The sequence below is a fragment of the Tsukamurella sputi genome, assembly GCF_007858445.1.
GTDB classification, from domain to species: Bacteria; Actinomycetota; Actinomycetes; order Mycobacteriales; family Mycobacteriaceae; genus Tsukamurella; species Tsukamurella sputi.
Genome location: NZ_VIGV01000012.1, coordinates 1 through 108,802, shown reverse-complemented (window position 1 = coordinate 108,802; position 108,802 = coordinate 1). Strand labels below are relative to the sequence as shown.

Genomic DNA, 108,802 nt, shown 5'->3' with positions numbered 1-108,802 from the left:
GCCATAGCGGAGGGGAAACGCCCGGCTCCATTCCGAACCCGGAAGCTAAGCCCTCCAGCGCCGATGGTACTGCACTCGTGAGGGTGTGGGAGAGTAGGACACCGCCGGACTAAAATTAGATACAGGATGAAGGCCCTTGGGGATCGTGTCGAACACATACGTGTTCCACTCCTCAGGGGCCTTCGTCATGTCCAAGTACAGTAATAGCGTGTGTCGCCTCGGGGGCGACGGGAAGTGGGTGCACCGTGGCTGAGTCGAACGGCGACCGCCGGCAGCGTGCCGGATTCACCAATCCCGCCGAGTGGGCGGACCGTGGGAACGGCGGAGATTCGTCACGTGGCGCCGGCCGCAGCAGCGACCGGCCCGCTCGGGGGGACGACCGCCGCGGCGGCGAGCGCTCCGGTGGCGGTCAGCGCGGTGGCTTCCAGGGCCGCGGCGGCGACCGCCGTTCCGAGGGCGGACGCGGCGAGCGCCGCGACGTTGGTGGCAACCGCTCGAGCGACACCCGGGGCGGAGACCGGCGCGAGAGCCGCGGTGGCGATGCGCGCGGCGGCGATCGCCGGGAATTCCGCAGCAATGACCGTGGCGGGGACTCCCGCGGCGGCGACCGACGCGACTTCCGGAGCAACGGCTCTCGGGGAAGCGGATCGCGCGGTGGAGAACGCCGTGACTTCGGTGGCCGTCCGTCGGGTGATCGCCGGCCCTCCGGTTCCGACGACCGCCGTTTCGGCGGTTCGGGCGACCGCCGCACCGGCGGTGGTTCCGCGGACCGTCGAGGAGGGGGCCCGGGTGGCGACCGCCGGAGCGGTGGAGATCGCCGTGGCGGCGGCTACTCCGGATCCCGTAACGGCTCGCGTCCCCAGGGAGGACGTCCCGGTGGCTTCCAGCGCGACGATCAGCGCTCGGATCGCCCGCGGACCCGCGCCGGCGAGCCGTCGATCCCCAAGGACGTCGATCCCAAGGAACTCGACCCGGCGATCCGGCGCGACCTGCTGAGCCTCGACAAGAACAACGCCGAGCTCGTCTCCTCGCACCTCGTGCTGTCAGGACGACTGCTCGACACCGACCCCGCCGCCGCGCTCGCGCACGCCCGCGCTGCGCGGGAACGTGCCGGACGGATCGCCGCGGTGCGCGAGGCCTGCGGCATCGCCGCCTACATGAACGGCGAGTGGTCCGAGGCGCTCAGCGAGCTCCGCGCAGCCAAGCGGATGGGTGGCACCGTCAACCTGCTCCCGATGATCGCGGACAGCGAGCGGGGCCTCGGCCGGCCCGAGAAGGCGATCGAGACGGCCCGCGGCGACGAGGCTGCGCAGCTGACCGGCGACGACCGGACCGAGCTGCGCATGGTCGAGGCAGGTGCCCGCATGGACCTGGGCGAGTACGACAAGGCCGTGGTCACCCTGCAGGCGGAGGACCTCGATCCGTCCCGCCGCGGCTTCTACGCCGCCCGCCTGTTCTACGTCTACGCGGAGGCCCTTCTCGGGGCCGAGCGCCGCGCGGACGCCCTGACCTGGTTCCTCAACGCCGCCGCGGCGGACGAGGAGGAGTTCACGGACGCCGAGGAGCGGGTCGCCGAACTCTCCGCGGAGGACGCCGCTGAGCCGGCCTCGGACGATTCGGCCGAATGACGTCGCTCGCCGAGGCCTACGATCGTCTGCTCGTCGACCTCGACGGCACCGCGTACGCGGGTGCCGTCGCGATCCCCGGTGCGGCCGACGCGCTGGCGGGGCTCCCCGTCACCTATGTGACCAACAACGCCGGCCGCGGACCGTCGGACGTGGCGCAGCACCTGCGCGACCTCGGCTTCGAGGCGCCGGACGACACCGTCGTCACCAGTGCCCAGGCCGGCGCCGGCCTGCTCGCGTCCCTCGTCCCCGCCGGCACCCCGGTGCTCGTGGTCGGGGCCCCGGCCCTCCGCGCCGAAGTGCAGGCCCGTGGCCTCGTGGTCGTCGAGACCGCGGAGGAGGCACGCGCCGTCATCCAGGGGCACAGCCCCGAGACCGGCTGGGCGCGCCTCTCCGAGGCGGCGCTCGCGATCCGCGCCGGTGCGGTGTGGGTCGCCACCAACACCGACGCCACCCTCCCGACCGAACGCGGGCTGCTCGTCGGCAACGGCTCCATGGTCGCCGCGGTCCGCAACGCCACGGAGCGAGAGCCCCGCGTCGCGGGTAAGCCCTTCGCCCCGATCTTCGTCGATGCGATGCGCGCCGCCGGGGCGACCACGGCCCTGGTCGTCGGTGACCGCCTCGACACGGACATCGAGGGCGGCAACGCTTTCGGCGCCGATACCTACCTCGTCCTGACCGGCGTCAACGACGTCGCGGACGTCGTGGCCGCGCCCGACCTCCACCAGCCCACCTACGTCGCCGACACCTTGACCGGCCTCCGCGGAGCGCGCGAGGACGCGCTGCCCGGTCCACGCGACGGATGGACCGCCGCCGTCGACGGGGACGACCTGATCGTCACCGGTGCTCCCGGCGCGGATCCTGCGGCCGCGAAGTACGTGGCGATCGCCGCCGCCCGGGAACTCTCCGAGGAGCGCCGGGCGGGCCTGCGCCTGACCATCCGATAGCGTGGACACCGTGGAGTCAGCAGCGATGCGCGGCGGCGATCCGGCCGACGTCCGGACGGCCGTCGAGGACCTGATGCACCGCGTCGACGAACTCGACGCGGCGCCCGTCGTCGATCCCGGGGCCGTCGCCGGCGTCGGGGAGCTGGCCACCCTCGGCCGCCAGGCCGCCCTGTTCGAGCAGGCGCACCAGCTGCTGGTCGACGCTCTGGACACCGTGGATCGGGCCTGACCGCGATGGCACGCAGAGTGCGGCTCGACGCCGAATTGGTCCGTCGCGGCATGGCGCGGTCGCGGGAGCACGCCCGCGAGCTCATCGAAGCCGGACGAGTGACCGTCAACAAACAGGTCGCCCGCAAGGCCGCGAACCAGATCGATCCCGCGGACCCGGTCCACGTGACCGCGGTCGCCGGCGAGATCGAGTGGGCCTCCCGTGGCGCGCACAAACTCATCGGTGCGCTCGACGCCTTCCCCGATGTGACCGTCGCAGGCCGGCGCTGTCTGGACGCCGGAGCGTCGACGGGCGGCTTCACCGACGTGCTGCTGCACCGCGGCGCGGAGCGGGTGTACGCCGTCGACGTGGGCTACGGCGAGCTCGTCTGGCGACTGCGCGACGACGATCGCGTGTCCGTCATGGACCGCACGAACGTCCGCACGCTCGAGGCCTCGATGCTCGACGGCCCCGTCGACCTGGTGGTCGGTGACCTGTCCTTCATCTCCCTGGCTCTGGTGCTCCCCGCACTGGCCCGCTGCACCGCGCCCGGCGCGGACCTGCTTCCCATGGTCAAACCGCAGTTCGAGGTGGGCAAGGGCAACGTCGGGTCCGGCGGCGTCGTCCGCGACCCCGCGCTGCGGGCGAGCGCCGTCCGCGGCGTCGCGGAGGCCGCCGCGGCCTCCGGGCTCGCCACGCGCGGCGTGACCTTCAGCCCGCTGCCCGGCCCGTCCGGGAACGTGGAGTACTTCCTGCACCTGCGTCGTGAGGAGGGGCCCGTCGCCCTCCCCGATGACGTGGACGACATGATCAACACGGCCGTGACGGAAGGACCGCAGTGACGACGGCAGGGAACATCCAGGGGGATCGGACCTTTCTCGTCGTGGTGCACACGCTCCGCAGCGACGTGGACCGCACCGTCGAGGACATCCGGCGGCGGCTCGACGACGCCGGCGTGCGGATGAAGCTCGAGAGCGACGTCCGCGAGGCACCCGACGACGCGGCGGTCGGCTGCGAGGTGGTCGTCGTCCTCGGCGGCGACGGCGGATTCCTGCGCGGTGCCGAGCTCGCGCGCCGCGCCGACGTCCCCATCATCGGGATCAACCTCGGGCACGTCGGCTTCCTCGCCGAGTCCGAGGTGGACACCGTGCCGGAGACCATCGACGACCTGGTGCACCACCGCTACACCGTGCATCCACGGATGACGCTCGACGTCGAGATCCACGACGGCGACCGCCTCGTCTCGCAGGGTTGGGCGCTCAACGAGGTCTCCGTGGAGAACCGGTCCCGGCAGGGCCTGCTCGAGCTGGTGACCGAGGTCGACGGGCGCCCGGTCTCACGGTTCGCGTGCGACGGCCTGCTGGTCGCGACGCCCACGGGATCCACCGCCTATGCGTTCTCCGCGGGCGGGCCGGTGATGTGGCCGGACCTGGAGGCCCTGCTCATCGTGCCCAGTAATGCGCACGCGCTGTTCGCGCGACCCATGGTCACGAGCCCGCGGTCGGTGATCGCGATCGAGGTCGAGGGCAGCCGGCACGAGGCGATCGCCTTCTGCGACGGTCGCCGCACACTCGAGGTGCCCGAGCGCGGACGCATCGAGATCCGGCGCGGCGACGAGCCGGTGCGGTTCATCAAGCTGGGGGCGGGCCCGTTCACGGACCGCCTGGTGACGAAGTTCCAACTGCCGATCAGCGGCTGGCGCGGCCGCCGCGACGGCGCAGGGGGGTAGGGAAGTGCTCGAAGAGATCCGGATCTCATCGCTCGGTGTCATCGAGCAGGCGGCGGCGGAGTTCGCGCCGGGCCTCACGGTGCTCACCGGCGAGACCGGCGCGGGCAAGACGATGGTCGTGACCAGCCTGCACCTGTTGGCGGGCGCGCGCGCCGATCCCGGCCGCATCCGCGCCGGCGCCGACAAGGCCGTGGTCGAGGGCCGGTTCTCCCTGGCGGGTGCCAGCTCGGCCGACCTCGTGCGGGCGACGGTCGACGGCGCCGGTGGCGAGCTCGACGAGGACGCCGTGATCGCGGTCCGCAGCGTCGCCGCCGACGGACGCTCGCGGGCCTACCTCGGCGGTCGCAGCGTTCCGGTCGGCACACTGTCGGAGTTCGCGGGCCCACTGCTGACGGTGCACGGACAGAACGACCAGCTGCGCCTGCTCCGGCCGGAGCGGCAGCGCGACCTCCTCGACGCCTTCGCCGGCTCCCCGGCGGCCAAGGCCCTGCGCGCCTACCAGGGCGTGCGAGAGGAATGGCTCGCCGCGCGGGCCGAGCTGGCCGACCGGACCACGCGTTCGCGCGAACTCGCCCTCGAGCAGGACCACCTCACCGCCTCGCTCGCCGAGATCGACGGCGTGGCACCGGTGTCCGGCGAGGACGTTGACACCGTCGAGAAGATCAAGCGCCTCTCCGACCTCGACACGTTGCGCGAGGCCGCGGACACCTCGTACGCCGCGCTCACGGGGGCCGGCTACGGCAGCGACGGCGAGGGCGCGGGTTCCGTGCTCGACCTGCTGGGCACCGTCCGTGCGGCACTGTCCGGTTCGGACGACGCCGCGCTGCGTGCGCTCGCCGAGCGGGTCGAGGAGGCCGCCACCGTCGCCGGCGACGTCGCGACCGAGCTCGGGACCTACCTGACGGACCTGCCCAGCGACCCGTCGGAGCTGGAATCGCTCCTGCTGCGCCAGTCGGAGCTCAAGACGCTGACCCGCAAGTACGCGCCCGACATCGACGGCGTGATCGCCTGGGCCGACGAGGCCCGGTCCCGGCTGGAGGGGATCGACACCTCGGCCGAAGGGCTTGCGGCGCTGCAGGCCCGCGTCACAGCGCTCGACGCGGACCTCGCCACCGCCGCCGCCGCGCTGACCGCGGCGCGGGTGAGGGCCGCCGGCTCCCTCGGTAAGAAGGTCACGGGGGAGGTGCGCAAGCTCGCCATGGGCGGGGCGTCGATCACCGTCGACGTCGCGCCGGACGCGGTGGCTCCCGATGCCGACGGTGCCACGGTCGTCGTCGACGGTGCGCCTCGTCGCGCCGGTGCGCACGGGACGGACGTGGTCGAGTTCCGGCTCGTCGCGCACGACGGCGCGAATCCGCTGCCGATCGGCAAGTCCGCGTCGGGCGGCGAGCTCTCCCGCGTGATGCTCGCGCTGGAGGTGGTGCTCGCAGCCACCGAGTCCGGGCTCACCATGGTCTTCGACGAGGTCGACGCCGGCGTCGGTGGCAAGGCCGCCGTCGAGATCGGCCGACGGCTCGCGGCGCTGGCGCAGCGGCACCAGGTGATCGTCGTGACGCACCTGCCGCAGGTGGCCGCGTTCGCGGACACGCACCTCACCGTCGGGAAGCAGACCGGCAAGGGCTCGGTGACGTCCACACTGACCGCACTGTCGCGCGAGGAGCGGATCGCCGAACTGGCGCGCATGCTCGCCGGGCTGGGCGACTCCGACACGGGTCGTGCGCACGCGGAGGAGCTGCTCGAGGCCGCAGACAGTGACAAGGTCGCGCAGTCGGGGGCCCACGCCGGCACGGCTTGGCGCGACGTGTGCGATTGAAGTACTTCAAAGTTTCCAGTGTTGTCGGCGCGCCTCCCGTGACTTGTGTGACTCACGGGGCAGTATGTGCGGCATGAAGCTCACTGGCCTGCTGTCCCGCAACACGTCGAACCTGCCCGGCGTCACCGGCACCGCCCGGGTCGACAAGGACACCACGCGTCTGCTCGGCCGGATCGGCCGCGGCGACATCGTGGTGTGCGACGAGCTGGACCTCGACCGCACCACCGCCGACCTCATGGTCGAGGCCGGGGTCGCTGCCGTGGTCAACGCGTCGCCGTTCATCTCCGGGCGGTACCCGAACCTCGGACCCGAGGTGCTCGCCGCCGCCGGCATCGAACTGGTCGACGACGCGGGCAAGGAGGTCTTCACCCGGGTCAAGGACGGCGCGAAGATCCGCGTGCACGAGGGCGTCGTCTACACCGGCGAGCGCGAGCTGGCCCAGGGCGAGCGACTCACCGACACCGACGTGACCTCGCGCATGCTGGCCGCACGCTCCGGCGTCGTGGATCACCTGGAGGCCTTCGCGGGCAACACCGTCGAGTTCATCCGCGTCGAGTCGCCGCTGCTCATCGACGGCGTCGGCATCCCCGACGTCGAGGTGAACCTCAACGACCGGCACGTGCTCGTCGTCTCCGACGGCGCCGACCACGTCGAGGACCTCAAGCGCCTCAAGCCCTTCATCAAGGAGTACGCGCCGGTCCTCATCGGCGTGAACCGCGGAGCCGATGCGCTGGTGAAGGCCGGTTACCGGCCCGACCTCATCGTCGGTGATCCGGAGATGATCACCACCAACACGTTGCGGTCGGGCGCGCAGGTCGTGCTGCCCGCCGCGCCCGACGGGCACGCGCCCGGCCTCGAGCGCATCCAGGACCTCGGCATCGGTGCCATGACCTTCCCGGCCACCGGCTCCGCCGCCGACCTCGCGCTGATCATCGCCGATCACCACGGCGCCTCGCTGATCGTCTCCGTCGGCCACTCCGCCTCGCTGGAGGAGTTCTTCGACGCCGGTCGCCGCGAGTCGAACCCGTCGACCTTCCTCACCCGCCTCAAGGTGGGCACCAAGCTCGTGGACGGCAAGGCCGTCGCCACCCTGTACCGCAGCCGCGGGCACGGCGGCGCGATCGCCGTGTTCATCCTCGCCGCACTGGTCGCCGTCGTCGCAGCGGTGCTGGTCTCCAACCAGGGCCACGACCTGCTGCAGTGGGTCATCGACCAGTGGAACCGCTTCGCGCTCTGGGTCCAGGGCCAGTTCCGGGCACTCTAGGTGCCGGGCCCGACGCGCCGGCTCCGTTCGCCGGGCGCCCGCCGGCCCGCGCTGTTCTGGGCGGCGGTGCTGCTGGCCTTCGCGGTCGGCGTCGCGCTGGGCGGGGGAGTCCTCGCCAGGTTCACCACCGACGGTGACCTGAAGGAGCTTCGCTCGCAGGTGGATCAGCTGGAGCGTGACAACGGCGCGCTCACCGATCGGGCCCGCGCCGCCGACGGCTACGCCGACGCGGCCGCACCGTCGACCCTGGGCCGCAGCCTCGCGGGCATCCCGGTCCTCGTGGTCACCGCGCCCTCCGCGGACCGCGGCGACGTCGCACAGATCAGCCGCCGGATCACCCAGGCCGGCGGCACCGTCGCCGGCACCCTGACGCTCAAGGACGCGCTCTACGCCGAGGACAAGGCGGAGCGCCTGCGCGGCGTCGTCGACAACGCGGTCCCGACCGGCGTCACGCTCGACACCGGGCTGGTCGACCCGCGCGCACGCGCCGGCGACCTGCTCGGCGCGGTCCTCCTCTCGCAGGGCGCCGTCAAGCCACCGTCGAACGGGCGGACCGATGCCCTCGCAGCACTGAAGCAGGCGGGCTTCGTCGATTTCTCCGGTCCGACGGTGCCCGGCGCGCGCACCGCAGTGATAGTGACGGGCGGAACAGTGCCCGGCGAGCGCGCGGGCGAGGGGCAGGGGATCGGCCGCCTCGCAGCGGGGCTCTCGCGGCACGGCGACGGTGCCGTCCTCACCGGTCGCACCGGATCGTCGCAGGGTGCGGGCCCGATCGTCGTCGTCCGGCAGGACAAGGGCCTCGCCGAGAAGCTGGCCACCGTCGACGACACCGATACCGTCGTCGGGCAGGTCTCGACCGCTCTGGCGCTCGGCCAGGCGACGCGCGGCGACGTCCGGGCGTACGGAACGGGCGTTCGCTGACGAGTTGGTGATAGGCTGAAGTCCCGTAGTAGAAGCAGGTTTGTCCGCTCGAATACGGGAGTCTCGTTGCCCTCTCCTCGCGTTGGCGCGCGTGTCGCCACGAAGCATATTTTCGTCTCCGGGGGCGTTGCGTCCTCCCTGGGTAAGGGCCTGACGGCCTCCAGTTTGGGACAGCTCCTCACGGCGCGCGGCCTGCGCGTCACGATGCAGAAGCTCGATCCGTACCTCAACGTGGATCCGGGCACCATGAACCCGTTCCAGCACGGCGAGGTCTTCGTCACCGAGGACGGCGCCGAGACCGACCTGGACGTCGGTCACTACGAGCGCTTCCTCGACCGGGACCTCTCGGGCATCGCCAACGTCACCACCGGACAGGTGTACTCGACGGTGATCGCCAAGGAGCGCCGCGGCGAGTACCTCGGCGACACCGTGCAGGTGATTCCGCACATCACCGACGAGATCAAGGCCCGCATCCTCGCGATGCAGGCGCCCGACTCCGAGGGCATCGTCCCCGACGTCGTGATCACCGAGATCGGCGGCACCGTCGGCGACATCGAGTCCCAGCCCTTCCTCGAGGCCGCCCGCCAGGTGCGCCACGACGTGGGCCGCGACAACGTCTTCTTCCTGCACGTCTCGCTGGTCCCGTACCTCGCGGCGTCCGGCGAGCTCAAGACCAAGCCAACCCAGCACTCCGTCGCCGCGCTGCGCAGCATCGGCATCACGCCCGACGCGCTGATCCTGCGCTGCGACCGCGACGTGCCCGAGGGCCAGCGCAACAAGATCGCGCTGATGTGCGACGTCGACATCGACGGCGTCATCTCCTGCCCCGACGCCGGTTCGATCTACGACGTGCCGAAGGTGCTGCACCGCAACCAGCTCGACGCGTACGTGGTGCGCAAGCTGGGCCTGCCCTTCCGCGACGTCGACTGGACCGTGTGGGGCGACCTGCTCAAGCGCGTCCACGAGTCCCGCGAGTCGGTGAACATCGCCCTCGTCGGCAAGTACATCGACCTCCCCGACGCCTATCTGTCGGTGACCGAGGCGCTGCGCGCCGGCGGCTTCGCCAACTGGGCCAAGGTGCAGATCAGCTGGGTCCCGTCCGACGAGTGCGCCACCGAGGCCGGCGCCTCCGCGGCGCTGCGCGATGTGGACGGCATCCTGATCCCCGGCGGCTTCGGCATCCGCGGCATCGAGGGCAAGCTCGGCGCGATCAGCTACGCCCGCAAGCGCGGCGTGCCGCTGCTGGGCCTGTGCCTGGGCCTGCAGTGCATCGTGATCGAGGCGGCCCGGTCGGTCGGGCTCGAGGGCGCCAGCTCGACGGAGTTCGACGACGACACGAAGCACCCCGTCATCTCGACGATGGCGGATCAGGAGCAGGCCGTCGCCGGCGAGGCCGATCTGGGCGGCACCATGCGCCTCGGCGCGTACCCGGCCTCGCTCGAGCGCGGTTCGATCGTGGCGGCCGCGTACGGTGCGACCGAGGTCTCCGAGCGGCACCGTCACCGCTTCGAGGTCAACAACGCCTACCGGGACAAGATCGCGGAGTCGGGCCTGAAATTCTCCGGCGTCTCGCCGGACGGGCACCTCGTCGAATTCGTCGAGTACCCCAAGGACGTACACCCGTTCCTGGTCGGTACCCAGGCGCACCCCGAGCTCAAGTCCCGTCCGACCCGCCCGCACCCGCTGTTCGCGGCGTTCGTGGGCGCGGCGCTGAAGTACCGCAACGAGCTCGAACTGCCGGTCGGCGTCCCCGCCGCGGCGGACGAGGTACCGTCGGAGGATGACCTCGCAGATGACTGAGCAGCTCGCACCGCTCGGGTCCGTGCAGACGCACGACTTCCAGGCGCTCAGCAGTGAGACGGTCTTCGAAGGAGCGATCTTTGCGGTCCGGCGCGACGAGGTGACCATGCCCGGCGGCGGCACCGCCGTCCGGGACGTCGTGGAGCACGACGGTGCCGTCGCCATCGTCGCGATGAACGACGACGGCGCGATCGCCATGGTCAACCAGTACCGCCACCCCATGGGTCGGCGACTGCTGGAGATCCCCGCGGGCCTCCTCGACCACACCGGGGAGGAGGAGCCCGTCTGCGCCGCGCAGCGCGAGCTCGCGGAGGAGACGGGGCTCGGCGCCCGCGACTGGCACGTGCTCGTGGACCTCGCCCCGTCGCCCGGCTTCACCGACGAGATGGTGCGCGTCTTCCTGGCGACCGACCTGCGCTACTGCGAGATGGCCGAGCAGGAGGACGAGGAGCTCGACATGACCGTCGAGTGGATCCCGATGCCGGACGCCGTCCGCATGGTGCTGTCCGGGGAGATCGTGAATTCGACGTCGGTGAGCGCGATCCTCGCCGCCACGATGGTGACCGACGACGACACGCCGCTGCGCTGCTCCGATGCGCCGTGGCCCGGCCGGCCGACGGCCCTCGCGGCGCGCAAGGGCCGTCCCGTGGAGGACGGGCGGTAGCTGTGTCGGTCGTGCGGCCCGCGGGTCGGCTCGAGGATCAGCTGCGCACGTACGTCGACCACCTCACCGTGGAGCGCGGTGCCGCTGCGAACACGCTCAGTAGTTACCGCCGCGACCTCGCGCGGTACCGCGAGTACCTCGCGGGGCTCGGCGTCGACGACCTGGCGTCAGTGACCGAGGGGCAAGTCAGCGGCTTCCTGGTGGCCCTGCGATCCGGCTCCGGGGAGCATCGTCCGCTGGCCGCGAGCTCCGCCGCCCGATCGCTGATCGCGGTGCGCGGCCTGCACCGGTTCGCCGCGGCCGAGGGGATGACGCCGGCCGACGTGGCGCGGGACGTGCGGCCGCCCGCGCCGGCGAAGCGGCTCCCGAAGGCGCTGCCCGTCGATCAGGTGATCGCCCTGCTCGAGGCGGCCGGCGGGGATTCGGACGCCGACACCCCGTCGCGCCTGCGCGATCGCGCGATGCTGGAGCTGCTGTACTCGTGCGGCGCCCGGATCTCGGAGGTGACCGCCCTCGACGTCGACGACATCGACGCCGAGTCACGGTCCGTGGTGCTGCAGGGCAAGGGCGGCAAGCAGCGGGTGGTGCCGATCGGCCGCCCGGCGCTCGCGGCCCTGGACGCCTACCTCGTGCGCGGGCGCCCCGCGTTGGTGAAGCGGTCGAACCCCGCGCTCTTCCTCAACGTCCGGGGCGGGCGCCTGTCGCGCCAGTCGGCCTGGCAGGTGCTGTCCGCGGCCGCTGAGCGGGCGGGGATCGACACCGCCACGACGCACGTTTCCCCGCACACGTTGCGGCACTCCTTCGCCACGCACCTGCTGGAGGGCGGTGCCGACGTGCGCGTCGTACAGGAACTGCTCGGTCACGCCTCGGTGACGACGACGCAGGTGTACACGCTGGTGACCGTCAGCGCGCTGCGCGAGGTGTACGCCCAGGCGCATCCGCGGGCGCTGGGCTGACGCGGGCCGCAGGAGGGCAGCGACACCGGAGTCGAGCTGCCGGACAGCGTCATGACCGCGATCGACGCGGGGCTGCGGCGCGTCGTGGATCTGTGACCCGCGTGCCGATGCGGCGTGCAGTCGTGCGGGCGCATTAGGGTGGTGGCGGAGCAAGAAGGAGGTGGGCCAGTGGCGTCAGCGCCCGATGCGGAGAACCCGGGCCTGGACCTGGGGGAGCTGGAGCACCACCACGCCCCGAAGCCCACGGCGGAGGACGGCCTCGACGCCACGGGCAGGCCGCCCGTCGAGTTCCCGGAGCCCACGCCGAAGACCACCCACGGGCCCGCCCGGGTCATCGCGGTGTGCAACCAGAAGGGCGGCGTCGGCAAGACGACGACCACCATCAACCTCGGCGCCTCGCTGGCCTCCTACGGCCGTCGTGTGCTGCTCGTCGACCTCGACCCGCAGGGCGCGCTCTCCGCCGGCCTCGGCGTCGCGCACCACGAGCTGGAACTCACGGTGCACAACCTGCTCATGGAGTCGCGCATCTCCGCCGACGACGTGCTGCTGCGCACCCGGGTCGACGGTCTCGACCTGCTGCCGTCGAACATCGACCTCTCGGCGGCCGAGATCCAGCTGGTCAACGAGGTGGGCCGCGAGCAGACGCTCGGCCGCGCCCTGTACCCGGTGCTGGACCGCTACGACTACATCCTCATCGACTGCCAGCCCTCGCTGGGGCTGCTGACGGTCAACGCGCTCGCCTGCGCGGATCAGGTGCTCATCCCCATGGAGTGCGAGTACTTCGCGTTGCGCGGCCTCGCGCTGCTCACCGACACCGTCGACAAGGTCAAGGACCGGCTCAATCCGAGGCTCGACCTCGCGGGCATCGTGGTCACCATGTTCGACGCCCGCACGCTGCACTCGCGCGACGTGATGGCCCGCGTCGTCGAGGTCTTCGGCGACGCCGTGTACCACTCGGTGATCTCGCGCACCGTGCGCTTCCCGGAGACCTCCGTCGCGGGCGAGCCGATCACGTCGTGGGCGCCGAAGTCGTCCGGCGCCAACGCCTATCGCGCCCTCGCGCGCGAGGTGATCGCGCAGGAGAAGTGACTCCCACGCAGACCGGACCCGCCGAGCCGATCGACACCGTCGAACCGTTCGAACCCGCGCCCGAGGCGGCGAGTGCGGAGGAGGCACCGTCGGGCTTCACGGTGAAGCTCGTCAACTTCGAGGGCCCCTTCGACCTGCTCCTGCAGCTGATCGGCGGACGCCGCCTGGACGTCACCGAGGTGGCGTTGCACGTGGTGACCGACGAGTTCATCGCCTACACCAAGCAGCTCGGCGCGGAGGCGGACCTCGACCAGACCACCGAGTTCCTCGTCGTGGCGGCGACGCTGCTCGATCTCAAGGCCGCGCGGCTGCTGCCCGCGGGCGAGGTCGAGGACGACGAGGACCTCGCGCTGCTCGAGGCCCGCGATCTGCTCTTCGCCCGGCTGCTGCAGTACCGCGCCTACAAGCAGGTGGCCGAGCTGATGGCCCAGCTGGAAGCGAAGGCGAACCGTCGCTACCCCCGGGCCGTCGGCCTCGAGGCCCGCTTCGAGGACCTCGTGCCGCCGGTGCAGTTGGGCGTGACTCCCGAGCAGTTCGCGCTGATCGCCGCGGCGGCGTTCACCCCCAAGGTCAAGCCGACGGTCGGCCTCGGACACCTGCACGTGCCGAAGGTCTCCGTGCCGGAGCAGGCCCGGCTCATCGCGTCCCGGCTGCGGGAGCGCCCCGACCACTGGTCCGGGTTCGCCGAGCTCGTCGCGGACTGCGACTCCGGGATCGCGGTGATCGCCCGGTTCCTCGCGCTGCTGGAGCTGTACCGCGAGCGCGCGGTGCTCTTCGACCAGCCCGAGGCGCTCGGCGATCTCAAGGTGCGCTGGTCGGGCGAGAACGAGAATCTCGTGGTCGGGGGCACCCGCGACGAGTACGACGACACCCCTCTCGAGGAGGACGAATGAGCGAAGCACCCGAGGACTTCGCCCTGGTCGAGGGCATGGAGCCCGACGAGCTGAGGTCGGCGCTCGAGGCGCTGCTGCTGGTCGTGGACGCGCCGGCGACAGCGGAGCAGCTCGGTTCCGCGCTGGAGGAGCCGGAGGAGCGCATCACCGCCGATCTGCGTGCCTGGGCGGGCGAGCTGTCCGCGCGGCGTTCCGGCATGGAGCTGCGCGAGTCCGCGGAGGGCTGGCGGCTCTACAGCCGCACCGAGTACGCGCCCTACGTCGAGCGGCTGCTGCTCGACGGGGTGCGCTCCAAGCTGACCCGTGCCGCGTTGGAGACCCTCGCGGTGATCGCCTACAAGCAGCCCGTGAGCCGCTCCCAGGTGAGCGCGGTCCGCGGTGTCAACGTCGACGGCGTGATGCGCACGCTCGCCGCCCGCGGCCTGATCGCCGAGGCCGGAACCGACTCCGGCGCCACGACCTACGCGACCACCGAGCTGTTCCTCGAGCGCCTCGGCCTCGGCTCGCTCGACGAGCTGCCGCCCCTGGCGCCGCTGCTGCCCGAGGTCGACGTCATCGAGGACCTCAGCTCCCACCTCGACGAGGAGCCGCGGTTCGCGAAGCTCGGCCGCAAGAGCGCCGACGTGATCGGATTCGATCCCGATGCCTGATCTCTCCGACGTCCTCCGCGAAGCCTTCCCGCTCGGCTCCGTCGGCCCGACGGTGCGCCGCTGGTGGCCGCTGGTGCTCACCGGGGTCGCGGCGGGCCTCACCGGGTGGGCCGCGACCGCGACGTGGTTCGGGCTGACCATCGGGCGGGTCGGCGTGCCCTACGGTTTCACCGGCACCGGCCGGACCGTCCTCACCGGCGCCGATCCGGTCCAGGGCGCCACCACCGACGGCGTGATCCCCTGGGGCTACGCCACCGCCGGGCTGGCGATCGCCGCGCTGATCCTGGTGATCGTCGCCACGGCGCGTCCGGCCTTCGCCACCCGCGGCCGCGCGATCGCGAGCGGACTGCTCGGGCTCGCGGCGGTCCTGTCGATCCTGGTGTGGATCTTCCCCGCGATGATGATGAGCGGGCTCGACGAGCTGACCGGCGGCAAGGACGGCGGCGACCCGCTGTTCTTCCCGCCCAAGGGCGGGCTCGTGAGCACCATCGTGATCACCTCGGTGGGCGCGACGGTGCTGTTCATGGGGCGCAGGAACCGGCCGCTGAGCGCGGCCCGCGCCGCGCCGCGCTGACGAATACCGCTTTCGGCCGCGACCTGCGATCATGGAGGGATCATGAACAGACCCGCTCGCCGTGATGGCACACCGGACAGAAATCGAACCAGCAAGCCCAAGCAGCCGTCGAAACAGGGTGGCGTCCCGCGGCTGTCGAACGCCAAGCCCGCCCGCACCCAGAACGTCGCGGCCCGGAAGGCGGACCGCGCACCGTCGGACGGCGTGCCCGGCACCGGCGCCGCGACCGGCCCCGAGGGCGAGGGCATCCGCCTGCAGAAGGTGCTCGCGCAGTCGGGTGTCGCCTCGCGCCGCGTCGCCGAGGAGATGATCGCCGACGGCCGCGTCGAGGTCGACGGCGAGATCGTGATGGAGCAGGGCCGCCGCGTCGACCCGAACGTCGCGGTGGTCCGTGTGGACGGCGTGCGCGTCGTGGTCAACGAGAACCTGGTGCACCTCGCGCTGAACAAGCCCCGCGGCTGGCAGTCGACGATGAGCGACGACATGGGCCGGCCCTGCGTGGGCGACATCGTCGCCGAGCGCGTCGCCGCCGGTCAGCGCCTCTTCCACGTCGGTCGCCTCGACGCCGACACCGAGGGCCTGCTGCTGGTCACCAACGACGGCGAGCTCGCGCACCGGCTCATGCACCCCTCCTACGAGGTGCCCAAGACCTACCTCGCGTGGGTGCAGGGCGAGGTGCCGCGGCGCCTCGGCAATACGCTTCGGGGCGGCGTCGAGCTCGAGGACGGCCCCGTGAAGGCCGACAAGTTCTCGGTGCTGGAGGCGTCCGAGGGGCGGTCGATGGTGCGGATCGTGCTGCACGAGGGCCGCAAGCACATCGTCCGGCGGCTGCTGGCCGAGGTCGGGCATCCCGTCGAGCGTCTGGTGCGCACCCACGTCGGGTCCGTGGCGCTGGGCGATCAGCGTCCGGGTTCCCTGCGGGTGCTCGGCCGTGACGACGTGACGGCGCTCTACAAGGCGGTGGGACTGTGACCCTCGTGATCGCCATGGACGGCCCCTCGGGGACCGGCAAGTCGACGGTGGCCCGGCGCATCGCCGAGAACCTCGGCGCGCGCTATCTGGACACCGGTGCGATGTACCGCGCCGCCACGGTGTGGGCGCTCGATCAGGAGGTGGATCTCACGGATCCGGCGGCGATCGCCGCCGCGACCGCGGACCTCCCGCTCGCGATGGGCTGCGATCCGCTGTCCGAACAGGTCGAGCTCGACGAGATCTCGGTCACCCGCCGCATCCGCGAGGACGACGTGACCGCCGCGGTCTCGGCCGTCTCCGCGGTGCCCGAGGTGCGCGAGCAGCTCGTGGAGTACCAGCGGGCCATCGCGGCCGACGACGATTCGCCGATCGTGGTGGAGGGCCGGGACATCGGCACCGTCGTCTTTCCCGACGCGCCGGTGAAGATCTACCTGACCGCGTCGGCGGAGGCGCGAGCGCGGCGCCGGCACGCGCAGAACCTGGAGCTGGGCCTGCCCAGCGAGTACGAGACGGTGCTGGCCTCGGTGCAGCGCCGCGACGGGCTGGATTCGACGCGGAAGGTCTCCCCGCTGCGGCCGGCCGACGACGCGATCGAGCTGGACTCGTCGGAGATGAACCTGGACGAGACCGTCGCCGCGGTGGCCGAGGTGGCCGACCGCGTGCTGAAGGAGACCGCACGATGAGTGACAACGAGTTCGAGTACGCCGGCGACGACGGTGTGTGGGAGGACGAGGGCGACTTCGCCGAGTACGAGGGCGATTTCAGCGACCTCGAGGCGGAGGCCGCGCAGGTGGCCGCGAAGCTGCCGACCGTCGCCATCGTCGGGCGCCCCAACGTGGGCAAGTCCACGCTGGTCAACAGGATCCTGGGCCGGCGCGAGGCCGTCGTGGAGGACATCCCCGGCGTGACCCGTGACCGGATCAGCTACGAGGCCAACTGGGCCGGCCGACGGTTCCTGGTGCAGGACACCGGCGGCTGGGAGCCGGACGCCAAGGGCATGCAGCAGTCGATCGCCGCGCAGGCGGAGGTCGCCATGCGCACCGCCGACGCGATCGTCGTGGTCGTCGACGCCACCGTGGGCGCCACCGCGACCGACGAGGCCGTCGCCCGCGTGCTGCGCCGGTCGAAGGCCCCCGTCATCCTGGCGGCGAACAAGGTCGACGATCAGCGCACCGAGGCCGAGGCCGCGTCGCTGTGGTCGCTGGGGCTCGGTGAGCCGCACACCATCTCGGCCGCGCACGGCCGCGGAACGGGCGACCTGCTGGACGTCATCCTGGAGAAGCTGCCGGAGACGCCCCGCGAGGGCACCGGCGGCACGGGCCCGCGCCGCATCGCGCTGATCGGCAAGCCGAACGTGGGCAAGAGCTCGCTGCTCAACAAGCTCACCGGCGAGAACCGGTCCGTCGTGGACAACGTCGCGGGCACCACCGTCGATCCCGTGGACTCGCTCGTCGAGCTCGGCGGGAAGACGTGGAAGTTCATCGACACCGCCGGCCTGCGCAAGAAGGTCAACCAGGCCAGTGGCCACGAGTTCTACGCCTCGCTGCGTACCAAGGGCGCGATCGAGGCCGCCGAGGTCGCGATCGTGCTGATCGACGCCTCGCAGCCGATCACCGAGCAGGACCTGCGGGTGCTGTCGATGGTGATCGAGTCGGGCCGTGCGCTGGTGATCGCCTACAACAAGTGGGACCTGGTCGACGAAGACCGCCGATACCAGCTGGAGAAGGAGATCGACCGCGAGCTGGTGCAGATCCCGTGGGCGCTGCGGGTGAACATCTCGGCGCAGACCGGCCGCGCACTGCAGAAGCTCGTGCCCGCCATCGAGACCTCGCTCGAGTCCTGGGACAAGCGCATTCCGACCGGCCGCCTCAACAACTGGCTGCGCGAGGTCATGGCCGCGACCCCGCCACCCCTGCGCGGCGGGAAGCTGCCGAAGGTGCTGTTCGCGACGCAGGCGGCCACGCGGCCGCCGACCTTCGTCCTGTTCAGCTCGGGCTTCCTGGAGGCGGGATATCGCCGGTTCCTCGAGCGCCGGCTGCGCGAGGAGTTCGGCTTCGAGGGTTCGCCCGTGCGGGTGAACGTCCGGGTCCGCGAGAAGCGCGCGAAGAAGTAGCGCCATGACGGCGGTGGAGGTACCGGCCGCCCCCGTCCCGCGCCGCCAGGTGGTGGCGTGGTGCACGTGGGACTGGGGGAGCGCCGCGTTCAACGCGGTGATGACCACGTTCATCTTCACCGTGTACCTCACCGGCGCCGTCGGCGAGGACCTGCCCGGGTCGATCAGCGCCACCAGCTGGCTGTCGTGGGCGATGGCGGCGGCGGGCATCGTCGTCGCCCTGTCGGCACCGGTGCTCGGCGGGCGCTCCGACGCGGCGGGGCGGCGCAAGTTCTCCCTGGCCGTGTGGAGCGCGGTGGTGACCGTCTGCACGGCGGGCTGCTTCTTCGTGCGCGACGAGTACCAGTACCTGTGGCTCGGGTTGGTCCTGCTGGCCGTGGGCACTGCGGCGTTCGAGCTGGCGAACGTCCCGTACTACGCGATGCTGCGACAGGTCTCGACGCCCGCGACGATCGGCCGGGTCTCCGGGATCGGTTGGGCGTGCGGCTACTTCGGCGGCATCGTGCTACTGCTGGTCTGCAACTTCGGCTTCATCGCCGGCGACGGTCCGACCCGTGGCTTCCTGAACGTGCCCACCGAGGGCGGCTTGAACATCCGTCTGGTGGCGCTCTTCGCGGCGGTCTGGTTCGCGGTATCCGCGTTGCCCGTGCTGTTCCTGGTGCCCGAGTTGCCCGCGGATCCGTCCGCCGCGCCTCACCGCGGCGTGCTGGGTGCGTACCGAGACCTCTTCGCGACGATCTCGTCACTGTGGCGCGAGGACCGGAACGTGGTGTGGTTCCTGGTCTCGTCCGCCGTCTTCCGCGACGGGCTCGCGGCGACGTTCACCTTCGGCGCCGTGCTCGCGCACAGCGTCTACGGGATGAGCGCGTCGACGGTGCTGATCTTCGGCGTGGCGGCCAATGTCGTGGCCGCACTGGGCGCGGTGGTCGCCGGCCGGTTCGACGACCGGATCGGTCCGAAGCCGGTGATCGTGACGTGCCTCGTCGGGATGCTGATCGCGGGCACGGTGCTGCTCGTCGTGGACGGGCAGACGATGTTCTGGATCTTCGGATTGATGCTCACGGTCTTCGTGGGCCCGGCGCAGTCCTCGGCGCGCAGCATGCTCGCCCGGATGACGGTGCCCGGCCGGGAGGGCCAGATGTTCGGGCTGTACCAGACCACGGGGCGCGCCGCCTCGTTCCTCGGTCCCGCTCTGTTCGGACTCTTCGTGTGGGCCTTCGGTACCGACCGGGCGGGTATCGGCGGGATCATCGTTGTCCTGGCGCTCGGCCTGTTCCTGTTCGCGCAGGTGCGTCCCGCCCGGGACCGCGCGCTGGCCTGATAGCGGCCTACAGCTCGTGCTCGCGGTCGGGGAGGCGCGGCGTCGGGCAGGGAAGAGCCGGCGTGCGGTGGGGGAATCGGCGCCGCGTGGGGGACGGCTACGCCGTCAGCGCGGCGCGGCGGTGGTCGAAGCGGGCGCCGACGGTGTGGCCGGCTTCGCGGGAGCCCCGGGCTTCGCGGGCGCACTCGGCTTCGCGGCGTCAGTGCCGGGCGGGAGGACGGCGGCGACGGCCGGGTAGTCGACCGACAGGCGCAGGTTGAGCACCGGGCCGTTCGGGGTGTTCGGCATCGCCTTGCGCACGTTGTCCATCAGCTGTCCGAGCTGGATGCCCACGCCGGTGGCGCTGCCGTTCGGGAAGGCCGCGAGGATGGGCTGGAGCAGGCTCACCAGCATCGGCGACGCGGTCTTGAGGCCTTCGATCGCCTCCGGGGTGAGGATCGCTTCCAGCGCTGCCGCGAAGCCCGTGCGCTTGTTGTTGATGGCGTCGAGCATCGCGATGACCCGCTTCGAATCGCCGTTGTGCAGCGGCGCGAAATCGAGTGCCGACTTGAACGCGGGAATCATCGCCCCGAGCGCGGGATCGGCCGCCTTGACCGCGGCCACCACCGTCGGGAACGTCTCGGCCGTGGACAGGCGCTGCGTGTCCTGTACCGCCTGTGCGACGCTGCCGAGCGCGGTGAGCAGCGGCAGCATCGCCTTCGACGTCGAATCGACGTTCAGCAGGACCTGGCTCATGTGCGGGCGCAGGGCGTCGTCGTTCACGTCGCCGAGCGTGGTGATCATGTTGGAGACCGTGTTGTCGGTGATCCGTCGCGTCGGGGCGAGCTCCGCGCCGTTCTGCAGGGCGCCGCCACCGTCGTGCGGCGTCAGGATCACCTCGGAGACGCCGAACAGGTTACCGGCGGAGAAGGCCGCCTCGACGTTGTTGGTGAGGCTGCGCCCCTGGGGGCCGTCGATCCGCAGCGTCACGCCCTGCTGGGCGTTGCCGAGGGCGCGGATCGCGGAGACGGTGCCGACCTCGACCCCCTGGATCCGCACCTTCGCGCCCTCGACGATGCCGGCGGCCACCGTCGGGGTGCGGAGGGTGACGGTGAAGACGTCCTGCGGGCGCAGTGCCTGCACGCCCCAGACCAGGAGGCCGATCAGCACCATGCAGAGAGTGAACGCCACACCCCGACGACGCAGCTGGGCGTGTGTCGGGGAGAAGCCGGGCACCGGTGCGAGATCCACGAATAGACAAATTATCCGTAGTTGTCTGAAATCAGTGCTCCGGCAGGGCTGTTTGTGCGCACACTCACGTGTCGACGCGCAGTGTGACGGCAGCCACTCGCGGCGTTCTCGGGCCGCCCGGAGTCGTCAGTCGATCTGTCCGATCGCCTCGCGTTTCTCCGCCTGGAAGGTGTCCTCCGCGCGACCGCGCGCCCAGTAGCCGGAGATCGAGATGCGCTCGCGCGGTACCTCGAGTTCGCGCAGGACCTTGCGGATCGCCTTGATCGATTCGCGCTCGCCGTGGGCGAAGACGTGAGCGGTGGCGCGGTCCGCGGGCCAGTCCGCGACGGCGACCTGGCGGGCGAGGAAGTCGACGTCCGCCGTGTCCGGGTTGACGGCCCACCGCACGTCGACGCCCGACGGTGCGGTCAGGTCGATGCGGTCACCGTCGGTCTCGACCTCGATGATCGCGGCCCCGCGTGCATCGTCGGGGAGCGCCTCGAGCGCGGAGGCGATCGCCGGCGCTGCGGAGAGGTCGCCGGCGAGGAGGTGCCATGCGGCGTCCGGGTCGGGGGTGTAGGCGCCGCCCGGACCCATGATGCTGAGGGTGTCGCCCGGTTGGGCGCGCTGCGCCCACGGGCCGGCCAGTCCTTCGTCGCCGTGGACCACGAAGTCGATCGCGATCCTGCGGGCGGCACGGTCGAAGGAGCGCACGGTGTAGGTGCGCTTCGATTCGCCGAAGGCCAGCTTGACGTACGCGTCGGTGCTGGGGAGGCCGTTCCCGGAGGGATCGCCGAAGTCGGCGAGCGATTCGCCCTCGGCGACGACGCGCACCAGGTGGGCGCCGATCGATTCGGTGCGCACGACGGTGGCCTCGTACGTCGGACGCGGACGGCGTGTGGGGGTATCGGTACGCGGTTCAGTCACGCTCTCCACCGTACGCCTTGCAAATTAGGGTGGCCTAATCGTCGTTCGGTGTCGGTTTTGCGACTGGGAAACCGCCTGCACGGGGCTGTGCGGGACTAGCATTTCCCACCATGACTGCAGATGTTCCGAACGGCAAGGATCTTCGCAAGAAGGTCGCCCGGTCCGCCCAATCGGCGTTCACCTCGGACGGGCGTGATCCCGTCGGCATCATCCGCGAACAGAACAGCACCCGCATCCAGGAGCTGGTCCCCGTGCGCATCGCGCGCATGCTGCACTCGCCGTTCTCCTTCTACCGCGGCGGTGCGGCTCTGATGGCGCACGACCTCGCCGGTGAGGCCGATACCGGTGTCACCGTCATGAGCTGCGGTGACGCGCACATCTCCAACTTCGGTCTGTTCGCCTCGCCGGAGCGTCGGCAGCTCTTCGACGTCAACGACTTCGATGAGGCCGGCAACGCTCCCTGGGAGTGGGACGTCAAGCGCCTCGCGGCGAGCGTGATGATCGCGGCCCGCGAGAACGGCTACTCCGAGGACCAGGCTCGCAGTGCCGTGGTGGGCGCTGCCGGCACGTACCGCACCGTGCTCGCTCGGCTGGTGGAGCAGGGCGCCGTGGACCGCTACTACCTGTCCGTCGACGTCGACCAGCTGACCGCGCAGGCCGCCGCGGATCAGCCGCTCAAGGAGCTGATCGAGCAGACCGCCAAGAAGGCGCGCAAACGCACGTCGGCGCGCATGGTCGAGAAGATCACCGCAGCCGATGCCGACGGCGAGCCGCACATCGTGGCCGACCCGCCCACGCTGGTGCCCGCACCGCCGAAGCTCGTCGAGGGCTTCGAGGGTCTGTACGAGCGCTACCTCGACAGCATCCGCGCCGACGCCGCCGCCCTGCTCGGGCAGTTCAGGGTGCTCGACTGGGCGCTGCGGGTCGTCGGGGTGGGCAGTGTCGGCACCCGCTGCTTCATCGTCCTGCTGGGCCGGGACGTCCCCGGCGGCACCACCGAGACGCTCTTCCTCCAGGTGAAGGAGGCCACGCAGTCCGTCCTGCAGACGTACGGCAGGCGCGGCCCGTCGGCGATGCCGCCGCGCGCGCCGTCGAGTGGGGCTCAGGCCTGGCGGGTGGTGGCCGGTCAGCAGATCCTCCAGGCCCAGTCGGACTCCTTCCTCGGCTACACGCCGACGGTGCAGGGCCGGGACTTCTACTGGCGTCAGTTCCGCGACATGAAGGGCTCGGTCGCCCCCGAACTTCTCACGCACGATCAGTTCGAGCGCTACGGCCAGGCGTGCGCCGGCGTGCTCGCCCGAGCGCACTCGCAGTCGCCCGGAGCGGCCGTCGCGGCGGCCTACATGGGCAAGTCCACCGAGTTCGACGAGGCGATCGGCGGGTTCGCCGCCGCCTACGCCGATCAGAACGAAAAGGACTACGCCGCAGTGCAGGCCGCGGTCAAGGCGGGCGTTCTGCCGTGCGCCGAGGTGGGCGTCTGACGGTCTTAGCGCGACCTTGACGGTGCGGGGTCTTCCACCGGTGTCCGTGTCCACGTAGACCAGTAGGCGTGACTCTGATGGACGTTCTGCCCTCACTCGCCCGCGCCGGCGTCGCCCGGTCCTTCGACCCCACGATCTGGCCCGAGGGCACCGCGATGGACGGCGATGACGTCCTCATAGCGGGGACCCCGGCGGCCGACCTGGCCGACGGCGCACCGTCGGCCTACCCGGTGGTCGTGAGCCGCATCAGCCGGCTGGTGCGGTCGGGTCCCGTCGTCCTGTGCGACGTCGCGGGGCGCCTCCCGCTGCACGCGAGCCTCGCCGACGTGGCGTGGCCGGGCGCGCGCCTGGCCGGGGCCCGGATGCGACAGCTCCTGGTCCGTGGGGTCGACGGTGCCCGCCTCGCCGCCCGTGTGGAGGTCCCCGTCGACGTGCCCGTGGACGCCCCGATCGCGCTCGCGCTCACGCTCCCGCACGGCCTCGCGACCCCCGGCGCCCACGACTGGTGGCCGGCCGCGTGCGCGCATCGTCGCCTCGACCGGCTGGCCTGAGCGCGTTCGGAGGAGCCGTCCGCGTCCCGCGCGCGAACCCGTCGATTAGGCTCGGCCCGTGCACAATTTCCGCGACGTGGCAGGTGTGGACGGCTATGCGGCCGACGGTGGTCGGATGCGGCGGGGCCTGCTGTTCCGCTCCAGTGTCCTCGACGCCGATTCGATCGATCCGGCCCGTCTCGCGGACGCCCGCCTCGCGGACGTCTTCGATCTCCGGATGACGGCGGAGGTCACGCCGAAGCCGGATGTCGTGCCCGACGGTGCGCGGTACGTGCGCCTGAACGTGATCGGCGACGACGTCGAGCTCGGGGCGCTGGACCCGCGCTCCCTCGCGGACGCGGCCCGCGCCAAGGACCTGCTCACGGACGTCTACCGCATGTTCGTCACCGAGGAGAACGCCCGCGCCCAGTTCGCGGCGCTGGTGCGGGCCGTCGCCGATGAGGAGCGCGCCCAGCTCTTCCACTGCAGCGCGGGCAAGGACCGCACGGGGTGGGCCGCGGCGATCGTGCAGCGGATCCTCGGTGTCTCCTCCGACGACGTGATGGACGACTACCTGCTCACCAATCAGTACTCGGCCGGCGTGATCGACAAGATCGCCGCCGGCGCGGCCGCCGAGCGGGGCGAGGCGATCGGGGAGGCGGCCAGGGTGCTCGCCGGCGTCTTCCCCGAGGCGCTGACCGCGGCCTTCGACGCGGCCGATGCCCGGTACGGCGATTTCGACGGTTACGTCCGCACGGGGCTCGGCATCGACGACGTGGTGATCGAGCGACTGCGGGCGAAGCTCGTCGGTTAGCCGAGCCTGGTGCCTTTCGGGCGGAGACGTCCGTCGGCCTGAGTGAATCCGGCCGCATCGACCGCGCACGTCAGACCGCCGTCCTTGAGTGCGGTGCACGAGACGCCGTGCACCGACAGGCGCGCACCCTCCGGCAGCGTGCGCGGGCGTTCCTGGAGCGTCAGTTTGTCGAGGTAGCGCCAGCCGCGGGAGGTCACCTCGATGGCCTCGGGTCGCACGCTGCGGTTCTTCACGGTGATCCGGGTACCGGCGGGGGCGGAGACGCCGCAGCGCAGCGTGGCCGAGTCCGACTGGATCGTGCAGGCGCGCTTGCTGCCGTCGTACAGGTACGTGAACGCGTAGTCGCCGCCGTCCGAGCGGTAGGGATCGGCGTCGACCGCGGGCTCCGCCGCCGCGGGCACCGCGACGATGCACGCGCCGACGACCATCGCCGACGCCAGGAGAGCGCGCTTCATACCCGCCACTGTAGCGCGCATGTACTGCTGCGAACAGGCGTGATGTCCGGTCGGGCGCACGATGCGCGCCGTGTTCGCATCGACGTGCGGGCATTGCCCCGTGCGAACGCCCTCCTTCGGGCGCGTGGGCAGGCGATTTCTCCTCCGCGCGACGCATGGGGTAATCTCCTACAGCACCGCGAGAGCGGCCACGGGCTGTGGCGCAGCTTGGTAGCGCACTTGACTGGGGGTCAAGTGGTCGCAGGTTCAAATCCTGTCAGCCCGACTGGAAAGTCCCGAGACACACAGTGTCTCGGGACTTTCTGGTTTCCAGGACTCCGGCTCCTCGCCGGCACGGAATCCTGTTCCCTCGTGCGTGGTTGTTCCCTCCATGGGTGAACGAGGCGAAAGCAGGAACGCACTCTGGGTGTCGGCGCACCCCCGATCGGATTCGCTGACCGCGACGCTGCGCGACGTCGGCGTGGCCCGCCTGCGCGCCGACGGATGGTCGGTCGACGTCGCGGACCTGTACGCCGAGGGCTTCGACCCCGTCCTCGTCGAAGAAGGGGGTGCGGACGTCCGCGCCGAACAGCGTAGGCTCCTCGCCGCCGATCTGGTGGTGCTGCAGTTCCCGCTCTGGTGGTACGGGCCGCCGGCGATGCTCAAGGGCTGGATCGACCGGGTCTTCGAGCGGGGCTTCGCCTACGACGTGCCGGATCCCACGTCGGGCCGCAACCGCAAGTACGGCGACGGGGGATTGGCCGGCCGTCGCGCACTGGCCGTCGTCACCGCCGGCGACCGGGCCGGATCCATCTCGCCGCGGGGGATCAGCGGCGATGTGGAGGACCTGTTCTGGACGCTCCTGCACGGCACCTTCTGGTACACCGGCATGGCAGCGCTCGCGCCGCACCTGATCACCGACGTGCACGGCATCGATGCCGAGGAGGTCCACAGGCTCGGCGCGGCGCTGGCCGAACGGCTCGGCACCGTCGATGTGGAGGAACCCATCCCATACCTGCCGATGACCGACGACTTCTACGACCACTCGATCGCGCTGCACCCGAGCGTCGCCGCGGGACTCACCGGTGCCGCGGCGCACCGCCGCCCCTCATAGACCGTGGACGACGGCGAACGGATCGGTATCGGGGTCGGTCCGGTAGTCGAGTTCGGCCATGGTCGCGGCGGCCTCCGCCGGTGCATCGCCGTGCAGCGACCTGATCAGGGCGACGGTCATGTCCATGCCCGCGGCGACGCCGGACGAGGTCCAGCGATCGCGGTCCTCCACCCATCGGGCGTGGGGGACCCAGTCCACGGCGTCGCCGAAGGTCTCCGCCCAGCGGAAGGCCATCTTGTTCGACGTGGCCCGATAGCCGTCGAGGAGGCCCGCGGCGGCCAGCAGTGCGGAGCCGGTGCAGACGGAGGTGGCCAGCGCGGCGGACCCACCGTGCTCGCTCAGCCAGCCGAGGAACGCGGCGTCGGTGATGATCTCGCGGGTAGCGAGGCCGCCGGGTACGAGGATGATGTCCGGCGCGGGCGCCGAGGCGTAGGTGTGGTCCGCGTTGACCGTGACTCCCTGGGAGCTGCGCACCGGCGCGTGGTCCGGCGCGAGGAAGCTCACCGCGAAGTGCTCCGGGAGGAGACCGAACAGTTCGACGGGTCCGAAGACGTCGAGCAGCTCGAAGCCGTCGAAGAGGACGATCTGCACGGATCGGAGGCTCATGCCCCGACGGTACGGGAGCCGTGGGCGGGCGGCCCGGCCGCGCGCCGGGCATGATGGGCGCATGAGTCTTTCCGACAAGGTCACGGAGCTCGGAGCCTGGGGGCTGGAGAACGGCCACCGCGCCCTGCTCGCACTCACGGGCGGGCGGTTCCCCAAGCGCGTCCTCGGTATGCAGACGCTCGAGCTGCACACGATCGGCCGCAAGTCCGGCCAGCGCCGCTCGACGATGCTCACCGCGCCGATCTACGGCACGGATCGCATCGTCGTGGTCGCGTCCAAGGGCGGTCACTCCGACAACCCGGACTGGTTCAAGAACCTGGCCGCCAATCCCGACGTGGAGGTCACCGTCGACGAGGTCACCAGCCCGTGGACCGCGAAGGCCGCGACGCCCGATGAGAAGGCCCGGCTCTGGCCGCAGATCACGAAGGCCTACAGCGGATACGACGGCTACCAGAAGCGCACCGACCGGGACATTCCCGTGGTCGTCCTCACCCCGCGCTAGCGGATACGCGATTCATCCCCCGGAATCCGGCCCCCGGACTACGGTTCCGGGCATGACGAATCAGCGCGTGAGGAAGCTCGCGACCGCACTCGTGCTGCCCGCGGCACTGCTCCTCGGCGCCGCGGGCTGTTCGCAGTCCACCGGCGGCGAGCCCGTAGCGGAAGGAACGTCCACGGCGGCCGCTGGACAGTCCGGCGGTCCGTCGACCTCCGCGAAGGCCGGAGCCTGTGCGCCCGTCACCGGCCGGATCCTCACGCTGCCGACCAAGGCCGCCGGCGAGCCGGTGCTGGGCCTGCCGCAGCCCTCGGGGTGGGACCGCGAGACCTCGCAGGACTCCGACGTGATCCGCGGCGCCATCGTCAACAAGAAACTGGTCACCGACGCGTTCGCCGCGAACGCGGTGATCACGCTGGAGAACGCCAAGGGCATGACGCCGCAACAGGCGCTCGACTCCCAGGTGGACTCGCTGCGCAAGGGCCTCAAGGTGACGGGGCTCAAGCCCGTTCCCGGCACGCTCTGCGGATACCCGAGCACCTCCGTCACCTATGTCATGCCCGGGAGCACGCCGAACCACACGTCGACGACGCTGGCGGTCTCGGTCCCCGACGGCGCGAACCTCTGGTCGATCACCGTCACCGTGCAGTCGAAGATGCCCGATGACGCGACCTACCGCCGCGATTCGCAGGCGATCCTGACGGGCCTGCAGATCACGAAGTGAACGAGGGGTCCCGCCCGATGAAGGCCATCAACGCGGTCACCTCGTCGGTGCCGTCGGGGACCGGGATCGGCGCGCCGAACTGACCGGACTCCTGCAGCATCGGTCCCATCGACTCCAGCCCGCCGTGCAGTGCCTTCGCGAATCCCGGATCGAGGTCGGGCGTGATGCCGTTGGAGCGGGCCAAGTCCCACGTGTGCATGAAGACGTCCGCGGTGTAGAACTGATCGATCAGTACGTCCAGCGGCTTCTCCCCGAACATCTGCGTGCTGAGCACGCGCGAGGCGTCCGGTGCGTCCAGCAGGGCCTGCACCGCCTCGGTCAGCTGGCCGAAGGCGGCCGCGGGCTCCGCCGCATCGGACGGGGCGCCGGGCAGCTCCACACCGTTCATCGCGAGGAAGCCGGGGAGCCATTCGATGAGGTGGCCGACCACGTCGCGCGCCTTCCACTCCGCGACCGGCGTCTGCGCGTCCCAGTCGGTGATCGAGCCGGCGACGTCGGCGAAGGTGGCGGCCGCGGCGCGGTGCCGGTCGGCGGGGGAGAGCGTGCTGAGTTCGGTCATGGCGCCACTGTCGCACGGGCCACCGACGCGCGCGTGCCCTAGCGTGAGATCCGTGACCGAACATCTCAGCATCCCCACCGCAGCGGGATCCTTCGACGCCATCGCCGCCGGGCCCGAGGACGGGCGCCCCGTGCTGCTCCTGCACGGATTCCCCGAGGCCGCTATCGCCTGGCGGTACCAGGTCGCGGCGCTGGGGGAGCGCGGCTTCCGCGCCGTCGCCGTGGATCAACGCGGCTATTCGCCGGGCGTGCGGCCGGAGCGCCCCGCCGAGTACGGCATCACACCGCTCGTCGGCGACGTGATCGCGATCGCCGACGCCCTGGGGTGGGCGACGCTCGACCTCGTCGGCCACGACTGGGGCGGCGCCGTCGCGTGGTGGGTCGCCACCGACCACCCCGACCGGCTGCGGTCGCTCGCCGTCGTCTCCACGCCGCACCCCGCAGCGCTCGCGACCGCGCTGAAGACCGATGAGGACCAGGCGAACCGGTCCCGCTACATGACCGAGTGGCGCAACTCGCCCGCGACGGAGAGGGCCATGCTCGCCGACGACGCCCGCGCCCTGCGCCAGATCTTCGGACGCGAGGTGCCGCGCGACTCCGTCGACGACTACGTCCAGCGGCTCCAGGAACCGGGGGCGCTGACGGCCGCCCTCAACTGGTACCGCAGCGGCCGGCCGCCGGCGGCGCTCGGCACCGTCGACGTGCCCGTCCTGTACGTCTGGCCCACCGATGACGTGGCCTTCGGTGACGTCGCGGCCCTCGGGACCGCCGCGTACTGCACCGGGCCCTACCGGTTCGAGATGCTCGAGGACGTCTCGCACTGGGCTCCCGAGCAGGCGCCCGAGGCGATCACCGGACTGCTGCTCGAACACCTCGACGCGACCTGAGTCGCGGAGCGGGCGCTACCCCGGGAGGATCTCCGGATTGTGACGCACGGGGCAGTTCAGTGACGCCGCGACGTAGCACTGCTCGCCCGCCTCGTGATGCAGGGAGAGCGCGAGATCGAGGTCGGTGCCCGGCGCCACCGTCACCCGCGGCGCCAGCACGATCTCCGTGAACCGCCCACCCGCGCCGGGCGTTTCGACCATCGTGCCGGTCGCGGCATCCACGTAGTCGAGCACCGTCACACCGCGCAGCGAGCACAGGGCGAGATACGAGAGCATGTGGCAGTTCGCCGCGGCCGCGACGAGGAGCTGTTCGGGGTTCCACAGCGACGGGTCGCCGCGGAAGTGCGGATCGGCCGAGGCCGCGATGGAGGCCGCCGCGGCGGAGCTCAGTCGGTGTTCGCGCGGGTAGGAGCGGTAATCCGCCGTTCCCTCGGGCGAGGACCACTCGACGTCGACCGAGTAAGTGTGCGTGTTCACCCCGCAATCCTCCTCCCATGTGTATGTAATGGGGAGCATGTTGCACACGCGAAGGAAGTCCACCACCATCCGGGTCGTCAGCGCGCTGGCGGCCGTGAGCCTCGTCGCGGCCGGCTGCGGCACGTCGGGCGACGACGCCGCACCGTCGAGCACGGCTGCCGGGTCGTCCTCGAAGGCCGGGCCGAGCAGCGTCGCCCGTCCGGCTCCCGCCGGCGGTGCGGACGACGCCGGGGCCACCGAGAAGGCGCGCGCGCTGGCGGACGCCGTCACGCTCGACGGTGCGATCAAGCACCTGGAGGCCTTCCAGGACATCGCGAACCGCAACGGCGGAAACCGAGCGCTGGGCTCGCCGGGCTACCTGCAGAGCCTCGAGTACGCCGAGAAGGTGCTCCGCGACGCGGGCTACAACCCCGTCCGTCAGGAGTTCACGCAGGCGAGTTGGACGTCCTCCAAGGCGGAGGTGCAGTCGGCGGGTGCGCCGGTGAAGGCGACGGCGCTGCAGTACTCCGGTGCCACGGAGGGCGCCGTCACCGCGAAGGCCGTCGTCACGGGAACGCAGGGCTGTTCGGCCGCCGATCTGGAGAAGGTCACCGCCGGCACGATCGCGGTCGTGCAGCGGGGCAAGTGCACGTTCGGCGAGAAGTACAAGGCGGCCGCCGCGAAGGGCGTCAAGGCCCTCGTCATCACCAACAACGCCGCAGGCGACTGGAAGGGTGGCACCCTCGGCCTCGACGACGGCGCCTCCATCGCGGTCGTGGGTGTCGCGCAGGACGCGGCGATCACCGACGGACAGGACCTCACGCTGACCGTCGACGCGAAGACGGAGAAGGCGAAGACCTGGAACGTCATCGCGGAGACCGCCAAGGGTGACGATGCGAACGTCCAGATGGTGGGCGCGCACCTCGACAGCGTCGCCGAGGGGCCCGGCATCAACGACAACGGCACGGGCTCGGCGGCCGTCCTCGAGACCGCGATCAAGCTCGGCGCGAACGCCGACGTCAAGAACAAGATCCGCTTCGCGCTCTGGGGTGCGGAGGAGGAGGGCCTCGTCGGTTCGGAGCACTACGTCTCGCAGCTGAGTGCGGAGCAGGCGTCGAAGATCAAGCGCTACCTCAACTTCGACATGCTCGGCTCGCCCAACGGCGGGTACTTCACCTTCGACGGTGACGGTTCCTCCAAGCTCGAAGGCGGTGCGGGCCCCGCCGGCTCCGGCGTGATCGAACAGGTCTTCCGGAACTACTTCGCGTGGCGGGGCGTCCCGGTCGAGGCTTCCGCCTTCGACGGCCGTTCGGACTACGGCCCCTTCAAGGAGGTCGGTATCGCGGCCGGCGGTATGGACACCGGTGCGGACGCCAAGAAGACGGAGGAACAGCAGCGTCAGTGGGGCGGCACGGTCGGCGACATCTTCGACCCGAACTACCACAGCCCGCGCGACACGATCGAGAACGTCAACCGCGAGATGTACCGCGTCTCGCTCGGTTCGGTGGGCTTCGCCACGGCGTACTTCGCGGCGCTCTGAACCGGGCGGAGCCGCACCGGTAGTCTCGACTGCGCAAGCGGTCGAGCGTCGAGTGCGGAGGTCACGTGGGCAGGTTCAGCAACAAGGTGTGGAAGGTGCTCGGCGCGCAGAGCACGCGGAACCAGTCCCGGTCCGTCGCGCTGATCGAGGCGTCCGCCGCCTTCGACGAGTGGGCGCACGGGCTCTCCGATGCGGAGTACCCCGACGCCGCGCTCGCGCTGGACGTCTACGACGCCAAGTCGGAGGATCGCGCGAAGTTCATCGCCATCGCCCGTGAGGCCGCGGACCGGGCGCTGGGCCTGCGCCCCTTCGACGTTCAGCTGCAGGGCGCCGACCGCCTCCTCGAGGGCGATGTGATCGAGATGGCCACCGGCGAGGGCAAGACCCTCGCCGGGGCCGTCGCCGCCGCGGGCATGGCGCTGGCCGGCCGCAGTGTGCACGTGATCTCGCCGAACGACTACCTCGCCCGGCGTGACGCCGAGTGGATGAAGCCCTTCTTCGACCTGCTCGACGTGACCGTGGGGTACGTCGCGGAATCGTCCACCCGCGAGGAGCGGCGCGCCGCCTACGCCAAGGACGTGGTCTACGGCTCGGTCAACGAGATCGGCTTCGACGTGCTCCGCGACCAGCTCGCCACCCGCGCCGAGGACCTCCTCGCCCCGAAGCCCGATGTCGCGATCGTCGACGAGGCGGACTCGGTGCTGGTGGACGAGGCGCTCATCCCGCTGGTCCTGGCCGGATCCGTCAAGGGCGACGTGCCGCAGGCAGCGATCATGGAGGTCGTTGCCCGGCTGCGCGAGGGCAAGCACTACGAGATCGATTCGGACGGCAAGTCCGCCTTCCTCACCGACGACGGCGCGAAGCTGATCGAGGAGGAGCTCGGCGGCATCGATCTGTACTCCGATGCGCACGTCGGCTCGACGCTGCCGCAGGTGAACATCGCGCTGCACGCCTATGCGCTCGTCGAGCGCGACGTGCACTACATCGTGCGCGACGGCCAGGTGAAGCTGATCAACTCCTCCCGCGGGCGCGTCGCCGAGCTGCAGCGCTGGCCCGACGGTCTGCAGGCGGCCGTCGAGGCGAAGGAGGGGCTCTCGCAGACCGACTCCGGTGAGGTCATCGACACCATCACGGTGCAGGCACTGTTGCAGAGGTACGCGCTGGTGTGCGGCATGACCGGCACCGCGATCGCCGCCGGCGAGCAGCTGCGCCAGTTCTACGACCTGGGCGTCTCCCAGATCCCGCCGAACACGCCGACCATCCGCGTGGACCAGCCGATGCGGGTCTACGACAACAAGGGCAACAAGGTCGCGGGCATCGTCGACTACGTCCGCGAGGTGCACGAGACCGGCCAGCCGGTGCTCATCGGCACGCACGACGTGGCGGAGTCGGAGGAGCTCGCGCACATGCTGAAGATCTCCGGGGTGATCGCGACGGTGCTCAACGCGAAGAACGACGCCGACGAGGCGCGGATCATCGCCGACGCCGGCACCAGGGGCGCCGTCACCGTCTCGACGCAGATGGCGGGCCGCGGCACCGACATCAAGCTCGGCGGCCACGACGCCGGCGACGACAGCCCCGAGCACGACGAGGTGGCCGCGCTCGGCGGTCTGGCCGTCGTGGGCACGGGCCTGCACGATACGGAGCGTCTGGACCAGCAGCTGCGCGGCCGGGCCGGCCGACAGGGCGATCCGGGCACGTCGGTGATCTTCGCGTCGGTCGAGGATCCGATCGTCGAACGGCACCTGCCGCTGGGCCGTCCGCCCGGCGGCGCGGACCCCGAGACCGGGGAGTTCCCCCGCCGGGGCAAGGCCGCGGACATGCTGGAATCCGCGCAGCGCGTGGCCGAGGGCGGCATGCTCGAGACGCACGCCAACACGTGGCGGTACAACCAGCTGGTCAACCAGCAGCGCGACCTGGTGATGGCCCGCAGGCACACCCTGCTCACCACCGACCGGCCGCTCGCGGACTTCGCCGAGTACGAGCCCGAACGGCTCGCGCAGCTGCGTGAGGCCGGCCTGTCCGACGAGGTGCTCGAGCAGGCCGCGCGGGAGGCCTTCCTGTTCCACCTCGACCGCGGGTGGGCCGAGCACCTGGCCTTCGTCTCCGAGGTGCAGACCACGATCCACCTGCGGGCCCTGGGCCGGCAGTCGCCGCTCGACGAGTTCCACAGGCTCGTCATCGAGGAGTTCCGCAAGCTGCCCGACGAGGCCGTGCGCCGCGCCCGCGAGACCCTGCGTGAGGCCGAGATCACCGCCGACGGCATCGACCTCGACGGTGCCGATCTCGGTCGCAACACGCTGACCTGGACCTACATGGTCCACGACAACCCGTTCGCCACGAAGGGCATGGCGAACATGTTCGGAATGATCTGAGCGGGACGTGAGCGCACCGTCGGCCCCGGAACGGCGAGCGAGCCCCCTGAACGTGCCCAACGCGCTCAGTGTGCTGCGTCTGCTCGGGGTGCCGCTGTTCCTCTGGCTGCTCCTGGTGCGGCACAGCGACGCATGGGCGCTGGTGGTCCTCATGGTGTCCGGGTTCACGGACTGGCTCGACGGCAAGCTCGCCCGGCTGCTCAACCAGCAGACGCGGCTGGGGGAGTTGCTGGACCCCGCCGCGGACCGGCTCTACATGATCGCGATCCCGATCGCCTTCGGCATCCGCGGGATCCTGCCCTGGTGGGTGATCGGCTTGCTCATCGGCCGCGAAGTCGTGCTCGCCGGTACGGTGCCCTTCCTGCGCAGTCGCGGCCTGACGGCACTGCCCACGCTGTACCTCGGCAAGGCCGCGACCATGGCCCTGATGTACGCCTTGCCGATGCTGCTCGCGGGCACCTTCGACAACGGGCTCGGTGCGGTCATGCATCCGCTGGGCTGGGCGTTCCTGATCTGGGGCCTGGGCATGTACTGGTGGACCCTGGTGCTGTACTGGTGGCAGACGGTGCTCGTGGTGCGTGACCTGCCCCGGGTGCGGTAACCCGGGGGTGTGTTGCTCAATCCTCGTGCCGCCCACTAAGTTGTAATCCGCTGCGCGGCCCCGCACAGCCCTCGCGAAAGGACGTCCCCGTTGAGTGCCAGCTTCCCCGGAGAACTGCTGTACACCCCCGATCACGAGTGGCTGCTGAAGAAGAGCGAGACGGTGGTGCGGATCGGGATCACCGATTTCGCGCAGGATCAGCTGGGTGACGTGGTCTTCGTGCAGCTGCCCGAGGACGACGCCGAGGTCGCTTCGGGCGATTCGTTCGCGGAGGTCGAGTCCACCAAGAGCGTCTCCGACATCTACGCGCCGCTGGCGGGCACCGTCGTGGCGATCAACGGTGAGCTCGACTCGAGCCCCGACCTGATCAACTCGGACCCCTACGGAGAGGGCTGGATCGTGGAGATCGAGGCCGCGTCTCCCGAGGACCTGGAGACCGCGCTGGGCGAGCTGCTCGACGCGGACGCCTACAAGACCCTCACCGCCGAAGCGTAGAACGCCTTTCCTTAGAACGGCTTTAGAGCCGCCGAATCCGGCCGCCTCCGAGGCGCCCGGCACGGTACCGTGGACGGTACGTCCATCAGGTGTCGTGAACTACAGACCTGTGCAGTAATCACTGACGAAGGAGCGATGTGAGCGAGAACGACAAGGGCAACGAATCGGCCCCCGTTGAGACCACTTCGGTGTTCCGCGCCGACATCATCCGCGAGATGGACGCCTCCGGCGGGTCCGAGAGCGATGCGCCCGTCCAGGGCCTCGAGAACCTCCCGGCCGGCGCGGCCCTGCTCGTGGTCAAGCGCGGCCCGAACGCGGGTTCCCGCTTCCTGCTGGACCAGGAGACCACCTCCGCCGGGCGCCACCCGGACAGCGACATCTTCCTCGACGACGTCACCGTCTCGCGCCGGCACGCGGAGTTCCGCTCGGTCGAGGGCGGCTTCACCGTGGTCGACGTGGGCAGCCTCAACGGCACGTACGTCAACCGCGAGCCGGTGGATGCCTCTCCGCTCGCCCACGGCGATGAGGTCCAGATCGGCAAGTTCCGGCTGGTCTTCTTCGTCCCGGCGGCCGGCTGACCCCTGTGACGGCCCCACGCCAGGAATCGGCGGCCCCGAGCGCGATGTCGATCGGGGCCGTCCTCGAACGTCTTCGTGACGAGTTCCCGGACGTGACCATCTCCAAGATCCGATTCCTCGAGTCGGAGGGGTTGGTCACGCCCGACCGCTCCCCGTCGGGGTACCGGCGGTTCTCGCCGAAGGATTGTGAGCGGCTCAAGTACGTGCTCACCGCGCAGCGCGACTACTACCTGCCGCTGAAGATCATCAAGGAGCAGCTGGACGCCCACGATCGGGGCGAGGCCGTCGAGGGCCCAGCTCCGCGCGCACCCCGCGCCCTCGCGGCGGTGTCGTCGAAGACGGCGCCCGCCACCGACTTCTCCGCGCGCCGGCAGACCCGGATCAGCCGCGCGGACCTGCTCGCCCGTTCGGGTGCCGACGAGGCCTTCCTCCGAGAGTTGGAGCGCTCGGCGCTCCTCACCTCCGGCAAGGCGGGCTTCTTCGACGAGGACGCGGTGGCACTGGTACAGGCCGCCAAGGCCCTCGCCGAGTACGGGCTCGAGGCCCGGCACCTGCGCGCCTTCAAGACCTCGGCCGACCGCGAGGCCGGGCTCATCGCGCAGATCGCCAATCCCGTCGCGCGCGGCGGCGACGCGGGTGCGGCCGAGCGCGCCGCCGAGCTGGTGCGTGAGCTGGCGGCCCTCTCGGTCACCTTCCATACCCAGTTGGTGAAGGCCGCTGTGAAGGACGCCGTGCGCTGAGCCTGCCGGAGTCCACGCTCCTGCGGTGTCCGCGGTTCGCGGGCGCACCCGCGCCGGTAAGCTGAAGGCATGATCGAGATGACCGTCGCGGGCATCCGGATGGACCCGCCGCAGAACGATCCGGTGCTGCTCCTGCGCGAAGTCTCCGGTCCCCGGTACCTGCCCATCTGGATCGGGCAGGGCGAGGCCACCGCGATCGCCATCAAGCTGCAGGGCGTCGAACCGCGCCGGCCGCTGACCCACGACCTCATCGCCGATCTGCTCGAGACTCTGGGACGTTCCCTCACCGAGGTGCGCATCACGGGGCTGCAGGAGGGCACCTTCTACGCCGATCTCGTGCTCGACGGTGACGAGACGGTCTCAGCCCGTCCGTCGGACTCCATCGCGATGGCGGTGCGGCTGGAGGTGCCGATCTTCGCCGACGAGGAGGTGCTCGCCGAGGCCGGTCTGCTCCTTCCGGACGAGGAGATCGATTCGCAGGCAACCGAATCCGATGAGGAACCGCCCGCCGACGAGGAGGTCGAGGCGTTCAAGGAGTTCCTCGACTCGATCTCCGCGGACGACTTCAAGGCGCCCGGAGATTCCTGATCCGGTCGCGGCGGGGAGGTCACGATTCGATCTCGACCTCAACTTCAACTTGAGGGTATCGGTGTGTCGCGTTGATTCGGCGCCCTCCGCGCCATAGCGTTCACGCCGAACACCGCGAAATGGCACCGAGGGAATTACACCGACGGCCTCCACGCGGCAGGCGTACTCTGAGAGTGCGCACGGACCTCATGAGGGAGACGGCAGTGACCGATCAGGACGGCACCGGGCAGAACGCGCCGCAGGCGGATTCCGCCGCGGGCACTCAGGGTTCGCTCGAGGACATCGCTCCGGGCCTGTTCCCGAACGACACCATCCCGGACGAGCTGCTCGGCTACCGCGGCCCCAGCGCCTGCCAGATCGCCGGCATCACCTACCGCCAGCTCGACTACTGGGCGCGTACGTCGCTGGTCGTCCCGTCGATCCGTAGCGCGGGTGGATCCGGCACGCAGCGCCTCTACTCCTTCAAGGACGTGCTGGTGCTGAAGATCGTCAAGCGCCTGCTCGACACCGGCATCTCGCTGCAGAACATCCGCGTGGCCGTCGATCACCTCCGCCAGCGCGGTGTCGAGGACCTCGCCCGGATCACCCTGTTCTCCGACGGCACCACCGTCTACGAGTGCACCAGCGCCGAGGAGGTCGTCGACCTGCTGCAGCACGGCCAGGGCGTCTTCGGCATCGCGGTCTCCGGCGCGATGCGCGAGCTCACCGGTACCATCGCCGACTTCCCCGGCGAGCGCGCCGACGGTGTCGCCGCCGAGGCCGCCCCCGAGGACGAGCTGGCCTCGCGCCGTCGTAACCGCGCCCGCGCCACCGGGTAGCCACCTCCCCGTAATTCGTTCGACGCGCTACGGGTTCGTCGTCTAGTTTGGGTGATATGGCCCATATTGCGATGTTCTCGATCCCCGCCCCAGGGCACGTCCTGCCCGCCCTGGACCTGCTTGCCGAGCTCGTGCGCCGCGGACACCGCGTCACCTACGCCAACGATCCGTCCATGCGAACGGTCATCGAGGCGACCGGGGCCGAGCTCAAGCCCTACCGCTCGGTCATCCCCGCGATCGGCGAAGCGGCCTCCGAGGGGGACGACGAGGCCTTCGCCGGCGACGTGATCGACCAGCTCACCGTCTTCGCCGACGAGTACGAGAATCAACTGCCGCAGTGGTTCGCGCTCTACGAGGACGACCGCCCCGACCTGATCCTCTACGACATCGCCGGCGCGATGAGCGTCGTGCTCGCCCGCACCTGGGGCGTCCCGGCGCTGCAGATCTCACCGACTTACGTCGCCTGGCGGGGCTACGAGGAGGACATGGCGGACTTCTACGACGGGCTGCGCGCCGATCCGCGCGGCGTCGAGATGCTCGCGCGCCAGGACCGGCTCGTCGCCTCCTACGGCATCGACGAACCGTGCCTGGACCTGCTGGGCAAGCCGGAACGGTCGCTCGTGCTCATCGCGCCCTCGATGCAGCCGAACAGCGAGAAGGTCGATCGCACCGTCTACACCTTCACCGGTCCGGCGCGACGCCTGCCGGATCCGGCACCGTCGGGGGAGCGGGACGACCGGACCACCCTCCTGGTCTCCTTCGGCTCCGCCTTCACCGATCAGCCCGCGACCTATCGCGCGGCGTGCGACCTCGCCGCGGCGCGACCCGACTGGCGGGTGATCCTGCAGGTCGGGGGACGCACCGATCCGTCGACGGTGACCGCCTCCGACGGCTCGGTACCGCCGAACGTCGAGGTTCATCCCTGGATCGATCAGGTCGCGGTGCTGGAGGAGACCGACGTCTTCGTCACCCACGCGGGCATGGGCGGCAGCAGCGAGGCGATGCTGACCGGCACGCCCGTCGTGACCGCGCCGCAGGCCGCGGACCAGTTCGAGAACGCGACGATGCTCGCCGCCGCGGGGATCGCGGTGCCGGCGCCGGAGGAGCTGTCCGGTGCATCGCTGGGGGAGCCGTGCGACGCCGCGCTCGCGCTGACGGGCCGAGCGCAGGAACTGTCGGCCGAGCTCGCCGAGCTGGGCGGATTGGACGCCGCGGTGGCGGTCGTGGAGTCCCGACTCCCCGCCTGACGTCACCGTACGGGCGTCCTGCTGAAATGCGTTAGAATCACCGTGCGTCGCAACACCGCGTGGGAGAGCCCAGCGGGCACCGTCGAGCACGGGGCCCACGGGCGCCGAAGGAGCAACACCTCTCCGTCAATCTCTCAGGCACCAGGACCACGTGGGTTGGGCGCCTCTGGAGCCGCCGGCGACTGAGGGAGAGGGCACCCGGCCCGGAGGTCCCCAGTGTCCGACAGCAACTTCCCCGCGCGCCACATCGGTCCCGACGCGAGCGAGCTCGAGCAGATCCTGCGCGTCATCGGCGTCGACAGCCTCGACGACCTGGCCCGCGCCGCCGTTCCGTCGGCGATCCTCGACCCCGAGGCCGACAACGGGCTGGGGGCGCTCCCGGCCCCGATCGATGAGCACGAGGCCCTCGCGGAGCTGCGCGTCCTCGCGGACCGCAACACGGTGGACCGCACCATGATCGGCCTCGGCTACTACGACACGCTGACCCCGCCGGTGCTGCTGCGCAACATCATCGAGAACCCCGCCTGGTACACGGCCTACACGCCGTACCAGCCCGAGATCAGCCAGGGCCGACTCGAGGCGCTGCTCAACTTCCAGACCATGGTCTCCGACCTCACCGGCATGGAGATCGCCAACAGCTCCATGCTCGACGAGGCGACGGCCGCCGCCGAGGCCATGACGCTGCTGCGCCGCGCCGGCAAGTCCAAGAGTCCGCGGCTCATCGTCGACCTCGACGTCTTCCCGCAGACCCTCGCCGTGATCGAGACCCGCGCGGAGCCGCTGGGCATCGAGGTCGTCTCCGCGGACCTCGCGTCCGGCCTGCCCGAGGGTGACTTCTTCGGCGTCATCCTGCAGACCCCCGGAGCTTCGGGGCGCATCCCGGACGTGAAGTCCGTCATCGATGTGGCGCACGAGCGCGGCGCACTGGTCGCGGTCGGCGCCGACCTGCTCGCCATGACGCTGCTGACGCCTCCCGGCGAGGAGGGCGCCGACGCCTGCTTCGGCACCACGCAGCGCTTCGGCGTCCCGCTCGGCTTCGGCGGCCCGCACGCCGGCTACCTCGCCGTGCACAGCAAGCACGCCCGGCAGATCCCCGGCCGCCTCGTGGGCGTCTCGGTCGACGCGGACGGCAATCTCGCCTACCGCCTCGCGCTGCAGACCCGCGAGCAGCACATCCGCCGCGAGAAGGCCACGTCGAACATCTGCACCGCGCAGGTGCTTCTGGCCGTGCTCGCCGCGATGTACGCCAGCTACCACGGCCCCGAGGGGCTCAAGGCCATCGCGCTGCGGGTGCACGCCCGGGCCTCGGAGCTGGCCGCCGCGCTGGGTGACGCGGTCGTCCACGACACCTTCTTCGACACCGTTCTCGTGAACGTGCCCGGTCGCGCCGACGACGTGATCGCCGCCGCCAAGGCCGCCGGCTACAACCTGTGGCGCGCCGACGACGACCACGTCTCGGTCGCCTTCGACGAGACCTCGACAGCGGCCGACGTGGCCGCCGTGATCGCGGCCTTCGGCGCGCAGCCGGTGGAGGCGGCACCGTCGGACATCGCGAACCGCACCTCCGAGTACCTGACGCACCCCGCTTTCCACAGCTACCGCACCGAAACGGCGATGCTGCGCTACCTGCGCAAGTTGGCGGACAAGGACATCGCGCTGGACCGCTCGATGATCCCGCTGGGCTCCTGCACCATGAAGCTCAACGCGACGGCCGAGATGGAGTCCATCACCTGGCCCGAGTTCTCCCGCCTGCATCCGTTCGCGCCCGCCGCGGACACCGAGGGCATCCGGGCGCTGATCAGCCAGCTCGAGGAGTGGCTCGTCGCGATCACCGGCTACGACAACGTCTCGCTGCAGCCGAACGCGGGCTCGCAGGGCGAGTACGCGGGCCTACTGGCGATCCGCAACTACCACCTCTCGCGCGGCGACGCGCACCGCACCGTCTGCCTGATCCCGTCGTCGGCGCACGGGACGAACGCGGCATCGGCCGTGATGGCGGGCCTGCGCGTGGTGGTCGTCGCCTCCCGCGAGTCGGGCGACGTGGACACCGCGGACCTCAAGGAGAAGATCGCCAAGCACGCCGACGAGCTGGCCGCGATCATGATCACCTACCCCTCCACGCACGGCGTGTACGAGCACGAGGTCCGGGAGATCTGCGGGGCCGTGCACGAGGCCGGCGGTCAGGTCTACGTCGACGGTGCCAACATGAACGCCCTGGTCGGCCTGGCCCGGCCCGGCAAGTTCGGCGGCGACGTCTCGCACCTGAACCTGCACAAGACCTTCTGCATCCCGCACGGCGGCGGCGGCCCCGGCGTGGGCCCGATCGGCGTTCGCAGCCACCTCGCGCCCTTCCTGCCCGGCCACCCGCTCGAGCCCTCGCTCGGCACCGGCCCGACGATCTCCGCGGCCCCCTTCGGCAGCGCCTCGATCCTGCCGATCACCTGGGCCTACATTCGGATGATGGGCGCCTCCGGCCTGCGGAGGGCGACGCTGACCGCGATCGCCTCCGCCAACTACATCGCCGCGCGCCTGAACGACTCGTTCCCGGTGCTCTACACGGGCGAGAACGGTCGCGTCGCGCACGAGTGCATCCTCGACGTGCGCGGCATCTCGAAGGAGACCGGCGTCTCCATCGACGATGTGGCCAAGCGCCTCGCCGACTACGGCTTCCACGCCCCGACGATGAGCTTCCCCGTGGCGGGCACGCTCATGGTCGAGCCCACGGAGAGCGAGTCGCTCGGCGAGATCGACGAGTTCTGCGACGCGATGATCGCGATCCGCGGCGAGATCGACCGGGTCGCATCGGGGGAGTGGCCGGTGGAGGACAACCCGCTGCGCGGCGCCCCGCACACCGCCGAGTGCCTGGTCACCGAATGGGACCACCCGTACTCCCGCGAGGTCGCGGTGTACCCGCAGGGCCTGCCGTCCGGCGGTGCGCGCGCCAAGGTGTGGCCGTCCGTCCGTCGGATCGACGGTGTCTACGGCGACCGCAACCTGGTCTGCTCCTGCCCGCCGATCGAGGCCTTCGCGGAGTAGCGCTCTCGGTCCTCGGGACGAGCGGTTCGTCGGAGAGCGTGCTGTAACGACGTCACTGCGGACTTCGATAGTCTAAACTTTCGATCATGGGTCGATCGGGGTGGTGGGACTCGTATCTCGCGGGCACGCTGGTCGTGCTGGCGCCGACGCTGCTCGTCGTCGGCGCCTTCGCGTGGACGACCCGCAAGGAACGACTTCAGCTCCGGCCGTCCGACGTCGTCCTCGGATACGGGGTCGGCCTCGTCATCAGCTTGTTGCTGGTCTTCGTCGTCGATCCGCAGACCTCGTTCGGCCACGCGGCGTGCACCATGACACTCAACGTGATCGCCGTGGGGATCATGGTGCCGCGGAGCTACTTCCGAACTCGCCGTTGGCGTCGCGAGGACGCCGACGGGCGTCGTTCGGCGCGCGCGGCGATCCCGCCGGCGGCGCGGGAGCACTTCGCCTCCGACGACTTCCAGCGTGAACTCGCCGGGATCACCGAGGCGTACCCGCCGACGCCCGAGACGGCGTCGGACGTCATCGCCTACTGGGTGTTCCGAGCCCTGGATTCGGGCGAGTACGTCGAGTGGTCGCGGTTGATCTTCTACGCGACCGCGGTCAAAGGGTGGTGCGTGGCCACGCCGACGCTCTCGGGGACCATTCCCTGGCTCGTGGCACCGTTCCAATCCAGTGGGGACAAGCAGTGGGACCCGTCTGTCGATCGCGACTTCCGTCAGTACGGCGGCGCGACCCTCACCGCACGCTTCGGCGTGGCGGTGCCGGCATGATGCACTTCGGCGGTCTGGCAGTCGGGTTCGCGATCGTCTTCATGGTTCTCATTCCGCTGTCGACGAACCTCGCCCGCACGTATCCCGGTCGTACAACGTGGCGGGACTGGATACTCGGCATCGTCGTGACTCTGGTGTGGATGGTTCTCGTCACCTCGGCGAGTGATGCTGTATGGCCCGACCTTCCGCCGTTCGTCGACGCGGTGATATCCGGTGTCGGCGTGGCGCCCGTCGCATTCGTCCCCGAGATCATCGCCGCGATGAGACGTCGGCGCCGTCCTGCCCCGGTGAGCGTGACACGGAGCCCGACCTCGCTACGGGCGGCACGAGTCCCGGTCGCGCGCTTCTCCGAGACGGTGCACGCGCACTTCGCGAACCCGACGATCCGCGCTCGATACGTGATCGCCGCATACCGCCGCGGCATGATCCCGGCCGAGTACGTCCCGGGACTCGCCGCTAGCCTCGCACCTCTGCTGTCCGATGGTGCCTGGGCGGACCTCGCCGCGGTGAGCGGTGACGGGCTGGACGCCGCCGTCGCTCGTGCTGCGCACTCCATCGGCTACGCGCCGACGCCGGACGAGGAGCTGGCGGAAGCGGTGGAGCGGTTGATCTACACCGCACTGTGCAGCACGGATCCCGGTCTGCGACTGGCCACCGTCGAATTCTTGGCGCCACCCGCGCAGCCAGTGCGTACGTTGCTCGCGAAGGACGATCCACGTCTGTACTGTCTCGCGGAGCAGGCCAGCGGGCTGCGCGCCGAGATCGCCGACGTCTTCAACACCCGGTACGCCCCGCCGCTCCCCGAGGGGGTTGGGCAGAGGTTCGAGGACCCGATGGTGCGCGCTCGACACCTCATCGCCGCGTATCGGCACGAGCTGATCCGATCGGGCGCCGTGCCGGGCGCCGCGGCAGCGTTCTTCGTCGGCCTCCCGGGAGCGGGGGAGGCCTGGACGGAGCTGGCGATGGCGTCGAACGATGCATGTCACTCCGACATCGACCCGATCATGGAGCGTGCGGCCGCCGAGATCGACTACGACGAGGATGAGCGCGACGAGGCGATCGCGATCGTCGAGATGGCGGCGTACCGTGCGATCGTCGACGATGACGTTCTCGAGCAAGGAAAGCCGTTGTGGGACAAGGGATACGAGAGGATGGTGCCGGAGGTGTTCCGGGAGTTCCTCGCTGTGTACGGCATCTACGGCTTCGACGTCCCCGAACAGACGGCCAGGATTCGCGCCGATCTGGCGGTGTACCTGAACGATCGATACGAATGACCCGGCCCGGTTTGTTCGGCGTTGGCGTAGGAATTGTGGCGACAATGTTCGAACATATGTATGATTGAAACATGGCATTGCCGACCGCTCTGCGTGATCTACCGGGGGATTTGATTCCCCCGGGGCTCGCGGGCGCGGAGGGCCGGGAACGTGTGCTCGCTGAGGTGCTGTTCGAACAACGACGGGCCGAGAGTGCCGGATACTGCCGCACGATGACGGCGGTGTACGCATTGCACCGAGCGATGTACGCCGACGATGAGGCCGAGTGTCTGGCGCAGTCGGCGACTTTCGTAGATGCGGTACAGGCCCGGCGGCAGCTGACTGCGGCGGGAACGGCGCTGGAGGCGCAGGTCTCGACGTCGCTGCGCCTGGGGCCTGCGGCGGCGCGTCTGGCGATCGAGACGGCGGTCGGATTCGTGGAGCGGCTGCCGAAGGTGTTCGCGCTGATCGGGCAGAACGTGATCTCGCCCAAGGCGGGGGAGGCGGCGCTGCGGCGTTCGCACGCGCTCGATGAGGTGCAGGTGCGGCGTTTCGACGAACTGTTGGCCGATCGCTTGACCGTCGATTTCGAGGTACTCTCGCTGCCCGCACTGCGGGAGGCGGCGGATCTGATCGTCGATCAGATCGATGCGGAGGCGGCGGAGCGGCGGCGACGGGCGGCGATCGAGGATCGTCGCGTGACGTTTCGGCCGGAAGAGGACGGCATGGCGGCGGTGTTCGCGTTGCTGCCCGCCGAGGACGGAATGGAAGTACAGGCGCGCGTGGACCACATCGCGGGGACGGTGTGCGACGCGGATCCGAGGACGCTGCCGCAGCGCCGCGCGGACGGATGGGTTCAGCTGACCCGGGGCTTCAGCACGCTCGGCTGTCAGTGCGAGGTGCCGAATTGCCGGTACCGGGAGGCCCGGTTCCACGGAGAGTCGGATGCGGATGGCGTCATCACCCGGTTCGTGACGTTGATCAACGTGGTCATCAACGAGCGGGACATGGCGCCGACGGGTGGGCAGTCCGGCGGTGCTGCGGCAGAGAGCAAGCGGCGGGGGCCGACGTATCTGGTCGGGTTCGGGCCGATCACGCTGGAGCACGCGTTGGAGCTCGCGAGACGTGAAGATGCGCGGGTCCGCCCGTTCGGACAACGGCTCGAAGAACTCGAGAGGTCGGAACCGCCGGTCGATCGTGTGGGCCTCTGCGACCGTGACCCGCGCGGTTGTCTGGATGTCACAAGGCTGTGGGCGGAGATCGTCGTGCTGCTTGAAGGGCACTCCGGGCCGGGTGACGGTTGGTCGTTCGACGGCCCGGCCGATCCGCCCGATGGTGGCCCGGACGGTCCGGGCGATGGTGGCCCGGCCGGTCCGCCCGATGGTGGCCCACCGGGCGGGCTACCGCGTGCTTCCGGTGTCGACCCCGAGACGACGGCCGATCCGACGTGCGGGAGGGATGGCACGTGTCCGGATCCGATGAGTGCCGATGAATCAGGTCGCGCTGGGCGGGCGCCGGTGGTGACCGCACGGGGCAGTACCGGCTACAGGCCGTCGGCGGACCTGCGTCGGTACCTGCGCCTGGTGTTCCCGCGCTGCGTCTTCCCGTACTGCACGCGGCCGGCATCGCGAGCGCAGCTCGACCATCGACGCGAGTTCGACCACCGTGATCCCGCGCTGGGCGGCGAGACATCGGCCGATGAACTCCAGCCGCTCTGTGTGGCGCACCACCAGCTCAAGACCGCGGGCGAGTGGATTGACGCACGGCTGTCGGACGGGCGGATCCTCTGGACCTCTCCGGACGGCCGACGCTACATCGTCGATCCCAGCGGCACGGTGTTGGCACTGTTCCCCGACCTGAAGCGCGTCCGCTGGATCGTCCCCGAGCGGGCGGCAATCTCGAAGCAGGACGCCGCACATCCGGGCGGACGGACCCGGCTGCAGCGCGAGCACGCACGACGCGAGCGGCTGCGGCAGCGGAACGTCGCGGCGATGCAGGCCGAATTGGACCGGGCGAAGACCCCGATCAGCACGCTCGAGGAAAACCTCGCCGCTGCACTCGGCGCTCCGCAGGCTAGGCCGGTGCCGACGTGCGACGGGCCTCCACCGTACTGATCACGAACCGCCTCCAGCCCACAGCTCTCTGACCTGCACGACTGCAACTACAGTTTCTCGAAGATCAGCGTCGCCTGGATGCGGTCGCCGCCGGCGAAACCTTTGTCGCCCCACGACGAGGTGGTGATCGTGTGCAGCCGATATCCCAGCGCGGCCTACCGGTTGGTCGCACCGTCGAGTGCGGTGAGAGATCGGGAGGCTTTCCGCGCAGCACGCAGTGCCCGCTCGATCCCGAGCCGATATACCCTTCGGGTGGCGCCGGCGAGGGCTATCAGCGGCGGTTGACGGTGTCCGCGAGGGCGATGACGGCGGCGTTGGACGCGGGCGCCAGCGGCTCGACAGTGCCGAAGGCGACGGACGGGGTCGTCGCGGGGGCGGGGCGGCCGATCACCCGGAAGCCCGCCTCCGTCAGCGGCTTCGCGTTCTCGCCCTGCGTGATGAAGGCGACGAAGTCCGCGGCAGCACGGTCATGGGCGTCCGAGGTCTCCTCGCGATCGAGCACCGCGGCGGGGAAGGTCGCCGACGCGGTGGGACCGGCCGGGTACACCGCGACCGGCGCCGCGGCATCGCGGCCCCGGGCGAACGCCGCGAGCTGCTGCTCGGTGACCGGCACGGCCCGCACCGCATCGCCCGGCTTGGTCAGCGCCTCGAGCGCCGCGCCGGTGGTCGTCGACTTCGGGGCGTCCTTGGCCCACCGGGCGAGGGAGCCGGCGACGACGGGACTCTTCGCTGCGTCCTCGGACAGCGCGGCACCCGCGGTGCGGCCCACCGCGGCCGCGACGGATTGCGCGGCGAGGTAGGTGCCGTCGGCGTCGGCCCCCGTCGGCAGAGCGATCCGCAGCTGCTCCTGCCGCGCGGGGAGGTCGAGCCAGCGCACCCCGTCGAAGGCCTGTCGCGCGGAGCCGCGCACCGCCAGGACGACCGGCGACGACGCGATCGACGTGGGCTGCCCCGACAGCTCGGCGGGTTTGGCGGCCGCGAGTCGCGCCGTCCACACCGTGCTCTCCGGTATCCAGAGCGAGGGCACCGGGCCCAGCTTCGGATCCCACGTGCCGGTCAGCGCCTCCAGCGCGACGGGCGAATCGATCCCCGTCACCTCGATCTTGGCGCAGTAGTCCGCGGAAACGGTGCCACCGGCGTTGAAGCTCTCCGCGATCCGCCGCAGTGGGCCCACCAGCGCGGGCGCTGCCGCGACCTGCACGGCGAGGTCGCCGCGCACACACGAGGCGGCCGCATCCCGGCCCTCCTGTTCGGAGCGGCCCGACAGCCAGACCATCGCCCCGGCGACCGCCGCCACAACGATGACCGCGACGACCGCGGCGATCAGCCAGCGTGCGATGCCGCGGGAACCGGTTCCAGAACGATGTGATCCCATCGAGAGCAACCTACCCGAAGACGCCGCGCGGGGGCATAGGAGACACCTGAGCGTTTGCGCTGGTGAAACGCTTCGCGCCGCCCACGAACCTGGTCACGTCGTCGCCCGTCATGACGGTGCCCGGGAAGGGGTCGCCCGCGAGCCTGCGGGCGAGGCCGTGCTGCAGCAGTTCGGGAACCGCGCCGGCCACCACCACGAGGTTCCCGAACCGTCGTCCCTTGAGCACGCCCGGCTCCGCGGCGACGGCGACCTCGCCGAAGACCCCCGCCACCGTGGCCGTCACGGACCGGGCGAAGGCGAGCGGCGCACCGTCGGCGATGTTGAGCGCGACGACCGCGCCGGGCGCGAGCAGTGGCAGCAGGGAGGCGAAGAACTCGGACGTCGTGAGCGCCGCCGGGGTGCGCGCCCCGGCGAAGACGTCGATCACGAGCACGTCGACGGTGCCGTGCATGCCCGGGGGCAGCACGGCGGCGGCCTGCGCGGCGTCGGCGCAGCGGATCTTGATCTGCTCGCGCCTCGGCAGCGGCGCCGCCGCCCGGACCGCGTCGATGAGCGCACGATCCACCTCGAGCACCTGCTGCCGCGAACCGGGCCGGGTATGCGCGATGTACCGGGGCAGGGTGAAGCCGCCGCCGCCCAGGTGCACCGCCGTGACCGGGGCGCCCTCCGGGCGGGCGAGGTCGATCACGTGCCCGATACGGCGGACGTACTCGAAGACGAGGTTGGTCGGATCTCCGGTGTCGACGTAGCTCTGCGGCGTGCCGTCGAGGAGCACCGTGAACGCGCCGGGCCGGTCGCGATCTGCGTCGATCACGACCGGCCCGGCATCCGAATCGGTTGCGCTGCTCAGCTGTTCGCGGCCTTGAACTCGCGACGGCGGGCGTGCAGGATCGGCTCGGTGTAGCCGTTCGGCTGCGTGCCGCCGAGCAGGATCAGGTCCTTCGCGGCCTGGAAGGCGATGTTCGAGTCGAAGTCCGGCGCCAGCGGGCGGTAGTCGGGATCGCCCGCGTTCTGCTGGTCGACGACCGGCGCCATGCGCTTGAGCGCCTCGATCACCTCGTCCTCGGTGACCACGCCGTGGCGGAGCCAGTTGGCGAGCAGCTGCGAGGAGATGCGCAGCGTCGCGCGGTCCTCCATGAGCGCCACGTCGTGGATGTCCGGCACCTTGGAGCAGCCGACGCCGGCGTCGATCCAGCGGACCACGTAGCCGAGGATCGACTGCGCGCTCTCGTCCAGCTCCTCACGCTTCTCCTCCTCCGACCAGTTCGCGTTCTTCGCGAGCGGGATCGTGAGGATGTCATCGACCGACGCGGGGTCGCGCTTGGCGATCTCGTTCTGCACCTCGAAGACGTCCACCAGGTGGTAGTGCAGGGCGTGCAGGGTCGCGGCGGTCGGCGAGGGCACCCACGCGGTGGTGGCGCCGGCCTTGGGCTGCGCGATCTTCTGCTCGAGCATGGCGGCCATCAGGTCCGGCATGGCCCACATGCCCTTGCCGACCTGCGCCTTGTGCTGCAGGCCCGCGTGCAGGCCGATGTCGACGTTGCTGTCCTCGTACGCGGGGTACCAGGTCTGGCCCTTGAGCTGGCCCTTGCGGACGATGGGGCCCGCGACCATCGACGTGTGGATCTCGTCGCCGGTGCGGTCGAGGAAGCCGGTGTTGATGAACACCACGCGGTCGTTCGCGGCCGCGATGCAGGCCTTGAGGTTCACCGACGTGCGGCGCTCCTCGTCCATGATGCCGACCTTGAGGGTCAGCGCGGGCAGGCCCAGCAGCTGCTCGACGCGGGCGAAGATCTCCGCGGCGAACGCGACCTCCTCCGGGCCGTGCATCTTGGGCTTGACGATGTACACCGAGCCGGTGCGCGAGTTGCGGATATCGCCCGACAGGCCGTGGATCGCGATGAGCGAGGTCACGATGCCGTCGAGGATGCCCTCGCCGATCTCCTCACCGTCCAGCAGGATCGCGTCGGTCGTCATGAGGTGGCCGACGTTGCGCACGAACAGCAGCGAACGGCCGTGCAGCACCAGCTCCGAGCCGTCGACGGCGGTGTACACGCGGTCGGGGTTCAGCGTGCGGGTGAAGGTCCTGCCGCCCTTGCTGACCTCCTCGGCGAGGTCGCCCTTGTTCAGGCCCAGCCAGTTGCGGTACCCGACGACCTTGTCGTCGGCGTCGACCGCCGCGACCGAGTCCTCGAAGTCCATGATCGTGGTGACCGCGGACTCCACGAGCACGTCCTTGATGCCGGCGCGGTCGGTGGAGCCGATCGGCGATGCGGCGTCGATCTGGATCTCCAGGTGGAGGCCGTTGTGGCGCAGCAGGATGCCCGACGGTGCGTCCTTCTCACCGGTGTAGCCGACGAAGGCCGCGGGATCGGCCAGGGCGCAGGTCTTCTCGCCCTCGGCGATCACGAGCGTGCCGTCGCCCACCGTCAGGCCGGTGACGTCCGCCCAGGAACCGGACTCGAGCGGCACGGCCTTGTCGAGGAAGTCCTTGGCGAAGGCGATCACCTTGTCGCCGCGGACCTTGTTGTAGCCCTTGCCCTTCTCCGCGCCGTCGGCCTCGGAGATGGCGTCGGTGCCGTAGAGGGCGTCGTACAGCGAGCCCCATCGCGCGTTCGCGGCGTTGATCGCGAAGCGGGCGTTGAGGATCGGCACCACCAGCTGTGGGCCGGCGGTCGAGGTGATCTCGGTGTCCACGTTCGACGTGGTGATCTCGCGGTCCTCGGGGACCGGCACCAGGTAGCCGATATCGGTGAGGAACTGCTTGTACGCGGGGAAGTCCGTGATCTCGCCGGGGTGCGCGGCGTGGTACTCGTCGATCTTGGCCTGCAGCTCGTCGCGCGTGGCGAGCAGCGCCTTGTTCTTCGGCACCAGATCGCCGATGAGCTTCGCCGCGCCGTCCCAGAAGGCGGCCTGGTCTACACCCGTGCCCGGAAGCGCCTCGTTGTTGATGAAATCGTAGAGGACCGTTGCGACCTCGAGGCCTGCGACGGATGTCCGGGCGGTGTCAACCATGGTTGTACTTCAACCCCTTCGTAACTGCGGATAGGTAGCCCTCAGGTTACTCCGCGCGTGATCGACGCCGACGCCGGGACCACCTGGCCGAAGTCCAGTTTCACCAGCTGGTCGGCGCGGTCGAAGTACCGGTCGTCGTGGGTGATCACCACCACCGTCTTCCCGCGCGCCCGCAGGTCCGGGATGATCCGGTCGTAGAAGACCTCGCGGAACCGCGGATCCTGGTCCGCGGCCCACTCGTCGAAGAGGTACACGGGCCGGTCCTCGAGCAGTGCGGTGAGCAGTGCGAGGCGCTTGCGCTGCCCCGTCGACAACGCGAGCGTCGACAGCTTCCCGTCGCGCACCGTCACCGCGTGCGCCAGTTCGAGGTCGTGCAGCAGGCCCCGGACCCGGTCGTCCAGGTCGTCGGCCGCGAGGCCCAGGTAGTCGTCGAAGAGGTGGAAATCGGCGAAGACCGCGGTCGTGTGCTGCCGGAACCATTCCGTGTTGTGCGGCCCGACGACCTCGCCGGGCGTGCCGTCCGCGGCGGTGCCGACCCGGATCTCGCCGATCCGCGGCGCGTACAGCCCGCTGATCAGCTTCGCCAGCGTGGACTTGCCGCTGCCGTTACCGCCGACCACGAAGGTGACCTCTCCCGGGCGGAGTGTCAGGTCGACGGGGCCGAGCCGGAAGCCGTGCGGGACGCCGGGCATGCCCGGGGGCGGTGCCTGCGGGGGATGCGGCGGCGGACCGCCGGGCGCCCCGGGTCCGCCGGGGCCGCCGTGCGGCGGGTGCTGGCCGGGTGCTCCGTGGCCGGGCGGGGGTTCGGGCAGGTACTCGTAGCCCACGCCCCGCAGTTCGACGGTGCCGTCGGACAGCGGCCGGTCGTCGTACGGGAGCGCGGATTCGTCGCGCGGGGTCTCCAGCGACAGGTCGAGGCCGCGGATCTTGGCGAGTGCGACGTCGCCCCGCAGCAGGTCGGGGATGCGGTGCATGAGGCTCTGCATGGGCATCGACAGGAAGGTCGTGACCAGCACGTAGCCGATCATCGTCTCCCGTGGCAGCTCCAGGGCACGGGCCAGCACGAACAGGATGAGCACCATGGTGCCCAGCTGCAGCACCTGGCCGAGGGCCTGGCCACCGGCGAACCGGGTACCCGCCGCGACGTGCTTGCCGCGCAGGTCCTCAGCGGTGCCGAGCAGCTTGCGGTCCAGGAAGTCGGCCCGCCGGCCGCGGTGCAGTTTGAGCTCCTTGATCCCGTGCGTGACCTCCTGGAAGGAGCCGATCAGCGCGTCGTCGAGCTCGCGGGCCCGGCGGTAGGTCTCCCGGACCCGGCGCAGCACCGTCTCCACACACGCGATGCCGATGAGCGTGCCCGCCACGGACACCGCGAACAGCGGGCCGGAGACCGTCGCGAGGTAGGTCAGCGCGCCGATGATCGTGGCCAGGTCGATGCACAGCCCCGGAATGCCGGAGACCGCCATCGACAGCGAGCGCACGTCCTCGGTCAGCGTCGCGAGCAGGCGGTGGTCGCCGAGCCGCTCGATGTGCTCGAGCGGCGCGGCCAGCACGCGCTGCGAGAGCCGCGCCCGCAGGCGGTAGACGGCCGCCTGGGCGAGGTGCAGCAGGATCAGCTGCGAGGCGACGCCCGCGACCACCACGACCACCGCGGTGACGATGAACCGGGTAGGACTGACCTCCGGCTGCGCGCCGGGCGCCACCAGCCCGTTGATGAGCGTGAGCAGGTACGCGTTCGCCGCGCCGGCGACGAGGCCCGCGACCACCGCTGCGGCGATGGCCGCAGGCGAGATCGAGACCAGGAACTTGAGGAGCTTCATGAGCGGCTCATTCGCCGGTGATGACGTCGAACAGGAAGCCCTCCACCGTCACCCCGGGGGCGAAGGAGAAGGCCATGCCCGTGCTCGGCGCGTCGGAGACGGCACCGTCGGTCTGGGCGAGCAGGCGCTCGAGGACGAACAGCAGCGAGACGCTGAGCATGTTCCCGTGCTCGGCGAGCACGTCCCAGCTGATCCGGGAGGCCTCGTCGGGCAGGCCCAGCGCGGCGGCGGCGGACTCGATGATCTTCGGGCCGCCCGGGTGGATCGCCCAGTGCGCGATCGACTCGCGGCCGAGCCCGTTGCGCTGCAGCACCTCGTCGACCACCGGTGCCACGCCGCTCACGATGTAGTGGGGGAGCGACTCCGCGAGCTCGCACGTGATGCCGTTGGCGTTGACTCCGAGGACGATCCCGTCCTCGGCACCGTCGAGCAGGTGGCTGAAGGTGTCGCGCACGACGATCCGGCCCGCGGGCAGGGGATGTCCGACCTCGCTGGCGCCGATCACCGCCGCGCCGCAGCCGTCGGCGAAGAGGCTGGAGATCACCACGTCGTTCGGGTCACCGGAGAAGACGGCGTTCACCGAGCTGAGCTCCAGGCAGATCATGAGTGACTTGCGATCGGGGTGGGCCCGCACGTAATCGGTCGAGACCCGGAGCGCGTTCATCGCGGCGGCGCAGCCCATGAAGTTGATGACCACGCGGCTCGTGCCCGGCGCGAGACCGAGCGCGCGGATCACGGCCACGTCCACGCCGGGCGCGAGGAAGCCGGTGCTGGTGACGAAGACCAGCTGGCCGACGTCCGCGGGGTCGAGGTCGCCCAGTGCGCGACGGGCCGTGTCGATCGCGAGCGGCGCGGCGTGCTCGTAGAACAGGTCCATGCGCTCGCGGACCGTGTCGGGGCGGGCGCTGAACTCCGCGAACTCGGGCGTCAGCGGGTCGATCGCCAGGTGGCGCTCGGCGACCCGCGTCTTGGCGTACACGCGACGGATGCGCTCGGCCTGCTTCGGATCCTCGAAGCGGGCGGCAACACGGTCGGCGGACTCCGCCTGGTCGTAGGCCTGCGCGGGCGAGCCCGTCGCGAGCGATTCGATCACCGCGACCGAGGTGGGCGGCGCCGGCGGCGCGCCCAACCAGGCCTGCTCGGGAACGACGGGGGTCTGTTCCTGCGTGTTCATGGTGATCTCCTTACACCGTGCCGATGCCGGTGAAACCGGCGACGACGTACGAGCCCGAGGTCTTGAGCGCCTGGGGCGAGAAGTGCTCGCGGAAGAAGCCGTGGCCCTGTTCCTGGGCGGGCCGCGACTTCTGGCCGAGGAAGGTGTTGACCTGATCGGGGAGCCGGTCGAAGAGGAAGCTGCGCCGCGGCAGCCACTCGACGCCGAACTTCGCGGCCTCCTCCGCCATCAGGTCCTCGGTGGCGATGTTCGCGTAGCCGCTGCGCTGGTAGGGCAGCACGTGGTGCACGCGATGGCTGGACAGCCCGGCCGAGAGGAAGCAGTCCACGTAGCGGTTGCCCGAGATCTTCAGGTCGTAGGCCTGGTTGAGCTGGTTGATCGCCCAGTCCTCGGTCTCGACCTCGGGCAGGTCGTCGACGTCCGTCTCGAAGTCGTGGCTCGCGACCACGAGGAAGGTACTCACCCACAGCACGGCCACGAACTGCGCGATCCACGCCCAGACGTCGCCGAGGAACAGGAACAGGAAGAACTCGCCGATGAGCAGTGCGCGCATGGCGAACGCCCCGATGAAGTGGGGGAGCGCACCGCGCAGCGAGCCGTACATGTCGGCCACGCCGACCTGCCTAGTGAGCTTGACGATCTCGACCAGGCGCATTGTCATGCCCGTGGCGGTGTGGCCGAACTTGTGCAGCGTGTGGATGGGGATCCGGTACCAGCGCGGAATGTCCATCATCATGGTGAAGACGTTCTTCTTGATGTCCACCTCGCTCTGCGTGTGCGGGTGGTGCAGCAGCGCGTGGCCGTCCGCGGTCACGAAGGACAGCGCGACGTAGTTGATGTCGAACGCGTTGACCAGGACCTTGGTCGCGCCCTTCTGCGCGCGGTGGATCGCGTAGTGCCCGAAACCGGCGAGGGAGCTGCGCAGCATCACCATGAGGATCACGAACAGCCAGATCGGCATCCACGCCGGGACGCTGAGCCGGGTCGCGATCACCGCGACGTAGGCGACGGCGAGCGCCGCGGCGGTGATGTTGAACCACCGGTCCATGCGCTTCATCCGAGCCTTCATCGCGGGGTCGCGCAGCCGTGCCTTCACGGCGTGCAGCAGGTCCTGCGGATCGTCGAAACGGTAGCGCGGGGTGTCGCGCCAACTGTCGAATCCGTCCTTGAAGAGGAAGGCGGGCGCATTGTTCTTGGGGTGCACGTCCTCGACGCGGGCGTCACGGTCGAGCGCGAACCGTTCCAGCATCTTCTCGATCTTCTCGGGATTCGCGTGATACGACCCGATGATCGACGTGATGTCACGATTCTTGGACCGCCCGATGAAGAATTCTCCGCCGGGATGCTTGTTGATCCATTCCGAAAGATCGTAGGCGCGGCCCTTGTAAACCCATACGTTCGACAACTGCGGTCCGCCACCGGGACCGGGTTCGCGCCCGAGATCGCGGGGGCCGGGGTCGCCGCCCTCGGTGTCGAAATCACGGCCGCGAGGGCCGGCGGGGCGCCGTCCGGGGTCGCGCTGGTCGGAGCCGGAAGCACCGTCACGACCTGCGCCGCCGCCGCGTCCCGGGTCCGTGCCGCGCTCGAGATCGCGGGGGCCGGGATCGGCCGTGCCGCGCTCGGCGGGAGCCGGCGGCGGGGTGGGGTTGATCGACACTTCTCGTTCCTCCTGAACACTGCCGGATCCGGCGGTTGTGTAGACCGTCTCCGGTCACGCTAATGGATCGCTGAAGGTGCGCTTGCCGCTACCTTCCAGTGTCCGATTTGCCGTGAAACGGCGGGGAAGAATGCTTCGATAGGAGCGGGCATTCATGCATACTTCATCGTGAGGGCGGGACTTCCGCCCTTTCATTCGGCCCCGGGCGGCTCCGCCCGGACAGATTCCAGGGGGGAACCCATGAACCTCAAGGCATCGCGGGCGGCTGTCGCGCTGCTCGCTGCCGGTGCACTCGTGCTCACCGGCTGCTCGGACAAGAAGTCGGACGACACCTCGTCGGGCACGACCACGACCGCGTCCGCCGCCAGCGGCGCGTCGGGCGCCCCGTCGGCCGCCCCGTCGGTCGACGCGAGCGGCCTGCCCACCGTCGAGATCGTCAAGGACGCGGCGCTCGCCACGCGCGAGACCTACTCCGAGCACCTGACGCTCGCCGTCGACAAGGGCATCCAGGGGCTCCCGGTGACCAGCGTCAACGGCGACATCATCTCGTTCAAGGACACCAAGCGCGTCGCCGCGCAGGGTGACGCGAACGTCCGCGTCAACGACAACTACGTGCAGACCAAGTTCGTCGTGATCGACGGGGTGCTCTACGCCAACCTCGGCGGCGCCAAGTACCAGCCGATGGGCAAGACGGGTGAGAAGGGCGTCTACGACCCGGCGATCATCCTCGACCTGGAGAAGGGCCTCGCCAAGATCCTCGACTCCGTCCAGAACCCGAAGGTCGAGGGCAAGGACACCGTCAACGGACTCAAGGCCGTCAAGGTCAGCGGCACCGTCGCCACCCAGGTGCTCGACCCGCTGCTGCCGCAGATCACCGACATCGCCGCTCGCGGCAATGCCGGGAACTCGCTGCCCATCACGCTGTGGATCGTCTTCGATTCCTCGGCGAACCCGATGCCGAAGCCGAACGTCACGCGGATGGAGGTCAAGCTGAAGGAGCTGCCCATCACGCTGAACCTCACCGAGTTCGGCAAGGACGTGAAGATCACCAAGCCCGCCACGTAGGCGGCACCCGCGGGGCACGAGGGCCCGCCGGACTCGGGGGGAGTCCGGCGGGCCCTCGTCGTCGATGCCCTCCGCGGAGCGGACCGATGCCCTACTGCCCGGTGGTCACGGCCAGAGGTTCGGGTTCAGATCGGTTCCGTAGCCGCCGTACCGCGGGCGGCGTTCCAGGTGCATGTGCGGCCCGGTGGTGTTCCCGGTGTTGCCCGAGTAGCCGATCAGCTGGTTCGTCGCGACGGCCTGACCGTCCGTCACCAGGACCTTCGACAGGTGGCAGTACCCCCAGTCCGAACCGTCCACGTTGTCGTTGATCAGGATCATCGTCCCGTACGAGGGACCCCAGTTCGCCCGCCCGGTGCGTACATCTCCGCCGATGGTGGCGTACACGGGAGTGCCCACGCCACAGCCGATGTCGACTCCGGTGTGGTAGCCGGCCGCCCATGGTCCCGGCTTGCGCCACGCCGCGGTGATCGGATGCGCCGCGGGATCGCGGACGGGCCGCACGTACGACGCCGCCTGCACCGATGGTGCGAGGGCGGCGGCTCCGGCGACGGTGAGCCCGGCGACTGCTGCGCCGCGGAGGAACATCCGCCGGGTGAGCTCGGGTGATGCGAGGTGATCTGTCATGACTCTTCTCCCTGAAAGTCCATGAACGGGACACGACCGTGAGCGACGCTCACGGTCACGGGGAGTATGTCATCGCATCGCTGTCTTCGCCGGGCGGATCAGAACCCCTTCGAGCGCAGGTACTTTCCCAGCGTCTCGACGCTGGCCGGCGTGCGCGGACCCTCGACCCAGCCGGCGTACGGGATGACCACGAAGTTGCCCTCGCGCACCGCGGTCGTGTTCGCCATGAGCGGCTGGGACTTCAGCTGCGCGATCTTCGCGTCCGGCGTGTTCTCCGGGCCGACGCCGTAGTCGACGATCGCGATCACCTGCGGATCGCGCTGGGCCGCGGCCTCCCAGGACGCCGAGGTCCACGAGTCGTCGAGATCCGCGAAGACGTTCGTCCCGCCCGCATTGTCGATGATCGCCTGCGGGGTGCCCGTGCGGCCCGACGTGAACGGATCGGGGGAGGCGCTGTCGAAGAGGAAGACGCGCGCTTTCTCGCCCGACGGTGCGCCGCCGCGCACCGCGTCGATGCGGGCGCGGTAGTCGGCGACGAGTTTCGCGGCGCGCTCCTCGATGCCGAACAGGGTGCCGAGGTCGGTGAGATCGCGGAACAGGGCGTCGAGCGGCGGCATGATCCCGCGTCGCGTACTCCCGGTCTGCCGGCACGCCTCGGTCAGCTGGTAGGGCACCGCGCCGATCTGCCGGATCCAGTCCGGCGTGACGCCCGTGGTCTCCTTGAAGCCGTAGTTCCAGCCGGCGAAGACGAAGTCCGGACGGGCCGCCTGGATCGTCTCCCGGGTGAACGCGGTGCCCAGGCTCGGTGCGCGATCGAAGTCCGCCTTCCACGGCGAGGTGTTGTAGTCGACGTGCTTGCCGTCGTACGTGGTGTAGCCGACGACGCGGTCGGTCAGGCCCAGGGCGAACAGGATCTCGGCGGTGCCGGTGTCGTTGACCACCACGCGGTTCGGCGTGTGCGGGACAGTCAGCGGCGCGCCGCAGTTGGTGACGGTCGCGGCCTTGCCGCTCGACGATGCCGGGGCGGCCTCCTCGACGGTCGCGCCGCACCCGGCGAGCAGGACGCCGCTCAGGAGCAGCAGGGGGAGTCGTTTCATGTCATGGTCCTTCGTCGAAGATCACCTGGGGGACCCCCAGGCGGGGGTGCGGGACGATGTGCGCCCCGATGTCGAAGTAGCGCCGGATGGTCGCGGGCGTGAGGATGTCCGACGGTGTGCCCGAGCAGGCCAGCGCGCCGTCCGAGAGCACGTACAGCCGGTCGCAGTACTGCGCCGCCAGGTTCAGGTCGTGCAGTACGGCGATCACCGTCACGCCCAGACCGCGCGCCGCGCTCAGCACGGCGAACTGGTGCCGCACGTCGAGATGGTTGGTGGGCTCGTCGAGCACGAGGATCCGCGGCTCCTGCGCGAAGGCCCGTGCGATGAGGACGCGTTGCGCCTCGCCGCCCGACAGCGTCCCGAAGTCGCGGTCCGCGAGATCGGTGGCGCCGGCGGCGGTGAGCGCACCGTCGACCGCCCGGCGGTGCGCCGACAGCGGGACCCCGCGCCGGCGGTGCGGCACGCGGCCGGTCTCGACGATCTCGCGCGCCGTGAAGCCGATGTCGAAGGGCGCGTGCTGCATCACGGCGGCCACATTGCGCGCGTTCTCGGCCAGGCTCACCGCGGTGACGTCGATGCCGTCGACCGTCACGGTCCCGGACGACGGCGTGAGCACCCGGTACACGCAGCGCAGGAGAGTGGACTTGCCGCTGCCGTTGGCGCCGACGACGCCGATGAACTCGCCGGTGGCGGCGGTGAGGCTGATGTCCTCGACGATCCGGGTGCCGCCCAGTTCGACGGTGACGCCGCTGTATTCGACCCGCACCTACGCGCCCCCGACGGTGCGGCGCCGCATGAGCGCGATGAACAGCGGGACGCCGACCGCCGCGGTGATCGCGCCGAGCGGAAGCTCCTGCGGCGGCACGACGGTGCGGGCGGCGATGTCGGCCAGCACCAGGAAGAGCGCGCCGACGGCGGGCGCGATCACCAGGACGCGCCGGTGGTCCGCACCCACCAGCAGTCGAGCGACGTGGGGCACCACCAGCCCGACGAAACCGATAGCGCCGGACACCGAGACGATGATCCCGGTCATCGCGGCGGTGAGCACGAACAGCGCCGAGCGGTAGCCGGACGCGGACAGCCCCACGGAGATCGCGACCTCGTCGCCGAGAGCGAGGGCGTTGAGCTTGCGCGCACCGTAGCGCAGCACGATCAGCCCGATCAGCACCGTCACCGCGAGCAGCGCCGTGGTGCGCCAGGTCGAGGGGGACAGGCTCCCGAACAGCCAGAACATCACGGTGCGCGCGGCGTCGCCGCGCGGGGCGAGGAAGACGAGCACCGTCGTCACCGCCGAGAAGCCGTACGCGAGCGCGGTCCCCGTCAGGACGAGCCGCAGCGGCGTCAGGCCGCCGCCCCGGTAGGCGATGAGGTACACCAGGGCCGTCGCGCCCAGTGCGCCGAGGAAGGCGGCGGTCGGCAGCGCGTACAGGCCGAGCGTGCCGAAGACGCCGAACAGGGCCACCGTCGTCGCCCCGACGGACGCGCCCGAGGAGATCCCGAGCACGTACGGGTCCGCGAGCGCGTTGCGCACCATCGCCTGCACCGCGACGCCGATCGCGCTGAGTCCCGCGCCCACGATCGCGGCGCTGAGTACTCGGGGGATCCGGGAATCGGCGACGATCCGGTAGTGGGTGGCGTGCTCGGCGTCGACGGTGCCGCCGGTGAGGAAGGCCCACACGTAGCCCGTCGAGTCCCGCCACGGGATGCGCACGGTGCCCAGCAGGACGCCCAGCCACATGGCGGCGATCAGAGCGATCAGCAAGCAGATCAGCAGTACTGCCACACGGCGCGACGAGACGACTCGCACTCCGCGACTCCCCTCGGGTCGGTGAGCACCGCCCGGCTCCGGGCGGTCGCGAGGGCAGGTATCGGGCTCGCACGCGCCTGCGCGCACTCACCGTTGCGGGGCAGCCCCGGATTCGCACCGGGTTCCCTCTTGCGCCGCGCGCTCGCGCACACGGACCTTCGCTGGGAGGGAAGTCTAGGCGGGGGAGTCGGGCATACCGGCACGGGGTTCGCCGGTGCCGGGCCAGGCGCGGACCGTCTCGAGGAGCCGCGCGCGGATCGGCGCGGCCCGCTCGGCGAGCACCGCCTGCCGCCGCACGTATTCGCGGCGGCCGTCGGCGGTCTCGATCGCGATGGGTGCGAAGCCGTGCGCCGCGAGGTCGTAGGGACTGGCGCGCATGTCGAGCTCGCGGGCCTCGCGCGCCAGATCGAAGGCGTCCGCCACCAGCTCCGACGGTGCGCCGGGCGTCAGCTTGAAGGCCCATTTGTAGAGGTCCATGCCGGCGTGCAGGCAGCCGGGCTGTTCGGAGGCGACCTGCGACTCCCGGGTCAGGCGCGTCGCGTTGCGGGGCGCGGCCTCGGGGGTGAAGAAGCGGAAGGCGTCGTAGTGGGTGCAGCGCAGGCTCCCCGCGCGCACCACCTCGTCGGTGCCCTCCGCGCCCAGGCGCAGCGGCACCGGGTGGCGCGCCTGATCCGCCTCGGCGAAGACCATCGCCCACTCGTGCAGCCCGAAGCACCCGAAGACGGGGGCGCGCGCGGCAGTCGCGGCAAGGAGGCGTTCGACGTAGGCCGCGGTTCCGGCGCGCTTGGCGAGAGTCGCCGGGTCCGTTCGCACCCGCGTGCCGTCGACGAGATAGCCGCGCATGCCACTGAACTCCGCCGCCGCACGCCGACCGTCGAGTTCGACGCCCAGACCGGGGTGCCAGCGCAACAGGTGCGCGGGCCGGTGCCCGTAGTACGTGAACAGGAAGTCCCAGACGGGGTGCTTCTCGCCGCGCGCGGCCCGGCGGCGGTGCGCGTCGACGAACGGGGTCAGGCGGTCCCGGTGGGCGGCCGCGCGGGCCTCCCACTCGGCGTCCGAGAGGACGGTGCTGCTCACACCCGGTGCGTCCCGTCGCGCACGGTGCCGACGAACTCCTCGACCACGTCCTCGAGGGCGACGATGCCGATGGTGCGGCCGTGATCGTCGGCGACGGCGGCGAGGTGCCCGCCGAGGCGGCGCAGGTGGCCCGCGGCCTGGTCGAGCGACAGCGCACCGTCGACCACGGGCAGGGGGCGCACGCGGTTCGCGCCGATCACCGTGTCCGGCCCGACTGCCGCGTCCATGATGTCCGGCAGCACGTCCTTGACGTGCAGGTACCCGGTGAACGCACCCGAGCTGCTGCGGACGGGGTAGCGGGAGTACCCGGTCTCCGCGACGGCGGACTCGATGTCACCGAGCGTCGGACCCCAGATGCCGTTCGTCCCCTGCACCGCCTGCAGCCCGCGGATCTCCGTCAGCGGGATCGCCACATCGGCGACGGTCCGCCGCGAGGTCTGCAGGGCGCGTGTGAGCCGCACCCGCTCCTCGGCGTCGATCAGGCCCTCGTCGTGCGATTCGGCGATGAGCTCGCTCAGCTCGCCCGCCGAGACGGTGCTGTCGAGCTCGTCGCGCGGCTCGACGCCGCCGATGCGGAGCACCAGCATCGCCAGCCAGTTGTAGACCGCGATGAGCGGGCGCACCAGCCGCACGAAGGCGACGTGGGGCGGCACCAGCAGCATCGCCGCGGCCTCGGGACCGGCCAGCGCGATGTTCTTCGGCACCATTTCGCCCAACAGGATGTGCAGCACCACCACGAGGCCGAGGGAGACGGTGAAGGAGATCGGGTGCAGCAGCGCGTCGGGGACGTGCGCCCAGGCGAGTGGCTTCTCGAGCAGGCGCGCGATCGCGGGCTCGCCGACCTTACCGAGCAGGATCGAGCAGATCGTGATGCCGAGCTGGCAGCCGGCCAGCATCAGTGAGAGGTTCTCCGAGGCCTTGATCACGGCCTTCGCGCTCGAGCGGCCCTGTTCCACGAGGGCCTCGAGGCGGTCGCGTCGGGCCGCGATCAGTGCGAACTCGGCGGCGACGAAGAAGGCGTTCGCGGCCAGCAACAGCACCGTCAGCGCGACGCTCAGGAGGTCATTCATGGGTCACCTCCACCAGGTCGACGCGGCGGCCGTCCATCCGGGCGACCCGCGCCGACCACTGCGGCGTCCCGCCGTCCTCGTCGAGGGACGGGTGGTTCGGCAGGGGCACGCGGTCGCCGACCGCGGGGATCCGTCCCAGGAGGAACATCACCAGGCCGCCGAGCGTGTCGTAATCGCCCTCGGGGGCGCGGTATCCCGTGTCGCGTTCGAGCTCGTCGACGCGCAGGAGCCCGGCGCACAGGTAGCCGTTCTCGGTGCGCTGCACGTCGACGGGCTCGTTCTCGTCGTGCTCGTCGCGCACGTCGCCGACGATCTCCTCGATCAGGTCCTCGACGGTGACGATCCCGGCGGAGCCGCCGTACTCGTCGACCACGAGCGCCATCTGCAGGCCGTTGGCGCGCAGCTGCTCCATGAGCGCGTCGCCGTCGAGCGTCGTCGGCACCACGGGGGCCGGGGTGGCGATGGCGGCCACCGCGACCGTCGCGCGACGCTCCGCGGGCACCGTCAGCGCCTGTTTGACGTGCACCAGCCCGACGGTGTCGTCCAGGTCGCCACGGACCACGGGGAAGCGGGAATGGCCGGACTCGATCGAGAGCGCGATCAGATCGGCGACGGTCGCATCGGCCTCGAGTGAGTCGATCCGCTGTCGCGGCGTCATCAGCTCCTCCGCGGTGAGCTCGCCGAACTCGAGGCTGCGGCCCACGAGCTCGGCCGTCATCTCGTCGATCGCTCCCTGCGCCGCGGAGTTGCGCACCAGCGCGCTGAGCTCCTGCGCCGAGCGCGCCGAGCTGAGCTCCTCCGCCGGCTCGATGCCGAGCCGCCGGACCAGGGCGTTCGCGGACCGGTTGAGGAAGGAGATCGCGAACCGGAAGGTCGACGAGAACAGCGACTGCGCGCCCGCCGTGAGCCGCGCGGTCTGCAGCGGCCGGGCGATCGCGAGGTTCTTCGGCGCCAACTCGCCGAGCACCATCGACAGCGAGGTCGCGATGATCAGCGCCAGCACCAGGGTGAGAGCGGTGGACACGACGTCCGGCATGCCCGTCCACTCCAGCGCCGGGCGCAGGAACTTCGAGAGCACCGGTTCGGCGAGGTAACCGGTCACCAGCGTGGTGATGGTGATGCCGAGCTGGGCACCGGAGAGCTGGAAGGACAGGGTGCGGTGCGCGTTCTGCACCTGCTTCGACCGGCGGTCGCCGCGATCGCGGACGTCGGCGTCGACCGTCGACTTCTCCAGCGCGGTCAGCGAGAACTCGGCGGCGACGAACAGCGCCGTGCCCACCGTGAGCGCGAGGAAACCGACGATGGCGCCGACGGTGATCAGCGCGCTAGCCATCGACGGGCACCGTCCGTTCCGGCGTCGGCGGAGTCTGTCGTCGGCGGCGTTTGCCCGGTCTTCGGACCTTCATGTTCCTTCTCAGCAGTGGGGGATCGCGTGAACGCAGTGTAGCGGGGCGCGTGCGCCCCGGCCGGTCACCAGCCGCCGGGCAGCGGTCGGCCCTCGGCGAAGCCCGCGGCGCTCTGCACGCCGACGGTGGCGAGACCGTGGAACTCCGGCACGGTGCGCGCGCCCGCGTAGGTGAACGAGCTGCGCACGCCCGAGGTGATCCGGTCGATCAGGTCCTCGACGCTCGGGGCCTCCGGGTCGACGCGGATCCGCGAGCTGGAGATGCCCTCCTCGAACAGCGATTTGCGGGCCCGGTCGAAGGCTCCCTCGCCGGCGGTGCGCGCGGCGACCGCGCGCTTGGAGGCCATGCCGAAGCTCTCCTTGTAGGCGGAGCCGTCGGTGGCGTACTTCATGTCGCCGGGGGACTCGTAGGTGCCGGCGAACCACGAGCCGACCATGACGTTGGAGGCACCGGCGGCCAGGGCCAGTGCGACGTCGCGCGGATGGCGGACGCCACCGTCGGCCCAGACGTGCGCGCCCAGCTCACGGGCCGCCGCGGCGCAGTCGAGCACGGCACTGAACTGAGGGCGTCCGACGCCGGTCATCATGCGGGTGGTGCACATGGCGCCGGGGCCCACGCCCACCTTGACGATGGTCGCGCCGGCGTTGACGAGGTCGCGGGCGCCGGCGGCGGCCACCACGTTGCCCGCCGCGAGCGGCAGCCCGAGGTCGAGGGCGGCGACGGCCTCGAGTGCGTCGAACATCTTGGCCTGGTGGCCGTGCGCGGTGTCCACGACCAGCACGTCGGCGCCGGCCTCGGCGAGCGCCCGGGCCTTGGCCGCCACGTCGCCGTTGATCCCGACCGCGGCGGCGATCCGGAGCTTGCCGGCGGCGTCGACCGCGGGGGTGTAGATGCCCGCGCGGACGGTGCCGGTGCGGGTGAGGACGCCGTGCAGGCGGTCGTCCGTGTCGACGAGGACCGCGAGATCGGAGTGGTCCTTCTCGAGCATGTCGAAGACGGCCTCGGGCGCGGTGCCGGCGGCGGCGCACACGAAGGAGGTGGCCATGACGTCGCGCAGCCGGGCGAACCGGTCGACGCCCTCGCACGCGCCGGAGGTCACCAGGCCGACGGGGCGGTTCTCGGCGTCGATGATCACGACCGCGCCGTGGGCGCGCTTGGGCAGCAGCGCGACGGCGTCGCTCACCGAGTCCTCGGCGCCGAGCGTGACCGGGGTATCGGCGACGAGGTCGCGGCTCTTGACGTAGGAGATCGTGTCGGCCGCGGCCTGCAGCGGCAGGTCCTGCGGCAGGACGACGATGCCGCCGCGGCGCGCGACGGTCTCCGCCATCCGGCGGCCGGCGACGGCCGTCATGTTGGCCACGACGAGGGGGATGGTGGTGCCCGTGCCGTCGTCCGACGAGAGGTCCACGTCGAATCGGGAGGTCACGTCCGACCGGTTGGGGACGAGGAAGACGTCGTCGTAGGTCAGGTCGTACTGCGGGCGGCTATCAGGAAGGAACTGCACGTGGGGTCATGCTAGCCCACGTGCGGCCGAAATCGAGCATCCTGCCCGCAGGATCACGGGCGCAGCGGCCGCCCGTACTGGTCGCGCACGCTGCCGGTGAGGATCATGATGCCGTCGATCAACGCCCAGATCGCGACGCCCAGGATGACGAAGATGCCGACGATCACGATGGCGAGGATGTAACCGATGATGGTCAGGCTCAGCTGGATCGCGGCGGTCTTGTTGTCGCCCAGGTAGAACCTGCCCACGCCGAACTGACCGAGGAAGATCTGCAGGAGACCCGCGGCCAGCTTCGACTTGTCCGAGAGCGGCTCACCGGTCTTGGGGTCGCGGCCGTAGGGGGCGCTGGGATCGGCGCCGACCACCTGTCCGTACTGGAACTGGTACGCCGGCTGCGGCTGGCCGGGATAGGGCTGCTGGCCGTACGGCTGCTGCGGGTACTGCTGGCCGTACGGCTGCTGGCCGGGATAGGCCTGCTGGCCGTACTGGCCCGGGTAACCCTGCTGGGCGTACGGATCGTTCGACTGGCCGTACGGCTGCTGCGGATCGGTCATAATGGTCCTCCTCGGTGTCCCCCCTGGCGCGCCCAGACTAGCCGGGGTGTCGTCAGTGGGTGAAGAGGCGGTAGATCTCGGTGAGCCAGGGGACCGCCACCGCGACCGTCGGGACCACGAGGATCAGGCCCGCCAGCAGGTAGACAGCGGCGCTGAAGAGTGTGCTGGCGGGCGGCATCGAGAGCCGCTCGACGCGAACGACGGTGCCGGTCGCACCCACGGCGAGCGCGCCGCGCGGAGCCGGGCTCTGCGCGCACGTGACCAGGGCGTTGGCGAGGGGGACCGGGCCGGCGGCGGCCACCGCCTCGTCGTCGGCGAGTAGCTCGACCAGCAGCTTGACCGAATCGAGCGCGGCCGACGAGCGCACGAACTTGGGGAAGGCGTGATGGACGGCTGTGAACGCCTCCAACACCAGATCGTGCCGTGAGCGCAGATGCGCCCGCTCGTGCGCGAGCACGGCGGTGAGCTCCTCGTGGCTGAGTTGGTTGAGGGTGCCGACGCTGAGCACCACACGCTGCCGCAGGCCGGGGAGGCAGTAGGCGAGCGGTTGGTCGACGCCGAGGACTCGCAGGTCGGCGGCGGAGACGGGATGGTTCTCGTCGACCGCCTGGGACAGGATGTCGACGACGGTGCGGTGCCGCGCCCGCCGGCGCCGGGTGCGGATCGCGAGGCGGACGGTGGAGGTGATGAGCCGGGCGCCGACCAGCAGGGTGAGCGCGAAGGCGACGACGGCGACGGCCCACGGGACCACGCCGAGCTGGCGGATCTCGTCGATCGGGTTGGTGGTGGGCCGCCCGTCGGCGCCGGGGACGAGCAGCCAACTCGCGATCACCAGTCCGGCGCTGAAGGCGGAGAGCACGGCGGCGAGGGCGATCGCCTGCCACAGCACGAGCGCGGCGCGCGGGGCGCGCAGCGGCCAGGAGGCGCGGGAGAGCCCGGTGGGCACCGGCCCCGCCAGCAGCAGGGCCAGCGCTCCGAAGATGAAGGCCGCCATGGTGACGAGCCTACTTGCCGATCAGGACTCGGCGCGACGCGCGGCCTCGCCGCCCTCGAGCTTGGCCAGCGCGCGACGCAGGGCATCGGCCTCGTCGGCCCCGACGCGCTCGACGAAGTGGACGAGCGCCGCCTCGCGCGAACTCTCGGCCTGGGCGAGCGCGTCGAACATCAGGTCGGCGACGAGTTCCTCGCGGCCGAAGCTCGCGGCATAACGGTGGGCGCGATCGGTACGGATCTGGCTGACCAGCTTCTTCTTCGCGAGCCGCTGCAGGACGGTCATCACCGTGGTGTAGGCGAGTTCGCGGTCGGCGGCCAGCGACTCGTGCACCTGTCGCACGGTCTGCGGTTCCGTGGACGCCCAGAGATGGTCCATGACCGCGCGTTCGAGATCTCCCAATGCCGCCATTGCTCCGATTCTACTCGGCATGGTCCGCATCGCTACGACGGCCTGTCGTAATCCATGCCACATCAATGAGGGCTTGCTAAGTTAGGGGAGCCTGTCCTAGAGTGAGTCTCGTCGCCGAGAGCGACACAGGAACCACATCGGACCGTGACGCGAACTGAGGGCTGCAGTAATCCGCCGGTCTGTGCCACGGCGGGTGCGGGGGATGGCTGAGCCCCCGCACCCGCCGACTTCTTTCTCCGCTCCCTGTCGGGCGTGGGTGATCAGTCCTTCGGCATCACGATCCAGAGCAGCAGGTACAGCAGGAACTGCGGGCCCGGCAGAAGGCACGAGAGCACGAAGAGCACGCGCACGAGCGTGACGTCGATGCCGAAGTAGCGGGCGATGCCCGCGCACACGCCGCCCATCCAGTTGTTCTGGAGGTCGCGGGCGAAGCGCTTCTGCGGGGCGGGGGTGTACGGGGTCTGGGTGAAGGGCGAGTTCTCGGTCATGTCTCCACAGTGCCCGCGAAGGGCGGTCCCGCGCATCGGGGTCTACCCCCACCCGGCCCGGATCTTCCGGCCCGGGGAACGGCCGGACGGGGCGCCGTCCTACTGTGGGGCCATGACGCAACCGACACCCGGACAGCAGCAGGTCATCGACGGGATCCTCGCCGGCGGCACCGCCGGATTCGACTCGATCCTCGGCCTGCAGTACACCGCGATCTCGCCCGACGGTGTGGAGGCGACGCTCACGTTGCGTCCCGAGCTGCACCAGCCCTTCGGCATCACCCACGGCGGCGTCTACTGCGCGATCGTGGAGTCCGTCGCCAGCGTCTCCGGCGTGGTCTGGCTCGGCGGCGCCGGGCACGTCGTCGGCGTCAACAACAACACCGACTTCCTGCGGGCCCTCTCCAGTGGCGTCCTGTCCATCCGCTCCACCCCGATCCACCGCGGCCGCCGGCAGCAGCTGTGGCTCGTCGAGATCGACTCCGAGGACGGCAAGGCCGTCGCCCGCGGCCAGGTGCGGCTGCAGAACATCGAGTCCTAGCCGTCCCCTGATACGCGCCGAGCGCGCCACCCGGACAGGGTGGCGCGCTCGTTCTGCGTGCGGGGTGGGAGGCCGTCAGCCCGCCTTCTCGGCGTCCTTCGACGGTGCCGCACCCGGGGCCTGCACCGCCGGCCCCGCCTTCGGCTCCGACTTGGGCAGCGCCCGCGGGGAGCTGGTGTGGACCGGCGGGATGGCCTTCTTGTCCCCGGTCTGCAGCGCGTCGAGCGCGGTGCGCGCGTAGACCTGCTGCTCGGTGATCGTCATCTGGCCGCGCTTGTTGGTGAGGAAGGTGATCGCCCAGGAGGTCAGCGTGATGACGCGGTTCTGGTAGCCCACGATGTACCACAGGTGCAGGGCGAGCCAGCCGAGCCAGGCGAGGAAGCCGCCGAACTCGAGCTTTCCGACCTTCGCCACCGCGCTGGCGCGCGAGACGGTGGCCATCGAGCCCTTGTCGAAGTACTTGAAGGGCTTGCGCTCGGCGGGGGACTGGCCCTCGAGGCCGGCCTTGATCGCCTTGGCGGCGTAGGTCGCGCCCTGGATGGCGCCCTGCGCCATGCCCGGCACGCCGTCGACCAGCATCATGTCGCCGACGACGAAGACGTTCGGGTTGCCCGGGATGGTGAGGTCGGGGAGCACCTTCACGCGACCGGCGCGGTCGGTCTCCGCACCGGACTGCTCGGCGAGGATCGCGCCGAGCTTGCTGGCGGCGACGCCCGCGGACCACACCTTGCACTGCGCCTCGATGCGGCGCTCGGTGCCGTCCTTCTCCTTGACGACCAGGCCGTCGGCGTCCACGTCGACCACCATGGCGTTGAGCTGGATCTCGACGCCCATCTTCTCCAGCCGCTTGGCCGCCATCGTGCCCAGCTTCTCGCCCATGGGCGGGAGCACGGCGGGCGCGGCGTCGAGGAGGATGACGCGCGCCTCAGTGGGATCGATGTTGCGGAAGGCGCCCTTGAGGGTGTTGTCCGACATCTCCGCGATCTGCCCGGCCAGCTCGACGCCCGTCGGGCCGGCGCCGATCACCACGAAGGTGAGCAGGCGCATGCGCTCCTCGTGATCGTGCGAGAGCTCGGCCTGCTCGAAGGCGCCCAGGATGCGGCCACGCAGCTCGAGCGCGTCGTCGATGGTCTTCATGCCCGGCGCGAACTCGGCGAACTGGTCGTTGCCGAAGTACGACTGATCGGCCCCGGCGGCCACGATGAGGCTGTCGAACGGGGTGACCGTCTCGCGCTCGAGCAGGTGGCTCGTGACCGTCCGGTTCTCGAGGTCGATGTGGGAGACCTCGCCCAGCAGCACCTCCGCGTTGCGCTGCTTGCGCAGGATCATGCGGGTGGCGGGGGCGATCTCGCCCTCGGACAGGATGCCCGTCGCGACCTGGTACAGCAGCGGCTGGAACAGGTGGTGGGTCGTCTTCGCGATCATCGTCACGTCGACGTCCGTGCGCTTGAGGGCGCGGGTGCCGAACAGGCCGCCGAACCCCGATCCGATGACGACCACCTTGTGGCGGTGCGATCCGTCGCTCATTACTCTCGTCGCTCCTGGTTGTGCGTCGAAGCCGGGATCCCCGGCGTGTGCAGTCCTACCGTAGTCGCCTGCTCAACTCTCGTCGCGCCGCCCGCCCGAACTGGTGGCCCTGCGCTCCCGGTACGCGGCCACGTGGGTGCGATTGCCGCAGTTCCCCTCGGTGCAGAACCGCCGGGACCGGTTCTTGGACAGGTCCACGAGAACTCGGTCACAGTCGTCGGCCGCGCAGGTCTTGAGCCGGTCGACGTTGCCGCTGCGGACAAGGTCGACCAGGGCCATTGCGAACTCGGCGCGCATCCGCACGGGGATCGGCGCGTCGTCCGGCGTGAAGTGCAGATGCCAGTCCCAGCTGCCGTGGCGGGTGAGCCGCGGTTGCTGCGGTGTGGCGGCGAGCATGTCGTTGACGATCGCCGCGACGCGATCGGGATGACCGGCCGACCAGGCGAGCGCGAGTTCCGTGCGGAGGGTGTGCACCGGGTCGAGGTCCTCGGTCGAGGCGCTGCTCCACCCGGTGAACTCGTGCCGGCGCAGGTAGTCCTTGAGCGCGCCGACGGTGTCGAGGGTCTCGGTCTGTCCGTAGTCGGAGTTGACCAGGTCGGCCGCCATGACCAGCGAGGGCTCGGTGTCATGTGCGAATTTCATTTGACTCCTTACGTGGCGCGCCGCTACTGTCACCAGTGTAAATCAATTCACTCCTTACGGATCGCGCATAGTCGGAGGTGACGCATGGGTCGGGGTATCGCAATCGCACTGTTGTCGGGGTTCGCCTTCGCGATGTCGGGCCCGTTCGGCAAGCCGCTGCTCGAAGCGGGCTGGAGCCCCGCGGGTGTCGTGTTGGTCCGGATCTGGATCGCCGCGCTGGTGACCGGCGTCCCGATGTTGCTCTTCGCGCGGGAGCGGCTGGCCACGCTGCGCCGCGCGCCCTTCACCGTGCTGGCGTACGGCCTGCTGGCCGTGGTCGGTGTGCAGCTGGCGTACTTCAACGCCATCGCCCACATGTCGGTCACCGTCGCGCTGCTCATCGAGTTCTCGGCGCCGCTGCTGGTGCTGGTGTACCTGTGGGCGCGGTTCGGGCAGCGCCCGACGGTGCGGACGGTGCTCGGTGCGGCGCTCGCCGTGGCGGGGCTCGTGGCCGTCGTGGGCGCCGCGTCGGGCGGCGCGGTCGTCACGCCCGTCGGGCTGGCGTGGGCGTTCCTCTCGCTGGTCGGCCTTGCGGCGTACTTCCTGCTCGCGGAGGACGGGACCAAGGCCGATGCGATCGACGTGGCGAGCGCGCAGAAGCCCGGCGTCGACCAGCTCGCGCTGGCCGTGGGCGGCCTGTTCGTCGGAGCGCTCGTACTGTCCGCGACGTCGCTGGCCGGGATCACCCCGGTCCGGGTTTCGACGCAGTCCGTGGTGCTCGGCGGTCTCGGGACGGTGCCGTGGTGGGTCCCCGCCGTGGTGATCGGCGCGATCGCCACCGGCCTGGCGTACGTCGCGGGCATCCTCGCCATCAACATGGTGGGTCCGACGCTGGCCTCCTTCCTCGGCTTCTCCGAGGTGATCGCGTCGGGCGTCGTGGCCTGGCTGATGCTGGGGGAGGCTCTCACGCCGGTGCAGATCGGCGGTGCGGTCGCGATCGTCGCGGGCGTGATCGCCGTCAAGCGGGGCGAGCAGCGCGGAGCGCGTGAGGTCGCGCCGCGAGACGTGCCAGCCAGTCCGCACGATGGAGCTCGTACTCCACCCGCGCGTACGGCGTGAGATCGGCCTCGGCCTCGTCGCCGAGGTCCACCTCGCCCTGGAGCGATTCCCAGTCCAGCATGGCGACGTCCAGCTGGCGCATGCCGAGTCCCGCGAGCACGCGGCGCGAGGCGAGGTTCGACCACGCGGTGGAGGCGTAGACGCGTCCCGTCAGCCCGTGCTCGAAGGCGTGGCCCACGAGCGCGTGTGCCGCCTCCGCGCAGAATCCGCGCCGACGATGGGCGTCCGCGACCGCGTAGCTCAACTCCAGTCCGCGGGCGCGGCTGTGCCGCGAGGAGCGCAGCGCGATCCGGCCCAGGGTGCGACGGCTGTGCCGGTCGACGATGTGGAAACGGCCGTCGGAATCGCCCGTGGCGCCGGTGGCCGGCGAGAGGTGCAGGCGTGCCGTCTCTATGTGCATGTGCAAATCACCCCTCACAGCGCCCAGCGTAACCGCTGCGCCGGGGCGCGTGGCGCACTTCGCGCGGGTGTCGCGACGGTCGAGCCGTTCCGGCTGCCATACTGTCGGGCGTGACGTACCGAATCGCTCTTGCCACCTCCGCGGCGCAGCCGGACACCGACGACCGCGGCCAGGAGATCCTCTCCGCCCTGCGTGCTGCCGGTCACGAGGCCGAGGCGGCCGTGTGGACCGATTCCGCCGTCGACTGGGAGCAGTTCGACGCGGTCGTGATCGCCGGCGCCTGGGACTACGCGCAGCGCTACGACGACTTCCTCGCCTGGGCCTGGCGCGCGGCCGCGCAGACCCTCGTGCTCAACCCCGAGCCGCTGGTCCGCTGGTACGCCGACAAGCGCTACCTGCGCGACTACGAGTCCGAGGGCATCCCGATCGTTCCCACCCAGTTCATCACCGTGCACGACGCGACGCTGGACCACGACTACCTCGGCACCGAGCACGTCGTGCGCCCGTCGATCAGCGGCGGCCTGGCGGAGTCCTTCCGCTTCGGCCCCGGTGACGACGACGCGAGCCGCGCCAAGCTCGACGAGATCAAGGCCAGCGGCAGCAGCGTCATGGTCTTCCCGTACTCGGTCGAGGCCGGTGGCGTATCGCTGGTCTACATCGGGGGCGAGTTCAGCCACGCCTTCGGGCGCGATCTCGCTGCCGAGCTGACCGCCGAGTCCACCGACGGCCGCCCCGCCGAGGTCGTGCTGGACGCGGAGCCCACCGACGCCGAGCGCGCGGTCGCCGAGGCGGCGCTCAAGCCGATCGACCCCGCGAACCCGCCGCTCTACGTGCGCGTCGACCTCGTCCGCACCCCGGGCGGCGATCCCGTCCTCCTCGAGGTCCAGGTCGTCCAGCCCGATCTTCATCTCGAGCGCCTCGACGGCGGCGCGGAGAAGTTCGCTCAGGCAGTGATCGCGCGTGTCGCTGCCGAGAAGGCCTGACCCGCCCTTTCTCTCCCGCTGAAGCCCTCACCCGAATGTCGGGTGGGGGCTTTCTCGTCGTCAGGGGTTGCCATAGGAACTATCGCGATATATCGTGAACGCATCGGGTTGCGAAACATGCGACCCCCTACCGAAAGGAGTGCCACCATGCGTAGGCACACACACGATGAGCGCTTCGACGCGCGGTTCCGCAACAGCGGCTTCCCGTCCGACTGCGAGCCCGGCGAGGGCCGCGGCGAGCCCCGTGGACGCGGGCGGGGCCGCGGTTTCGGCCCCGGTCCCGGATTCGGTCCCGGCGGCTTCGGCGCCGAGGGCTTCGGTCCCGGCGGCCCCGGTTTCGGCCCGGGCGGCTTCGGTCCCGGTGGGCCCGGTGGCCGTGGCGGTCACGGTGGCCGCGGACGTGGTCGCGGACGCCGCGGCGTCCAGCGCGGCGACGTCCGGATCGCGGTCCTGCGTCTGCTCGAGACCGAGCCGATGCACGGCTACCAGATCGTCTCCTCGATCGAGGAGCGCACGGCCGGGGCGTGGAAGCCCAGCCCGGGCGCCATCTACCCCACGCTCAGCCAGCTCGAGGACGAGGGGCTGATCACCATCGAGCGCGAGAACGGCCGCAAGGTCGCGACGCTCACCGACGCGGGCCGCGAATACATCGAGACCGCCCTGGCAGATGCGCCCGACCCGTTCGCCGGCTTCGACGGTGGCTCGGCCGAACGCGGCCACCTTCGCGAGACGTTGCGCGAGCTGCACGAGGTCACCCGCCGCGTCGCGCGGACCGGGGACCCCGTTCAGACGGCCGCGGTGGACACGATCCTCGGCGACGCGATCAAGCAGGTCTACCTGCTGCTCGCCGGGGTCGATCGCACGCCGCCGTCGACCGTCACCGACGCGGCGGACCCGGACGAGCAGTAGCCGCTCGCCGCGAGCGCGCCGGATCGGGCCGCAGGCGGACCGCGTCCCCGGGGCGCAGATCCCGGTAGCGCTCCGCGGGTAGTTCCGCGACGACCGTCGCGCCGTCGTCGACGAGGGCCGTGACGCGGCAGTGCCCGCCGGCCACCGTCACCTCGACGACCCGGCCCGCGATCCCGTCCACGGTTCCGCCGTCGTCCACCGCGACGTCCACCGCGTCCGGCGGGAAGACCCGCACACCTTCGCCGTCCGGCAGCAGGTTCATGCCTGCCAGCCGGGCGGCGAAGGCCGTTGCGGGGGAGAGCAGCAGGTCGGCGGCTCCGCGGTGGTCGCTGATCCGCCCGTCCTCGAGGACGGCGGCCTCGTCGGCGAGGGCCACCACGTCGGCGGCGTCGTGGGTGACGAGGACGCAGGTCCGGTCCTGGAGCAGCGCGCGCAGCAGGGTGCGGACCTCCGCCCGCGCCGCGACGTCGAGCGCGGACAGCGGCTCGTCGAGGAGGAGCACCTCGGGCTCGGCGGCCAGCGCCCGCGCGAGGGCCACGCGCTGTGCCTGCCCGCCGCTCAACTCGTCCGGGCGGCGGTCCGCCAGGTGATCGGCGCCCACGGCGGCGAGCCAGTGGTCGGCCGCGGCGCCCGCAGCCCGACGGTTCGCGCCCGCGCTGCGGGAGGCGAAGGCGACGTTGGCGCGCACGCGCAGGTGCGGGAACAGTCGCGCCGTCTGGCCCAGGAGCGCCACCCGGCGGCGGTGCGCCGGTACCCAGGTCGCGCCGTCGAAGACCGCCCGGCCCGCGACGGCGATGCGCCCGGTATCCGGGCGGACGAGGCCCGCGACGGCGGCCGCCACCGTCGACTTCCCCGTGCCGTTGGGGCCGAGCAGCGCGAGCGTGGCCCCCGCGGGTACGGCGAAGGTCGCGTCCACGCCGCGCGCGCCGACGGTGACGTCGACCTCGAGGCCGGGGGCCGCCACCCCGATCATCTCCGCCATGCCCGGACGCCGTAGACGCACGAGACGATGACCGCCGCAGCGGCGAGCAGCACCAGCGAGAGCGCCACCGCGGCCTGCGGATCCGTTTCGTTACGCAGGTAGATCTCGAGCGGCAGGGTGCGCGTGGTCCCGGCCAGCGAGCCCGCGAAGGTGAGGGTCGCCCCGAACTCGCCCAGCGCCCGCGCGAAGGTCAGCACCACGCCAGACGCGATCGAGGGCAGTACCAGCGGCAGCGTGATGCGGCGCAGCACCACCGACGGCGGGGCGCCGAGCGTCGCGGCCGTGTGCTCGAAATCGGTACCGAGCGTGCGCAGCGCGCCCTCGACGGCCAGCACCAGGAACGGGAGCGCCACGAAGGCCTGCGCCAGCACCACGGCCACCGTCGTGAAGGCGATGTGCCCGCCGAGCCCGCCGTACTGCCCGATGAGGCCGCGGCGGCCGAAGGCGTAGAGCAGTGCGATGCCGCCGACCACGGGCGGTAGGACCAGCGGGAGCAGCACCAGCGGCCGGAGGACGCCGACGAACCGGGATCGGCTGCGCGCGAGGATCACCCCGAGCGGGACGCCGAGCACGATGCAGACCAGCGTCGCCGCGAAGGAGGTCTGCAACGACAGGACGAGCGCGGTGCGCGAATCCTCCGAGGTGACCAGCTCGCCGAACCGCGGCCAGTCCACCTTCGCGACGATCGCGACGAGCGGGACCACCACGAACAGGGCTCCCAGGCCGGCGGGAACCACGATCCAGCGGGGGAAGGTGCGGATGGCGTCGGGGGCGGAACGTGCGCGCGGGGTCAGCTCGGTGCCCCGAATCCGGCGTCGGCGAGGGCCGCCCGGCCTTCGGGGCCGCGCACGAAGTCCACGAACCGCTGCGCGCCGGACGCGTTCTTCGCGCCGGTCAGCGGTGCGATCGGATAGACGTTGACGGCACCGTCGGCCTGCGGGAAGTCGACGGAGGCCACGGCGCCGCCCGTGCCCTTGACGTCGGTCCGGTAGACGAGGCCCGCGTCCGCCTGCCCGTGCCGGACCTTGGCGAGAACGCTGGAGACGGCGTCCTCCTCGCTCACGGGTGCGAGCGCCACGCCCGCCGCCGCGGTGACCTTCGCGGTCGCCGCGCCGCACGGGACGGGCTTCGCGCACACCACGACCGAGACGCCGGGCCTGGTCAGGTCCGCGAGCGAGGCGATGCCCTTGGGATTGCCGGGCGCGGTCGCGATGGTGAGCACGTTCGTCGCGAAGGGCTCGGCCTTCGCGACGAGGCCGGCGGCGCGGGCGCGATCCATCGTCGGGGTGTCGGCGGTGGCGAGGACGTCGGCGGGCGCGCCCTGGGTGAGCTGGGTGAGCAGGCCGGAGGAGCCGCCGAAGGAGAATTTCACGACGGTGCCCGGGTTCCGGGCCCCGAACTGCGCGCCGAGCTTCTCGAAGGTCGCCTGCAGGCTTGCCGCGGCGTAGACGACGACGGTGCCGGACGCGGCCGATGGCGACGACGACGGGGATCCGCCGTCGGGCGAATTCGAGGTGGAGCAGGCGGCCATGCCCGCAGCCAGTGCCATCGCAATCAGTGCTCGTGTGGCGCGCATCGCATCTCCCGGTGCCGGAACGGTCGAGGGTCGTGGTCGACAATATCCGCATGGCGAGTCATGAGGTGTCGGTCCCGCTGCGGTGGTCCGACATGGACGCACTGCAGCACATCAACAACGTCGCGATGATGCGCCTCCTCGAGGAGGCCCGCATCCGATTCCTCACCGAGCAGGTGACACGGCCGGGGGACACCCGGGTGACGATGTTCGTCGCGCATCACGAGATCGATTACCTCGCGCCGCTGCTGTACTCGCCGGAGCCCGTGCGGATCGTGCTGAGCGTCACGCGGATCGGCCGGTCGGGTTTCGACCTCGGCTACGAGGTGTTCGGGGCCGACGGTGCCGCCGCCGCGATCGCCGAGACGTCGATGGTGGTCGTCGACGAGTCGGGTCGCCCCGCGTCGATCCCCGCCGAGCTGCGTACTCAGCTGGTCGAGCTGGTCGGCGAGCCGATCCCGTTCCGCCGCCGGCGTACGAACGCCTAACGGACCATCGCCGCGAGGTAGCGCCGCGTCATCGTCGCCTGCAGGAGCCGGGCGACCGGCGCGCCGAGCCGCGTGAACCACCGGCCCGGCCGGGAGAACGCGCCGATCACCGCGACCACTGCGTCGTCGGGTCGCAACTCGACGGAGAACAACTCCTCGCCGCTCTCGGGGTGCCCCGGCAGCGTGCCGTAGGCGAACCCGGCGCGGGTGGGCTCGTCGACGACGTAGACCACGCGGCACGGGATCCGGATCGGGCCGAACAGCGGCGTGGACATCACCAGGACGGTGCCGGCCTCCGCCCGAGGCGTGCTCGACCGCACGCGCAGTCCCGCACCGCGCTGCATGCCGTACGTCAGGATCGCCTCGCGTACGGCGGCGAAGTCGTCCGCGCCGTGGCCGACGACCCGCTCCGCGCGGATGCCGTGCGCATCGGCGGGCGGCCTTCCGCGTGTCGCCCCGACCTCCGCGTAGGTGAAGGGCGCGTCCGCGAGCGCCGCGAGGTCCGTCATGTGCCCGACGGTACGCCCTCCCGGGCGGCGAGCCGCGCCGCCGCGACCGCGCCGATCACGCCCGCCGCGACCACCGCGACCCCGTGACCACCGGTCAGCGTGACGGACTCGTGCAGCACGACGGCGCCGAGCGCGGCCGCGCACAGCGGCTCGGCGAGCGTGATCGCGGGCAAGGACGCCGAGATCGGCGCGGGCTGGAAGGCTCGCTGCTGCAGGTACATCGCGCCGAGTCCGGCGAGCACCAGGACGTACAGCCGCCAGTCGGTGAGCAGCCGCACGGAGTTCGCGACCACGTCCGCGTGCTCGTACGACGTGAGCACCGGCTTGGTCAGCACCGTCGCCACGCCGAAGAGCACGCCCGAGGCGACGCCGAAGGACAGGGCCCGCGCCGGGCCGGGCAGCGACCGCACGAGCCCGATGCCGGTCGTGACCGCCGCGACCGCACCCACGACGAGGAGCGCCGGCAACCAGTCGGCGCCGGGAGCGTCGGCGACCCCGTCCGTCGGCCGGCCCGCGATGAGGAAGACCGCCAGCGCGACCGCGAGGACCACCGCGTAGGTCCACTCGCGCGCGGTGACGCGCGTGTGATTGAGGAGTGCCGAGACCGGCAGCGCGAACAGCAGGGCGGCGACGATCAGCGGCTGCACCACGAGTACCGGGCCCAGCGCGAGCGCCCAAGCCTGGAAGGCGTAACCGCCGAGGTCGCCCACGAGGCCGAGCCACCAGCGGGGTCTGCGGATCAACTGCGCGATGAGCGGTGCGCCGTCGGCGACGCTCGCCGCCTCGGCCTGTTGCGCGGCGGAACCGCACGCGAAGAGGAAGGCGGCGATGAGGGCGAGGGCGACCGAGGCCGAGGTGGCGGACACGGGTGAAATCTACGCTCGCGCGCGAGGGCCGCGGCGGCACAGGCTAGGTTCGACAGCAGCAACCCCCGTGAAGGAGGACGACGTGGCGAAGGTCGAGAGCAGGGTCGAGGTGGCGCTGCCGCCGGACGAGGCGTGGGCCGAGGCGGCCGACCTGGAGACCCTTCCGCAGTGGGTGACCCTGCACGACGGCTGGCGCGGGCCGTTACCCGAACTCGCGAAGGGCGCGAAGATCGCCTGCGTCGTCAAGGTCAAGAACTTCCGCAATCGGGTGGACTGGACCATCACCGAGTACGACCCGCCGCGCGCCCTGGTGCTCGACGGCAAGGGTGTCGCGGGCACCAAGTACAAGCTCACCGTCACGATCGCGCCTGCGGGCGACGGCTCGACGATCTCGCTGCGGGCCGACCTGGGCGGTGCACCCCTGTTCGGTCCCATCGGCGCGACGGTGGCCCGGGCGCTCAAGGGCGACATCGCCGAGTCACTGGCGACCTTCAAGCGGATGTTCGAGCAGTAGCGGGCGCAGTGCGGTAACAGCGGGAGGCGGAGGGAGAGCGGCGTGGAGCTGACGGATCTGGTCGGTGCGGCGGTCCGCGGTGGCCTGAGCTGGGGCTCCGACGCGCTCGCCCGGTTGCGGCAACGGTCCGGCATCGACGGTCCCCGGCCGTGCGATGCGCTGATCCTCGACGTCGACGACACCCTGGTCGACACCGATTCCGCGCTGCGCACCGCCGCCCGGGCCGCGGCTCTGGAGGTGTGGCCGACGACGAGCGCCGCGGTCCGCGAGGGCTTCGCGGAGCTCTTCCTCACCGATCCCGACGGGGTCTTCGGCCGGTACACGGCGGGAGAGCTGCGGTTCCACGAGATGCGCAAGGCCCGCATCGCCGTTGCCGCCGAGCGCTCCGGGCTGCTGTGGGAGGCGCGACGGTACCGCCGCTTCTGCAGCGGCTTCGACCCGGCTTTCGCCGCGGCGCAACAGCTCTTCCCCGATGCGATGCCCGCCGTCGTGGCGGCGGAGCGCTGGGGGATCACGGTGGTGCTCCTGACGAACTCGTCCTCACCCGCGACCCGGATGAAGCTGCAGGTGCTCGGCGTCGCGGACCGGTTCGAGCACGTCGTGACCACCGACACCCTCGGTATCGGCAAGCCCGATCCGAGCGTCTTCCTGCACGCCTGCGAGCTCGGCGGTGCCGCTCCGGAGGCGGCCGTCGCGGTGGGCGACAACTACGCCAACGACGTGGCCGCCGCCCGCGCGGCGGGACTGCGCGGACTGTGGCTCGACCGGTCCGGCCGGGGCACGGCGGGGGAGCCACCGGCGATCCGCTCACTCGCCGAACTGCCGGCGGCGCTGACCCGGGCGGTGTGACTCGTCAGCGGCCCGTGTTAGAACTGCGGCCATGCTGACCGTGCACCGCTCCGAACGCGGCGACGTCCTCCTGGACGCCCTCGCCGAGGTCCTCGCGGTGCCCGGCGCCGATCCCTTCGTCCCGGAGTCGATCGCCGTCCCCGCGCGCGGGGTGGAGCGCTGGATCATCCAGGGCCTCGCCTCCCGGCTGGGGATCGCCGCGAACATCGACTTCCCCACGCCGGCGTCGCTCGCAGCCGAGGCGGTCGGCGCCGCGTCGGGAATCGCGCCGGACGCGGATCCCTGGCGCGGTGAACGACTCGTCTGGCTGGTGCTCACCGCCGTGGACGCGATGGCCTTCGAGCCGGGCGGCGCGGTACTGGCCCGGCACCTGGGCGTCACCCGGCCGGGAGGCTGGGCCGAGCAGCCCGGCCATCGCCCGCGCCGGCGGTACCCGACGGCCGAGCTGCTCGCGGGCCTGCTGCGCTCCTACGGCGCGAATCGCCCCGGCATGCTGGCCGACTGGGCCGCGGGAAGGGACACCGACGGCCTGGGCGGCGAGCTGCCCGAGGACCTCCGCTGGCAGGCGGAGCTGTTCCGGCGCGTCCGAGACCTGGCGGGCGTGCCGAGCCCCGCGGAGCGCCTCGACGAGGCGTGCGCGCGCCTGCGGGAGGAGCCGGGCATCGTCGGGGTGCCCGGCCGGCTGTCGGTGTACGGTCCCACGCGCCTGCCGACCGATCAGATCGCGGTTCTCGACGCCCTCGCCGCGGGGCGGGAGGTGCACCTGTGGCTCCCGCATCCGAGCCCTGCCCTGTGGACCGCCCGCGCGGTCGGTGCGGTCGCGACCGGCGGGCCGGTGCCGCGGACCGCGGAGGTCCCGGGGCCCAACCCACTGCTCGCCTCACTGGGCCGGGAGGCCCGGGAACTGCAGCAGCGGATCGCGCCGCTCGCGGACGCGGACGAGCACCACGCCGCGCCCCCGCGCCCGAAGACGCTGCTCGGCGCCCTGCAGGCGTCGGTCGCAGCCGACGCGCCGCCGGCGCCGCAGCACACCGCCGACGGTTCGATCGAGTTCCACGCCTGCCACGGCCCGGCCCGCATGATCGAGGTGCTGCGGGAGCGCCTCGTGCGGCTCTTCGAGGACGACCCGACCCTGCAGCCGCGGGACGTCATCGTCTCCTGCCCGGACATCGACACCTACGCCCCGCTGATCCGGTCCGCCTTCGGGCAGGCCGCCGCGGGACCGGAGGGTGGACCCGAGGAGTCCGCATCGGATCAGGTCCACCCGGCGCAGCGGCTGCGCGTGCGGCTCGCGGACCGCGCGCTGCGGTTCACCAATCCGTTGCTCGACGTCCTGGTCACCGCGCTGGAGATTGCCGACGGACGCGCCACCGTGGCACAGGTCCTCGATCTCGCGGCGAGTGAGCCGGTGCGGCGCCGGTACCGGTTCGGCGACGCGGAGATCGAGCGACTGCGCGCCTGGGCCGGTCCGTCGGGCGCCCGCTGGGGTCTCGACGCCGCGGGCCGCGAACGCTACAAGCTCGGGGGATTCCCGCAGAACACCCTTGCCACCGCGCTCGACCGCATCGTGCTCGGGGTGGTGGCCGACGAGTCCGAAGGGGAGTGGCTCGGCCTCGGCCTGCCGCTCGACGACGTCGATTCCACCGACATCGACCTCGTGGGCCGGTTCGCCGAGTTCCTCGGCGTGCTCACCCGCGCGAGCGCCGACAGTCGTGGCCGGCGCTCGGCCCGGGACTGGGCCGAATCGCTGCAGCGCCTGCTCGGCGAGGTGGGAGCGGTACCCGCGGCGGATTCCTGGCAGGTCACGCAGGCGGGCCGGGAGATCACTGCGGCGCTGCGCGACGGCGCCGACCGGGACCTCACGCTCACCGAGGTGCGGGCGATGCTGGGCACCCGCCTGGCGGCGAAGCCCACCCGTGCGAACTTCCGCACCGGCGAGCTCACCGTGTGCACCCTGGTACCGATGCGGTCGGTCCCGCACCGCGTCGTGGTGCTGCTGGGGCTCGACGACGAGGTCTTCCCGCGCTCGACCCGCTATTCCGGCGACGACGTGCTCGGCCGCACCCCGTGCGTCGGGGAGCGGGACCCCCGCGCCGAGGACCGGCAGCTCTTCCTCGACGCCGTGACCAGCGCGACGGACCGGCTGCTGGTCTTCTACACCGGCGCCGATCCGGTGAAGGGCACGCGTCGGCCGCCCGCCGTTCCGGCGTCCGAGTTGCGGGACGCGGCGCAGGCCCTGCTCCTGGACCCCGCGGCCCCGGGGCTGGAGTTCCGGCATCCGTTGCAGCCCTTCGACCCCGTCAACTTCGACCCCGCCGCGTTCGGCACCGGCATTCCGTTCTCCTTCGACCCCGCGGCGTACGCCGGGGCCGAGGCCGCGCTGCGCGAACCCGCCCCGGTGACGCCGTTCCTCACGGCGCCGCTCGCCGCCTCCGCCGTCGAGGACGTCGACCTCGACGCCCTCGTCCGGTTCTGCGAGCACCCCGTCAAGGCCTTCCTGCGGCAACGCCTCGGGTTCACCGTCCCGGACGCCGACGACGAACTCGCCGAGGCCCTGACGATCGCCCCGGACGGCCTGCAGAAGTGGGACATCGGGGAGCGGATGCTGGCATCCGCGCTGGCGGGTGTGCCGCCGGAGAGGTTCGCGGCCGCCGAGGTCCGTCGCGGCACGCTGCCGCCCTTCGCGCTCGGATCCGCGGTCCTGAGCGATATCGGCGCCACCGTGGCCGAGCTCTCCCGGGTCGCCGGTCCGCTGATGACGGGCGCGGCGACCACCGTCGACGTCACCGTCGACCTCGGGGACGGGCGCCGGCTCGTCGGTTCGGTGCCGGCCGTCCGGCCCGACGAGGTGGTGCGCGCGTCCTTCTCCCGGCTCGCCCCGAAACACCGGGTGGCGGCCTGGGTCGCGCTGCTCGCCCTCGCCGGCGCCGGGCACGACGGGGTGTCCGCCGTCGCCGTCGGGCGGGCGAGGTTCCGCGGCGTGCTCACCTCGCGGCTGCGCGTGCCGCCCGATCCCGTCGGAGTGCTGCGGACCCTCGTCGACCTGCGGGACCGCGGGCTGCGCGAACCCCTGCCCCTGTTCCCGTCGGCGTCGGCGGTGTACGTCGAGCGCGGCACGGCGGGCGCTCCGGCCCAGCAGGCGCTCGAGGCGGCGCGATCGGAGTTCGAGGGTGACTACGGCGACGGCAAGGACCGGTCCATCCGGTACGCGCTGGGGGAGAACGCCTTCGACGACGCGCTCGGCCCGCCGCAGGGCGGCGAGGCGGAGTTCTCCCGCGCCGGCACCCGGTTCGGCGCCCTGGCCGCGCGGCTGTGGGTCCCGATCCTCGCCCACGAGGAGATGATCTGATGAGCGCCCGTGAACCCGTCCTGGGCGCCGCGCCCTTCGACCTGGTCGGACCGCTGCCCGCGGGGGCGACCACCACGGTGCTCGAGGCGAGCGCCGGCACCGGCAAGACCTACGCCATCGTCGGGCTGCTCACGCGGTACGTCGCCGAGGGCGTCGCGGAGCTGGGGGAGATGCTGCTCATCACCTTCTCCCGCGCCGCCACCCAGGAACTGCGCGAGCGCGCGCGGGCCCGTTTGCTCTCGGCCGAGCGTGCGCTGCGCGATCCCGCGGGGGCGGCCGCGTCGGAGGACGAGCTCGTGCGGCACCTCGCGTCCGGCTCTGCCGGCGAGGTCGCGGCACGACACCGCCGACTGGTGACCGCGCTCTCCGATTTCGACGCCGCGACCATCACCACGACGCACGGGTTCTGCCAGCGGATGCTCGACGCGCTGGGCCTCGCGGGGGATCTGGAGCCCGGCGCCGTCTTCGTCGAGGACGTCGACGATCTCGTCCAGGAGGTCGCGGAGGACGTCTACCTCGGAATGTTCGCGGGCCGCGAGCGCGCGCCCTTCTCCCTCGCCGACGCCCGGATCTACGCCCGCACCGTGGTCGCGAACCCGCGCGCGGCCATCACGCCCGACGATGCCGAGCCCGGCTCGGAGACGGCGCTCCGGGTCGACTACGCGCGCGCCGTCCGCGGGGAGGTGTTCCGCCGCAAGCGGATGGGACGGCTGCGCGACTTCGACGACCTACAGGGTCTGCTGCACGACGCGCTCACCGATCGCGACCACGGCCACCGCGCCCGCGCGCGCCTGCGGGCCCTGTACTCGGTGGTCCTGGTCGACGAGTTCCAGGACACCGATCCGGTGCAGTGGGCCGTCCTGCACGACGCCTTCCACGGGGCGAGCACGCTGGTGCTCGTCGGCGACCCGAAGCAGGCGATCTACGCCTTCCGCGGCGCGGAGGTCACCAGCTATCTCAGGGCGGTCAGTCTCGAGGAGACGGTCAAGCGGGAGCTGGACGTCAACCGCCGGACCGACGCGCCCCTGGTGAAGGCTCTGCAGCACCTCTACGGCGATGTCGCGCTGGGCGATCCGCAGATCGTGGCCGGCTCCGTGGAGGCCTCCCGCGCGACGTCCCGGCTCCCGGGAGGAGCCCCGCTGCGGTTGCGGCACCTGGGCTCGAACGGACTGGGGCCGAAGACGCAGTCGGGTACTCCGTATGTGCGCAACGTGCGGCCCGCCGTGCTCCGCGACGCCGCCGCCGACATCACCCGCACCCTGGTCGCGGGGGAGGAACTGGAGACGGAGTCCGGTGAACGACGGGAGCTGCGTCCGGGCGACATCGCCGTCCTGGTCCGCAAGAACGCCCACGTCGCGGAGCTGCAGTCGCTGCTGCAGGAGTACGGGGTCCCGGCCGTCGCGGCGGGCGGCGCGAGCGTCTTCACCACGGCTGCGGCCGTCGACTGGCTGCGGGTGCTGCAGGCCCTGGAGAACCCGGGCCGCAGCGACCGCGCCCGGCTCGCGGCGCTCACGCCGCTGTTCGAGTTCACCGCCCGCGACCTGGACGAGCGCGGCGACGAGCTGGTCTCCGCGATCAGCGGACGGCTGCGCACCCTGGCGGGGATCTTCGCCCGGGCGGGCTTCGCCGCGATGTTCGACGCGCTCGCCACCCGCTCGCGGTTCGACGAGCGCCTGCTCGGTCACGTCGGCGGCGAGCGGGTGCTCACCGACCTGCGGCACGTCGCCGAACTCGTCCAGCACGCCACGGTGACGCTCGGCCTCGGGCTGGGCGCCGCCACGCGCTGGCTCGCCGACCGGATCGCGGATCCGGGCCTCGGCGGCACCGCCGATCCCGCGCGAAGGCTGGCCACCGACACCGCCGCGGTCCAGCTCATGACCGTCCACGCCAGCAAGGGCCTCCAGTTCCCGATCGTCTACCTCCCGTTCGGCTGGGACGACGGATCCTTCGGCGGTAAAAAGACTTTCGTCTTCCACGACGACAACGGCGATCGCCTCATCGACGTGGGCGGCGAGTACGCGCCGGGCTACGCCGAGCGGTACGCCGTCTCGCAACGGGAGGCGGCGGGCGAGGAGCTGCGGCTGTTCTACGTCGGCGCCACCCGGGCGCAATCGCGTCTCGTCCTGTGGTGGGCCCCCGGAACCACCACCCGCAGCTCTCCACTGCACCGGCTGGTGTTCTCGGAGGTCGGCGGCGGGCGGATCCCCGCGGACCGGGCGCCCATCCCGCGCGATGCCGATGTGGCCCCGCGACTGCGGGAATGGGCCGCGCCGATCGAGGCATCGGTGTCGATCGAGGCCGTCGACCTTCCCGTCCTCGAGCCCGAGCACTGGCGGCCCTCCGACCGGACTTATCCCGCGCTCGAGCTCGGGCGCGCGAGCCGCCGGATCGACCCCACCTGGCGGCGCACCAGCTACTCGGCGCTCGTCGCCGACGCGGCGCACGGCCCGGCCGAGATCACGCCCGACACCGGGAGTGAGCCGGAGGAACCGATCACCGACGACGAACCGGACGAGGAGCCGATGAGCGCGCCGACGGAGGCGGGTGGCGCACCGTCGTCGCTGATGAACGGCCTGTCGGGCGGCGCGGTCTTCGGCACCCTGGTGCACGAGATCCTCGAGCACGTCGACACCGGCGCGCCGGATCTCGCCGCGGAGGTACTCACGCGCTGCCGGGAGGCCGCGGAGTACGGCGCCACCCCGGACGATCCGGCGGAGGTGGCCGCGGCACTGCTGGCCGTGCTGCGAACACCGCTCGGCACCGGCGATCTCGCCCACCTCACGCTCGCGGAGATCGCGCCCGGGGATCACCTCGCGGAGCTCGATTTCGAACTGCCGCTCGGCTCGGACGGGGGCGCGGCCACGTTGGCGACGATCGCGGATCTCCTCGACCGGCACCTGCCGGCGGACGATCCGCTGGCCACGTACGCGGAGCGGCTGCGGGAGGTCCCCGGCGCCGCGCTGCGCGGCTACCTCACCGGCAGCATCGACTCCGTGCTCCGGGTCGAGACCGCGCAGGGGCCCCGGTTCACCGTGGTCGACTACAAGACGAACCGGCTCGCGCGGGGCGATCTCACCACCGCGGACTACACACCGGAGGCGATGGCGCGGGAGATGATCTCGTCGCACTACGTGCTGCAGGCCCTGCTGTACTCCGTGGCCCTGCACCGGTTCCTGACCTGGCGGGTGCCGGGGTACGCGCCGCAGACGCACCTCGGCGTGATCCAGTACCACTTCGTGCGCGCGATGATCGGGCCGGACGGCCCGCCGGGCGCGGGCGTCTTCGAGTGGCATCCGCCCGCCGACCTCGTGGTCGCGGTGTCGGACGCGCTGGCGGGAGGAGCGTCGTGACATCCCTGCTGGAGATCTTCGCCGAGGCCGGCGTCCTCGGGCCGGCGGACGTGCACGTCGCGGCCACGCTGGGGCGGCTCGGCGGTGAGTCCGACGAGGCGGTCCTACTCGCGGCGGCGCTCGCCACCCGCGCCGTACGGCTCGGGTCCGTGTGCCTCGAACTCACCCGACTGCGGGACGTCGCCGTCGACGGCGACGGCGAGGTCGATGTCGCCGCGCTGCCCTGGCCCGACGACGAGGCCGTCCGCGCCGGGCTGCGCCGCAGCCCGCTCGTCGTCGGCGCCGCGTCCGGGCCGCTGCGGCCGCTGCGGCTCGTCGGCGACGAACTGCTGTACCTCGATCGGTACCACCGGCAGGAGGAGACGGTCCGCTCGATCCTCGACGCCCGCGGGGGCGCTGCACCCGGCGTGGACGCCGCGCGGCTGCGCGAGGGTCTGCGGGCGCGTTTTCCCGAACCCGGGCCCGACCGCCAGCGACTCGCGGCCGCGGCCTCGGTGCTCGGGCAGACGACGGTGCTCGCCGGAGGCCCGGGCACCGGCAAGACCTACACGGTCGCGCGGATCCTGGCGCTGCTCTTCGATCAGCACGGCCCGGACCTGCGGGTGGGGCTGGCCGCGCCCACCGGGCGCGCCGCGGCCCAGCTCGCGGGCGAGGTCCGCGCGCAGGGTGAGACGCTCGGCCTGCCGCGGGAGATCCCGGCGCAGACGATCCACCGCATGCTCGGCTTCAAGCCGGGCAACGCGAGCCGGTTCCGGCACGACGCGAGCAACCACCTGCCCTACGACGTGGTGGTGGTCGACGAGACCTCCATGGTCTCGCTGACCATCATGTGCCGGTTGCTGGAGGCGCTGCGGCCCGAAGCGCGGTTGATCCTGGTCGGCGACCCCGACCAGCTGGCCTCGGTCGACGCGGGAGCGGTGCTCGGCGATCTCGTCGCCCGCGGCGTGACGACCGCGCCGTCGCCCGAGCTTCAGGCGCTGCTGGCGGACGAGGCCGCACGCACGGGGGAACAGGAGACGCCGCTGGACGGCGCCGAGCTCTCGGACGCCGCGCGCGGTGTGGTGCGGCTGCGGCGGGGGCGCCGGTTCGCGGGCGCGCTCGGCGATCTGGCTGACGCGGTGCGCCGCGGTGACGCGGACCGCGTCGTCGAACTGGCGCGCGCGGGCGGCGACGGCGCGATCGAGTGGTGCGAGGCCGACGATCTCGACGGCCTGCGTGCCGACGTCGAGCGCACGAGCGCCGTGACCGTGGCTGCGGCGCAGCGCGGCCTCGCCGCGGAGGCCGCCGCCGGCGTCCAGCTGCACCGCGTCCTGTGCGCGCACTCGGAGGGGCCGTCGGGTGTGACCCGGTGGGCGCAGCTCGCCGAGGAATGGGCGGGGATCCGCGGTGGTGCCGGCTGGTACGCCGGTCAGCCCCTGCTGGTGACGGCCAACGACTACGACACGAAGGTCTACAACGGCGACGTGGGCGTTGTCATCGCGCACGAGGGCGATCCGGCGGATCTGCGGGCCGCGTTCGCCCGCGGTGGCGACGTCGCGCTGCTGTACCCGAACCAACTGGTCGCGGTGCGCACCGTCTACGCCATGACGATCCACCGCAGCCAGGGTAGCCAGTACGAGGCGGTATCGGTGGTGATCCCGCCCGCCGATTCGAGGCTGCTCACCCGTGAGCTGCTCTACACCGCCATCACCCGCGCCCGGCGGCGCGTTCGGCTGGTCGGCGGCGAGGAGGCGCTGCGCGCGGGAGTCGAGCGCCAGGTGTTGCGAGCGAGCGGCCTCCGGGGTGACGCTGGGGTATGAGCGCGAGCAGGCGGGTCCTGATCCAGGGTGCCGGTGCGGTGGCCGCGGGGGCGGGAGCCCTGCTCTCGGGCACCGGGGCCGACGTGCGGGCCGCATCCCGCCGCGACGGTGCCCTCCTCACCGCAGTCAGCCCTTCGGGCGCTGTGCGGACCGTGCCGGTGGTGCCGTACGCGGACGTCGAGCCGGGCACCGTCGACCTACTGATCCTGACCTCCGCGCCGGGAGAGCTGGACGATGTCACGGTCACTGCGCTGGCCTCGGCGCGGCCGACGGTCGTCGGCGTCACGAGCCCCGTCATCGGCGATGCGGCGATCGCCCAGCGGATCTTCCCCGAGGCCGATGTCGTCACGCTCGCACCGGGGCTGCTGTCCTTCGCGACCTCCCGGGGAATCGAGACCCGCGCCGAGTACTGGGTGCCGCCGTTGATGCCCGCACTGTCGGCGGTCGCGGTGGAGGGGGCTCCGCGGGACCTGCCCCAGCGCCTCGCCGCCGAGTACCCGACGGTGATCGGGCGGGCGCCCGCGAAGGCCGCCGCAGCCGTGGGAGTGCTCATGGTGCCCTACGCGGCGGAGCTGGCGATCGTCGGCGGTGACTGGCCCACGTTCCTGCGTCGGCTGCGCCGCCCGGGCAGGGCGATGGCGGAGGCGATGCGCGCCGACGTCGGGCTGCCGGCGTTCGCGCCTCCCCCGGTCGTGGTCCGTGCGGTGCTGCGGCGGTTCTGCCGGACGGCGCCCTTCGACTTCCCCAAGTTCGCGGGCAACCACTTCGTCCGGCACGCGGAGCAGAGCCTGCGCATCCTCGACGCGTGGCGCGCCATGACGCCGCGCGCCACGCCCGCGCTGGATTCGCTGCGCGCGGATCTCGCCGGGGTGCTCTAGGGCTGTACGAGCAGGCGGATCGGGTTGCCCTCGTGGCGTTCGAGCCGCTCGATACCGGCGGCGATGTCCTCCAGCGGCACGATGCCGCTGATCGAGCGGGACAGGTCCAGGCGTCCCAGCGAGACCAGTGTCGCGAGGGTTTCGATGTCGACGTTCTTGTAGCCGAGGTGGCCGAGTACCTGCTTCTTGGTGAGCCCGAGCATCGTCGTGGACCCGACGGTCGGTTCCTGATCGCTCATCCCGACGGAGACCAGGCGCCCGCCGACGGTGAGGTGGCTCAGCGCCTGCTCGAAGGTCGCCTTGAGGCCGACGGCGTCGAAGGCCACGTCGAGTCCGCGGCCGCCGGTCACTTCCACGATCTTCGCCCCGAGGTCCTCGTCGCGGGAGTCGAAGGCGTGGTCCGCGCCGAGGTCCAGGGCGCGCTCGAGCACCTCGGGGTTGATGTCGATCGCGATGATCGGCGCCGCGCCGACGAGGCGCGCCAGCTGCACGACGTGGGTGCCGACGCCGCCGAGGCCCCAGACCCCGACGGACTCGCCGACGCCGACCTTCCCGGTCCGCACCACCGCGCCGTAGGGCGTGGACACCGCGTCCGCGAGGATCGCGGCCTGCTCCAGCGGGACGTTGTCCGGGACGCGCGTGAGCCCGGCCGCCTGGGCGACGGTGTACTCGGCCCAGGCGCCGTCGTAGGCGAAGGCCATGATCTTGACCTGCGTGCAGTCGGCGAAGTTGCCGCGCCGGCAGTTCGGACACGTGGTGCACGGCCGGCCCGCGGCGACGATCACCCGGTCGCCCTCGGACCACCCCGTCACGCCGGGGCCCAGCTTCGCGATGGTCCCCGAGGCCTCGTGGCCCTGGGTGACCTCCGGAAGCATCGCCGGGAACGTCCCGTTGATGAGGCTCAGGTCCGAGTGACAGATGCCGCAGAAGGCGACCTTCACCAGCACCTCGCCGGGGCCGGGCTCGGGGATCGGCACGTCCTCGACGGTGATGGTCTTCGTGTCGGCGTGGAATCGCTGCGCGCGCATCGTCGGTGTCATGAGTCCATCATCCGGCGTAGACGGGCGTCGCGAAGACGAACAGCGCCATGAAGGCCAGGTTGATGAAGTAGGCCGCCTCCACCAGGCTGACGGTGATGAAGAACGGCTGGAGCAGCCGGGACGCGGCCTCGGGCTGCCGCGCGATGCCCTCCACCAGCTTGGCTCCGGCGGTGCCGTTGCCGATGCCGGCGCCGATCGCGCCGCCGGCCATGATGAGCCCGCCGCCCGCGAGCGCTCCGGCGGTGATGATCGCGTTGACGAGGTTCTGATCAGCCATGACTCGACTCCTGACTCGGGTGGAACAGGTCGGTGATCGCCGCGGCGGCGCGGGCCGCGCCGTCCTCGGCGCGGAGGGTCGCGCCCAGGCGTTCGGCCACCTGTCGGTGCTGCCCGACGGTGCGCAGTGCCTCCGTCAGCGGGGCGGTGGTCAGTGCGTGGCGGGGGAGCGGCGCGGTACCCGCTCCGAGGCGGTGCAGCCGCTGGGCCCAGAAGGGCTGGTCCATGATCCCGGGAACCGGGACCGACGGGACGCCGGAGTGGAGAGCCGCCGCGGTCGTCCCGGCCCCGCAGTGGTGGACCACGGCGGCGCACCGGGGGAACAGGAGGGAGTGCGGCACGTCGTCGACGACGAGCACGTGCTCACCGACCGGCTCGAGCCCGGCCCATCCGCGCTGGACGACGGCGCGTACCCCGGCGGCCGCGGTGGCCTCGGCGAGGATCCGCGAGATCCTCGCGCCGTTCGCCGTCGCGGTACTGCCGAGGGTGACGGCGACGGGCGGCGGACCGTCGGCGAGGAAGGTCTCCAGTTCGGGTCCGAGAGTGCCCACCGGCTCGGGGCGGAGGTAACCGGTCACGCGCAGGTGCGCGGGCCAGTCGGCCGGGCGGGGCAGGACGTGCTCGCTGAACGGGTAGAGGACCGGCCAGGCGCGGGTGCGCTCCGCACGGGAGGCCTTCGCCGGCAGTCCGAGGTCGCGGCGCAACTCGGCGATCACGGGCGCATAGACGCGATCGGCGAAGCCGCCGGCCCACCAGACGAATCTGTTGCCGAGCCGTCCGTAGGAGCGCACGCCGAGGGCGGGCGGGCTGAACTCGCCGGTGGGGGACGCGGGCTGGAACATCACGCCCGCGCTGGGCACGCCGAGCGCGGCGGCGACCTGCCGGCCGAGGAGCGCGCCGACGGGGCCTTCCAGCAGCAGCAGGTCGCTACCCTCCGCAGCCCGCGCCATCGCCTGTCCGACGCCGCGCAGTCCTTCGCGCATCTCGTGGAGGGACTCCTTCGATGGGCGCATCGCGGCTCCGTCGACGAGTGCCTGCGAGGCCGGCGAGGCGAGCGTCTCGGCGCGGGTGTCCTTCGGTAGGGGCGCGTACTCGACGCCGGCGGCGGTGACCTCCGTGCGGTACGGCTCCTGAGCGGCGAGGACGACGTCGGCACCGTCGGACCGCAGTCGTCGGGCGAGGCCGGTGAGCGGCACCACGTCGCCGCGCGTGCCGAAGGCCAGGATCGCGGCCCTCATGCGAGGACTCCTCGGGTGAAGATGTCGACCAGGGTCTCGCCGTAGGCGATCGGGTCGTACGTCACGCCGATCGCGGACAGTCGGGCGAGGTCGGTCGCGGCGCCGTCGAGGGCGCCGCGGAGCGCGGAGCCGGCGCGGATCGGGTCGAGATCGGCCCGGAACTCTCCGCTGGAGACGCCGAGGGCGAAGATCGCCGCGGGGTCCAGGAGCGCGAGATCGCCCTGCGGTGGGTTCGTCGCGGTGTCCTCGGTGACGGCCTCGTCGAAGCGGCGGCCGTCAGCGGAGCGATAGGTGGTGGCGATCTCGCGCAGGGCGATCGTCTCGGCGCGGTGCTCGGCGAGGAACGTCGCATTGCTGCGGATGTAGGCCGCGAGCTTGTCGGTGGCCGTGTCGGCCGCCGCGATCGCCGGGACGATGTGACCGGCCGCCGTGGCGAAGACCGCGACGGTGACGGCGGCGACGAGTTCGTCCTTGGTCCGGAAGTGGTAGAGGGCGACGGACTTCGCGATGCCGACGTGGTCGGCGATCTTCGCGACCGACGCCGCCGGGTAGCCGTGCTCGGCGATCACGGCGATGGCCGCGTCGACGAGCTGGGCCCGGCGCTGCTCGGAGGTGAACGTATCTCTAGACCGCATGGTCTAAATATAGACCGTGCGGTCTAGAGATGTCGAGCGTGCATGGTTCGCGCGTACTTTCACGCTGTGAAAGGGGCCACAGGATTGGGCGCGGCGGGGTGCGGGCTGCGATTCTTCTGTGAGAGACGATCGGTGGAGTTCTATCGCGGCGGAGGAGGCGGCATGACGACGGTCCTGGTTCTCGCGGTCCTCGCCGCGCTGGTCACCGGCGGGATCGGCGTCGCGGTCGCGCGACCGGGCCGACGGGCGGCGCTGCCGAGCCGGGCTCTCGTGCTCGTCCTCGCGGGGCTCGTGGTCGGCGAGCTCGTGTCGATGCTGGCGCTGAACGGCGCGATCGAGGACGGGCTGCGCACGGACGCCGAGAGTTCTGCGACGACCGCGCCCGCGGTGCGTGCGGCCCAGGCGGACCTCGACGCCGCCGTGGCGGACCGCACCGCCCTCGACACCGCGGTCGCGGAGGCGTCCACCCGTCGTGACCAGGCGCTCGTCGTCGCGCGCTGCGAGTACCGTCCCGGTCCCGCCTGTCCGCAGACGTCGATCACGGGAGTCCCGGGACAGGGGCCGGAGACCAGTTCCGCCAACCAACGACTGGCGGCCGCCCAGACCGACCTCGACCGTGCGACCGCCGCCCGGGCCAAGGACGCACCCGGCCGCGACGCGCGCGTCGCGGCGGCGAGAGCCGAGGTCACCGTCGCGCGGGACGACGCCGTCGCGGGCGCCGACGACGGGATCGGTGCGCGCTGGGTCGCGCTCAACGGCGTCACGGCGCATTCGCTGCCCTCGGCCGGGCTCCGGGGCGCGATCGACCTCGTGTGCGCGGTGCTGGCGCTGCTGCCTCTGCTCCTGCGGCTGTGGCGCGGCGACACCGCCCGCGACATCCGCCGTCGGCAGGAACTCGAGAGCGAGCGACTGGCCGCCGCCGCGCAGCTCGCCATCGACCGTCGGGAGCAGGAACGGCGCGTGGAACTCGCGCTGGCGCACGACTCGCCCGCGCTGGACTCTCTCACTCGGGTCCTCCCCGCGATCGGTGGAGGTGTGGCCGAGGGGGCCGCCGCGCTGGAGGCCTCCGGGTTCGAGCCGGTGGCGGTCAGCGCCCGCCGGTACGTCCGTCCTGCGCCGTCGTCCGAGGGAGTCCCCGTCCCGGACGACGACTTCCTGCCGATCGCTGCCGCCGCGGAGGCGGCGAGCCTGATCACGGCGGGGCAGCCCGTCGGCGATGAGACCCCGACCGGACCGATCCCCGTCCCCGGCCGCACGCCGGCGGGCGAGCCCGTCATCGACGAGACCCGCGAGCCCGCCGAGGAGGCGCCCGTGCCCGACGAGACCACCCCGCACCTGCCGGCCACCGTCGCCGACACCGCACCAGCGGTCCCGCCACGGGAGGTCCTGCGCAAGCCGAACCCGTTCGTGCCGCCCGTCCTCGACGAGGCCGCGCGCACGATCGCCGGCTTCGTGCGGCCCCTGATGCCGCCGCTCGTCGCCCGCGTCCTGCCGGGCGGGGAGACCCGCACGGTGCAGCAGTCCTACGAGGAGGTCGAGGAGGTCACCTTCTCGATGCGGCGCACCCGCACGGTGACCGTGGGGACCGTCGAGCAGACCGTCCCGGTACCGTCGTCCGACGGTGCGGTGCCCGCACCCGCACCCGCACCCGCACCGGCGCGCGATGCGGCGGCCGGCCCGGTGCGCCGCGCGGACGAGCCTCTCGACGTCGCGCACGAGCCAGTCGGCGAGCTACCCGGCGAGGGCCCGCGCGAGCTCGGCCAGCCGCGCGAGCTCCCCGGGAGGCAGTGACCGGACCGCCGCGGGCGCCGGGTCCTCCACCGAGGCCATCGCGTCGACGACCGCCCGTCCCGCGGCGGTGATGGTCACGACCTTCGCGCGACGGTCCTCCGGCGAGACGGTGCGCCGCGCGTGGCCCCGCGCCTCGAGATCGTTGACGGCGACGGTGGCGGCGGGCGGGTCCATGTCGGCGAGCGCAGCCACCTCCTTGAGGGTGAGTGGACCGTAGCGGTCGAGCCGCTTGAGCACCCGCAGCCTGCTGAAGGGCAGGCCGGTGCGCTCGGCGACCGCCCGGCGCCAGTCCGAGCGGCTGTCGATCACGGCGTGCACGAGCAGACTCCACACCTCGTCCGGGCTGTCAACGGACATCCGCGGACTCCTTCGTCTCGAGCAGCGGTGCGATCCGGGCGCGTGAGCGCTCGGCCCGAGCGCCCGTCGAGAACACCGCGAGCGCGGCGATGACGACCGCGAAGCCGGCGACGGTCCACCACAGCGCGGCGCGCGCCACCAGGCCGCAGAGCGCCACGCCGAGGCTGATGCCCAGCTGCCGGCTCGTACTCGCGACGGCGGCCGCGGCGCCCGCCCGGTCCAGTGGCATGCCGCTCACGGCGGAGTTCGTGATGGGTGCGTTGACCAGGCCGAAGCCGATGCCGAAGGCTGCGAAGACGATGCCGAGTTCGATCAGAGGAGTGGCCGCGTCGACCGTGGTCAGTGCCACGGCGGCGCCGGTCATGAGGGTGCCCGCGCCGAGCAGCGACGGGCGCGGCCCGTACCGCGCGACGAGCCGGCCCGATGTGGGGGAGGCGAGCAGGACGCACACGGCCATCGGTAGGAACATCAGGCCGGTCTGTACAGCGGAGAAGTGCCGGACGGTCTGCAGGTACAGCGACATGGTGAACAGGAAGGCGCCGAATCCGGCGAACGCGCAGACCGCGGTGAGCGTGGCCGCCGAGAACGGGATGCTGCGGAAGAAGCGCAGGTCGATGAACGGCGACGGGTGCCGGCGCTCGTGCGCGAGGAAGCAGGCGAGCGCCGCGGCGGCGAGGGCGAGCATCAGCGGTTCGCGCTCGATGAGACCGAAGACGGCGGTGAACATGACCGCGATCGCGAGGATCTGGCCGAGAGGATCGATACTCCGCGGGACGGCGGCCTTCGACTCCGGCACGACCGCGTAGGTCAGCCCGAGCGCGACCGCGCAGATCGGTAGGTTCACCCAGAACACCGACTGCCAGCCGAGCGAGTCGATGAGGATGCCGCCGACGAGCGGTCCGACCGCGGTCGACACACCGACGACGGCGCCCCACACGCCGATCGCCCGGGCCCGTTCCGCGGCATCGGTGAAGACGGCGGTGACGATCGACAGGGCGACCGGGGTCAGCATCGAGCCGCCGACGGCCTGGATCCCGCGGGCGGCGATGAGCACGTCGACGGTCGGCGCCAGGCTGCAGAGCAGGGAGCCCGCGGCGAAGACGGTCAGCCCGATGCGGAAGACGCGGCGCCGACCGAAGCGGTCGGCGGTGGCGCCGGAGAGGACCAGCAGGCTCGCGAGCGTCAGCGTGTAGATGTCCACGACCCATTGCAGGTGCGTCGTCGACGCGTGCATCTGCCGCCCGATCTCCGGGAGGGCGACGTTGACGATGGTCACGTCCATGGAGGAGATGAGCAGGCTGAGGCTGCACGCCACGAGGATCAGCGCGCGTCGCCGCGGCCCGGGCGCCGAAACAGTTGTCAACACACAAGCATTGTATGACTACAACTAATAAGATCGGGGACGAGCTCGGTGACGTACACCTCGTACGCATTCTTTGCTATACTGCAATCAGGAGATCCGAGCGCAGAGGAGGCGCCCGTGGTTACCGTTTTCGCAGTCTGTGCCGTGGTCGGGGTCCTGGTCCTGATCGCTTCACTGGTCCTGGGGGATTTCGAGATCGGGGGAGTCGAGGTCGGCAGTTCCGACGCCGGCCTGCCCTGGCTCAGTGCGCCCGCCCTGGCCGCCGCCGTCGGCGTCTTCGGAGTGGTCGGCTGGCCGCTGTCGTCCGGGACGTCCCTGCCGATGCCCGTGATCATCGGCGTGGCAGCCGGGTCCGGCGTCGCCGCGTACGCCCTGCTCATGGTCGTGCTCCGAGCCATGCGCCGCGCGCAGACGGGGACCGTCGCAGGTCTGCGCGCCGCCGTCGGCACGATCGGCGAACTCAGTATGGAGATCCCCGCCGGCGGCTGGGGGCAGGTGCGCTATCTCGACTCGGACTCGGTGCGCGCCGTCACCACCGCGATCCTCGTGGACCCGGACGCCGACGCCCGCGCCGGCGAACAGGTGCTGATCGTCGACGTCGAGGGCGACCGGCTCGTGGTGCAACCGCTGCGCACCCAGGACTGACATCCGCGCGCTCTCGTCGGCGCGCCGCAGAACCATCGAAAAGGAATAGGGAGGGAACGCCATGACCGTATCGATCCTGCTCGCGGCCGGTGCCGCGGTGATCGTGATCCTGTTGGCGCTGTGGATCTTCTTCCACAACTACATCAAGTCTCCGCCGGATCAGGTGGCCATCTTCACCGGCCGCGGCGAGATGAAGGTCGTCCGCGGCGGGGCGCGGTTCAAGGTCCCGGGGCTCGAGCGCGTCGACTACATGCCGCTGCGCCCGTTCGAGGTGCGCATCGCGCTGAGCAACGCCCGCAGCATCGACGGTGTGCCCGTCGAACTGCAGGCCGTCGGCCTGGTGCGCATCGGCACCACCGACGAGATGACCCGCACCGCCGCCCAGCGGTTCCTCACCGCGAACATGGCGGAGCTGGAGAACCAGATCAACGAGATCCTGGCGGGCAGCCTCCGCGGCATCGCCGCGACGATGACCGTCGAGCACCTCAACAGCAACCGCGAGGCGCTGGCGCGCGGTGTCGTCGACGAGGCCGGGGGTGACCTCGCGCGCATCGGCATGGAGGTGGACATCCTCAAGATCGCCGGCATCGAGGACCGCAACGGCTACCTCGAATCGCTGGGCCAGAAGCGCATCGCCGAGGTCAAGCGCGACGCCGACATCGGCAAGGCGGAGGCCGAGCGCGACTCGCTGATCCGCTCCGCCGACGCCCGCCGCGCGGGCGAGATCGCCCAGACAGAGGCCGAGACCGCGATCGCCGAGGCCCAGCAGAGCCGCGACGTGCGCATCGCCCAGCTGCGCGCCCAGACCGAAGCGCAGAACGCCGAGGCCGATCAGGCCGGCCCCCTCGCGAAGGCGAAGTCGGAGAAGGCCGTGGGCATCGCGCTGGAGGAGGCCGAGGCGGCCCGCATCGAGGCGCGTACCGAGGTCGAGCGCAAGCGTCGCGCGCAGGCCGAGGCCGCGCTCGAGGCCGACGTGATAGCGCCCGCAGAGGCGCAGCGGCAGGCCGCCATCACCCGCGCCGAGGGCGAGCGCCAGTCGGCGATCCTCACCGCGGAGGCACGGGCCAACTCGACCCGGCTCGAAGGTGAGTCCGCCGCGGACGCCCGCAAGTCCGCCGCGGCGGCCGTCGAGGCCGAGCTCCGCGCCGACGCGGCCGGCAAGCTCGCGCAGGCGGAGGTGCACGCCGAATCGATCCGGCTTGAGGGCGAGTCGAAGGCCTCGGCGCGCAAGTCCGCGGCGGAGGCCCTTGAGGCTGAGCTGCGCGCCGACGCGGCGGGCAAGCAGGCCCAGGCCGAGGCGTTCAATCAGTACAACTCGGACGCCGCGCGCCTGCTGCTCGTCCCGCAGGTCCTGTCGACGATCGAGGGCGCGGTCCGCGCCCAGTCGGAGGCCACGGCCGCGATCGACAGCATCAACATCATCGGCGGCGGACAGAACGACGCCACCGGTGGGCTGCTGGGGCTGTCGGCGCAGTCGATCGCGTCGATCGTCGCGGCGCTGCGCGTCCAGGGCATCGACCTCTCCAAGCTCCTCGACGGCGGCGCTCCCGCCGCTGCGGAGCCGGTGGTCGCGACCCCCATCGACGACGAGTAGCGAACCGCGATGCTGCCCGGCGACGCCGAGGCGTTGCGCCTTGCGGTGGGCCTGCTGGAGGAACGACTCCGGCGGTTGCCCGCCGCGGGGCTGCGCGGTTCCGAGCTGTTCGTGCTCGCCACCGTCGAGGCGCTCGGGCCCGAGGCCTTCCCGACGGCGATCGGCGACCGGCTGGACATGAAGCGCTCGAACGTCTCCGCCGGCATTGCGGACCTGCGGCGCCGTGGATTCCTCGAAGGCGACGCCGACGGTTCCGACGGGCGGCGGCGGCCCGTGACCCTCACGGACCGCGGCCGGGAGGCGCTGCACGCCCGCGACGCCGCGCAGGACGCCTGGCTCGTCGAGACCGGGAGCGCGCAGCTCACCACGGAGGAGACCGGGCTGATCCGCGCCGCGCTGCCCCTGCTCCTGCGACTGGCGGCGGGGTGAGAATCACGCCGAGCACAACCCTGGTCGGCGCACCGACCGCGGATTAGCCTCGATCTCGTGAGTGGTCTCTTCTCCTTCCCGAATCCGGTCAACGAGTACGCGGCCCGCGCGACTGCGGGCCTCGTCGTCGTCCTCGCGGTCGTGACGATCGTCGCCGGACAGTGGTGGCTCTACGCCGCCCTGGCGATCGGTTTCGCGCTGCGCGTCGCGGGCGGCCCCCGCTATTCGCCGTTCGGCCGGCTGTCGGTGCACGTCATCGCGCCGCGGCTCGGCCCGGCCAAGCTCGTGCCCGGCCCGCCGAAGCGGTTCGCGCAGACCATCGGCCTGGTCTTCTCGACCGTGGCGTTGGTCCTCTTCGTGACCGGGAACCACCTCGCGGCCCAGATCGTGCTGGGCCTGCTGGTGGTGGCAGCGCTCCTCGAATCGGCCGCGGGCGTGTGCCTGGGCTGCATCGTCTTCGGCTGGTTGCAGCGCCGCGGCGTGATCCCGGCCTCGGTGTGCGAGGCGTGCGCCGGCGTCAACACCACCCCGCCCACGCTGAGCGTTCCGCAGTAACCGTCGTCGCGGACGAGGCTCACCGACGAAAGAACGCCGCCACGGAGTGATCCGCGGCGGCGTTCGTCTGTCAGTGGTCGGCGTGCAGGCTGATCAGATCTGGGCGACGATCTGCTCGGCCCACTCGACCGCCTTCTCGTCCACATCGTCGGTACCGGAGTTGTCGTGCTCGAAACGGTCGCCCACCTGGGTCGCGCCGAGGCCCGTCAGGTGCTCCACGATGGTCTTACCGGCGGCGTTGTAGGTGTCGACGTAGATCGAATCGCCCAGGCCGAAGACCGCGAAGCGCAGGCCCGTCAGGTCGGGGGACGCCTCGAGCAGATCCTCGAAGAACTCGGTGGAGCCCGCGGGCAGCTCGCCCTCGCCGTAGGTGGCGCACGAGAAGACGTGGAAGTCCGCGGGATCCAGTGCGTCGATCTCGCCGTCCATCATGTCGTGCAGCTCGACGGAGCCGGCCTTGGCGAACACGTCGAACATGGCGTTCGCGGCGCCCTCGGCGGTGCCGGTCGAGGAACCGTAGAAGATGTGAACAGACATGGGACGAGATTCTAGCCAAGCCTCACCTCGCAGCGTGAGCTGCATCCTGTCGGTGTGACGTCCTAGGCTTGCGGCCATGCCACACGCCACCCTCTCCGACGGTGCCCGGCTCGCCTACACGGTCCATCCGGCGGCCACCGGTGCGACGGGGCCCGGGCTGCTGCTGTTCGCGGGCCAGGCACTCGCCGGATCGTCGTGGGCGCCGCTGATCGACGATCTCCGGGCGGCGGGCCCCGTGATCACCTTCGACCACCGCGGCATCGGCGCCAGTGACGACCTCTTCCCCCGGGGATGGGGTACGCGGGACTGCGCCGGGGACGCCCTCGCCGTCCTCGATGCCGCCCGCGCCGCAGGAGCAGTCGGTGACGCCGTGGACGTCTACGGCTTCTCCATGGGCGGCCGCGCGGGCCAGTGGCTGGCCGCCGATCACCCCGATCGCGTGCGGCGGCTGATCCTCGGAGCCACCACGGTGGGCGATGCGCACGGAGTGGCGCGCCCCAGCGAGGTCCTGCGCATCCTCGTGCGCTCCGACCGTCGCGCCCTGCTGGAGCTGTTCTTCACCCCCGAGTGGCTCGCCGGGCACCCCGAGGCCGCGGAGGCGATCCTCGCGCAGCCCCGCTCCCTCCCGGCGCAACGCGCGCACTTCGCCGCGAGCACCGACCACGACGGTTCCGCAGCTCTGCCGCGGATCACCGCGCCCACGCTCGTCCTGCACGGCGCCGACGACCGCATGTGCCCGGCCGAGAACGCGGAGATCCTCGGCGCGGGCATCGCCGGCGCCCGGGTGCGCGTCTACCCCGGGATGCGCCACGGCTATCACCTGCAGGAGCCGGCGGCCACCGTCGACGCCCTGGACTTCCTCACCGCTCCCTGACCGCCACTGCTACCGTCCACCCATGGCGGACTACGGCAGCTTCCAGGACGGCATCTACGCGGAGGGGCTGCTCGCGAAGCACCGCCACTTCCCGTACACCTTCGGCGATCTCGAGGCGAGGGCGCAGCAGGTGCTCGATCGCTCCCTCTTCGACTACGTGCGCGGCGGCGCCGGCGACGAGACCACACAGGACGTGAACGTCGCCGAGCTGCGCCGCTACGGCTTCGTCCCGCGGATGCTCCGCGACCGCAGCGTCCGCGACCTGTCCACCACCTTCCTCGGCGCGGAGCTCGACGCCCCGGTGATCCTCTGTCCCGTCGGGGTGAACGGCCTGGTGCACGAGAACGGCGACCTCGAGGTCGCGCGTGCCGCGGCCACCCTGAACGTCGCCGCGATGTACTCGACGCTGTCGGAGGCGCCGCTGGAGGAGATCGCCGACGCCCGCGGCGACTCCTTCGCCGCCTTCCAGCTGTACCCGACGAAGGACGACCAGCTGACCGACAGCCTGGTGCGCCGCGCTGACAAGGCGGGCTTCGACGCGCTCACCATCACCCTGGACACCGGCAGCCTCGGCTGGCGGCCGCGGGATCTCGGCAACGGCTACATCCCGTTCCTCCGCGGCCGGTGCCTGGCCAACTACCTCAGCGACCCCCGGTTCATCGAGCTGTGCGGCGTGGAGAACCCACCGCCCCTGCACGCGGGGATCGTCTGGTCCTCGCTGTTCAGCAAGCCCACCTTCTCGTGGGAGGACGTGGCCAGGATCCGCCGGATCTCCGACCTGCCGATCATCCTCAAGGGGATCTGCCACGCCGAGGACGCCCGCCGGGCCGCGGCCGAGGGCGTCGACGCGATCGCCTGCTCGAACCACGGCGGCCGGCAGGCCAACGGCGGCCTGCCCGCCATCAGCCACCTCGAGGGCGTGCTCGAAGCCGGGCTCCCGGTCACCTTCGACAGCGGAGTCCGCGACGGGGTGGACGTGCTGCGCGTCGTCGGCCTCGGCGCCACCCTCGCCGGCATCGGTCGGCCCTACGTCTACGGCCTCACCCTGGGCGGCGCGGCCGGCGTCGAGCACGTGCTCCGGTCGATGCTCGCCGAGGCGGACCTGACGATGGCGGCGGACTGCCTCACCACGCTCGCCGACCTCCACGTCGTCAAGCGGTGACGCGCGGCGACGGCCCCGGCATCGACTGGTTCGGCTTCGAGGACGCGATCGCCGAGGAGCTGCGGGCGGTCGCGCGGGCGCTCGTCTACCAGGCCGACGGGGAGCTGCCCTACGCCTACGCACTGACGGCCTTCCACGCGGAGCACGGCGGCCCGATCCACCTGCCCGTCCCGGCGCTCGGCACCGTCGAATCCGTTGCCCCGCGGTCGCTCTGGAACCCCTCCGCATGGCCGCGGTCCGACGGGGCCTGGGCTCGGCGGGCGCCGCTCGACGCCTGGCAGGACCGGCTGAACGAGCTCGTCGACGGCCTCGAAACCGCCGACTGGGAGGCCGCGTACGCCCGGTACGGGTACGCGCTGCTCGCGGCGATGCGGCGCGCGAAGGCCGAACTGGTGGCGGAGGACGCCTTCCCGCGGGAGGTCGTGGCGCTGCTCGACGACGGTGGCGAGCTGGCCGCGAGGTCCGCGACGGAGCAGGAACTTCGAGGGTACTGGGCGGCGCGCGCGGAGTAGCGTGCTCGCAATGACCTTCTCGACACTCGCGCTGGTGACGGCCCTCGGGCTACTGGGACCCGTGCTCGCGCTGCCCACGTCGTGGCACATCCCGGCGATCGTCGGGCCCCTCGCCGCGGGCGTGCTCTTCGGCACGACGGGCTTCCGGGTGCTCGACGCGTCGGAGCCCACCTTCGCCTTCCTCGCCGACATCGGCTTCGCCCTGGTGATGTTCGTGGCCGGGACGCACGTCCCGGTCCGGGACCCGGCGGTGCGGTCGGCGCTCGGTGCCGGCGCGCTCCGCGCGGCGCTCGTCGGCGTGGTCGCCACGGTGGTGGCGACGGGGCTGGCCGCGGCCTTCGGGACGGGCCACGCTCCGCTGTACGCGGTGCTCATGGCCTCGTCCTCCGCGGCGGTGGTACTGCCGATCCTCGACTCGGCGTCTCTGAGCGGCACACCGATCCTCGCCCTGACGGCGCAGGTGGCCATCGCCGATACGGTCTGCGTGGTCGCGTTGCCGCTGGTCATCAACCCGTCGGCGGCGGGGCGTGCCGCCCTCGGCGCACTCGCGGTCGGGGCGGCGGCCCTCGTCGTCTACCTCCTGCTGCGGCTCGCGGAGGAGCGGGGGTGGCAGCGACGGGTCCACAAGGTCTCCGAGGAGCGTCGGTTCGCGATCGAACTGCGCGTCAGCCTGGTCGGGCTCTTCCTCCTCGCCGCGGTGGCGACCTCGATGCACGTCTCCGTGATGCTCGCGGGCTTCGCGATGGGCCTCGCGGTCGCGGCGGTGGGGGAGCCGCGGCGCGTCGCGAAGCAGCTCTTCGCCATCGAGGAGGGCTTCTTCGCACCGCTCTTCTTCGTCTGGCTCGGTGCGCGCATCGATCTTCGCGACCTGGTCTCGCATCCGAAGTTCATCGTCCTCGGCCTCGCTCTGGGCATCGGCGCGGTCGTCGCGCACATCGTCATGCGAATCCTCGGCCAGTCGCTTCCGCTCGGCGTGCTCGCGGCCGCGCAGATCGGCGTCCCCGTCGCCGCGGTCACCGTCGGCGAGCAGTTGCACCTCCTCGTCCCCGGCGAGGCCGCCGCGATGATCCTCGGCGCGCTCATCACCATCGCCGGCGCCGCGCTGGCCGCCGGCCCGGCGGGGCGCATCCGTCAGGAGGGCGCGCGCCAGCCGGCGGCGTAGTCCACGACGACGGGCGCGTGGTCGGAGAGCCGCGCCTCGGGCGACGGTTCCTTGTCGACGACGACCGATCGCGCGGCCCGCGCGAGCCGCGGCGTCGCGAGGTGATGGTCGATCCGCCAGCCGACGTCCTTGGTGAACGACTCGCCTGCCCAACTCCACCACGAGAGCGGACCGGGACGGTCGCCGTGCAGGGCCCGGACGACGTCGACCAGGCGGCGGGGGCCGAGCTGCGCGCCGAGCCAGGCCCGCTCCTCGGGCAGGAAGCCCTCCATCTTCTGGGCCGGCCGCCAGTTCGTCACGTCGTGCGGCAGGTGCGCGAGATTCAGGTCCCCGAGCAGGAGGAAGTCCCGCCCGGCCGCGAGCGCCGCCCGCCGGTTGCGACTGAGCTCCCGCGCGAAGGCCTCGAGGAAGCGCATCTTCCGCGCGTACTTGGCGCCGCCGTCCGGCACGTCCCGGATGTTGCCGGGCCGCTGTAGGTGCTCGGGCAGGCCGCCCTTGGGCAGGTACAGGCACGCGACGGTCAGGGGCGCGTCCGCGAGATCCACCTCGATGTAGCGGCCCTCGTGCGCGTAGGCGCCGAGGCCCCGCGCACGGGGGCCATCGGACGCCCAGCTCCGCACGGCGGCCGGCGGCGTGCGCGTCAGCACCGCCACGCCGTTGCGCCCCGGGACGGAGCCGCAGTCGATCGCGGCCGAGTACCCGGGGAAGTCGCCCACCTCGGCGGGTGGAGAGCGCAACTCCTGGAGCGCGAGCACGTCGAGGCCGCGGCCCGCGAGCCAGGCGTCGAAGCCCCGTCGTCGCGCCGCCCGGATCCCGTTGACGTTGAACGTGCCGACGCGCAGCACGTCGGGCGCGGTCAGGGCGCGGTCACCGCGCTCGACGGGTCGATGAGGATCTTGGCGTGCACCTCGGGGTCGCCGAGAGCATCGAAGGCGGTCTCGACGCCCGCGAGCCCGACGGTACCCGTGACCAGCGGCTTCACATCGACCTTGCCGCTCGCCATCATGTGCAGCGTGTCGTGGAACTCACCCGGGTCGTAGCCGAAGGCGAACCGCAGGTCGATCTCCTTGTTGCCGGCCAGCGCGGGCATGATCTGGTCGGGCTCCATGCAGACGCCCACCACGATCACGCGGGTGCGCAGCGGCGCGGCCTCGATGATCGAGTTGATCATGCCGGGCACGCCCACGCACTCGAAGACCACGGGGCCGGACGGGGTCTCGCCGATCTTGTCCGCGAGCCGGAAGGCGTGCCACCACGGCACCGGGCCGGGAATCAGGGTGAGCTTGTCCATCGTGCTCACGCCCAGCTTGAACAGGTCGCTGGCGCGGCGGATCTCAGTGCGCGGCTGCTTGTACGCGTCCCACGGCTGCTGCTCGCGCGGATCCACCACGACGTGCGCGCCCATCCGCTTCGCCAGGGCACGGCGGCCGGGGGAGAAGTCACTGGCGATGATCTCCTTGACGCCCGAGGCGCGGAGCATCGCGATGACGGCGAGGCCGATGGGACCGCAGCCGATCACGATCGCCGTCCGGCCCCGGCCGATCTCGGCGCGCCGCACCGCGTGCCACGCGACGGCCATCGGCTCGGTGAGCGCGGCCTCCTCGTCGGACAGCTTGTCCGGCACCGGCATCGTCATCGACTCCTGGACGAGCACCTGCTCGGCGTAGGAGCCGGGAGAGCGCTCGGACAGGCCCACGAGCTGCGGCTCGCTGCCGACCATCAACGTCGGGAGGGCGACGACGCGGGTGCCCACGGGCCAGCGCTTGCGGCAGCCGGGCCCGTACTCGGCGACGGTGCCCACAAACTCGTGCCCCATGACGATGCGCTGATCGGTCCGCATGCAATCCGGATACCCGGCCTTGGCCGCCAGGTCCGCGACGAGATCGGCGTGGTGGCGGGCGTGCAGATCGGAGCCGCAGATCCCGGTGCGGGTCACGGTGAGCAGCACCTGCCCGCGGGCCGGGCTCGGAGCGGGGACTTCTTCGACGGTCAGCCGACCCTCGGTGCACACGACAGCTTTCATACGCCCGAGAATAATCGGCGACCCGGAGACCGCCGAACGCGGTGCGGCGCGCCCGGGGGCGACACGCCGCGCACAGGGTCAGCATCCGTGTTGCACAGTCTCCTCTCAGATGTTGTACCTTTTGCGCATGCAAACTCTTGGCAAGTCCTTCGTCGCCGCCGCTGCTGCCCTCGGCGTCGTGTCCGCCGTCCCGTCGATCGCCCAGGCCGCCGAGCGCGACCTCGTGATCGTCTACGCCGGCCTGATCGCACCGGGTGAGGTCTACGAGCCCCTGAACACCAACCTGCGCAACGCCGGTTTCGACGTGAAGAACCTGTGGCTGCCCGGCTTCGACCACAGGAAGGAAGCCGGCCAGCTCAAGGCCACCGTCGACGAGGCGAAGAAGGCGTCGCCGAACCGCAGGGTCTCGATCGTCTCGCACAGCTCCGGCGCCATCAGCAGCCGCTACTACATCAAGGTGCTCGGCGGGAACAAGGACGTGGCCCGCTCGGTGGTGCTCGGCGGCGTCGAGTACGGCTCGCCCACCGGCTGCGTCCTGCCTGCGCCCGCGAACGGCGCGTGCAACGGCTCGGCGATCCTCAACCAGCTGAACGCGGGCGTCGACACCCCCGGTCCCACCGAGTTCTACTCGATCCGCAGCTCGACCGACCCGCTGTCGGGCAACCTCGACGGTCGCCAGTGCCGCACGACGGTCAAGGGCTACCTCCCGGCCGCCGTCTCGTTCGACCACGCGTACCTCGCCTGGGACCCGCGCGTCGTGCCGCTCGTGGTGAGCTCGCTGCGCGGCAACTGCCCCGGCCAGTGGGTGAACTCGCCCGAGGGCTCGGTCACCTTCGAGAACAGCGTCGACATGAACCGCAAGTAGATCGCAATGCTGGGCACGATGCGGGTGCGCCTGGTTCGATGGCTGACGTGAGCACATCGGATGACACCCGCATCGTGTCCGCCAGCCGCGATGTCGCGGCCCCGGCGGACCTCGTCTTCGCCCTGATCGCCGACCCGTCGCGGCAGCCCGAGTGGGACGGCAACGACAACCTCACCGAGGCCGCGCCCGGTCAACGGGTGCGCGCCGTCGGCGACGTCTTCACCATGACGCTGACCAACGGCCAGGTCCGCGCCAACCGCGTGACCGAATTCGACGAGGGCCGCCTCATCGCCTGGCTGCCCTCCCCGCTCGACGAGCCCGCGCCCGGCCACCTGTGGCGGTGGGAACTGGAGCCCCTCGCCGACGGCGGCACCCGCGTCACCCACACCTACGACTGGACGCAGCTGCACGACGAGCAGCGCCTCCCGCGTGCCCGGGCGACCACCGCGGACCGTCTGGCCGCGTCCGTGGACCGGCTCGCGGAGCGCGCAGAGGAGCGATGACCGGACCGGAGCTGCGCCGCACGCTCGACCTCTCCGACGCCGTCGCCGTCGGACTGTCCGCGATGATCGGTGCCGGTGTCTTCGTGGCCTTCGGCCCGGCTGCGGCCGCCGCCGGTTCCGCCCTGCTCCTGGGGCTCGCCATCGCGGCCCTCCTGGCGTACTGCAACGCGAGCAGTTCGGCTCGGCTCGCCGCTCTCTACCCGCAGTCGGGCGGTACCTACGTCTACGGGCGGATGCGCCTCGGCCCGTTCTGGGGTCACCTCGCCGGCTGGAGCTTCGTCGTCGGTAAGAGTGCGTCCTGCGCCGCGATGGCGCTCACCGTCGGGCACTACGCGTGGCCCGCCCACGCGCATGCCGTCGCCGCCGCGACCGTGGTGGTGCTCACGGGTCTCAACGTCGCCGGGGTGGAGCGCTCGGCCCGGGTGGCGCGCGTGATCGTCGCGCTCGTGCTGGCAGTGCTGCTCGCCGTCGTGATCGTGGCGTTTTCCTCCGGTGACGCCGACCCCTCCCGAGTCTTCGACGGTGCCGGGTCCGGGCCGTTCGGGGTGCTCCAGGCGGCGGGCCTGCTGTTCTTCGCCTTCGCGGGCTACGCGCGCATCGCGACGCTCGGCGAGGAGGTCCGGGATCCGGAGCGGACGCTGCCCCGCGCGATCTTCACCGCGCTGGCGGTGGCCCTCGTGGTGTACGCCCTCGTCGGCGTCGCGCTGCTGGCGGTACTCGGCCCGGCCGGGCTCGCCGCGTCCGCCGCCCCGGTCGCCGATGCGGCGCGGGCCGCCGGGTTCCCGGTCGCGGTGGTCACCGTCACCGCCTGCGTCGCGGCCGTGGGCTCGTTGCTGGCGCTGCTGCTCGGGGTCTCGCGCACGACGCTCGCGATGGCGCGCGACGGTCACCTGCCGCGGCCACTCGCGGCCGTCGACGAGCGGCGCCGCGTGCCGGTGACCGCCGAACTCGCCGTCGGTGCCGTGGTCACCGTGGTGGCGGCCGTCGCTGATCTGGGTGCCGCCATCGGCTTCTCGTCGTTCGCCGTGCTCGTCTACTACGCGGTCGCGAACGCCTCCGCGTGGACGCTCGACGCCACGGTGCGCTCCCGGATCGTTCCCGCCGTCGGGCTCGCCGGCTGTGTCCTGGTGGCGCTGTCGCTGCCTGCGGGCTCGGTGGCCACGGGCATCGTCGTGCTGGTGGTGGGCGCGCTCTCCTTCGCCGTCACCCGCTCTAGCAACCGGTCTGGTACAGCGCCTTGAGCCAGCCGGCGCTCTGGTAACCCCAGCCGAAGACGGTCTCGGCGACACCGCGCTGCTCCGGGAAGTCGGTCATCTGCATCCGAGCGCCGTAGCAGCGTTCCAGGATGAACCGGGCGCGTTCGAGGTGCGCCGTGGTGGTGACGACGATGATGTCCTTCCAGCCGCGCGCGGCGGCGAGTCTCCGGATCTCCTGCGCCTCGCCGCGGGTGGTCCACGGCTCCGGGAGGAAGCAGGTGACCTGGACGCCGGTGATCGACCGGGCGCACAGCTCGCGCATCCGGTCGTCCGCGACACCGACCGAATTGGAGATGACCACCTGCTGGGCCAGCCCGCGCTCGGCGAGCTCGAGTCCGTACTCGAACCGTTCGTACGGATTGCCGCCCAGTACCACGATGGCGTCGGCGCGCTGGAGCCGCTGGTCGATCTTCGGCTGCAGGTAGGCGCGATCGAGCGTGGTGCCGATGACGCCGACGAGCAGGACCACGAGAGCGCACGCGACGAGGCGCCGTATCCGCCGCCCCTTCATGGCTTCTCGCACCACTGCATTATCGCGGTTGCAAGCGCCGACCGCACAGCGGGGTGGTAGGCCGGATGGTCGCCGTGGTCGGTGCGCACGACGCGGATCGCGCCCCGGCACCCCGCCAGCCGCGGGAGGCCCTCGGGACCGCGCTGCCCGTCGAACCACGCCGCATCCGGCGGCGCGAGGACGAGGACGGCGTCCGTGCCGTCCGCGACGACGGGGCGCAGCAGCACCTCCGGGACCTGGGTGACGCCCCGTCGGCCCAGGAGCCGCCACGCCGGGTACGGCAGCCGGCGACGCAGCAGGTCCTTCACGCGGCCGCGCGGGCTGCGGGCGAAGGCGGGATCGGAGCGCGGCACGCCGAGATCCTGGGCGGGCGCAGCGGCGATCCCCGCCTTGAGGCGCCACGAGTACAGGACCGCGTTCACGAGCACCGCCGCATCGGCGGCGACGGCGCGGGCCGCGTGCGCCGCGTACCAGGAGCCCGAGCAGACGCCGGCGGTGAGCACCGGCCCGTCCAGGGTGCGGGCGGCGGCGATCACGTCGGTCTCCGCGGTCGCGGGGAACAGCGGGACCACCTCGGCCGGGCCCACGGGGCCGGATTCCCCGGCGCCCCGGCGGTCGAAGCGCAGGGCGCTCCCGCCGGACCGGGCGATGTCCCGCGCCAGCTGCACCGAGGCGCGGTTCGGACCGTGGCGGGTGTCGTTGGCGGTCGCGCACAGCAGCACCGAGCGGCGTGGTGCGGCACCGCCGGGCAGGGTGCGGATCGCTGCGGCGCCCCCGATGTCCTCGATCCGTTCCTCCACGCCGTCGTGCCGCGAGTGCGTGCGGAGCACGGGATCGATCGCCACCGACGCCGTCGCGGGCAGCTCCGCCGCGAGCCACGCGGCGATGCCCGCGATCGTCTCGTCGGGGATGCGGACGAGGTGCGCGCCGGGCTCGACGAACTCCGGCATGCCCTCGGCGACGAGGCGGTCGGCGCCGTCGGGCCCGACGGGGGCGGTGCCGGGTCGCTGGGCGATCAGCAGCCGCGGGGCGGCGAGCGTGTCCGCCGGGAGCGTCGACAACGCCGCGACGGCCTCGGCGTGCACGTCCATGCCGACCCAGGTGCCGGGGCCCGCGCCGATCGCCATGCGGGCCAGCGCGCCCTGCGCCCGGGCGAAG

The 108,802-nt window shown here is 71.6% G+C and carries 105 protein-coding genes, 1 tRNA gene, 1 rRNA gene, 1 pseudogene and 2 riboswitches; of the genes and pseudogenes, 65 read left to right on the top strand and 43 right to left on the bottom strand.

What is annotated here, in order from left to right; translation table 11 throughout:
- The 20 genes from rrf to FK268_RS21515 all read left to right on the top strand — a co-directional run.
- Positions 1-110, top strand: a 5S ribosomal RNA gene (gene rrf, locus FK268_RS21610); the annotation flags it as partial.
- A gap of 135 nt (positions 111-245) precedes the next feature.
- A complete protein-coding gene (locus FK268_RS25290; RefSeq protein ID WP_306461500.1) occupies positions 246-1,628 on the top strand; it encodes a hypothetical protein in 1,383 nt (460 codons plus the stop codon).
- Positions 1,625-2,572: an HAD-IIA family hydrolase gene (locus tag FK268_RS25125; RefSeq protein ID WP_146437515.1), complete on the top strand. Its 948-nt coding sequence runs from the start codon at positions 1,625-1,627 to the stop codon at positions 2,570-2,572. Before FK268_RS25290 ends, FK268_RS25125 begins: the two co-directional genes overlap by 4 nt.
- Before the next feature lie 10 nt (positions 2,573-2,582).
- Positions 2,583-2,801, top strand: a complete 219-nt coding sequence (locus FK268_RS21595; RefSeq protein WP_231706731.1) for a hypothetical protein — start codon at positions 2,583-2,585, stop codon at positions 2,799-2,801.
- 5 nt (positions 2,802-2,806) lie between these two features.
- On the top strand, positions 2,807-3,622 hold the full coding sequence (locus tag FK268_RS21590; protein WP_146437514.1) for a TlyA family RNA methyltransferase: 816 nt from the start codon (positions 2,807-2,809) through the stop codon (positions 3,620-3,622).
- The gene (locus FK268_RS21585) at positions 3,619-4,509 is read left to right on the top strand and encodes an NAD kinase (RefSeq protein ID WP_166443515.1); all 891 of its coding nucleotides are present in this window, start codon (positions 3,619-3,621) and stop codon (positions 4,507-4,509) included. The genes FK268_RS21590 and FK268_RS21585 overlap by 4 nt, the downstream gene beginning before the upstream one ends.
- A 4-nt stretch (positions 4,510-4,513) precedes the next feature.
- On the top strand, positions 4,514-6,322 hold the full coding sequence (gene recN, locus FK268_RS21580; RefSeq protein WP_146437513.1) for a DNA repair protein RecN: 1,809 nt from the start codon (positions 4,514-4,516) through the stop codon (positions 6,320-6,322).
- Between the two features lie 73 nt (positions 6,323-6,395).
- Positions 6,396-7,586: a putative cytokinetic ring protein SteA gene (steA, locus tag FK268_RS21575; RefSeq protein WP_146437512.1), complete on the top strand. Its 1,191-nt coding sequence runs from the start codon at positions 6,396-6,398 to the stop codon at positions 7,584-7,586.
- A complete protein-coding gene (locus tag FK268_RS21570; protein ID WP_146437511.1) occupies positions 7,587-8,507 on the top strand; it encodes a copper transporter in 921 nt (306 codons plus the stop codon).
- A 66-nt stretch (positions 8,508-8,573) separates the two neighbouring features.
- Positions 8,574-10,307 (top strand): CTP synthase, encoded by a 1,734-nt coding sequence (pyrG, locus tag FK268_RS21565; RefSeq protein WP_146437510.1) that lies wholly within the window; start codon positions 8,574-8,576, stop codon positions 10,305-10,307.
- The gene (locus tag FK268_RS21560) at positions 10,288-10,971 is read left to right on the top strand and encodes an NUDIX domain-containing protein (protein ID WP_269434244.1); all 684 of its coding nucleotides are present in this window, start codon (positions 10,288-10,290) and stop codon (positions 10,969-10,971) included. The genes pyrG and FK268_RS21560 overlap by 20 nt, the downstream gene beginning before the upstream one ends.
- Before the next feature lie 11 nt (positions 10,972-10,982).
- Complete coding sequence (xerD, locus tag FK268_RS21555; protein ID WP_146437522.1) at positions 10,983-11,927, top strand: site-specific tyrosine recombinase XerD; 945 nt, start codon at positions 10,983-10,985, stop codon at positions 11,925-11,927.
- A gap of 201 nt (positions 11,928-12,128) precedes the next feature.
- A complete protein-coding gene (locus FK268_RS21550; RefSeq protein ID WP_146437521.1) occupies positions 12,129-13,016 on the top strand; it encodes a ParA family protein in 888 nt (295 codons plus the stop codon).
- A complete protein-coding gene (locus tag FK268_RS25120) occupies positions 13,013-13,909 on the top strand; it encodes a segregation and condensation protein A (RefSeq protein WP_146437509.1) in 897 nt (298 codons plus the stop codon). Before FK268_RS21550 ends, FK268_RS25120 begins: the two co-directional genes overlap by 4 nt.
- Positions 13,906-14,559: an SMC-Scp complex subunit ScpB gene (scpB, locus tag FK268_RS21540; RefSeq protein WP_146437508.1), complete on the top strand. Its 654-nt coding sequence runs from the start codon at positions 13,906-13,908 to the stop codon at positions 14,557-14,559. Before FK268_RS25120 ends, scpB begins: the two co-directional genes overlap by 4 nt.
- Positions 14,552-15,133: a hypothetical protein gene (locus tag FK268_RS21535; protein WP_146437507.1), complete on the top strand. Its 582-nt coding sequence runs from the start codon at positions 14,552-14,554 to the stop codon at positions 15,131-15,133. The genes scpB and FK268_RS21535 overlap by 8 nt, the downstream gene beginning before the upstream one ends.
- Positions 15,134-15,175: 42 nt before the next feature.
- Positions 15,176-16,105, top strand: a complete 930-nt coding sequence (locus FK268_RS21530; RefSeq protein WP_146437506.1) for a pseudouridine synthase — start codon at positions 15,176-15,178, stop codon at positions 16,103-16,105.
- Positions 16,106-16,119: 14 nt separating this feature from the next.
- On the top strand, positions 16,120-16,788 hold the full coding sequence (cmk, locus tag FK268_RS21525) for a (d)CMP kinase (RefSeq protein ID WP_146437520.1): 669 nt from the start codon (positions 16,120-16,122) through the stop codon (positions 16,786-16,788).
- Positions 16,785-18,218: a ribosome biogenesis GTPase Der gene (gene der, locus FK268_RS21520; RefSeq protein ID WP_146437505.1), complete on the top strand. Its 1,434-nt coding sequence runs from the start codon at positions 16,785-16,787 to the stop codon at positions 18,216-18,218. Before cmk ends, der begins: the two co-directional genes overlap by 4 nt.
- Before the next feature lie 4 nt (positions 18,219-18,222).
- Positions 18,223-19,539 carry an MFS transporter gene (locus FK268_RS21515; protein ID WP_146437504.1) on the top strand — a complete coding sequence of 439 codons (1,317 nt, stop codon included), beginning with the start codon at positions 18,223-18,225 and terminating at the stop codon, positions 19,537-19,539.
- Positions 19,540-19,644: 105 nt separating this feature from the next.
- Here FK268_RS21515 and FK268_RS21510 read toward each other — a convergent pair whose 3' ends face one another.
- Both FK268_RS21510 and FK268_RS21505 read right to left on the bottom strand, forming a co-directional pair.
- The gene (locus tag FK268_RS21510; protein ID WP_146437503.1) at positions 19,645-20,769 is read right to left on the bottom strand and encodes an MlaD family protein; all 1,125 of its coding nucleotides are present in this window, start codon (positions 20,767-20,769) and stop codon (positions 19,645-19,647) included.
- A 126-nt stretch (positions 20,770-20,895) separates the two neighbouring features.
- Positions 20,896-21,675, bottom strand: a complete 780-nt coding sequence (locus tag FK268_RS21505; RefSeq protein WP_146437502.1) for a siderophore-interacting protein — start codon at positions 21,673-21,675, stop codon at positions 20,896-20,898.
- Between the two features lie 110 nt (positions 21,676-21,785).
- On the opposite strand from FK268_RS21505, the gene FK268_RS21500 reads away from it, so the two are divergent.
- The 3 genes from FK268_RS21500 to FK268_RS21490 all read left to right on the top strand — a co-directional run bounded on the left by FK268_RS21500 (position 21,786) and on the right by FK268_RS21490 (position 24,500).
- Positions 21,786-23,156, top strand: a complete 1,371-nt coding sequence (locus FK268_RS21500) for a DUF2252 domain-containing protein (RefSeq protein WP_146437501.1) — start codon at positions 21,786-21,788, stop codon at positions 23,154-23,156.
- A 77-nt stretch (positions 23,157-23,233) separates the two neighbouring features.
- Entirely contained in the window at positions 23,234-23,707 is a 474-nt protein-coding gene (locus tag FK268_RS21495) for a hypothetical protein (protein ID WP_146437500.1), read from the top strand.
- 58 nt (positions 23,708-23,765) lie between these two features.
- Positions 23,766-24,500: a tyrosine-protein phosphatase gene (locus tag FK268_RS21490; RefSeq protein WP_146437499.1), complete on the top strand. Its 735-nt coding sequence runs from the start codon at positions 23,766-23,768 to the stop codon at positions 24,498-24,500.
- Here FK268_RS21490 and FK268_RS21485 read toward each other — a convergent pair.
- Positions 24,497-24,955: a hypothetical protein gene (locus FK268_RS21485; protein WP_146437498.1), complete on the bottom strand. Its 459-nt coding sequence runs from the start codon at positions 24,953-24,955 to the stop codon at positions 24,497-24,499. The two genes, FK268_RS21490 and FK268_RS21485, sit on opposite strands and share 4 nt — an antisense overlap.
- A 191-nt stretch (positions 24,956-25,146) precedes the next feature.
- Here FK268_RS21485 and FK268_RS21480 point away from each other — a divergent pair.
- Positions 25,147-25,220: transfer RNA gene (locus FK268_RS21480), tRNA-Pro, on the top strand.
- A 141-nt stretch (positions 25,221-25,361) separates the two neighbouring features.
- Complete coding sequence (locus FK268_RS21475) at positions 25,362-26,048, top strand: NAD(P)H-dependent oxidoreductase (RefSeq protein WP_231707205.1); 687 nt, start codon at positions 25,362-25,364, stop codon at positions 26,046-26,048.
- Here the strand turns inward: FK268_RS21475 and FK268_RS21470 are convergent.
- Positions 26,043-26,654: a DJ-1/PfpI family protein gene (locus tag FK268_RS21470; protein ID WP_146437496.1), complete on the bottom strand. Its 612-nt coding sequence runs from the start codon at positions 26,652-26,654 to the stop codon at positions 26,043-26,045. The genes FK268_RS21475 and FK268_RS21470 overlap by 6 nt on opposite strands.
- Positions 26,655-26,715: 61 nt before the next feature.
- Between FK268_RS21470 and FK268_RS21465 the strand changes: the two genes are divergently transcribed.
- Both FK268_RS21465 and FK268_RS21460 read left to right on the top strand, forming a co-directional pair.
- Positions 26,716-27,156 carry a nitroreductase/quinone reductase family protein gene (locus FK268_RS21465; protein WP_146437495.1) on the top strand — a complete coding sequence of 147 codons (441 nt, stop codon included), beginning with the start codon at positions 26,716-26,718 and terminating at the stop codon, positions 27,154-27,156.
- Positions 27,157-27,208: 52 nt separating this feature from the next.
- Positions 27,209-27,874, top strand: coding sequence for an LpqN/LpqT family lipoprotein (locus tag FK268_RS21460; protein WP_146437494.1), 666 nt, complete (start codon positions 27,209-27,211; stop codon positions 27,872-27,874).
- On the opposite strand, the gene FK268_RS21455 is transcribed toward FK268_RS21460, so the two are convergent.
- Positions 27,864-28,433: a maleylpyruvate isomerase N-terminal domain-containing protein gene (locus FK268_RS21455; protein WP_146437493.1), complete on the bottom strand. Its 570-nt coding sequence runs from the start codon at positions 28,431-28,433 to the stop codon at positions 27,864-27,866. The two genes, FK268_RS21460 and FK268_RS21455, sit on opposite strands and share 11 nt — an antisense overlap.
- 52 nt (positions 28,434-28,485) lie before the next feature.
- Here FK268_RS21455 and FK268_RS21450 point away from each other — a divergent pair, with 52 nt between their 5' ends.
- On the top strand, positions 28,486-29,319 hold the full coding sequence (locus FK268_RS21450; RefSeq protein WP_146437492.1) for an alpha/beta fold hydrolase: 834 nt from the start codon (positions 28,486-28,488) through the stop codon (positions 29,317-29,319).
- 15 nt (positions 29,320-29,334) lie between these two features.
- Here FK268_RS21450 and FK268_RS21445 read toward each other — a convergent pair whose 3' ends face one another.
- Positions 29,335-29,796 carry an OsmC family protein gene (locus FK268_RS21445; protein ID WP_205124511.1) on the bottom strand — a complete coding sequence of 154 codons (462 nt, stop codon included), beginning with the start codon at positions 29,794-29,796 and terminating at the stop codon, positions 29,335-29,337.
- Between the two features lie 37 nt (positions 29,797-29,833).
- Between FK268_RS21445 and FK268_RS21440 the strand changes: the two genes are divergently transcribed.
- From FK268_RS21440 to FK268_RS21380, 13 genes are all read left to right on the top strand, one after another.
- Complete coding sequence (locus FK268_RS21440) at positions 29,834-31,315, top strand: M28 family peptidase (protein WP_146437490.1); 1,482 nt, start codon at positions 29,834-29,836, stop codon at positions 31,313-31,315.
- A 65-nt stretch (positions 31,316-31,380) separates the two neighbouring features.
- Positions 31,381-33,690, top strand: coding sequence for an accessory Sec system translocase SecA2 (secA2, locus tag FK268_RS21435; RefSeq protein WP_146437489.1), 2,310 nt, complete (start codon positions 31,381-31,383; stop codon positions 33,688-33,690).
- Between the two features lie 7 nt (positions 33,691-33,697).
- A complete protein-coding gene (locus tag FK268_RS21430; RefSeq protein WP_146437488.1) occupies positions 33,698-34,291 on the top strand; it encodes a CDP-alcohol phosphatidyltransferase family protein in 594 nt (197 codons plus the stop codon).
- 90 nt (positions 34,292-34,381) lie between these two features.
- Positions 34,382-34,786: a glycine cleavage system protein GcvH gene (gene gcvH / locus FK268_RS21425; RefSeq protein ID WP_146437487.1), complete on the top strand. Its 405-nt coding sequence runs from the start codon at positions 34,382-34,384 to the stop codon at positions 34,784-34,786.
- Between the two features lie 137 nt (positions 34,787-34,923).
- Complete coding sequence (gene odhI / locus FK268_RS21420) at positions 34,924-35,364, top strand: oxoglutarate dehydrogenase inhibitor Odhl (RefSeq protein WP_146437486.1); 441 nt, start codon at positions 34,924-34,926, stop codon at positions 35,362-35,364.
- A 5-nt stretch (positions 35,365-35,369) separates the two neighbouring features.
- Positions 35,370-36,104, top strand: a complete 735-nt coding sequence (gene ftsR, locus FK268_RS21415) for a transcriptional regulator FtsR (RefSeq protein WP_435594789.1) — start codon at positions 35,370-35,372, stop codon at positions 36,102-36,104.
- Between the two features lie 69 nt (positions 36,105-36,173).
- Positions 36,174-36,692 carry a bifunctional nuclease family protein gene (locus FK268_RS21410; RefSeq protein ID WP_146437485.1) on the top strand — a complete coding sequence of 173 codons (519 nt, stop codon included), beginning with the start codon at positions 36,174-36,176 and terminating at the stop codon, positions 36,690-36,692.
- A gap of 188 nt (positions 36,693-36,880) precedes the next feature.
- On the top strand, positions 36,881-37,510 hold the full coding sequence (locus FK268_RS21405; RefSeq protein WP_438696011.1) for a MerR family transcriptional regulator: 630 nt from the start codon (positions 36,881-36,883) through the stop codon (positions 37,508-37,510).
- A gap of 56 nt (positions 37,511-37,566) precedes the next feature.
- Entirely contained in the window at positions 37,567-38,757 is a 1,191-nt protein-coding gene (locus FK268_RS21400) for a macrolide family glycosyltransferase (protein WP_146437483.1), read from the top strand.
- A gap of 50 nt (positions 38,758-38,807) precedes the next feature.
- A riboswitch (glycine riboswitch) is annotated at positions 38,808-38,917 on the top strand.
- A 56-nt stretch (positions 38,918-38,973) separates the two neighbouring features.
- Positions 38,974-41,793, top strand: a complete 2,820-nt coding sequence (gcvP, locus tag FK268_RS21395) for an aminomethyl-transferring glycine dehydrogenase (RefSeq protein WP_146437482.1) — start codon at positions 38,974-38,976, stop codon at positions 41,791-41,793.
- Positions 41,794-41,879: 86 nt separating this feature from the next.
- Complete coding sequence (locus FK268_RS21390) at positions 41,880-42,563, top strand: hypothetical protein (RefSeq protein ID WP_146437481.1); 684 nt, start codon at positions 41,880-41,882, stop codon at positions 42,561-42,563.
- Positions 42,560-43,837: a hypothetical protein gene (locus FK268_RS21385; protein WP_146437480.1), complete on the top strand. Its 1,278-nt coding sequence runs from the start codon at positions 42,560-42,562 to the stop codon at positions 43,835-43,837. The genes FK268_RS21390 and FK268_RS21385 overlap by 4 nt, the downstream gene beginning before the upstream one ends.
- A gap of 71 nt (positions 43,838-43,908) precedes the next feature.
- Complete coding sequence (locus FK268_RS21380) at positions 43,909-45,930, top strand: HNH endonuclease signature motif containing protein (protein ID WP_146437479.1); 2,022 nt, start codon at positions 43,909-43,911, stop codon at positions 45,928-45,930.
- A 271-nt stretch (positions 45,931-46,201) separates the two neighbouring features.
- Here the strand turns inward: FK268_RS21380 and FK268_RS21370 are convergent, their stop codons facing one another.
- The 6 genes from FK268_RS21370 to FK268_RS21345 are packed head-to-tail and all read right to left on the bottom strand — an operon-like array spanning position 46,202 to position 54,716.
- The gene (locus tag FK268_RS21370; protein WP_146437478.1) at positions 46,202-47,305 is read right to left on the bottom strand and encodes a substrate-binding domain-containing protein; all 1,104 of its coding nucleotides are present in this window, start codon (positions 47,303-47,305) and stop codon (positions 46,202-46,204) included.
- A 10-nt stretch (positions 47,306-47,315) separates the two neighbouring features.
- A complete protein-coding gene (locus FK268_RS21365) occupies positions 47,316-48,119 on the bottom strand; it encodes a spermidine synthase (protein ID WP_231707204.1) in 804 nt (267 codons plus the stop codon).
- A gap of 32 nt (positions 48,120-48,151) precedes the next feature.
- The gene (locus FK268_RS21360; RefSeq protein WP_146437476.1) at positions 48,152-50,320 is read right to left on the bottom strand and encodes a malate synthase G; all 2,169 of its coding nucleotides are present in this window, start codon (positions 50,318-50,320) and stop codon (positions 48,152-48,154) included.
- Positions 50,321-50,361: 41 nt separating this feature from the next.
- Positions 50,362-52,137 (bottom strand): ATP-binding cassette domain-containing protein, encoded by a 1,776-nt coding sequence (locus tag FK268_RS21355; RefSeq protein WP_146437475.1) that lies wholly within the window; start codon positions 52,135-52,137, stop codon positions 50,362-50,364.
- A gap of 7 nt (positions 52,138-52,144) precedes the next feature.
- Positions 52,145-53,311 carry a type III polyketide synthase gene (locus FK268_RS21350; protein WP_146437474.1) on the bottom strand — a complete coding sequence of 389 codons (1,167 nt, stop codon included), beginning with the start codon at positions 53,309-53,311 and terminating at the stop codon, positions 52,145-52,147.
- Between the two features lie 10 nt (positions 53,312-53,321).
- The gene (locus FK268_RS21345; RefSeq protein ID WP_166443516.1) at positions 53,322-54,716 is read right to left on the bottom strand and encodes a fatty acid desaturase; all 1,395 of its coding nucleotides are present in this window, start codon (positions 54,714-54,716) and stop codon (positions 53,322-53,324) included.
- Between the two features lie 492 nt (positions 54,717-55,208).
- Here FK268_RS21345 and FK268_RS21340 point away from each other — a divergent pair, with 492 nt between their 5' ends.
- The gene (locus FK268_RS21340) at positions 55,209-56,033 is read left to right on the top strand and encodes an LppX_LprAFG lipoprotein (RefSeq protein WP_146437472.1); all 825 of its coding nucleotides are present in this window, start codon (positions 55,209-55,211) and stop codon (positions 56,031-56,033) included.
- Between the two features lie 105 nt (positions 56,034-56,138).
- Here the strand turns inward: FK268_RS21340 and FK268_RS21335 are convergent, their stop codons facing one another.
- From FK268_RS21335 to FK268_RS21280, 12 genes are all read right to left on the bottom strand, one after another.
- Positions 56,139-56,657, bottom strand: a complete 519-nt coding sequence (locus FK268_RS21335; RefSeq protein ID WP_146437471.1) for a M23 family metallopeptidase — start codon at positions 56,655-56,657, stop codon at positions 56,139-56,141.
- Between the two features lie 98 nt (positions 56,658-56,755).
- On the bottom strand, positions 56,756-57,754 hold the full coding sequence (locus FK268_RS21330) for an ABC transporter substrate-binding protein (protein WP_146437470.1): 999 nt from the start codon (positions 57,752-57,754) through the stop codon (positions 56,756-56,758).
- 1 nt (position 57,755) lies between these two features.
- Entirely contained in the window at positions 57,756-58,520 is a 765-nt protein-coding gene (locus FK268_RS21325) for an ABC transporter ATP-binding protein (RefSeq protein ID WP_146437469.1), read from the bottom strand.
- Positions 58,521-59,561 (bottom strand): FecCD family ABC transporter permease, encoded by a 1,041-nt coding sequence (locus FK268_RS21320; protein WP_438696010.1) that lies wholly within the window; start codon positions 59,559-59,561, stop codon positions 58,521-58,523.
- A gap of 36 nt (positions 59,562-59,597) precedes the next feature.
- A riboswitch (cobalamin riboswitch) is annotated at positions 59,598-59,736 on the bottom strand.
- Positions 59,736-60,638, bottom strand: a complete 903-nt coding sequence (locus FK268_RS21315; RefSeq protein WP_146437468.1) for a 3-methyladenine DNA glycosylase — start codon at positions 60,636-60,638, stop codon at positions 59,736-59,738. It overlaps the preceding riboswitch by 1 nt.
- Positions 60,635-61,708: a hemolysin family protein gene (locus FK268_RS21310; RefSeq protein ID WP_146437467.1), complete on the bottom strand. Its 1,074-nt coding sequence runs from the start codon at positions 61,706-61,708 to the stop codon at positions 60,635-60,637. The genes FK268_RS21315 and FK268_RS21310 overlap by 4 nt, the downstream gene beginning before the upstream one ends.
- Positions 61,701-63,041 (bottom strand): hemolysin family protein, encoded by a 1,341-nt coding sequence (locus FK268_RS21305; protein WP_146437466.1) that lies wholly within the window; start codon positions 63,039-63,041, stop codon positions 61,701-61,703. The genes FK268_RS21310 and FK268_RS21305 overlap by 8 nt, the downstream gene beginning before the upstream one ends.
- A 137-nt stretch (positions 63,042-63,178) precedes the next feature.
- Complete coding sequence (guaB1, locus tag FK268_RS21300) at positions 63,179-64,618, bottom strand: GMP reductase (RefSeq protein ID WP_146437465.1); 1,440 nt, start codon at positions 64,616-64,618, stop codon at positions 63,179-63,181.
- A gap of 53 nt (positions 64,619-64,671) precedes the next feature.
- A complete protein-coding gene (locus FK268_RS21295) occupies positions 64,672-65,172 on the bottom strand; it encodes a TM2 domain-containing protein (RefSeq protein WP_146437464.1) in 501 nt (166 codons plus the stop codon).
- Positions 65,173-65,224: 52 nt separating this feature from the next.
- On the bottom strand, positions 65,225-66,166 hold the full coding sequence (locus FK268_RS21290; RefSeq protein ID WP_146437463.1) for a M56 family metallopeptidase: 942 nt from the start codon (positions 66,164-66,166) through the stop codon (positions 65,225-65,227).
- Between the two features lie 21 nt (positions 66,167-66,187).
- On the bottom strand, positions 66,188-66,574 hold the full coding sequence (locus FK268_RS21285; protein ID WP_146437462.1) for a BlaI/MecI/CopY family transcriptional regulator: 387 nt from the start codon (positions 66,572-66,574) through the stop codon (positions 66,188-66,190).
- 260 nt (positions 66,575-66,834) lie between these two features.
- Positions 66,835-67,062 (bottom strand): PspC domain-containing protein, encoded by a 228-nt coding sequence (locus FK268_RS21280; protein ID WP_146437461.1) that lies wholly within the window; start codon positions 67,060-67,062, stop codon positions 66,835-66,837.
- A 112-nt stretch (positions 67,063-67,174) separates the two neighbouring features.
- Here FK268_RS21280 and FK268_RS21275 point away from each other — a divergent pair, with 112 nt between their 5' ends.
- Positions 67,175-67,600: a PaaI family thioesterase gene (locus FK268_RS21275; protein WP_146437460.1), complete on the top strand. Its 426-nt coding sequence runs from the start codon at positions 67,175-67,177 to the stop codon at positions 67,598-67,600.
- A gap of 75 nt (positions 67,601-67,675) precedes the next feature.
- Here FK268_RS21275 and FK268_RS21270 read toward each other — a convergent pair whose 3' ends face one another.
- Both FK268_RS21270 and FK268_RS21265 read right to left on the bottom strand, forming a co-directional pair.
- Positions 67,676-69,127 carry an NAD(P)/FAD-dependent oxidoreductase gene (locus FK268_RS21270; protein ID WP_146437459.1) on the bottom strand — a complete coding sequence of 484 codons (1,452 nt, stop codon included), beginning with the start codon at positions 69,125-69,127 and terminating at the stop codon, positions 67,676-67,678.
- A 72-nt stretch (positions 69,128-69,199) separates the two neighbouring features.
- Entirely contained in the window at positions 69,200-69,769 is a 570-nt protein-coding gene (locus tag FK268_RS21265; protein WP_146437458.1) for a CGNR zinc finger domain-containing protein, read from the bottom strand.
- A gap of 84 nt (positions 69,770-69,853) precedes the next feature.
- On the opposite strand from FK268_RS21265, the gene FK268_RS21260 reads away from it, so the two are divergent.
- Positions 69,854-70,867 carry an EamA family transporter gene (locus FK268_RS21260; protein ID WP_146437457.1) on the top strand — a complete coding sequence of 338 codons (1,014 nt, stop codon included), beginning with the start codon at positions 69,854-69,856 and terminating at the stop codon, positions 70,865-70,867.
- Here the strand turns inward: FK268_RS21260 and FK268_RS21255 are convergent.
- Complete coding sequence (locus FK268_RS21255; protein WP_146437456.1) at positions 70,767-71,267, bottom strand: GNAT family N-acetyltransferase; 501 nt, start codon at positions 71,265-71,267, stop codon at positions 70,767-70,769. The two genes, FK268_RS21260 and FK268_RS21255, sit on opposite strands and share 101 nt — an antisense overlap.
- Before the next feature lie 110 nt (positions 71,268-71,377).
- Between FK268_RS21255 and FK268_RS21250 the strand changes: the two genes are divergently transcribed.
- Both FK268_RS21250 and FK268_RS21245 read left to right on the top strand, forming a co-directional pair.
- On the top strand, positions 71,378-72,250 hold the full coding sequence (locus FK268_RS21250) for an ATP-grasp domain-containing protein (RefSeq protein WP_146437455.1): 873 nt from the start codon (positions 71,378-71,380) through the stop codon (positions 72,248-72,250).
- 147 nt (positions 72,251-72,397) lie between these two features.
- Positions 72,398-73,159, top strand: coding sequence for a PadR family transcriptional regulator (locus FK268_RS21245; protein ID WP_146437454.1), 762 nt, complete (start codon positions 72,398-72,400; stop codon positions 73,157-73,159).
- On the opposite strand, the gene FK268_RS21240 is transcribed toward FK268_RS21245, so the two are convergent.
- From FK268_RS21240 to modA, 3 genes are read right to left on the bottom strand one after another with little or no spacing between them, the layout of a single operon-like run.
- Positions 73,128-74,141: a sulfate/molybdate ABC transporter ATP-binding protein gene (locus FK268_RS21240; RefSeq protein ID WP_146437453.1), complete on the bottom strand. Its 1,014-nt coding sequence runs from the start codon at positions 74,139-74,141 to the stop codon at positions 73,128-73,130. The genes FK268_RS21245 and FK268_RS21240 overlap by 32 nt on opposite strands.
- On the bottom strand, positions 74,129-74,902 hold the full coding sequence (locus FK268_RS21235) for an ABC transporter permease (protein WP_146437518.1): 774 nt from the start codon (positions 74,900-74,902) through the stop codon (positions 74,129-74,131). Before FK268_RS21235 ends, FK268_RS21240 begins: the two co-directional genes overlap by 13 nt.
- 29 nt (positions 74,903-74,931) lie before the next feature.
- A complete protein-coding gene (gene modA, locus FK268_RS21230; protein WP_231707203.1) occupies positions 74,932-75,690 on the bottom strand; it encodes a molybdate ABC transporter substrate-binding protein in 759 nt (252 codons plus the stop codon).
- Between the two features lie 77 nt (positions 75,691-75,767).
- Between modA and FK268_RS21225 the strand changes: the two genes are divergently transcribed.
- The gene (locus FK268_RS21225) at positions 75,768-76,202 is read left to right on the top strand and encodes an acyl-CoA thioesterase (protein WP_146437451.1); all 435 of its coding nucleotides are present in this window, start codon (positions 75,768-75,770) and stop codon (positions 76,200-76,202) included.
- On the opposite strand, the gene FK268_RS21220 is transcribed toward FK268_RS21225, so the two are convergent.
- Both FK268_RS21220 and FK268_RS21215 read right to left on the bottom strand, forming a co-directional pair.
- Positions 76,199-76,711: a DUF1990 domain-containing protein gene (locus tag FK268_RS21220; protein WP_146437450.1), complete on the bottom strand. Its 513-nt coding sequence runs from the start codon at positions 76,709-76,711 to the stop codon at positions 76,199-76,201. The two genes, FK268_RS21225 and FK268_RS21220, sit on opposite strands and share 4 nt — an antisense overlap.
- Complete coding sequence (locus FK268_RS21215; protein WP_146437449.1) at positions 76,708-77,577, bottom strand: DMT family transporter; 870 nt, start codon at positions 77,575-77,577, stop codon at positions 76,708-76,710. Before FK268_RS21215 ends, FK268_RS21220 begins: the two co-directional genes overlap by 4 nt.
- An 82-nt stretch (positions 77,578-77,659) precedes the next feature.
- Here FK268_RS21215 and FK268_RS21210 point away from each other — a divergent pair, with 82 nt between their 5' ends.
- The 6 genes from FK268_RS21210 to FK268_RS21185 are packed head-to-tail and all read left to right on the top strand — an operon-like array spanning position 77,660 to position 88,316.
- Positions 77,660-78,091: a type II toxin-antitoxin system Rv0910 family toxin gene (locus FK268_RS21210; protein WP_146437448.1), complete on the top strand. Its 432-nt coding sequence runs from the start codon at positions 77,660-77,662 to the stop codon at positions 78,089-78,091.
- Positions 78,092-78,133: 42 nt separating this feature from the next.
- Positions 78,134-78,940: an HAD family hydrolase gene (locus FK268_RS21205; protein WP_146437447.1), complete on the top strand. Its 807-nt coding sequence runs from the start codon at positions 78,134-78,136 to the stop codon at positions 78,938-78,940.
- 31 nt (positions 78,941-78,971) lie between these two features.
- Positions 78,972-82,289 carry an exodeoxyribonuclease V subunit gamma gene (gene recC / locus FK268_RS21200; RefSeq protein ID WP_146437446.1) on the top strand — a complete coding sequence of 1,106 codons (3,318 nt, stop codon included), beginning with the start codon at positions 78,972-78,974 and terminating at the stop codon, positions 82,287-82,289.
- Complete coding sequence (locus FK268_RS21195; RefSeq protein WP_146437445.1) at positions 82,289-85,639, top strand: UvrD-helicase domain-containing protein; 3,351 nt, start codon at positions 82,289-82,291, stop codon at positions 85,637-85,639. Before recC ends, FK268_RS21195 begins: the two co-directional genes overlap by 1 nt.
- Positions 85,636-87,438, top strand: coding sequence for an exodeoxyribonuclease V subunit alpha (gene recD / locus FK268_RS21190; protein ID WP_146437444.1), 1,803 nt, complete (start codon positions 85,636-85,638; stop codon positions 87,436-87,438). Before FK268_RS21195 ends, recD begins: the two co-directional genes overlap by 4 nt.
- Positions 87,435-88,316, top strand: coding sequence for a hypothetical protein (locus tag FK268_RS21185; protein WP_146437443.1), 882 nt, complete (start codon positions 87,435-87,437; stop codon positions 88,314-88,316). Before recD ends, FK268_RS21185 begins: the two co-directional genes overlap by 4 nt.
- On the opposite strand, the gene FK268_RS21180 is transcribed toward FK268_RS21185, so the two are convergent.
- The 4 genes from FK268_RS21180 to FK268_RS21165 are packed head-to-tail and all read right to left on the bottom strand — an operon-like array spanning position 88,313 to position 91,505.
- Positions 88,313-89,356 carry a zinc-binding dehydrogenase gene (locus FK268_RS21180; RefSeq protein WP_146437442.1) on the bottom strand — a complete coding sequence of 348 codons (1,044 nt, stop codon included), beginning with the start codon at positions 89,354-89,356 and terminating at the stop codon, positions 88,313-88,315. The genes FK268_RS21185 and FK268_RS21180 overlap by 4 nt on opposite strands.
- Positions 89,357-89,363: 7 nt before the next feature.
- Entirely contained in the window at positions 89,364-89,633 is a 270-nt protein-coding gene (locus FK268_RS21175) for a F0F1 ATP synthase subunit C (protein WP_146437441.1), read from the bottom strand.
- The gene (locus FK268_RS21170) at positions 89,626-90,870 is read right to left on the bottom strand and encodes a glycosyltransferase (RefSeq protein WP_146437440.1); all 1,245 of its coding nucleotides are present in this window, start codon (positions 90,868-90,870) and stop codon (positions 89,626-89,628) included. The genes FK268_RS21175 and FK268_RS21170 overlap by 8 nt, the downstream gene beginning before the upstream one ends.
- Positions 90,867-91,505 (bottom strand): TetR/AcrR family transcriptional regulator, encoded by a 639-nt coding sequence (locus FK268_RS21165; RefSeq protein ID WP_146437439.1) that lies wholly within the window; start codon positions 91,503-91,505, stop codon positions 90,867-90,869. Before FK268_RS21165 ends, FK268_RS21170 begins: the two co-directional genes overlap by 4 nt.
- Positions 91,506-91,667: 162 nt before the next feature.
- Between FK268_RS21165 and FK268_RS21160 the strand changes: the two genes are divergently transcribed.
- Positions 91,668-93,296 (top strand): DUF4407 domain-containing protein, encoded by a 1,629-nt coding sequence (locus FK268_RS21160; protein ID WP_158636185.1) that lies wholly within the window; start codon positions 91,668-91,670, stop codon positions 93,294-93,296.
- Here FK268_RS21160 and FK268_RS21155 read toward each other — a convergent pair.
- Positions 93,237-93,653, bottom strand: a complete 417-nt coding sequence (locus FK268_RS21155) for a MarR family winged helix-turn-helix transcriptional regulator (protein ID WP_146437437.1) — start codon at positions 93,651-93,653, stop codon at positions 93,237-93,239. The two genes, FK268_RS21160 and FK268_RS21155, sit on opposite strands and share 60 nt — an antisense overlap.
- Positions 93,643-95,019 (bottom strand): MFS transporter, encoded by a 1,377-nt coding sequence (locus tag FK268_RS21150; protein ID WP_146437436.1) that lies wholly within the window; start codon positions 95,017-95,019, stop codon positions 93,643-93,645. The genes FK268_RS21155 and FK268_RS21150 overlap by 11 nt, the downstream gene beginning before the upstream one ends.
- Before the next feature lie 114 nt (positions 95,020-95,133).
- Between FK268_RS21150 and FK268_RS21145 the strand changes: the two genes are divergently transcribed.
- The 4 genes from FK268_RS21145 to FK268_RS21130 all read left to right on the top strand — a co-directional run bounded on the left by FK268_RS21145 (position 95,134) and on the right by FK268_RS21130 (position 98,239).
- Positions 95,134-95,661: an NfeD family protein gene (locus tag FK268_RS21145; protein WP_158636184.1), complete on the top strand. Its 528-nt coding sequence runs from the start codon at positions 95,134-95,136 to the stop codon at positions 95,659-95,661.
- 61 nt (positions 95,662-95,722) lie between these two features.
- Positions 95,723-97,255: a flotillin family protein gene (locus FK268_RS21140; RefSeq protein WP_146437434.1), complete on the top strand. Its 1,533-nt coding sequence runs from the start codon at positions 95,723-95,725 to the stop codon at positions 97,253-97,255.
- Positions 97,256-97,264: 9 nt separating this feature from the next.
- Positions 97,265-97,684 carry a MarR family winged helix-turn-helix transcriptional regulator gene (locus FK268_RS21135; RefSeq protein WP_146437433.1) on the top strand — a complete coding sequence of 140 codons (420 nt, stop codon included), beginning with the start codon at positions 97,265-97,267 and terminating at the stop codon, positions 97,682-97,684.
- Between the two features lie 57 nt (positions 97,685-97,741).
- Positions 97,742-98,239, top strand: coding sequence for a DUF4395 domain-containing protein (locus FK268_RS21130; protein ID WP_146437432.1), 498 nt, complete (start codon positions 97,742-97,744; stop codon positions 98,237-98,239).
- 93 nt (positions 98,240-98,332) lie between these two features.
- Here FK268_RS21130 and FK268_RS21125 read toward each other — a convergent pair whose 3' ends face one another.
- Entirely contained in the window at positions 98,333-98,776 is a 444-nt protein-coding gene (locus FK268_RS21125; RefSeq protein ID WP_146437431.1) for a flavodoxin domain-containing protein, read from the bottom strand.
- 76 nt (positions 98,777-98,852) lie between these two features.
- Between FK268_RS21125 and FK268_RS21120 the strand changes: the two genes are divergently transcribed.
- From FK268_RS21120 to FK268_RS21105, 4 genes are read left to right on the top strand one after another with little or no spacing between them, the layout of a single operon-like run.
- Entirely contained in the window at positions 98,853-99,650 is a 798-nt protein-coding gene (locus tag FK268_RS21120; protein ID WP_146437430.1) for an alpha/beta fold hydrolase, read from the top strand.
- A 22-nt stretch (positions 99,651-99,672) separates the two neighbouring features.
- Positions 99,673-100,812 (top strand): alpha-hydroxy-acid oxidizing protein, encoded by a 1,140-nt coding sequence (locus FK268_RS21115; protein WP_146437429.1) that lies wholly within the window; start codon positions 99,673-99,675, stop codon positions 100,810-100,812.
- Positions 100,809-101,324 carry a DUF4303 domain-containing protein gene (locus FK268_RS24325; protein WP_158636183.1) on the top strand — a complete coding sequence of 172 codons (516 nt, stop codon included), beginning with the start codon at positions 100,809-100,811 and terminating at the stop codon, positions 101,322-101,324. Before FK268_RS21115 ends, FK268_RS24325 begins: the two co-directional genes overlap by 4 nt.
- A gap of 10 nt (positions 101,325-101,334) precedes the next feature.
- Positions 101,335-102,486: a cation:proton antiporter gene (locus FK268_RS21105; RefSeq protein ID WP_146437427.1), complete on the top strand. Its 1,152-nt coding sequence runs from the start codon at positions 101,335-101,337 to the stop codon at positions 102,484-102,486.
- Here FK268_RS21105 and FK268_RS21100 read toward each other — a convergent pair.
- Both FK268_RS21100 and FK268_RS21095 read right to left on the bottom strand, forming a co-directional pair.
- Positions 102,456-103,328, bottom strand: a complete 873-nt coding sequence (locus FK268_RS21100; RefSeq protein WP_146437517.1) for an exodeoxyribonuclease III — start codon at positions 103,326-103,328, stop codon at positions 102,456-102,458. The two genes, FK268_RS21105 and FK268_RS21100, sit on opposite strands and share 31 nt — an antisense overlap.
- Before the next feature lie 14 nt (positions 103,329-103,342).
- The gene (locus FK268_RS21095) at positions 103,343-104,509 is read right to left on the bottom strand and encodes a zinc-binding dehydrogenase (RefSeq protein ID WP_146437426.1); all 1,167 of its coding nucleotides are present in this window, start codon (positions 104,507-104,509) and stop codon (positions 103,343-103,345) included.
- A gap of 127 nt (positions 104,510-104,636) precedes the next feature.
- On the opposite strand from FK268_RS21095, the gene FK268_RS21090 reads away from it, so the two are divergent.
- The 3 genes from FK268_RS21090 to FK268_RS21080 are packed head-to-tail and all read left to right on the top strand — an operon-like array spanning position 104,637 to position 107,118.
- On the top strand, positions 104,637-105,374 hold the full coding sequence (locus tag FK268_RS21090) for an esterase/lipase family protein (protein WP_146437425.1): 738 nt from the start codon (positions 104,637-104,639) through the stop codon (positions 105,372-105,374).
- 47 nt (positions 105,375-105,421) lie between these two features.
- Positions 105,422-105,877 (top strand): SRPBCC family protein, encoded by a 456-nt coding sequence (locus FK268_RS21085; RefSeq protein ID WP_231707202.1) that lies wholly within the window; start codon positions 105,422-105,424, stop codon positions 105,875-105,877.
- On the top strand, positions 105,874-107,118 hold the full coding sequence (locus FK268_RS21080) for an APC family permease (RefSeq protein ID WP_146437423.1): 1,245 nt from the start codon (positions 105,874-105,876) through the stop codon (positions 107,116-107,118). The genes FK268_RS21085 and FK268_RS21080 overlap by 4 nt, the downstream gene beginning before the upstream one ends.
- On the opposite strand, the gene FK268_RS21075 is transcribed toward FK268_RS21080, so the two are convergent.
- Together FK268_RS21075 and FK268_RS24320 are read right to left on the bottom strand one after the other, a co-directional pair.
- Positions 107,090-107,656 (bottom strand): YdcF family protein, encoded by a 567-nt coding sequence (locus tag FK268_RS21075; protein WP_231707201.1) that lies wholly within the window; start codon positions 107,654-107,656, stop codon positions 107,090-107,092. The two genes, FK268_RS21080 and FK268_RS21075, sit on opposite strands and share 29 nt — an antisense overlap.
- A pseudogene (locus FK268_RS24320) lies at positions 107,641-108,802 on the bottom strand (hypothetical protein); the annotation flags it as partial. The pseudogene FK268_RS24320 and the gene FK268_RS21075, both read right to left, overlap by 16 nt.

Excerpts from the sequence above, each read along its gene's own strand:
- steA (WP_146437512.1), top strand. The coding sequence starts at position 6,396 with ATGAAGCTCACTGGCCTGCTGTCCCGCAACACGTCGAACCTGCCCGGC.
- FK268_RS21195 (WP_146437445.1), top strand. The coding sequence starts at position 82,289 with ATGAGCGCCCGTGAACCCGTCCTGGGCGCCGCGCCCTTCGACCTGGTC.
- FK268_RS21125 (WP_146437431.1), bottom strand. The coding sequence starts at position 98,776 with ATGTCTGTTCACATCTTCTACGGTTCCTCGACCGGCACCGCCGAGGGC.
- FK268_RS21105 (WP_146437427.1), top strand. The coding sequence starts at position 101,335 with ATGACCTTCTCGACACTCGCGCTGGTGACGGCCCTCGGGCTACTGGGA.
- FK268_RS21360 (WP_146437476.1), bottom strand. The coding sequence starts at position 50,320 with ATGGTTGACACCGCCCGGACATCCGTCGCAGGCCTCGAGGTCGCAACG.
- FK268_RS21260 (WP_146437457.1), top strand. The coding sequence starts at position 69,854 with ATGGGTCGGGGTATCGCAATCGCACTGTTGTCGGGGTTCGCCTTCGCG.
- FK268_RS21370 (WP_146437478.1), bottom strand. The coding sequence starts at position 47,305 with ATGGGATCACATCGTTCTGGAACCGGTTCCCGCGGCATCGCACGCTGG.
- FK268_RS21080 (WP_146437423.1), top strand. The coding sequence starts at position 105,874 with ATGACCGGACCGGAGCTGCGCCGCACGCTCGACCTCTCCGACGCCGTC.
- FK268_RS21120 (WP_146437430.1), top strand. The coding sequence starts at position 98,853 with ATGCCACACGCCACCCTCTCCGACGGTGCCCGGCTCGCCTACACGGTC.
- recC (WP_146437446.1), top strand. The coding sequence starts at position 78,972 with ATGCTGACCGTGCACCGCTCCGAACGCGGCGACGTCCTCCTGGACGCC.
- FK268_RS21560 (WP_269434244.1), top strand. The coding sequence starts at position 10,288 with ATGACCTCGCAGATGACTGAGCAGCTCGCACCGCTCGGGTCCGTGCAG.
- FK268_RS21485 (WP_146437498.1), bottom strand. The coding sequence starts at position 24,955 with ATGAAGCGCGCTCTCCTGGCGTCGGCGATGGTCGTCGGCGCGTGCATC.
- FK268_RS21160 (WP_158636185.1), top strand. The coding sequence starts at position 91,668 with ATGACGACGGTCCTGGTTCTCGCGGTCCTCGCCGCGCTGGTCACCGGC.
- FK268_RS21245 (WP_146437454.1), top strand. The coding sequence starts at position 72,398 with ATGCGTAGGCACACACACGATGAGCGCTTCGACGCGCGGTTCCGCAAC.
- FK268_RS21440 (WP_146437490.1), top strand. The coding sequence starts at position 29,834 with ATGTTGCACACGCGAAGGAAGTCCACCACCATCCGGGTCGTCAGCGCG.
- FK268_RS21385 (WP_146437480.1), top strand. The coding sequence starts at position 42,560 with ATGATGCACTTCGGCGGTCTGGCAGTCGGGTTCGCGATCGTCTTCATG.
- scpB (WP_146437508.1), top strand. The coding sequence starts at position 13,906 with ATGAGCGAAGCACCCGAGGACTTCGCCCTGGTCGAGGGCATGGAGCCC.
- modA (WP_231707203.1), bottom strand. The coding sequence starts at position 75,690 with ATGGCACTGGCTGCGGGCATGGCCGCCTGCTCCACCTCGAATTCGCCC.
- FK268_RS21310 (WP_146437467.1), bottom strand. The coding sequence starts at position 61,708 with ATGAATGACCTCCTGAGCGTCGCGCTGACGGTGCTGTTGCTGGCCGCG.
- FK268_RS21515 (WP_146437504.1), top strand. The coding sequence starts at position 18,223 with ATGACGGCGGTGGAGGTACCGGCCGCCCCCGTCCCGCGCCGCCAGGTG.
- FK268_RS21115 (WP_146437429.1), top strand. The coding sequence starts at position 99,673 with ATGGCGGACTACGGCAGCTTCCAGGACGGCATCTACGCGGAGGGGCTG.
- FK268_RS21165 (WP_146437439.1), bottom strand. The coding sequence starts at position 91,505 with ATGCGGTCTAGAGATACGTTCACCTCCGAGCAGCGCCGGGCCCAGCTC.
- FK268_RS21400 (WP_146437483.1), top strand. The coding sequence starts at position 37,567 with ATGGCCCATATTGCGATGTTCTCGATCCCCGCCCCAGGGCACGTCCTG.
- FK268_RS21135 (WP_146437433.1), top strand. The coding sequence starts at position 97,265 with ATGCTGCCCGGCGACGCCGAGGCGTTGCGCCTTGCGGTGGGCCTGCTG.
- FK268_RS21170 (WP_146437440.1), bottom strand. The coding sequence starts at position 90,870 with ATGAGGGCCGCGATCCTGGCCTTCGGCACGCGCGGCGACGTGGTGCCG.
- FK268_RS21275 (WP_146437460.1), top strand. The coding sequence starts at position 67,175 with ATGACGCAACCGACACCCGGACAGCAGCAGGTCATCGACGGGATCCTC.
- FK268_RS21355 (WP_146437475.1), bottom strand. The coding sequence starts at position 52,137 with ATGAAGCTCCTCAAGTTCCTGGTCTCGATCTCGCCTGCGGCCATCGCC.
- FK268_RS21295 (WP_146437464.1), bottom strand. The coding sequence starts at position 65,172 with ATGACCGATCCGCAGCAGCCGTACGGCCAGTCGAACGATCCGTACGCC.
- der (WP_146437505.1), top strand. The coding sequence starts at position 16,785 with ATGAGTGACAACGAGTTCGAGTACGCCGGCGACGACGGTGTGTGGGAG.
- FK268_RS21460 (WP_146437494.1), top strand. The coding sequence starts at position 27,209 with ATGACGAATCAGCGCGTGAGGAAGCTCGCGACCGCACTCGTGCTGCCC.
- FK268_RS21590 (WP_146437514.1), top strand. The coding sequence starts at position 2,807 with ATGGCACGCAGAGTGCGGCTCGACGCCGAATTGGTCCGTCGCGGCATG.
- FK268_RS21155 (WP_146437437.1), bottom strand. The coding sequence starts at position 93,653 with ATGTCCGTTGACAGCCCGGACGAGGTGTGGAGTCTGCTCGTGCACGCC.
- FK268_RS21255 (WP_146437456.1), bottom strand. The coding sequence starts at position 71,267 with ATGCACATAGAGACGGCACGCCTGCACCTCTCGCCGGCCACCGGCGCC.
- FK268_RS21500 (WP_146437501.1), top strand. The coding sequence starts at position 21,786 with ATGACTGCAGATGTTCCGAACGGCAAGGATCTTCGCAAGAAGGTCGCC.
- FK268_RS21265 (WP_146437458.1), bottom strand. The coding sequence starts at position 69,769 with ATGAAATTCGCACATGACACCGAGCCCTCGCTGGTCATGGCGGCCGAC.
- FK268_RS21285 (WP_146437462.1), bottom strand. The coding sequence starts at position 66,574 with ATGGCGGCATTGGGAGATCTCGAACGCGCGGTCATGGACCATCTCTGG.
- FK268_RS21180 (WP_146437442.1), bottom strand. The coding sequence starts at position 89,356 with ATGACACCGACGATGCGCGCGCAGCGATTCCACGCCGACACGAAGACC.
- FK268_RS21410 (WP_146437485.1), top strand. The coding sequence starts at position 36,174 with ATGATCGAGATGACCGTCGCGGGCATCCGGATGGACCCGCCGCAGAAC.
- FK268_RS21140 (WP_146437434.1), top strand. The coding sequence starts at position 95,723 with ATGACCGTATCGATCCTGCTCGCGGCCGGTGCCGCGGTGATCGTGATC.
- FK268_RS21390 (WP_146437481.1), top strand. The coding sequence starts at position 41,880 with ATGGGTCGATCGGGGTGGTGGGACTCGTATCTCGCGGGCACGCTGGTC.
- FK268_RS21530 (WP_146437506.1), top strand. The coding sequence starts at position 15,176 with ATGAACAGACCCGCTCGCCGTGATGGCACACCGGACAGAAATCGAACC.
- FK268_RS21495 (WP_146437500.1), top strand. The coding sequence starts at position 23,234 with ATGGACGTTCTGCCCTCACTCGCCCGCGCCGGCGTCGCCCGGTCCTTC.
- FK268_RS21270 (WP_146437459.1), bottom strand. The coding sequence starts at position 69,127 with ATGAGCGACGGATCGCACCGCCACAAGGTGGTCGTCATCGGATCGGGG.
- FK268_RS21095 (WP_146437426.1), bottom strand. The coding sequence starts at position 104,509 with ATGAAAGCTGTCGTGTGCACCGAGGGTCGGCTGACCGTCGAAGAAGTC.
- FK268_RS21350 (WP_146437474.1), bottom strand. The coding sequence starts at position 53,311 with ATGAACACGCAGGAACAGACCCCCGTCGTTCCCGAGCAGGCCTGGTTG.
- cmk (WP_146437520.1), top strand. The coding sequence starts at position 16,120 with ATGGACGGCCCCTCGGGGACCGGCAAGTCGACGGTGGCCCGGCGCATC.
- FK268_RS21535 (WP_146437507.1), top strand. The coding sequence starts at position 14,552 with ATGCCTGATCTCTCCGACGTCCTCCGCGAAGCCTTCCCGCTCGGCTCC.
- FK268_RS21240 (WP_146437453.1), bottom strand. The coding sequence starts at position 74,141 with ATGGCGGAGATGATCGGGGTGGCGGCCCCCGGCCTCGAGGTCGACGTC.
- FK268_RS21380 (WP_146437479.1), top strand. The coding sequence starts at position 43,909 with ATGGCATTGCCGACCGCTCTGCGTGATCTACCGGGGGATTTGATTCCC.
- FK268_RS21280 (WP_146437461.1), bottom strand. The coding sequence starts at position 67,062 with ATGACCGAGAACTCGCCCTTCACCCAGACCCCGTACACCCCCGCCCCG.
- FK268_RS21090 (WP_146437425.1), top strand. The coding sequence starts at position 104,637 with ATGCAAACTCTTGGCAAGTCCTTCGTCGCCGCCGCTGCTGCCCTCGGC.
- FK268_RS21455 (WP_146437493.1), bottom strand. The coding sequence starts at position 28,433 with ATGACCGAACTCAGCACGCTCTCCCCCGCCGACCGGCACCGCGCCGCG.
- FK268_RS21465 (WP_146437495.1), top strand. The coding sequence starts at position 26,716 with ATGAGTCTTTCCGACAAGGTCACGGAGCTCGGAGCCTGGGGGCTGGAG.
- FK268_RS21330 (WP_146437470.1), bottom strand. The coding sequence starts at position 57,754 with ATGAAACGACTCCCCCTGCTGCTCCTGAGCGGCGTCCTGCTCGCCGGG.
- FK268_RS21340 (WP_146437472.1), top strand. The coding sequence starts at position 55,209 with ATGAACCTCAAGGCATCGCGGGCGGCTGTCGCGCTGCTCGCTGCCGGT.
- FK268_RS21290 (WP_146437463.1), bottom strand. The coding sequence starts at position 66,166 with ATGGCGGCCTTCATCTTCGGAGCGCTGGCCCTGCTGCTGGCGGGGCCG.
- FK268_RS25125 (WP_146437515.1), top strand. The coding sequence starts at position 1,625 with ATGACGTCGCTCGCCGAGGCCTACGATCGTCTGCTCGTCGACCTCGAC.
- FK268_RS21335 (WP_146437471.1), bottom strand. The coding sequence starts at position 56,657 with ATGACAGATCACCTCGCATCACCCGAGCTCACCCGGCGGATGTTCCTC.
- FK268_RS21175 (WP_146437441.1), bottom strand. The coding sequence starts at position 89,633 with ATGGCTGATCAGAACCTCGTCAACGCGATCATCACCGCCGGAGCGCTC.
- FK268_RS21405 (WP_438696011.1), top strand. The coding sequence starts at position 36,881 with ATGAGGGAGACGGCAGTGACCGATCAGGACGGCACCGGGCAGAACGCG.
- FK268_RS21305 (WP_146437466.1), bottom strand. The coding sequence starts at position 63,041 with ATGGCTAGCGCGCTGATCACCGTCGGCGCCATCGTCGGTTTCCTCGCG.
- FK268_RS21470 (WP_146437496.1), bottom strand. The coding sequence starts at position 26,654 with ATGAGCCTCCGATCCGTGCAGATCGTCCTCTTCGACGGCTTCGAGCTG.
- FK268_RS21225 (WP_146437451.1), top strand. The coding sequence starts at position 75,768 with ATGGCGAGTCATGAGGTGTCGGTCCCGCTGCGGTGGTCCGACATGGAC.
- FK268_RS21220 (WP_146437450.1), bottom strand. The coding sequence starts at position 76,711 with ATGACGGACCTCGCGGCGCTCGCGGACGCGCCCTTCACCTACGCGGAG.
- FK268_RS21185 (WP_146437443.1), top strand. The coding sequence starts at position 87,435 with ATGAGCGCGAGCAGGCGGGTCCTGATCCAGGGTGCCGGTGCGGTGGCC.